This window comes from Streptomyces tibetensis, from assembly GCF_007655005.1.
GTDB lineage: Bacteria > Actinomycetota > Actinomycetes > Streptomycetales > Streptomycetaceae > Streptomyces > Streptomyces tibetensis.
This window is the reverse complement of record NZ_SZVW01000028.1, coordinates 1-112,490: the sequence shown is the minus strand read 5'-3', so window position 1 is coordinate 112,490 and position 112,490 is coordinate 1. Positions and strand designations below refer to the sequence as shown.

Below are 112,490 nucleotides of genomic sequence, written 5' to 3'. Positions count from 1 at the left end.
CTGCCCATCAAGGTCGTCCTCATGCCCCTCACCCGGGGCGACGCCTTCGACGGCGACTCCGACGTCCTGGCGGCGACGGTCCGCGACCGACTCCCGCAGCGGCCCGACCTCGTCCTCATCACGTCGGACAGCGACTTCCCCGACTCCCTCCGGGGCTACGAGTGGCCCGCCGACACCCACCAGACGCGCAAGGCGGTGGCAGCCGCCGGCTTCCTGGACGAGACGCGGGACGCGGGGCTGGCGGACCTGACCGCGAAGGCCGTGGACCTGGTGGCGGAGGGCAAGGGCGAGCAGCGCTGGGAGGAGGCGACGAAGGACCTGGCGTCCCCGCGGGAGCGGGCCGAGCGGGCGTCCGGTGGCACGGGCGAGTGGCTGTGGCCGCTCATCGGCGTACCGGCCCTGGCCCTGACCGTGCTCGCGACCCGCGCCGCCCTGCTCCGTTCCCGGCGGCCCTCCCCGCCCGTCTCCGAGCTGGTGTTCGCGACGGCCCGCGCGGCCGACGAGGCGCAGGTGCGGCGCCGGGCCGAGGCGGAGGTACTGGCCCTGGGCGAAGCGGCCCGGGCCGCCGACGTGGCCACGACACCCGGCCTGCAGCAGGCCCTCGACGCGTACGCCGCGGCCGGCAGGGTCCTCGACGAGGCCCGGGGCCTGCCGGACCTGGCGGGCGCCCTGGCCCTGGCGCAGGAGGGCCGCGACGCCCTGAGCGGCTCCTCCGGCCTCCCCCTCTGCTTCTTCAATCCCCTGCACGGCCGGTCCGCGCTGCGCACGGGGTGGCGTCCGCTCGGCCGCCGGGACCGGCTCGACGTGGCCGTGTGCCGCACATGCGCGGACGCCCTGCGGGACCGCCGCGCCCCGGAGGTGCTCACCGACACGGACCAGGACGGCCGTACGGTGCCCTACTTCGAGGTCCCGGCCGGGCGGAGCGCATGGGCGGCGACGGGGTACGGCTCGCTGGCGACGCCGTCGGCCGGTCTCGGCGGGGTCCGCTGATCAGCCCGAGCCGGCCGGAGGGCGTCGTCACACACTTGCCATCGCTCCCGCACGGCATGCCCATGAGCCTCTCGGGCCGCCATGCCATGATCTTCGCTCGAATCAGCGACCGAGGAGCCCCCCATTGAAGCCCGCCGCCCTGGCCGTCGTCTCCGTCCTGGCCCTGACCTCCGCGTTGACCGCCTGCTCGGGCAGCGAGGACAAGCCCTCCGCTTCGCCGTCGGCGCCGAAGGCCGAGCAGATCACTCCGGCACAGCGGCTGGCCAAGGCCATCGTGACGCAGGACGACCTGCCCGGCTACAACGTGGACGAGCCGCAAGCCGAGTACGCCTTCGCCAAGTCGCCGGACGAGGTCACGGTCGACAGGTCCGGCTGCGCCCCGCTGGCCTACGCGATGAATCAACTCCCGCTCGGTGAGCCGCAGGCCGACGTGACGCGCAGTGCCGGGTCGGCGTACGGCAAGCCGAGCACGTACATCACCTTGGCCTCGTACGCGCCGGCGGCCGAGGCCGAGTCGGAGCTGGCCGGGTTGAAGAAGGCCGTGACGGAGTGTGGAGACGGGTTCACGGCGAAGGCGGGCAAGAACACCACGGCCTATGGTTCGGTCACCGCCGAGAAGGGCACGGCGACCGGTTCCGTCGCCTTCCGCTCCACGATGACGTTCCGGGGCATCACCCACACCCTGCACACCGAAGCCGTCCGCAACGGTGACGTGCTCGCCGTCTACTTCTCGGTGAACGGCTTCGCCATCGCGGACAGCACGCGGCCCAGCGACGCCAAGATGTCCGCGGACGTGGTGAGCGCACAGAACTCCAAGCTCGCGACATGAGTCCGGTTTCACCGAGGCGGTGAAACCGGCTCGGACGTGGCCCGGGCCGCCCCGCTGATCAGCCGAGGAACACGTGCCGCTCCCTTGGTCAACCGAGCGGCCGTCCCTCCCGCAGGGCCGCGAACAGGGCGCGGGCCCGCCGGTCGTCCCATTTCACCGCGCTGCCTTTGGAGGTGCGCAGGTTCGGGTCGGCCACGGGCACGTTGAGCTGCCGGCCCCCGCCGCCGGTGGCCCTGCGCATGGCCTCGAACAGGCCCATGAGGTCGGGCAGTTCCGTCCCCTCGTCGACGATGAGCGTGTCGAGCCCGGCCTCCAGGGTCGGGAAGGACTTCGACGGGTCGGCGAGGGTGGACGGAGTGGCCGCCTTGCGGGCGAGAGCGGCGAGGAACTTCTGCTGGTTGCGGGTCCGGCCCAGATCGCCCTGGGCCTCCTGTTTGCGCTGCCGTACGAAGGCGAGCGCCTCGGCACCGTCGAGGGTCTGGCAGCCGGCGGACAGGTTCGCGCCGGAGTCCTCGTCCCGTACGGCCCTGTCCAGGCACAGGTCCACACCGCCGACGGCGTCCACGACCCCTACGAAACCGGCGAAACCGATCTCCGCGTAGTGGTCGATGCGCACGCCGGTGTTGCGTTCCACGGTCTGCACCAGCAGGTCCGGACCGCCCAGCGAGAACGCGGCGTTCAGCTTGTTCGGCGCGGCCCGGTAGCTCCTGCCGGTGTCGGGATCGAGGTAGGGCGGGAGGGTCACCCAGGAGTCGCGCGGCAAGCTGAGCATGGTGGTGCCGTTGGCGCCGGTGTGCAGGAGGATCACCGAGTCGGTGCGGCGGCCCTCGGCGGAGCCGGTGTTGAGGTCCTTGCGGTCCCGCTCCGACAGTCCCTCGCGACTGTCGGAGCCGACGACCAGGTAGGTGGTGCCCTCTCCGGCCGGCACCCGGGCGCCGAGCGCGCCAAGGTCGACCTCCTGGTTGAGCCGGGTGTCCGCCCAGACGTACGTGCCGGCGCCGCCGAGGACCAGCACGGAGGCCAGGACGGCCGTCGTACGGAGGTACCGGCGGCCCCGGCCCGCCCGCCGCCGCGGGGTGCGACTGCCGCCGCGTCCGCCCCGTTCATCGCGTCCGCCGGGGGCGGGCGGGCCGCTGTCGTAGCGGCCGGGGGCGGCGGGCGACGGCATACCGGGGAGCGGGGCGGTACGGGTCGAGGGTGGCGGCACCATGGGGAACGAAGGCGGGACCGGTCTCGGCCCCTGCCCCGCCCGGTGGTCTCCCGGATGGTCGGTCCAGTCGCTCATGACGCCTCGAAGGTGCTGTGGGGGGCTCTCGGGTCAGCGCATCGGCACACCCCTATACGGAACGGGCCCACCGATCTGTTCAGCGGCCGTCCCGGACCGCTTCATCCGCTGCCACCGCAGCCGGCTGCCGAGCAGCAGCGCGACCAGCGACTGGATGACGACGAGATACATCAACTGCCGGTAGACGACGATCTGGAACGGCATCGACCACAGGGCCCGTACCGGCTCACCGTCGAGTCGCAGCGCGTAGCCGGAGCAGACGATCTGCACGCCGAGGAACGCGAACCAGACCGCGGCCGACTCCCACGGGTCCCGGAACAGCACGCCGTAGAGGGCGTACACGTCGATGACGGGAGCGAGGAGCGGCAGCGCGACCTGGAAGAGCGCGAGATACGTCAGCCCGCGCCGCCCGAACCGCCCGGCCGGGCCTCTGCCGAAGAGAGCCCCCCGGTGCTTCCACATCGCCTGCAGCGTGCCGTAGCACCACCTGTACCGCTGCCGCCACAACTGCCGGAGGCTGGTGGGTACTTCGGTCCAGGCGACGGCGGACTCCTCGTACAGCACGCGCCAGCCGGACCGCCACAGGGCCATCGTCAGGTCGGTGTCCTCGGCGAGGGTGTCCTCGCTGACCCCACCGACACCGAGCACGGCGTCCCGCCGGAACGCCCCGATGGCACCCGGCACGGTGGGCATGCACTCCAGCACCTCGAACATGCGCCGGTCGAGGTTGAAGCCGAAGACGTACTCCAGGTGCTGCCATCTGGCCAGCAGGCTGCGCCGGTTGCCGACCTTGGTGTTGCCGCTGACGGCGCCCACGGCGGGATGCGCGAGCGGCTGCACGATCCGCTCGATGGCGTCGGGCTCGAAGACGGTGTCGGCGTCGACCATCACGACGATGTCGTAACGGGCGTACGCGAGCCCTGTGTTGAGGGCGGCGGCCTTGCCGGCGTTGGCCTGCCGTACGACCTCCACCCGCGCGTCGCCCATGTTCTCGGCGATGTCGGCGGTCTGGTCCGTGGACCCGTCGTCGATGACGACGACCTGGAGCTCCCTGTGCCGGGAATCGAGCAGCGACCGCAGGGTCGACCCGATCCCGGCCTCCTCGTTGTACGCCGGGACCAGCACGGTCACGGGCCCGGACGTGTCCGGCATCCAGGGCGCCCCGGTCCGGAACCGCTCCAGCCGCCGCACGTGCGCCCGGGCGAACAGGGCGAGCAGCAACAACCGCAGCAGACCGAGTCCACCGGCGACGCCGAGAATCCACATCATGGCGGTGGAGAGGATCTGCCCGAGGCCGGTGATCCCGATCAGCCCCCGCCCCAGCCACCGCGCGACGAGGGTCGAAGGGGCATCCGAAACAAGCCCGAGCCCGTCGGACACGGTGGTGAACCGGTCGACGGCCCGGTTCCTCAGCAGCCTGCGCGCCTCCTGATACGCGCTCTCCGTCTGGCTGAGCTGCCGGACGATCCCTCGTGCCGGACTACGTGACCCCTTGTCGGCGGCGACGAGCACATACCCGTACCCGGCGGCCCGCCGCGCGGCCTGCCACTCGCGGCCGCACAGGGTGTCGGGGGAGGTGGTCCGAGGCATCCGCAGCAGATTCGTCCGCCGGCCGGTGGCCCCGGCGAGGGCGCTCTGGGTCATCTCGAGTTCGGCGCGGAAGCGGGACGCGGAGGACTCCCCGAGCACGGCCCCGGTGTACGTGTTGGATCCGATCTCGTGCCCCTCGGCCCGGATGCGCCGGATCAACTCCGGGTGACGGGCGGCCTGGGCGCCGTGCACGAAGAAGGTCGCCCGTGCGTTGTGCTGCCGCAGCAGGGCGAGCAACCGGGGTGTCCAGACGGGGTCGGGCCCTCCGTCGAAGGTGAGCGCAACGGTCCGGGCGGGCATCGACCCGGTCCGTATCCCGTCCCGGTTGATCCCGATCACGGGACCGCCGCGGGCGACGGCGTCGGGCACGGGAGCGGTACATGGCGACCGCGTCTTCGCTGCGTCGACCTCGTGCTGGGTCCAGCCTTCGAAGATCAGCAGGGCGAAGAGGAGGGAGAGCGTGAGGGCCAGGAGAAGCCAGTGGGCTCGGGGGTCTCGGGACTGTTTGTGCCGGGGTTTGGTGCGGCGGGCTTTGGCGGGGCGGGGGCCCGGGTCGGCAAGGGAGGTGCTCAGGGGACGTCACCGCCCCCGGGCTCCGCATCCTCCACAAGGCGTCTCCCCAGCACGCTTCGGTCGGACCCGTTGGCCGAGACGGCGGGCGTCGTATTCACGCTGATGCTGCGGGAGTTACGCATGGGGCGCGAGTGTAGTTTCGGAGGTCGGGCGGGTGGGGTGGAACGGTGAGCTTCGCAGGTACCGTCAGTCCTCTTGCGGCGCATCTGCCTGTCATCGGGAGCAACTTTGAAGCGCTGTCCATTGCCTGTTGCTGTCGCGATGACGACGGTGGCAGCACTGCTGTTGACGGCCTGCGGCAGCGGGGACGACAAGTCCGGCGACAACGACAAGATCGCAGGTGCCTGCCATGGGACGGAGACGCCGAGGGAGCCCACAGAACCGTCGCCGAACCTGGCGGAGGACGAGCCGGACAGCGTGGACGTGTCCCTACCCAGTGACGTGGACCTGGTCTTCGACTGGGACGAGCCGGAGGACGAGAACGAGGCGGCTGCGATGGCAGACGCCGCGAACTACCTTCGCGCGATCTATTGTGGCGTCGCGAAGCGCACGACCAAAGACGCGGCCGTGACCGCCTACTCCACCGGTGGTGGGCTGCACTACGCAGATACGCAGATCAACGCCTGGATCGATGGTGGATGGACCGCTACGGGAACGCTGCGTCACTACAACGCCACCTCGCGCTCCGCCCCGAACGGCAAGTCCGTGGAGGTGGCGTTCTGCGCGGACTCGGGCACGTTCTACGGCAGGGAATTCAAGACCAAGAAGGTCCTCCGAACCAAGCCCAGCATCGAGGACTTCGACTACTTCAAGATCGTCATGGTCAAGTTCCCCACGAGGACGGACCTGTGGCAGGCGTCCAGGGTCTTCGTCGAGACGAAGGCGGCGAAGTGCCGGTGAGGCAATGACACCGTAGAACCCTCGGCCCCCTGGCCCGGAGAGCCGCACACTGCGGCGTCCGGGGCCATCTCCTGTGTGGGCACAATCAAGACACAACGAGCCCCCGAGAGCCCAATACACCCAGGATTGCCCCTGTTCTCGCGGAAGTTCGCTCTGGCGAAACCAGCAACCTCACCGATACCTTCGGTGCTCTTGATTGACCTTCTGTCTCACGGGGAGTAACTGTGAAGCGCCGCCCATTGCCCGTTGCTGCCGCGTTGGTGGCGACGGCAGCACTGCTGTTGACGGCCTGCGGGAGCGGGGACGGCAGCTCGAAGAGCAACGACAAGATCGCAGGGGCCGACGCCGGCGGTACATCCACGTCGGCCTCGCCAAGCGCCGACGTATCTGGCCCCGCCGACAGGCCTAAGATCACATTTCCTGAAGGCGTGGAAAACAAGTTCGAGGGCTGGAAGACAGGTGATCCGGCCGAGAACGCAGTGCTGTCCGACGTGACGCAGACGGTGAACGCGGTGGACGACGCAATCCTCCGCGGCGACACGAACTCGGCGACACTCGCGTACTACCGCCAGGGCAAAGCACTCGTGAGCGCGCAGAAGTGGGTCAGGGCCTGGCTGGACGAGGACCTCACATGGACAGGCTCCACGCGCTACTTCAACCCGAGGGTCAAGGTCGCGGACAGCGACACGGCCGCGGTTGTCTACTGCGCCGACGAGAGCAAGGCCTACAACAAGAACCGCAAAACCGGAACGGTGGACAAGTCGCCGTCCGACGAGAGCCCGTACGTCACGTACAGCACACAGCTCAAGAAGAACAGCAAGGGGGTCTGGCAGACCACGGAGGTGCTGTCGAAGCGAGGGGACAAGACGTGCGCGTCCTGACCCGCGGCCTAACCACGCTGAGCGCTCTCCTCGCGGCTACCGGCATGGTTGCCGGCACTGCAGCGGCAAAGGGTCCTGGCGCGTCCGAGGCCGAGGTCGGTGCCAGCGGCAAGCGGTCCGGAAGCGATCTCGTCTCCATGATCAGGTACACAAGCACCACCTCGGGCGGTGGCGGCAAGGGCAACGTCACCCCTGTAGGCAACTGGACCCCACCTGCATGTTGGTACGAACCGCGCTCCGCGCAGGAGTTCTCCAAGTACGTCGAGAACATGTACGACGAGACGGTCAACACTCCGGGCCAGCACAGCTATGCCAAGACTTCGGCCGGTATGTTCCGCGACAAATACAAGGACGGAAAGTACAAGAACTACAACCTCGACCAGAAGGACGAGGGCAACTGGTGGGTCGCCGTCCGCGACGAGGACCGCTGGATGGAGCCCGAAGCCCAGCTCTGCGACAAGCCACCCTTCTGGGTCGAGAACGGTGCTGCCCCACCCGTGGAGAACCCCGTCTCTCCCCAAGTTCTTGCCGAACTCGCCTACAACCGCGTCCAACTGCCGAACACCGAAGTAGCCGTCGCCCCCGAGGCGACCACCAAGGTCAATCTCCCAACCTGGGCGTGGCTGGACAAAGCCAAGTTCAAAGAAGTCTCGGTCACCGCCGCGCTCAACGTGGGCGGCTTCAATATCCAGGCCACCACCACCGCTAAGCCGGTCTCCCTCAAACTGGAACCCGGTACTCCCGACGCCGAGACCTATCCCGCCTCCGGCGAGTGCACGATCAACGAGGACGGTTCTATCGGCGAGCCGTACGCCAAGGGCAAGGCCGACAGAACCCCGCCCTGCGGCATCAGGTACCTCCGCTCCTCCGGCGACGGCACCTTCAAGCTCCAGGCCACCGTCACCTGGGAGATCACCTGGACCGGCACGGGTAACCCCAACCCGACGCAGCTCCCCAACGGCACATTCGGCAACGACCAGGACGTCACAGTTCAGGAGATTCAGTCCGTCAACAGGTAACTGGCCGGGAGGGCCACACCGACCAGCACACCAACGCGACTCGCCACCCCACCCTTTGGGCCGTACTGCCCGGCCGGGCAGTACGGCCAGCCCACGGCCCAGCGATACCGTCAGTGCTATCGAATGCTCTTCTGTCTCACTGGGAGTCACTGTGAAGCGCCGCCTACTGCCCGTTGCAGCCGCTCTGACAGCGACGGCAGCACTTCTGCTGACGGCCTGCGGTAGCGGGGACGACAAGCCCGGCGACAACGACAGGAACGCCGGCGTCGGCCAGGGAGCGAAAACACGGAAGAAGGCCGTGTCCGCATCGGGGGCACCGGCGGAGGACAGGCCGGACGGCGTGGACCTGTCCCTGCCCAGCGACATGAACCTGGTCTTCGACTGGGACAAACCGAAAGACAAGGACGAAGCGGCCGCGCTGGACGATGCCGCCAATTTCGTTCGTGCCATCTACCGAGGCGTCGACGAGCGCACCACCATGGGTGGAGCCGTGTCCACCTACGCCACCGGGGATGGGCTGCACTACGCCAAGACTCAGATCAAAATCAGGGTAGACGGCGGCTGGACTTCCACCGGCATCCGGCGCCACTACCAGGCCACCACGCGGTCTGCCCCGAAGGGCGATTCAGTCGAAGTCGCGTTCTGCGTCGACTCAAGCAAGTTTTACGGCAAAGAGGTCAAGACCGAAAAAATCTTGAAGAGCAAGCCCAGCATCGCTGACTTCGACTACTTCAGAATCGTGATGCTCAAGTCCCCCATAGGTGAAGGTTTCTGGCAGGCGTCCAAAGTGTTCGTAGAGGCCAAAGCGGAGAAGTGCCGGTGAACAGGGCGCGAAAGGCGAATCTCCCGACCTGGGATTCAGCTCGACAAGTCCGGCTTCGACAAAATCCGGTCCGCGGCAGTCATCAATATCTCCGGCTTCACCATCTAGGCAGCTATCACCACCGATCCGGCCCCCTCAAGGTAGGGCCGAAAACCAAGCACGCCGAGACCTACCTATTCGCCGGCGAGTGCGTCATCAACGCCGCCAACTCCGCCGTCAAGCAGCGGTGGCCCGACGCCGGGCGAACCCAGCGACGTACGAGGCGCACACCGGACCGAATGTCGACTGCCCACCAAGGTGGCTCGCCACGGGGCCCCTTGTACCGTCCCGCCCAGCTTGAACATTGCGGAAAGCCAGGCTGGCCGAGCCTGCGATCCGGCAGCAGCGTGACGGTCTCAAGTGCGACAGCCCAGCCAGGGTTGCCTCCTGCCAACGTGCGATCAGGACACAGAACCAACCTGGTAGCCCCATACATCAGGCGGCCAATGTTCTCAGTGCAGTTCGCGCTGGCGAAACCGAGAACCTCACCGATAGCGTCAGTGCTCTTGACTCAACCTTTGCCCCATGGAGAGCTCATGTTGCAGTGCCGTCCTTGGCCCGTTTCTGGTGCGCCGATCGCCAGCGCTGCACCTGCTGGCGGCCTGCGGCAGCGAGAGCGACACCTCCGGCGGCAGCAACAAGATCGAGTTCGCCGCTGACGCTTCGGCTGCACCGACAAAGCTTTTCGCTCCAAGCCAACGGGATCCTCGCCGAGCCTCCTCCACCAGTGAGAGCAGAGCCATCCACTGCTGATCAGCCATCACAAGTTCGACTGCAGAAAGCTCAACCAACAATCATGGCAAACGACTCCGATCTCGTCGTCAATATTGACCTACTCGTCGATTCAGAATCTCGACTCAAAGGCATCAAAAAGGAACTCAGCGATCTCGACAACCGCAAAGACGACATGCACCCCTATTGGGGAAGCGGCCAAATAGCGGACGTAATGAGTGACTTCGTTGACAACTGGGAGAAGTATCGCGAAAAAATGCTCGAAACTGTCGAGAACGTGGGAAAGCTGGTCACCTCCACCATTGACGGCTTCACCGGACTCGATGCCGATCTCGCCAAAGAACTCAGGAAAGCGGGGAAGAAGAAGTGACCGCGTCCTCGAAGCCGCGCCCCAAGGACTGGCACCCTCTCGCCGATTCGGACCCCGTACCCGGCGACCCTGAGGAAATTCGTGCCGAAGTGAAGCACATGGTCAACATGGCTAAATCATTGCGGGCACAGGCAACAGATCTAACCAGAATTAGAGACGACAACGAACTGAAAGGAAAGTACGCGGGCAAGCTTCGCGAAGAGTCGGGCGACCTTGAAAAGCATCTCCGAGAAGTCGCCAGCCGCTACGAACGAGTGCATGGATTCTTGAGCAGTTGGGCCTCTGATTTGGAGGATTGCCAGACGGACGCCGACAAGATTCTCGCTAACGCGAAACGAGAGCAAGAAGAAATCGACGCGGCCAAGAAGAAGGCCGAGTCGAGCGAGTCAAGCGCCGATAGCTCTCAAAAGACTCCAGGCGAAGATCCACTTAAACACTACCGTACGCAACTTGCAAAAATTGAGGGTCATCGCGATGAACGTGCTGGCCATTACGCAAAGGCGATCGGCAATGAAATCAAAGATATCATCAAGGATTCCTGGTGGGAAGGCGTCGTCGATTATGTAAAGATCGCGATCGACGTTTTGAGCTGGACAGCAACAATTATTGGACTTGTAGCTCTCTTCATTACCCCTGTCGGATGGGTCGCCATGGTCGCTACTGTGGCAACTGCTTTGGTGATGGGTGGTCACGTGCTATTGGCCATCACCGGAGATGGGTCGTGGATGGACGTGGCCACGGATGCATTTTCACTCGTCACCATGGGAATGGGCGCTAAGGCACTGAAGGGCCTCAAGACTGTACAGACTGTTATGCGTAAAGCATCTGCGAAAGAGGCAGGGAAAGCTGCCAGAGCGGCAAAGGGTGCTGAAAACAACAACAAGATCAATAATGCCATCAGAAACGCAGATAGGCAGGCACGGAAGAGGACTACCAGCAAGAAGAAGAGGAGAGGGGCAGAGCGGGCTCTACAGGCCGCTCAGAAGCAGAAGAACGCCGCGAGAAACGAGGCCAGAGCAGCCGAGCGCAGTAGGGATCTGCCAAATTCCAACCGCCGCGAGTTGGCGGCATCTGGAGGAGATAAAGAATTTGCCCGGTCGTACAAAGATATCCAACACATGCGCGCAAGCCACCCCAATTCTCCAGAAGTCCTGAAAGCCGGACAGAATGCGGAGGTATACCGCGACAGGTTTCGCACTGCATTCGGTGCTGGACTTACAGCTGACCTGGCAGACAAAGGACTGGGAACCAGTGACATCTGGCCGGACAAGCCATACGTAGAGGGTTACAACGAAACTAAGGAGAAATTCACTGTGCAACGCGGGTCAGGTTGGTAAACGGCTCGGTCTCGCATCAAGCATAAACTCATGAGACTTGGGGGTGCAGATTGGAATCAAATCATACCGGTACTGCGAAAGCCGCAGGCGGATCACCGAAACAGGGTGTAGTAAATGGATATTCATTGATCCTTCCGCCAAATTGGAAGAGAATCCCGTTGCGCCGAAAGAACGAGAGAGAGGCGGCAGTAAAAAACATCGTTGAGTCGGCACGCAAGCAGCTCCCTAAGAACTTTCCGAAAGACTTGGTTACCCGCTATCGGCTGGAGGTCGAGCGTCGACTATCGATTGGGATCAAGGGTGCGCGTAAGAGTGGTGGGCTGGACTTCTACCTACCGCTGGCGGACCCAGGGGAAAGTCCGCTTGCCGCCTCATTCGTCGTGGGCGAAATCAGCACTGAAGGCGATCCCGGTCGATTCCTCGGAGCGATGACCTCAACCGGTGGTTACGACGCCGTCGATCTCGATGAGGCTCCTGGCGCCAGGCGGGAGATAGTGGCCCAGGCCGATGCACAGGAAGGTATCGAACTGGCTTCACGGCGTGTCGACTACGTGGCGGCTGTTCCCGGTGATCCTGGAAGATGGCTGACGATCTCCTTCTCAACCATGGGCGGCGGAGATCCCAACGATGACTTGTCCGACGCCACGGTTTCTCTCTTTGACGCCATCGTGACCACATTTCGTTGGAGTAGTGAATGAGCTGGCTAGACATCGAATACGACTTGGACGTATGGCTTGAGATTCCTCCCCGCTGGACGATCGGCGCATCGGAGCCTTGGGAGGATGACGACGAGCGAACACCTCAGGAGTGGGCAACGGAGACGGCGACACTCTGGTGGGACGAACACGAGGAAGACCCCGTAGCAGGCGAGGTCGAACTACTGGCAGACACCTTGGCCGCGTGCGTTGAGCAGTACCCCAAGATGTTTCCGGGGTTCGAAGTGCTCCTGTATCTTCCCAGTCCGACAGCACTCCCGCTCCCCGTATTCGTGAGCGAATTCCCATCCGAAGGTGAGAAAGTATCGGAATTGCGTCGGGTGACACTCGCAGACGATGATGGGGCGGTCGAGCCACCGATCGTCGAGGAGTTCGAGACGGAGTCGCTGGGAACTGGGGTACGCGTACTCCGCTACTCGGTAGACAGTGAAAGCAACGCTGTTGTCTCGAGTCTGCGTTACGCATGGCGCAGTGAAGAGCACGGCCAGGATGTGGTCGTCATCACAGGGTCACCAGCACCGAGCCAGGTGCTGCGTTCACTGGACGACATGGACGAGCTCGCCCACTCCATCGTGCTACGCCATAATGACTACGTGGCACCCGACGATGATGACGACTGAGCTGCAGGCCGGGAAAATCCCGACCTAGCTACCTGGAGATAAACATGCCTTGGATTCCGCCCGGAAATATGCCTGACGGCGCCTACAACTTCCTGATGTGTAGTGGCGGAATCATCTTCTCGTTCGGTGGCGTGTGGCTTCTGTTCTCGGCCCCGGTAGGTCGATTCACCGTGCTGGGTGTCCTGCTGACTGCGGCGGGAGGGGCGGCCCTGCGCCACTGGTGGCGATACCGATGATCGGCTCCGCATCCTGTCTGGCCGGCAGATCTCGGTCGACAGGATCTTGTTGAAGTGCCTCGCTCAAGCGTGACCGTTGTGACGATCTGACCCTTCTGGAGACGGTCGTCCCCCTTCCCACGCCCCTGACGAAAGAGACCACTCATGCCCGAGGGCACCCTGTGGAGCGCCGACCTCGGTGCGCTGCACGTCGACACGGATGCCAATACAGGCCTCTGGGGCTACCTCTGGCTCCAGATGGACAAGAAGACTTTCAAGGGAATGGCTCGACCAACACCTGATCGGCTTGGCCGCCATACACAACATCGAGCTCACCCGGAAGCTCCGCCGCTTCCACAAGAGCTTCTACGAACAGACGATCGTCACCCTGCGGGACAAGCTCCAAGCCGACGAGGCGTTCATCTACCACCCCGTTCCGCTCACCTACATGCCCCTGGTGATGCACGCCACCCGTATCCACTGCGAAGCCCCTGACGCGGCCTCCTGTGAGGGGCTCAGCGCGCCTACCGTGCCGCACCCGGACATCCCCGAGTGGCAGCAACGCACCGGCGGCGTTGCTTTCGCCTCTCCACATCTGGGCGAGGACGGCGTCCGGGTCACCCGTTCCTACCCGGCGGACAGCACCATCATGATGACCTCGGTGACCTATCACTGGCACGCCCCGCCCGGCATACCCGACGTGTGCCTCCGCGGCCACCACGACGATCCGGAAGTGGTGGCCGCAGCAATGGAGCCGCTGGACGACTTCGCACGGACGCTCCGGCTTCCCGTGACGGCCCATTGACCGGCGCCACTTGGGTCGGATACGCCCTGCCCATAGCCGCGACCCCGGAGGAACGCGGCGAAGGCGCCCAGCCCTCCGTACGGGACCTCTATCCACGAGGCGACGAGAGCAACGGGAACCTGCGGCCCGCCCCCTTTCACGCTTTCACGCTGATATCGCCGAAACTCACGAGAGACACGGGTGTCTCCTACGCGGCGATGGGGTTGTTCTCCGCGGCCGGCGAAGATGACATCCCGCATGGGCAGGTCACCAGGCACGAGCCCGCCGAGGGCATCGCAACATGCGCCTTCATCGTCGCCATCGCCCCCACGGACCAGGCCGGCAGCGACACCGATGTCGTCGCTCAGGGCATCCTCGCTGCGCTCTCCAGCGGGCCGTCCAGCAACGCCATTCGGCTCGACCTGCCGTGCGCCCCTGCGACGTACCGGCATACGGAACCTGGTGACGAGCGCCGTACCGTCCAGGGCCCGTGCACTGAGCAGTCCGCCGCCCGCTTGACCGGACGCTTCCGGCGCTGATCACCGTATCGTTGGGCCACATGTGGCCAGGAAAGCAGCCGCCCGAGGACGGGCAGGAACCGCAGCAGCAGCCGACCGAGCAGGCCTCGAATCCGTACCTGCGGCCCGGATATCACCAGCCGAACCCGTACCTGCAGACTCAGGCGTCGGACGTGCCCACGCAACCGGCCGGTGTGCCGGCGGCTCCACCGCCGAGCGGCGCTCGGACCCGCAGCACGATAGTCGCCGTCCTCGCGGCGACAGCCGTCGTGGCAGCCGCGGCCGCAACCGGCTTCGTCACCCTCGGCGGCAGCAACGACCGGGCAGGCACCGACCCCACCAAGGCACCCGCGCCGTCGCCGAGTTCGAGCAACCCTCGGGACACGGACACCGAGGCGGCCACGGTCAAGGGATGGAAAGTCGTGGTGAACCCGGATCAGGGAATCGCATTCGATGTTCCGCCCAGGTGGGCGCTCCAGTCACCGGATTGGGTCACGTACGTCTCCGAGAACGACGACCCGGAGGACACTCCACTGATCGGGATGCGCGCCCCCGCGTATTTGAAGGAAAAGTGGTGCACCTCGGACGAGAACGAGGACGGCACCGAGGAGAACACGTCGCTGGCCGTCGCGGGTTCCAGGAGCAACAACGGCGCTCGGAGCACCGGGGAGATCGCCGCCTCCGATCCCAAGACCTGGGTGTACGGGCAGTTCGCCCAGCCCGACAAGGCCAAAGTGAGGACAGACACCGTGGAGCCTTTCACCACGAAGTCCGGCATCAACGGGAGTCTGGGGTCCGCCTGGTCCGTCGGTGCCAAGCAGAAGTCACAGAAGTGCTCGACGGAGGGCAAGGCGTGGACTTTCGCCTTCGAGAACTCCGAAGGCGATCTGGCCTCCTGGTCGTTCTTCGGGGCCAAGGGCGTATCCGAGGAGGTGCCGGAATCAACGGTGCGTAAGATTGCCGCCACCGTACGGCTTTATGAGGAGCCGTCGGGTACCTGACCAGGAGTGACGGCGATGGAAACGGTCGGCGTCGCATCAGGTCACGGCGTCGCTCCAGGTGCCCCGCTCCGCCAGGGCAGCCTGGTCACCGGTGCCCTGCCCCACATTCCCAGCGCAGCACCAGAACCGCAGCGAGCGGCAGCACGATCCAGGCGAGGAGCAAGGCCACCCTGGCTACTGGGCTCGGCAACGGCACAGCGGGCCCGAGCCAGGCGAGCCCGAACGAACCGCCGACACACACGACACTCGAAGCCGCCCACCGCAGAAAATCGGAGTCGTGGCGCTGCAGCACCTGCGGGGTGAGCGGAGGAGCCGGCTTCGCTCACCGCAGGGCGGGGTCGGTTCCCGCGGCCCGAGCCCCGGGAGGCGTTCGCGTAGGTGTTCGCGGGCTTACTGCCGGACCTTGGCCGCACGCGTTGGCTGGACGTTTGCCGAGCGGGCCGCTCTGCGGAGGCCTTCACCTGCGTGCCGCCCGGCTCTTCCCCTTGCCCTTCCTCCGGAGCCTCCGTGCACGCATCCGCTCCACCGCGAGCTGCTCCGCTGCCCGCGCGCTGGTCCAGCGGTGGACGGACCAGCCGACCAGGCCGGCAGTGACGACGTAGGCGAGGAACGCGGTCCCAGTCCCGGGAATGTACGCGCAACTCATCGACGCGCAGTGCCTGGCACGCAAGCCACTCAGCAGATAGAAGAGCGGCCCGAAAACCGCAGCGCAGCACAGCGCCGTTCCCGTGGATCGCAGCCCACGCGCCAGGCGGGTTCCGCCCGAGAACCCCGGCGGGGTGCAACGCAGCCCTCCGATCACCCCGAGCACGGTGATCACACCGAGGACCGCACCCAGCGCCCCCGAGCCTCCTGGCAGTTCCACGAGGGTCGGGAGGGTCTCGCGGGCGAACCGCTTCCACAGTCCCGTGAACAGCAGGATCAGGCCCGTGCCGACCACCAGGCAGAGGATCGCCACGGCGATTCCCAAGCCGTCGCGCACTCCCCAGCGCCGGTCGGCACCCGTCCCGTCAGCTTGCCTCTGCATCCGTTCCCCTAACGAGCCACACCACCCACCGAGCCCCACACTCACACCACCCACCGAAGCGAACCCGCAATGGCATCACACAAGCGCTCCATCGGACCGGCCATCCCGATGAGCGGAGATGAGAAGGAGAGCGTCAGGTAACCGGCCCGGCCGGGCATCAGGACGTGGACGTTCAGGGTCGTGGCACCGAGAACGCGGACAGCCGGCCCCGCCGTCAGCTCCACCACCGACACCCGCCGCCGCCCGGGGCCTTCAGGCTCGCGCAGTTCGAGCCACGCCGCGTACTTCTCCGGGTCGGCGGGGGTGTCGCCCAACGGCAGCAAGGAAACGAGGAGTGAGGCCGGGAGGCCGCCGTCCTGCGAGGTCGTCAGGAGGAAGAACTCCATGGCCCCGCGTGCCCGGCCCGCCTCCGCCGTATTGCGCAGGGTGGTCCATACGTCCCGCTTGAGTTCAGCGGACACGTGCCGGCCCTCTGACTGGCGGTCCACGAACGTCTTGAGGTGGGAGCGCCAGCGGTCCCGCATGAGGTCGACACGGAACCACTCGCGCGGAACCAGCAGTTCGTAGTCCCTGGGCACTACCACCGCCGGTGAGTCATCACCTGCTGCCGACCCCTTCACCCCGGCATCACCAGCGGAGCTCCGTCGTTGTCGAAGAGTCGGACGCTCTTCACGATGCCGGCGAACATGGCGGAGAAGACGTCCCACCCTTCGGCCGTCGGCGTGCCCATCTCCAGCAGGAGGACCGTGCCGTTGTTCAGCGGTATTTGGACCTGTATGAACGACGTCCAGATCGGTTCGTCCCGGCCCGACTGCGTCAGGCTGCCGTCGATGTGGGAAGACCGGCTGCCGACGCATGTCACGGCCGGGCCGCAGGGCAGCTGTACTTCGCCGATGTCTCCGAGTTCCAGATGCCGCATCGTGGTCGCGATGAAGCCCACCGGATTGGCACCGGCTCGCTCGTCGAGGTCCAGGAGACTGACGTTCACCGTGGCCGTGCAGCGGACGCCGTCGACCTCCGTGGTGACGAAGCCGGCGTACTGCACGCCCGCCTCGATGAACTCGTCGTAGTGCGCCGCGCACATGGCGGCGTACTGCACCTGCACTTCCTCGTCGGCACCGGGCAGAGCCTGCTTGGCCAACTCGACCAGTTGCCCGGCCAGCTCGTCCAGGTCGTCCGCCTCGAAGGGCAGCTCGAGGAAGCCCTCCGGCATGATCCAGCGGACCTCTATGCCGTCGCCTCCCTCGAGGCTGGGCCGGGCTTCCTCAACGGTGTCCGTTGTCATCTGCCTTCTTGCTTTCGGACTGTTCACGGTCGTCCACCTCGGGGCGGAATGTCGCCGCGAAGGGGTACGGCCCGTAGTGCGGATAGTGAGCGGGGATGTCCGCCCCTCCCCGTCGGGCGATGTGGGCGATCTTCCGGTAGGCGGCGGCCCGGGCCCGCAGGTTCTGCCGGACCGGGTCGCCCCAGTGCGACATCGCGCTGCGCACGAAGAAGAAGACCTGAGTCACCACGACGGTGAAGGCGACCGCCAGATAGGCGTTGCGGGGAGCGGCAGTCTCCCAGTACTGGGCCACAGCGGCCCAATAGAGCACGGCCCCGAAGCCCACGAGCGCCAGGGGCACGCCATGCGCGAAGCCTGCCTTGAACATGTCCTCTTCATCGAGATGACGTCGGTGCAGCATGGTCAGCACGGCCCGGTCGTCGAGGAAGTCGAACCGCAGTTCCTGCCCTGCGTGCTCGGCCGCTCGATGCGCCTCGGGTACGGCAGCGATCACCGAACCGCTGACCAGGGTGACGACATCACCGCCCCGGCGCCCGACGAACTCCCATTCCGCGCCTTGGTCATTGTCGTTCACAGCATCTGCCCTCCTTGGACGATCTTCGAGGCCTACGCCGCCAGAGCCGTGTTGAACGCCTTGGGCGAGACACTCGGAGCGGGGCCGGGTGAGGGAGACGGCGTAGGAGTGGGCTTGGCCGTCTCCGGTTCCTGGTATCCGGTCCGCTCGCCGTTCTCGCCGCCGATCATTCTGTGCAAGGCGGACGCGAGGCCCGTGCCCTTGATGACAGCCGTGACCTTCCTGCCGTCGACGAGTTCGTTGCGCGCCACCCTGCCCAGGACCTTGTTGGTCACCGTGACGCCGACACCGTTCAAGAAGGCGTGTCCGATTCCGTCCATCGCAGCCAGGCCCCGGAACGACCCGATGGTCTTCAGCGATCCGAATGCCTTGACTTTCGCCAGCCCCTTGAGCCCGTTCAGGGCCCTGAAGCCCTTCAGTGCGCCCAATCCGGGCAGGATTCCCAGCGCGTCGGCACCCAACTTCAGCCAGTCGACCTTCCCCCCGCGCACTGACATGTCGTATGCATGCCCGGCAAGGGCGGCAGCGCTGGACAGCACAGCGAGGGTGGCGAAAATGGGAGTCAGGAACTGCAGCGGCGGCACGAATGCGCAGATGACCGCGAGCACCGAGAGCACTGCCGATATGTTCGACAGCATGTCCGCCCAGTCGGCCAGGAAGTTCATGAATCCGCCCGGGTCCCGAACGTCATCATGATGCACGACGTTCTTGATATGACGAGCGGCCTTGTCTCCCGCGTCGTCATAGATGTCCCTGGCGTCCTTCACATCCTTCCGCGCACCGCCGATGCGCAGCAACGCCTCGGAGCGCTTCTTGACCCAACGGTCGTACTCGTCCTTCTCCGCCGCTGGAATGTTGTGCGTCGGGTACTTGTCTTCGTACTTCTGCACTTCGCGATCCGCAAGGTCGTGATCACTCTTGGCGTCGCGATAGTCACTCAGCGCCTTGTCGGCTTTTCGCTGCGCACGGCGCATCTCGCTGGCGAACTGGTCCGAGCTCCCTTCGCGCACGTCCTCGCCGATGGCTTTGGCCGCCTCGTCGTAGCGTTCGAAGGACTTCTTCAGCTTGTCCGCCGTACCTCCGGCCAGCTCGTGAAAACCCTTACCGGCCTCACTGTCCCAGCCCTCCACGGAAGCAAGTGCCTCGATGACCCGCGACTGTTCGTCGATCATGTCCGCCATCTTGCGCAACTTGCGCCCCAGCTCGGCCACTTCCTCCGGGTCGCCCGGCGTCGGGTCGTCATGCCACAGAGGCGGCCAGTCGGAGTCCGTCCTGCTCACTTCTTCCCCTTGCTCTGCGCCTTGGCGTCCCGGATGGCCTGGGCCAGCTTCTGGTCGACCTCGTCATACGCCTTGGCGGCGGTGGAGGTGAACTCGGCCAGCTGCTCGAGCTCCTTCATCAGTTTCTTCCGAGTCTTCTTCCAGGTGTCCCCGAAATCGGAGAAGGCATCTTTCAGGCCCCCATGCCCGACAGCCCGGCCATACTCGTCCGCAGGGTTGCCGTGCCGCTCGAACTCACCATGAATCTTGGTGAGATCGCGCGAGCAGCGTTTGATAGCGGCAAGGTCCGCCTTGATATGGTCCCCCATGGGCACTTCTCTTTCTGGTTGTTCTCGGTGAATCAGACGGGCGCGAGCGCAGTCGGGACATCGTCACCCCTCATGACGCCCGGCACCGGATAGGCTCCTGGTATACGGACCCGTTCCCCGCAGGCAAGGAGAGTCGTGACGTGACATCCAGGGGCAAGCAGCGTGTGATAGCCGAGCGCCTCGGCATCCACTCCGAAGCGGGGGAATGGTGCACGATCGACGAGATCCCACAGCCTCCCGCGCAGGTGCTTCAGGCTGCCGGCTCCCCTCGCCTCCGACCTGGAAGACTGCGCCCTTTGGGCATGGTCGGCGCGGTGCTCGCAGTGCCGTTCATGCCCCTTCTCATGTTGCTGACCCTGCTGTCGAACATGGAAGAAGCGTTCAAGCGCGCTCTCGCCACAAAGGGCGAGAAGGAGCGGATGCGAGCCGCGGACGAGGCCGACAGGCGCCGGGACGCCATCATCGCCGAACAGGGGCTCGACCGGGTCTTCGACGGCAACTGGCAGGGCTGTGCGGGGCAGTTCCTGCTGCAGTGGTACAGCCACTCCACTCACCATCAGCGCCTGGTGCTCGCCACCAAGGACGGGATCGTGCTGGCAGCCCCACCGCAGCGGGTCACCGTCGGAAGGGAGAAGGCCATGCAGATCGTCGCCCGGCTCCCTGCCACCGAGGCCACCCTCGTCGACCCGTTTTCCGGGGCGTACGAAACAAGGATGCTGCTGCTCCGCTTCCGCGACGGATCCTGGCTGCGCGTCGACACGGAAGAGCTCCGCAGCGACCTCCACACCTACCTGCTCCGGCAGCCTCTCCCCGGCACCTGACAGCCCCCGTCCGGTCGGCGACCTGCCGGGTGCCGACAGCGTCCCGCCACCGGCACCCGGCAAGCCCCTGAGCCCCGGGCCCTACTTGCTGCGGGCCTGCTTCGCCAGCTCCTCGTCGATCTGCTCGAACTTGTCCGCGGCCATGGTCAGGTAGTCACCCATGCCGTCCAGACCGTCCAGCGTGTCCTTCATGCCGCGCACGAACTCGTCGAAGTTCTCGTCGAACGCCTTCGACGAGCTCTTCGTGACGTAGCCGCCCTGGACGAGGTTGTTGATGTACTTCTTCAGGCCCTCGAGCTTCTCCTGAACCTTTTCCTTCTCCTTCACGACATGCTTCGCCGCATCCCGCATGTCCTGATATGTGACATCAAGGTCCTTGGCCATGAAGCCGCTCCCTCTCGCAACGCCGCAGGGCCAACCCCCGTGGCTCCCTGTTTGCGGACTCGTCGGCCCGGAGGCCGAGTTGCCGGTCGCACGTGGCAACCGGTGTGATCGTCCGCTCTTGCGTCAGCAGCTTACGGGGGTGGCCTGTGGTGCCCCATACCCGCCTTGTGAACGAGCCGTCATGAAAGCGTGTACGACGTTGCCATCGGGAACATCACGGGGCCTCCCCATTGCCCCGCCGTCACACCGAACGGATATCGTCCCTGTACCACTGGGACCCGCGTGACTGAAGCGAGCGAGCAGGGCTGCGAGCAGCACCGCAAGCGATCAGCACCGCGGCGACCAGCGACAGACACCACAGCGGCCACACCGGCCCAGTGGCACGGGGAGGACAAGTCGTGCGCCTGACTCTGACCGTCGTCGACCCGTACGGCGGTGGCACCGCCGACGTCGTGCTCGATGCCGATCCTGAGTCCACCGTGGGGGACATCGCGCAGGAGCTGGCCAAGCAGGTGGGGCACAGCGGGGCGCAGGTCATCCCGCTCGGGCAGCACCGGCACGCGCCGGCCAACAACGCGCCCCTCGTGTACGTGGACGGGTACGCCGTCGATCCGGGTGCCACTGTCGTCGGATCGCCCCTGCGCGAGGGTGCCGTCGTCAGTCTTCAGGATCCGTCCGGGTGTCTGCCCGGTGAGCCCACCGGGCTCGTCGAGCTGCGGGTCGTCGGCGGACCCGCCGCCGGGTTCGTGCACCGGCTCGGGGTGGGGCGGTACGACATCGGCAGCGGTGCAGCGTCGTACGTCCGTGTCGACGATCCCGAGGTCGATGCCCGGGCCCTCACCCTCTCCGTCGCCACCGACGGCACCTGCCAGGTCGCCGTGCACATGGACAGGGAGCACGTCACCCTCGACGGCACGTCCCTCGCAGAGGACGAGGACAAGAAGAAGGACGAGCCCAGCGGCAAGAAGCGCGGCAAGAAGAAGGACCAGGAGAAGACGAAAGAGGAGGGGAAGGGGAAGACCGGGCCTACCGAGTGGCCCCTCGGCGCCCAGATCGGGCTCGGGAACACCCTGCTCGAACTCACCCGCTACACACCCCCGAACGCCGCCCTCAAGTGGTCCGACGACGGGGTCGGTCTCGACTACAACCGGCCCCCGCGGCTGCGTCCGCCCGAGCGGCAGACCAGCTTCCGGCTGCCGTCGCCGCCCCGTGACTACGAGGCCAGGCCGCTGCCCTGGCTGATGGCGCTGACCCCGCTGGTCGGTGCCGTCGTATCCGTCATGATCTTCCAGCGCTGGTACTACCTGATCATGGCCGGCCTCAGCCCGATCCTGCTCTTCGCCAACTACTACAACGACAAGAAGCACGGGCGTAAGTCGCACGCCAAGCAGGTCGAGGAGTACCAGGAGCAGAAGGAGCGGATCGAGAAGGACGCCCAGGACGCGCTCGTCGCCGAACGGAACGACCGGCGGCAGGCCATACCCGACCCGGCGACCGTGCTCGCCCTCGGGACCGGGCCGCGTACCCGTCTGTGGGAGCGGCGGCGCACCGACCGCGACCACCTTCTGATCCGTTTCGGGACGGGGCAGTTGCCCTCCGAGGTGGTGCTCGACGACCCCGAGCAGGACGACCACCGCCGCCAGGTGACATGGAAGATCGAGGACGCCCCGGTCGCGCTGCACCTGCGTACGCTCGGTGTCGTCGGCATGGCCGGACCCGGCGACTCCGCCCGGGCCCTCGGGCGTTGGGCCGTCGCGCAGACGGCGGCGCTGCACAGCCCGATGGACGTGCAGTTCTACGTGCTCAGCGACAACGCCGCGCAGGAGTCCTGGGACTGGGTGCGCTGGCTGCCGCACGCCCGGCCGTCGGGCGGGCAGGACGTCAACGCGCTCATCGGGACGGACGCCGAGACCGTCGGTGCCCGCATCGGTGAGCTGACGCAGATCCTCGACGCGCGCAAGAAGGCCGCCGAGGAGAACAAGTCGCAGGGCAATTCGAGCTTCGGCGACCCCGACATCGTCGTCGTGTGGGACGGCTCGCGGCGGCTGCGGTCCCTTCCCGGCGTGGTACGGCTGCTGCGCGAAGGGCCGTCCGTGTCGATGTTCGCCATCTGCCTGGACGCCGAGGAGCGGTTCCTGCCCGGCGAGTGCCAGGCGTACGTCGTGGCCGAGCCGAAGGCCGAGGAGTACCAGCCGGCCGCCCAGCAGGTGCAGCAGCAGTCCCAGCAGGTCGCCGGTGCCTTCCCCTCCTTCCAGGCCTGGCACACCGCCGCGCAGCAGCCCGAACAGGCGGAGCGCACCGAACAGTTGCGGCTGCGCGTCGAGGAGGCTGGTGCGGAGCGCCTGAAGGACGTACGGCCCGACTTCGTCTCCGCCGCCTGGTGTCTGCGCCTGGCACGGTCGCTGTCGCCGCTGCGTGACATCAGCGGTGAGACCGAGGACTCGGCGCTGCCGGGGTCGAGCCGGCTGTTGGACGTGCTGCAGCTGGAGCCGCCGACCAGTGACGCGATCGTGGCCCGGTGGCGGATGGGCGGGCAGTCGACCCTGGCCGTCATCGGCGAGTCGTACGACGGGCCGTTCGGCATCGACATCCGCAAGGACGGTCCGCACGGTCTGATCGCCGGTACGACCGGTTCGGGTAAGTCGGAGCTGCTGCAGACCATCGTGGCGGCGCTGGCGGTGGCGAACACGCCCGAGAACATGACGTTCGTGCTGGTCGACTACAAGGGTGGTGCGGCCTTCAAGGACTGTGTGCATCTGCCGCACACGGTCGGCATGGTGACCGACCTCGACGCCCACCTGGTGGAGCGCGCCCTGGAGTCGCTGGGTGCGGAGCTGCACCGGCGCGAGCACATCCTGGCCGCCGCCGACGCCAAGGACATCGAGGACTACCAGGATCTAGTGCGCCGGGATCCGTCGCACCAGCCGGTGCCGCGGCTGCTCATCGTCATCGACGAGTTCGCCTCGATGGTGCGTGACCTGCCCGACTTCGTGACGGGTCTGGTGAACATCGCCCAGCGTGGCCGTTCCCTCGGCATTCACCTACTGCTGGCGACGCAGCGGCCGTCCGGTGTCGTGTCTCCCGAGATCCGCGCCAACACCAACCTCCGTATCGCACTGCGCGTGACGGACGGCGGCGAGTCGTCGGACGTCATCGACTCGCCCGAGGCGGGGCACATCTCCAAGAACACCCCGGGTCGCGCGTATGCCCGGCTCGGGCACGCCTCGCTGGTGCCGTTCCAGTCCGGCCGCGTCGGTGGCCGTCGGCCCGGCGCCGCCGACCCTGCCGTGCTGATGCCCTGGGTGGGCCCTCTGACCTGGGAGGATCTGGGCCGGGCGGCGCTGGTCAAGCCGAAGGCCGAGTCCCGTGAGGACGAGGAGATCACCGACCTGAAGGTCCTCGTCGACACCATCCGCGACGCCAACAGCTCGCTCGGCATCCCGCCGCAGCACAGCCCGTGGCTGCCCGCCCTGGACGAGACGCTGCTGCTGGACGACGTGGAGCTGCCCGCGTTCGCCGGTGGCCCCGGCAAGCTGCCGCCGGCGCCGTACGGCATCGAGGACCTTCCCGCGAGCCAGTCGCGCCGCCCGGTCGCCGTGGACTTCTCGTCCTTCGGCCACCTCATGATCGGCGGCGCCCCGCGCAGCGGCCGCTCCCAGGTGCTGCGCACCCTGGCGGGTTCCATCGCCCGTACGCACTCGGTCGCCGACGTGCACCTCTATGGCATCGACTGCGGCAACGGCGCGCTCAACGCCCTGACGCGGCTGCCGCACTGCGGTGCGGTGGTGGGCCGTAACCAGACCGAGCGGGTCGTGCGGCTGGTCAACCGGCTCAAGGGCGAGATGGGCCGCCGCCAGGACGTGCTGGCGGACAAGGGCTTCGCGGACATCGGCGAGCAGCGGGCGTCGGTCGCCGAGGACGAGCGGCTGCCGCACATCGTGGTACTGCTGGACCGCTGGGAGGGCTGGGTGCCCACCCTCGGCGAGGTCGACCACGGGTCGCTGACCGACGAGTTGCAGACGATGATGCGCGAGGGCGCGAGCGTCGGTATCCACCTGGTCCTCACGGGTGACCGCACCCTCCTGGTGGGCCGGATCGCGACCCTCACCGAGGACAAGTACGGGCTGCGGCTCGCCGACCGCAGCGACTTCTCCGCGCTCGGCATCCCGGCGCGCAAGGTGCCGGAGGAGATTCCGCCGGGCCGCGCGTTCCGCAACGAGTTCGGTACGGAGACGCAGTTCGCGCTGCTCGCCGCGGACACCACGGGTCAGGGCCAGGCCGCGGCGCTGGCGGCGATCGGCGAGGCGGCCGCGGCCCGCGACGCCTCCGTCCCGCGCTCGCGCCGTCCCTTCCGGGTGGACAGCCTGCCGAGCCGCATCTCCTTCCCGGAGGCGTGGGAGATGCGCGACCCGGAGGCGTCCCGTTCACGGCTGTGGGGTCTGGTCGGCATCGGCGGCGACGAGATCGTCGGCTTCGGCCCCGATCTGGCCGAGGGCGTACCGGCGTTCGTCATCGCGGGCCCGGCCAAGTCGGGCCGCTCGACGGTCCTGCTGAACTTCGCCCACTCGTTCCTGTCCCAGGGCACCCGTTTGGTCATCGCGGCCCCGCGCCAGTCCCCGCTCCGCCAACTCGACGGCACCGAGGGCGTGCTGAAGGTCTTCACCGGTGACGACATCGACGAGGACGAGTTCGAGGAGCTGATCGACCAGGCGTCCCTGGAGGAGCCGATCGCGGTCCTGGTCGACGACGGCGAGATCCTGGAGGACTGCGACGCCGAGAGCCAGATGAAGAAGCTGGTCTCGCGCGGCGCCGAACGCGGGCTCGCGCTGGTCATCGCCGGTGACGAGGAGGACGTGTGCAGCGGCTTCTCGGGCTGGCAGGTCGACGCGAAGAAGGCCCGCCGCGGGATCCTCCTCTCCCCCCAGGAGTCCTCCAGCGGCGACCTCGTCGGCGTCCGCCTCAACCGCAGCATGGTGGGCGGTCAGGTCACCCCCGGCAAGGGCATGCTCCACCTCGGCGACGGGGAGCTGCGCACGGTCGTCATCCCGGGGTGAGGCGGCAAGCAGGGGCGGCCGTCCGAAGCCGGGCGGCCGCCCCCGCTACCCCACCCTCGACATCCGAGCCCGCGGTCGCCCCGACTCCTCGCTCTCCGACCGGTACTGCAGGTCATCCCCCACCGGCTTGAGGTGCACGGTCGTCTTCGCCGGGTTGCAGCCGCTGTGGTTGGTCTTCGCGCCGACCGACGTCGCGACGAGCTCCTTCTGCGTCACCTGCTTCAGGGTGAGTACGTCGACGCAGACCCCGCCGATCTGGTCGGTCTGACGAAGCTTGCCCAACTCAGCGCCCACGGTGGCCTGTTCGACCGTGACGCGGAACGTGCCGAGGGGCAGTCCGCCGTCGAGGGCGACGCCCTGGCCCTCCCAGGTGCCGAGGTACGCGGCGGGCACCGCACCGGCGGAGGGAGCGGAGCTGGCGGTCGCCGCCGGGGGCGAGTCGGAGCCGCTGCTCGAGTCCGCGTCGTCCTGGCCGCCGCCTCGATCCGGCAGCAGGTCGAACACGAACACCGACCCGATCGTCACGGCCGCCATCGCCCCCGCGACCGCCAGCGCCACGGAGCAGCTGAGCCTGCGCACCCGCCCGCCGCCCTCCGGCGCGGAGGTCGCCGCGACGGAGACGGTGACCTTGCCCGGGCGGCGCCCGGAGGCGGGAGCGGTGTCCTGGGGGTGGTCGCCGTCCCGGGGCTCGGGCTGTCCTGGGGGTGGTCGCCGTCCCGGGGCTCGGGCACGGCGGCGTCGTGGCGTGCCGGTGACTGCCCGGCGACGGCGGCGTCGTGGCGTGCCAGTGACTGCCCGGCGACGGCGGCGTCGTGGCGTGCCGGTGACTGCCCGGCGACGGCGGCCTCGATCGCGTCGAGGTTTCGGTCGCCCGGCTGCGCCCGCGGCGCTCCCTGCGCCCCTGCCGCCACAGAGGTGCCGGGCGGAACAGAGGTGCCGGGCGGAACAGAGGTGCCGGGCGGAACAGAGGTACCGGGCGAAACAGGGGGTGCGAGGGGTACAGGCGGTACAGGCGCGGCGGGCGACCGCATCAGCGGCGGTGGTCCGAACGTCCCGAGCGCCTCTCCCCCCGCCCCCTCCCGCTCCCCCACCGAAGGGCTGCTGAACCCGACCGGCCCCGACGGCCCCCCGGCTCCCGGCCCCGCTCCCTCTCCCACCCCCGTCACCTCCAGATTCAGCAACCGCACGGCGCTGCGGCTCACCTGCTCCACCAGCGCCCCGGGCAGCCACCCGCCCGTCACCAGCCGGGCCGCGCCCTCGGGGGCCAGGCGGCGGGCCAGCTCCGCGGGGGCGGGCCGGGTGCCCGGGTCCTTCGCGAGGCAGGCCGCCGTCAGACGCCGCAGCTCACCGTCCAGCAGACCGAGCTCCGGCTCCTCGTGGACGACCTTGTAGAGCAGGGCGGCGGAGGAGTCGCCGGGGAAGGGCGGTTCGCCGGTCGCCGCGTACACGAGGACCGCGCCCAGGGAGAAGACGTCGGCCGCGCCCGTGACGCCCTTGCCCAGGATCTGCTCGGGCGACATGTAGCCGGGCGAGCCGATGGACACGCCGGTGGAGGTGAGGGACGCGGTGCCGTCCGTGGCCCGGGCGATCCCGAAGTCGATCAGCAGCGGCCCGTCGAGGGTCAGCAGGACGTTCGACGGCTTCACGTCCCGGTGCACCAGCCCCAGCTCGTGCACCGCCGCCAGCGCCTCGGCGAGTCCCGCCCCGAGGGCCCGTACGGTGTGGGCCGGCAGGGGTCCGGCGTCGGCGATCGCGGCCGACAGCGACGGTCCGGCCGCGTACGCCGTCGCCACCCACGGCACCCGCGCCCCCGGGTCGGCGTCCAGGACGGGCGCCGTCCAGGCGCCGCCCACCCGGCGCGCGGCGTCGACCTCACGCCGGAAACGGGTGCGGAACTCCTCGTCCAGCGCGAAGTGCGGATGCACGATCTTCACGGCGACCGTGCGGCCACCGGCGCTGCGGCCGAGGTAGACCCGGCCCATGCCGCCGGAGCCCAGCCGGCCCAGCAGCCGGTAGGGCCCCACGACGGATGGTTCGTCGACGTCGAGCGGCCGCATGGGCGTCACCCCTCCCCCGAAGGCAGGCGGGGACGTCACCGGTCCCGGTGCGCCTGCACTCTCCAGCAGAGTAGTGCGGGAGCACCGTCCGGCTCACGGCTGGAGCAGGTCCACCTTCACGTCCGCGGGGAAGCCGGTCGTCGGGCCGACCCGCCGGGCGAACTCGGCGACCGCGGCCAGCTGCGGGCCGCCGAAGCGGAAGTCGAGCGTGGTGAAGTAGCGGGCGAGGGTCTCCTCGTCGAAGGCCTCCCAGCGGGCGGCCTGCTCGGCGACCTTGCCGACCTCCTCCAGGGAGAGGTTGCGGGAGTCGAGGAAGGCCTCGTGCACCCGGCGGGTGATGACCGGCTCGCGCTCCAGGTAGTCGCGGCGGGCCGCCCAGACCGCGAAGACGAACGGCAGGCCCGTCCACTCCTTCCACAGCGCGCCGAGGTCGTGCACTTCCAGGCCGAAGCGCGGCCCGTCGAGCATGTTCGCGCGCAGGGCCGCGTCGCCGATGAGGACGGCGGCGTCGGCCTCCTGCATCATCAGGCTCAGGTCGGGCGGGCAGGTGTAGTAGTCCGGCTGGACGCCGTAGCGCTCGGCGAGGAGCAGCTGGGCGAGGCGGACGGAGGTGCGGGAGGTCGACCCGAGGGCGACGCGGGCGCCGTCCAGACGGTCCAGCGGGACCTGCGAGACGATCACGCAGGACATGACCGGGCCGTCGCAGCCGACGGCGATGTCGGGGAAGGCGACCAGATCGTCGGCGTGCCGGAGGAACTCGACGAGGGTGATCGGACCGATGTCGAGTTCGCCCTGCACCAGCTTCTCGCTGAGCTTCTCCGGGGTGTCCTTGGAGAGCTCGAAGTCGAGGAGCGTGCCCGTTCTCGCGAGCCCCCAGTACAGGGGCAGGCAGTTCAGGAACTGGATGTGGCCGACGCGCGGCCGGGTGCGAGGATTGTCCACATCGTGAGGCTAGCCCTCACGGCGTACGGACCGGCGCGCGACCCCGCCGTCGAGGTTGCGAGCCCGTGGTGGGCGCCTCTCCGCCAGTCGGCGGAAGGATGTTCAAACATTCGGGTGACGTGATCTTGACCCCTATTGCATTCCGCGGCCTGCGTGCTAGGCTCGTCGCAAGTTGCAGTTTGGTTTCCCTTGCAGTACAGAGCCTGCGGAGCATGTGACCGCGGGCTCTCGTCATTCTCAGACATATGCACTTGTGCGGAATTCATCTTCACACTTGCTGGTTCTGGAGCAGGGCAACCCTTTTGAAGCCCAAGGAGGGCTTATGGCTACCGGAACCGTCAAGTGGTTCAACGCCGAAAAGGGCTTTGGTTTCATCGCCCAGGAGGGCGGCGGCCCCGACGTCTTCGTCCACTACTCCGCGATCAACGCGAGCGGCTTCCGCTCGCTCGAGGAGAACCAGCAGGTGTCTTTCGACGTCACGCAGGGCCCGAAGGGCCCGCAGGCTGAGAACGTCACGCCGGTCTGATTTGTAGTACCCAAGGAGCCCCGCGCCGCAAGGCGACGGGGCTCCTGCCCTTATCCAAGCCCTTCCGCCCGATGAATTCCCGGTGAATTCCGGCCGTGGGACGATGGGCGGATGCAGAATGATCAGGAGAACGGCGAGGAGCCCGGCGACCCGCCCGCCGACCGGACTCTGGCCACGGGCCTGTCGGTCGGCCTGTCCCTCGGCACGGCCATGGGGCTGGTGCTCGGCATGACCGTCTTCGACAACCTCGCCCTGGGCCTGGCCCTGGGCCTCGGTTTCGGTACGGCGATCGGAGCGGGTGTGGGTGTCGGCGCCCGGCGGGGCCGCCCCTGAGAGACGGCGCCGCGCTAGGGTCTGCGGCCGTGACCGACGCCGACTTCGTGACCGAGACCCGCACCTTCTACGACACCGTGGCCGAGGAGTACGCCGTCCACTTCGACGACCTGCGGCCCGGGTCGCCACTCGACCGGGGCGTGCTGTACGGCTTCGCGGAGCTCGTGGGTGCGGGCGGCGAGGTCGCGGACCTGGGATGCGGGCCCGGGCGGGTGACGGCGTACCTGGCGTCCCGGGGGCTGTCGGTGTTCGGGCTCGACCTGTCGGAGTCGATGCTCACGATCGCCCGCCGCGAGCACCCGGACCTGCGGTTCGTGCGGGGCTCGATGCTGGAGCTGGACCTGCCGGACGGCTCGCTCGACGGCGTCGTGTCCTGGTACTCCATCATCCACACGCCCGAGGAGCACCTGCCCGCCCTCTTCGCCGGCTTCCACCGCGTCCTGCGCCCCGGCGGCCATCTGCTCCTCGGCTTCCAGTGCGGCGACGAGCCCCGCCGCTACGAGGAGGCCTTCGGGCACCGGGTGTCCCTGACCTTCCGCCGGCGCCGGCCGGAACGCATCGCCGCCCTGCTGAGCGGCGCCGGCTTCACCGTCCGCGCCACGACGGTGAGGGAGGCGGACGAGGCACAGGGCGAGCCGGTCGCCCAGGCGAGCCTCGTGGCCCGCAAGCCGGCGGAGTAAGCCGCCCGGCGCATCGCCGCAGCCCCACGCGCGACGCCCCGGGCGGCTCCGCGACCGGTCCCGGGTGCCCCCAGGCGCACCGAGACCGGCTCACGCTCAGCCCTCGCAACGCCCTCCGACCAGAACCGCACGAGAGGCGACCCGGGACTACAGCACCCCCGCGGCATCCCTCGCCGCGATGTACCCGAACGTCATCGCCGGGCCGATCGTCGACCCCGCGCCCGCGTAGCTGTGGCCCATCACGGCCGCGCTCGCGTTCCCCGCCGCGTACAGGCCGGGGATCACCGAGCCGTCCTCCCGCAGCACCCGGGCCCGGGCGTCCGTGCGGAGGCCGCCCTTGGTGCCGAGGTCGCCGGGGACGATGCGGAAGGCGTGGTACGGGGGGAGCCAGAGGGGCGCCAGACAGGAGTTGGGGAGGATCGAGGGGTCCGTGTAGTAGTGGTCGTAGGTGCTGTCGCCCCGGTGGAAGTCGGGGTCCTCGCCCTGGAGCGCCTGGGCGTTGAAGCGGTTCACGCTGGTACGCAGGGCCGCCGCCGGGACGCCGATCGAGGCCGCCAGCGCGTCCAGGGTCCACTCCTTGTGCGCGGCCCCGGAGTCGTACCAGGCGTCGGGGAAGGGCAGGGTCGGCAGGACGTCCTTGAAGAGGTACCGGTTGCGGTAGTTCTGGTCGGTGATCAGCCAGGACGGGATCGCCTCGTGTTCGTCGTACATGGTGTGCACGACGTCGCTGTAGGGCGCGGCCTCGTTGACGAAGCGCCGGCCCGCGCCGTTGACCAGCAGCCCGCCGGGCAGGGTGCGTTCGGCGAGGCAGAAGTACGGCTGTCCGGGGATCGGGATCGCCGGGCCCCACCAGGCGTCGTCCATCAGGTCGAGCGCCGCGCCCAGCCGCTCCCCCGCCCGGATGCCGTCACCGGTGTTCTCCTTCGCCCCGACGGTCCACTCCGTGCCGATGGGCTGCCGCTGGAAGCGCTGCCGCATCGCCGCGTTGTGCTCGAAGCCGCCCGAGCCGACGATCACGCCCCGGCGGGCGCGGAGCAGTCCGGGTGTGCCGTCGCGGCTGACGACGGCTCCCGTCACCGTGCCGTTCTCGACGTGCAGGTCCGTCAGGGGCGTGTTCAGCCAGACCGGGACCTGGGCCGAGCGCAGGCCCGCCCGTAGGCCCGCGGCCAGCGCCTGGCCCATCGTCAGGGGTTTCTGGCCGAGCGTCGCCGCCTTCGCGCCGCGGGCGAGGCACTGGGCGGCGACGGTTGCGCCCCGGGCGTTCACGGCGGCCAGGGCGACCCACTTGTAGTCGGCGCTGAAGACGACCATGCCGGCGGGGACGTCCATGTACGGCGGGTTGAGGTGCGCCAGCTCGGCGCCCAGGAGGTTGCCGTCGAGCTGGTCCGGTTCGATGGAGCGGCCGTTCGGCAGGCCGCCGGGCAGCTCGGGGTAGTAGTCGCTGTAGCCCTCCATCCAGCGGAACCTCAGGGGGCTGTTCGCCATGACGAAGGAGATCATCGCCGGGCCGTGGGTCAGGAAGGCCCGCTGCCGGTCGGCGGGGATCTCCGGGCCGACGACCGCGGCGAGGTAGGAGGCGGCCTTCGCGGGAGTGTCCGGGACCCCGGCCGCGAGGATCACGGAGTTGTCGGGGATCCAGATCCCGGCACCGGAGCGGGCGGCCGAGCCGCCGAAGGTCGGTGCCTTCTCCACGACGACGCAGCTCAGGCCCTGGCGCGCGGCCGTCAGCGCCGCGGTCATGCCGGCGGCGCCGGAGCCGATGACGACGACGTCGTACGTGCCGAGCGGCGGTAAGTCGGCCGCCCGGGCGCCTTGGTGCACTCCGGCGGCGACCGCGAGCCCGGCGCCGGCGGCCCCGGCCAGCAGTCGTCTTCGGGACGGGGCTTCGGCGGTGCCCGGGGTGTCCGTGGGTGTGGTCATGGCCGCTCCAGCCCGACGAGAACGCGAAAGGGGTGGGGAATGTCGCGCGGGGCTCTTGCGAAGTCAAGACCCGTGCGGCACCCACCGCGCGTCCCTGGCGGGGCGGACCGGTCCGCGAAGGCCCCTCCCGCGCGACCCGGCGGCCGCATGCCGATCCACGAAGGCCCCTCCCGCGCGACCCGGCGGCCGCATACCGATCCACGAAGGCCCCTCCCGCGCGACCCGGCGGCCGCATGCCGATCCGCGAAGGCCCCTCCCGCGCGACCCGGCGGCCGCATGCCGATCCGCGATGGCCCCCGCGCGACCTGGCGGCCCCGCGTGCCGCGCCCGTCCGGAGGGGCGGGAGGCGCGGACGCGCCCGGACGCTACTCCAGGCCGATGGCCGCGCAGTCCGCCTTGTACTTCGGGGTGCAGATGTCCTTGATGGTGTACACGCCGTCGGTGATCACCGTGTCCTTGATGTTGTCCTTGGTGAGGGCGACCACCGGCACCAGCATCGCCGGGATGTTCTTCTGCGTCGGGCTGGCGACCGTCTCCCGGGTCAGCGCGGCGAACTCGATGTCCCGGCCCTGGACCTTGGCCACGGCGATCTTCGCGGCGTTGGTCGCCTCCAGCAGGAAGGACTTGTACACGGTCATGTACTGCTCGCCGGAGACGATCCGCTGCACCGCGTCGAGGTTGGCGTCCTGTCCGGTGACCGGCGGCATCCTGGTGGCTCCGGCCTCCCGCAGTGCCTCGATGACGGCGCCCGCCATGCCGTCGTTGGCCGAGTAGACGGCGGCGATGTTGTTCAGCCCGACCTTCTGGATCGCCTTCTTCATGTTGGCCTTGGCGATCGCGGGCTTCCACTCCTTGGTGTCGTACTGCGCGACGATGTCGACCTGGCCCTGGAGTTCGCTGAGCGCGCCGTCCTTGAAGCGTGCGGTGTTGGGGTCCGCGGGGTCGCCGTTCATCATGACGACCTTGCTCTTCTGGGCCTTGTCGCCGAGTTCCCCCATGATGGCGCGGCCCTGCACCTGGCCGACGAGTTCGTTGTCGTGGGAGACGTAGGCGTCGATGGGGCCCTCGGCGAGCCGGTCGTAGGCGATGACCGGGATGCCGGCGTCCTTGGCCTTCTGCACGTCGGTGGCGATGCTCTTGGAGTTCAGGGCGTCGACGAGGATGACGTCCACCTTGTCGTCGATCATCTTCTGGAACTGCTCGCTCTGTCTGGCCACGCTGGCCTCGGCGTTGGCGTAGCGGACCTTGCCCTTGTTCTCCGTGAGGGAGGCGACCTCCTCCTTGATCAGCGGGTAGTCGAACTTCTCGAAGCGTGCCGTGTCCCGATCGGGCAGCAGCAGGCCCACCGTGATGTCGTTGCTCTTCTTCGCGGCGGAGTCGTCACTCCCGCCGTCGCCGCAGGCGGCGAGGGACAGGGCCGATACGGAGACCGCCAGGGCGATGGAGATGCGCCGCACGGTGGCCTGACGGGTGTTACGCGGTATCACTGGTGGTGCCTTCCGATGGGGGGAGCATCGTGACGAGGTGGTCGAAAGCCAACGGGCAGACGCCGTGCGTCGTCAAGAAGCACGTGTGAAGACATCGCAAAGGTGAATCACCGGGCGTACAGACCCTCTACTTCCGTGGCGAACGCCCGCAGCACGGCCTCCCGGCGGAGCTTCATCGACGGGGTGAGATGGCCCGCCTCCTCTGTGAAGTCCTCGGGGAGGATGACGAAGCGGCGGATCGACTCCGGGCGGGAGACGAGCTTGTTGGCCTCGTCGACGGCGCGTTGCAGGACGGCGCGCAGTTCCTCGTCGTCGACGAGCAGGGTGGCCGGTACCGGGTGTTTGCCGTTCATCTGGCGCCAGTGGGTGATGCCCTCCGGGTCGAGGGTGATCAGGGCCGAGACGAAGGGCCGGCCGTCGCCCAGGACCAGGCACTGGGAGATCAGCGGGTGCGAGCGCAGCCAGTTCTCCAGCGGGGCCGGGGCGACGGACTTGCCGCCGGCGGTGATCAGCAGTTCCTTCTTGCGGCCGGTGATCGTCAGGTAGCCCTCGTCGTCCAGTTCGCCGAGGTCGCCGGTGGCGAGCCAGCCATCGGGAGCGGCGGGGACGACGCCGCCGGCCTGCGGGTCCCAGTAGCCGCGCAGCACGTGGTCGCCGCCGACGAGGATCTCCCCGTCGGCGGCGATGCGCACCCGGGTGCCGGGCAGCGGCCAGCCGACGGTGCCGAGCCGGGGTTTCAGGGGCGGGGTGACGGTGCTCGCGCCGGTGGTCTCCGTCAGGCCGTAGCCCTCGAAGATCTCGATGCCGGCACCGGCGTAGAACGCGGCGAGGCGGCGGCCGAGCGGGGAGCCGCCGCAGATGGCGTAGCGGACCCTGCCGCCCATGGCGTTGCGGAGGCGGCGGTAGACCAGGGGGTCGTAGAAGGCCCGGGCGGTCTTGAGGGCGCGGGAGGGGCCGGGTCCGGTGCCCGTCTGCTGGGCCTCCAGGGCCTCTCCGTAGCGCTGCGCCACGGCCACCGCGCGGTCGAAGGACGAGGCCCGGCCGCCCGCCTCGGCTTTGGCGCGGGCCGAGTTGAAGACCTTCTCCAGCATGTACGGGATGGCCAGCAGACAGGTCGGCCGGAAGCTGGCCAGGTCCGGCAGCAGGTGGTCGGCCTTGATGCTCGGCGCGTGGCCGAGCCGGACGCGGGCGCGGATGCAGGCGATGGCCACCATGCGGCCGAAGACGTGGGACATCGGCAGGAACAGCAGGACGGAGGCCTCTTCGCTGGTCTTGGCCCGGAAGACGGGGTAGAGCAGCTCGATGGCGTTGTCGACCTCGGCGAAGAAGTTGCCGTGGGTGAGCGCGCAGCCCTTGGGGCGGCCCGTGGTGCCCGAGGTGTAGACGAGGGTGGCGAGGGTGTCGGGGCCGAGCATGCCGCGCCGTACCTCGACCTCCTGGTCGGGCAGGTGCGCTCCGGCTTCCGCGAGCCGGTTCACGTGGCCCTTCTCCACGACCCACATGTGCTGGAGGTCGGGCAGGCGTTCCCGCTCGGGGCCGAGGGCGGCGGCCTGCGCGGCGGTCTCGGTGACCAGGGCGACCGCGCCGGAGTCCTGGAGGATCCAGCGGGTCTGGAAGACGGAGGAGGTGGGGTAGACGGGGACGGTGACCAGTCCGGCCGCCCAGGCGGCGAAGTCCAGGACGGTCCACTCGTAGATGGTGCGGGCCATCACGGCGATCCGGTCGCCCGGCATGAGGCCCTCGGCGATCAGGCCCTTGGCGACGGCTCTCACCTGGTCGGCGAATCGCGCCGCCGTGACGTCGCTCCAGTTGCCGTCGGCGTCCTTGCGGCTGAGTGCCACGGCGTCCGGGTGTGCGCTCGCGTTGTCGAAGGGCAGGTCGGCGAGCGACCCGTGGGCCCACGGCGGGGCCAGCGGCGGGACGGAGGCCTCCCGGACCGCCCCGTCCAGCCGGCGTACCTCGGGCTCGACGAGCCTCGGCCCCCCGTACGCGTCGCCGTAGGCGGAGGAGGGATACGCAGTGGACACGGGCGGCTCCTGGGGCGTGCAGCGATGGACTGCTTGCTGCATGACGTACGTGCCTCGCACGCCGAGGCGCTCAACCGGCTCAATCCCCCCTGGAAGGCCCTTATGGGGTTACTGGCGGTAGGAACGGGATCGTACGGCGCTGACGTGGCGGGGTTGTGCGGGTTCGGGGATGGTCCGGAGCCAGGCCTGTGCAATCTCGGGGATTACGTGAGGGGACTTCAGGTTCTGCACACCGGTGCCCTCAGGCACGCTCCAGGACGGCCGTCACCCCCTGTCCGCCCGCCGCGCAGACGGAGATCAGCCCGCGGGCGGGGGCGTCCCGTTCGGTGAGGAGCTTGGCCAGGGTGGCGACGATCCGGGCGCCGGTGGCGGCGAAGGGGTGGCCGGTGGCGAGGGAGGAGCCGGCGACGTTCAGCCGGGCGCGGTCGACCGTGCCGAGGCCCCGCTTCTCCCAGGCGGCGAGCGTCGCCAGCACCTGGGAGGCGAACGCCTCGTGGATCTCGACCAGGTCGAAGTCGTCCAGGCCCAGGCCGGCCCGCTCCAGCATGCGCGGGACCGCGTACGCGGGCGCCATGAGCAGTCCGTCCTCGCCACCGGCCACGTCACCGCCGACGAAGTCGACGGCGGCCGTCTCGTACGCGGTGAGGTACGCCAGCGGCTCCAGCCCGCGCTCGCGGGCCCACTCCTCGCTCGACAGCAGGACGGTCGCGGCGCCGTCCGTCAGCGGGGTGGAGTTCCCCGCGGTCATGGTCGGGTCGGGGTGGCCGAGCCCGAACACCGGCTTCAGCAAGGCCAGTTTCTCCACCGTTGAGCCGGGGCGCAGGTTCTGGTCGCGGGCCAGGCCGCGGAAGGGGACCACCAGGTCCTGGAAGAAGCCGCGTTCGTACGCCGCCGCCAGCCGCCGGTGACTGGTGGCGGCGAGTTCGTCCTGCGCCTCGCGGGCGATGCCCCGGGCGCGGGCGGTGACGGCCGCGTGTTCGCCCATGGACAGGCCGGTGCGCGGCTCGGCGTTGCGCGGGATGTCGGGGACGAGGTGGCCCGGGCGCAGCTTCGCCAGGGCCTTCAGGCGGGCGCCGGGCGACTTCGCCCGGCGGGCCTCCAGCAGGATGCGGCGCAGGGAGTCGTTGACGCCGAGGGGTGCGTCGCTGGCCGTGTCGGCGCCGCCCGCGACGGCCGACTCGGTCTGGCCGAGGGCGATCTTGTTGGCGGCGGCGATGACGGCCTGGAGTCCGGTGCCGCAGGCCTGCTGGATGTCGTAGGCGGGGGTGCTCGGATGGAGCCCGGAGCCGAGGACGGTCTCGCGGGCGAGGTTGAAGTCGCGGGCGTGCTTGAGCACGGCCCCGGCGACGAACTCACCGACCGCGCCCGGCTCCTGGAGTCCGTACCGCTCGACGAGGCCGTCGAGGGCGGCGGTGAGCATCTGCTGGTTGGAGGCGGTGGCGTAGGGGCCGTCGGAACGGGCGAAGGGGATGCGGGCTCCGCCGACGATCGCCACGCGCCGCACCGACGGCGACAGCTGCCGGGAACTCATCTCGACCAGCTCATCTCGACCCGCTCCTCCTGCGTGACGTAGCCTTACCTCCGGTAACCTTACTCCAGGGTAAGCAGGAGTGGGGCGTCAGTGAACCGTCCTCGGGAACTGGGAGTCGTCCATGGCCGACCGCTATCTGCGCTTCACCGGTACCGCGCCCGGCCGCTTCCTCACCCAGCGGCTGGGGCTGCCGCAGCCCGCGGCGCTGACCCGCTGGTCCGCCGAACGGCCCGTCCTGGACGGCGGGCTGCTGCACCTCACCGCCGGCCGGTCCGCCCTCGACCTGGCGCCGGTCCTGGCCCGTACCGGACCCGGCCCGGCCGGCTCCGGCCGGACGGCCGCCGTCGTCCTGGACGCGACCGGGGTGCGGGACGTCGAGGCCCTGGCGGAGGTGCACGCCGCCCTGCACCCCGTCCTGCGGTCGGTCGCCTCGAGCGGACGCGTGGTGGTGCTCGGCGCGCCGCTCGACCCCGCGGACCACCACCAGGCCGCGGCCCAGCAGGCCCTGGAGGGCTTCACGCGTTCCCTCGGCAAGGAGATCGGCCGGGGCAGGACGGTGAACCTGGTCCGGCTCACGGACGCCGCCGCCGCGGAGTCCACCCTGCGCTTCCTGCTGTCGCCCAAGTCGGCCTACGTGAGCGGGCAGGTCATCGAGGTGGGAGCCGCCCGGGAGACGACCGCCGCCGACCCGGAGCGCCCGCTGGCCGGCCGCACCGCCCTGGTCACCGGCGCCGCCCGGGGCATCGGCGAAGCGGTCGCCGAGACCCTCGCGCGGGACGGCGCCCGGGTCGTGGTGCTCGATGTGCCGCAGGCCGAGCAGGACGCCCGGCGGGTCGCCGAGCGGCTCGGCGGCACCGCGCTGCCGCTCGACATGACGGCCGCCGACGCGGGTGCCCGGATCGCCGAGGCCCTGCCCGACGGGCTGGACGTGCTGATCCACAACGCGGGCATCACCCGTGACCGGCGTCTGGTGAACATGCCCGCGGAACGCTGGGCCTGCGTGCTCGACGTGAACCTGGCGAGCGTGCTGCGCACCACCGACGCCCTGCTGAAGGACGGCACGCTGAGGCGCGGCGGCCGGATCGTCGCCACCGCCTCGATCGCGGGGCTCGCCGGGAACGCCGGCCAGACCAACTACGGGGCGAGCAAGGCGGGCGTCGTCGGCATGGTCCGCTCCCTCGCGCCGCGCGCGCTCGACGAGCACGGCGTGACGGTCAACGCGGTCGCGCCCGGCTTCATCGAGACGAAGATGACGGCGGCCGTCCCGCTGTTCATCCGCGAGGCGGGCCGCCGGATGAACTCCCTCGCCCAGGGCGGCCTCCCGGCCGACGTCGCCGAGACCACCGCCTGGCTGGCCCACCCGGCCTCGGGCGCGGTCAACGGCCAGGTCGTCCGTGTCTGCGGCCAGAGCCTGCTGGGGGCGTGATGGCCGACTCCACCGCTCTCACCCTCACCCGGCCCCCCGCCCTCGCCCCGCTCCTCGCCCGCGGTGCCCTGCTGTCCCCCCTCAAACGCCCCGGCCCCGACGCGGAGTTCCCCCGCACCCGGCTCGTGCTGCCCGACGTGCGCGTCGACCTCGCGCGGCTCGCGGCGTACGAGCGGGTCTGCGGGTTCCCCGTCGGGGAGGACGCGCTGCCGGTGACGTATCCGCACGTGCTGGGATTCCCCCTGGCCATGCGGCTGATGAGCGGCCGGGACTTCCCGCTGCCGCTGCTCGGCCTGGTCCACACCTCGATCACCGTCACGCGGCACGAGCGGATGCCGCCCGGCGGCAGGTACGAACTCTCCGTGCACGTCGAGGGGTTGGCTCCCCACCGGCGCGGTACGGAGGCCACGGTCGTCACCGAGGTGCGCCGCGGTGGCTCCGTCGTATGGGAGTCGAGCAGCACGTACCTGGCCCGGCACCGCACGCACCGGCTGTCCGCGGTCCCCCGGGAGCCGGAGGCGCGGGGGCCGCTGCCCGCGGTCGAGGAGTGGCGGCTCGCCGGGGATGTCGGGCGCCGTTACGGGGCCGCCTCCGGGGACCGCAACCCGATCCATCTGCACCCGCTCACGGCCCGGTTGTTCGGCTTCCCCCGGGCCATCGCGCACGGCATGTGGACCGTGGCCCGCTGCCTCGCCGCACAGGATGTCCCCCACTGGTGCCATCTGCGCGCGGAGTTCCGGGCCCCGGTCCTGCTGCCCGGGACGGTGACGTACGCGGCGCGGGACGGCCGGTTCGAGCTGCGCGGCCCGCAGGACCGGGTCCATGTGACGGGGGACGTCTACGCGACGTGAGGGCCCGGCGGCTCCTCCTCAGGCGCCCAGGGCCGCCCCTCCATCAGGTCGCCGAGTCCCGCCCAGGCGAAGTTCATCAGCGTGCCCGCGGCCTGGCGGGGCGTGACGCCCGGGGTGGCGTTGGCCCACGCGGCGAGTGACTCGGCGGCGCCGACCAGGGCTTCGGCGAGGCCGGCGACCTCGCGTTCCGGCAGGTCGGGGTCGTGGGGGTCCCTCCCTGCTCGAGCGCAGCCGAAAGCCTGGGGGAGGGCCTCGCGGGCACCGGCGAGGATCAGCTGGGTCACGAACGCGACGATCTCCTCGCGCATCGCGGTGACCTCGGCGGCGAACGGCTCGCCGTGCGTACGGGCCTGGAGGTGCAGGACCGACCACGCGTCCGGGTTCTCGCCGGTGTGCGCGAAGAAGGCGCCGAGCCCTTCCCAGAGCTGCCGGTCGGCGGGCAGGTCGCGGCGGACCCCGGCCCGTACCGCCTCGACGAGGGCCTTCGCCTCCCGGCGGATGCAGGCGGTGAAGAGGTCTTCCTTCGAGTTGAGGTACAGGTACACCAACGGCTTGGACACGCCCGCGAGTTCGGCGATCTCGTCCATCGAGGCGGCCATGTAGCCCCGCTGGCCGAAGATCCGCACGGCGGCGTCCAGCATCTGCTGTTCACGGACCGCGCGCGGCATCCGCTTGGTCTTCACGGCACCCATAGCGCTTAGCGTACGGGCCGGGCGGACCATCGCCCGCGGTGATCAGAGAGGCGGCCAGGGGGTGCTGCCGGAATTCCGCCGGCCCGCACGCCTGCCCTGACCTGGGGTCGCGAGCATGTCGCAGCAGAGCCGTGTCGTCGTCCAGAACGCCTGGAGGGCGTTCGCCGGCCACGAGGCCGACCGGATCTCCGCGGTCCTCACCGAGGACGCGGAGTGGCTCGCGCCGGCGGGCAACGCCACAGCCCTCGCGCTGGAGGCCCCCAGCCACATGGTCGGCCGAGAGGCGATCGTGCGGTTCCTCACCGAGGACTTCCCCCGTCTGTTCACCCGGGACGTCGCCGTCACCTTCCACGGGTTCCACGTGGACGGCGAGCGGGTGGTCGTCGAGGAGACCATGACGGCGACGCCGGCCGACGGCAGCCCTTACGCCGACGACTACTGCTTCGTCTTCGAACTCCGGGACGGGCTGATCCACCGGGTGCGCGAGTACATGGACACAGCAAAGGGGCATCGCTTGCTCTTCGGCGAGTTGCCGCAAGTGCAGGCGATGCCCCCGGCGGTCCGTCAGGCGGTCGCGGTGACCGGTTCGGTCCGGTCGCGCGGCTCGTCGAGCGGCTCGTCCAGGGACGAGCCGTCGGCCGTGGCGTACGCCGTGCGGTCGAGCAGGTTCTCGCGGGCCGAGACCAGGACCGGGATCAGTGCCTGGCCGGCGACGTTGGTCGCGGTGCGGATCATGTCCAGGATCGGGTCGATCGCGAGGAGCAGACCGACGCCCTCCATCGGCAGGCCGAGGGTGGAGAGGGTGAGGGTCAGCATGACCGTCGCACCGGTGAGACCGGCGGTGGCGGCGGAGCCGACCACGGAGACGAACGCGATCAGCAGGTAGTCGCCGACGCCCAGCTGGATGTCGAAGATCTGGGCGACGAAGATCGCGGCGATGGCCGGGTAGATCGCGGCGCAGCCGTCCATCTTGGTCGTCGCGCCGAACGGCACGGCGAAGGAGGCGTACTCCTTCGGCACGCCGAGCCGCTCGGTGACCTTCTGCGTCAGCGGCATGGTGCCGACGGAGGAGCGGGAGACGAAGGCCAGCTGGATCGCGGGCCAGGCGCCCCTGAAGAACTGGACCGGGTTGGCCTTGGCGACGGTCGCGAGCAGCGTCGGGTAGACGCCGAACAGCACGATGAGGCAGCCGACGTAGATGTCGGCGGTGAACGTCGCGTACTTGCCGATCAGGTCCCAGCCGTAGGTGGCGATGGCGTTGCCGATGAGGCCGACGGTGCCGATCGGGGCGAGCCGGATGACCCACCACAGCGCCTTCTGGAGGAGGCTGAGGACGGACTCGCTCAGGGTGAGGATCGGCTGGGCCTTCTCGCCGAGCTGCAGGGCCGCGATGCCGGCGACGGCGGCCATGAAGACGATCTGCAGCACGTTCAGCTGGGTGAACGGCGTGATGACGTCGGTCGGGATGATGCCCGTCAGGAAGTCGATCCAGGAGCCGGTGTCCTCGGGCTTCGCGCCGTCCTTGGGCGTGAGGCCGGTACCGGCGCCGGGGTTGGTCAGCAGGCCGATGACCAGGCCGATGCTGACCGCGATCAGTGAGGTGATCATGAACCAGAGGAGGGTGCGCGAGGCCAGCCGGGCCGCGTTGTTGACCTTCCGCAGGTTGGTGATCGAGACCAGGATCGCGAAGAAGACGAGCGGGGCGACCGCGAGCTTCAACAGCCCGATGAAGGTGTCGCCGACCTTTTCGAGTGTCGTGGTCAGCCAGGAAAGGTCCTGGTCGCGGGCGAGCCAGCCGAGCAGCACACCCAGGAGGAGACCGGCGATTATCTGGGCCCAGAAGGGCACCTTGAAGGACTTCGTGTGTGAGGACACGGACTGACTCCGTTGGGGGGACGCGTAGGAAAGCTGACGTGGGAGGGGCGGCGGGGGGGTTGCGTTACGTCAGGAACGACAGAAAGCGGACGCGCACCGACAGAGATCCACGTGCAGCCGCGCCACGAGCGGAGCGCTCAGGGGCGAATGGGGCGCGACTGCTGACTTCATACCACGACCTTAACACCTGAACTTTGGGGACCCCAAAGCCTTTCTTTGGCAGGTGACGACGCACACACACCCATACAACGCAATGCGCCCCGTTTCCGAGCATGTACGGAAACGGGGCGCTGTGAACGCGCGAGGGGCTTTACGGGGACCTACGAGGTCTGCCCCTGGGTGCGGGCCGTGTCGTCGGCGGCGTCCTCCTGGCTGCGGTTGGCGTCCAGGTTGGCCTTCATCCGGTCGACGCGCTGCGCGACCTGCACGGAGGCGCGGTCCCGCTCCTTGCGCAGCACGACGAAACTGATCGGCGCGGAGATCAGCAGGGCGAGGAGGACGACCCACAGCCCGTTGCTGTTGCCCAGTCCGCGGGGGGCGATGCCGGTGTAGACGGCGCCCCAGACGACCACGAGGCAGCCCACGAAGACTCCGAGGCGCATCAGTGTGTAGCGGAGCATCTCAATCCACTCTTCCGTTTCGAACGGCCGGAACGCACCCAAAGGGGCACCGTCCAGTGAAGCACGCCGAGCGGCCGATCTTGCAGGGGGGTCTTCGACGGTCAGGCGAGGGGCAGCAGCATGATGACGTCGTCGCGGTCCTCCCCCGGCGCCACCCGGATCGCCCCGGGGATGCGCCCGACCTCCTTGTATCCGCAGGACGCGTAGAACCGCTCAAGACCGAGACCGCCCCGGCAGGTCAGCCGGATCGCCTCGATCCCGTCCATCCCCCGGGCCGCGTCCGCGGCGGCACGAAGCAGCTCCCGCCCCCACCCCTTGCCGTGATGCCTCGGGTGCACCATCACCGTGTACAGCCACAGCCAGTGCGTCATGAGGTGATGCGTGTTGAAGGTCAGGAACGCGGTCGCCGCGACCCGCCCCTCCTCGTCGTGCCCGACGAGCAGCTTGACCCGCCCCTCGGCCATCGACGCGAAGTGGTTCACCAGCGCGGGGCGGATCTCCTCGCGCGTCACCGGCGGCACGTATCCGACGGCTCCGCCGGCGTTGGAGACATCGGTCCACAGATCGAGCAGGCCGTCACGCAACTCGGGGGTGACGGCGGGTTCGAGCGTGAAGGTAAGGGGCATGTGGCAATGGTAGCTATTACGACAGGGCGTCCGCCGCCACCTTGAGGTCCGACACCAGCCCCCGGTACGCCGCCTCCCGGTCGTCGGACCGCAGCACCGACGACGGGTGCACGGTCGGCACCAGCCGCTCGGGCCGCCCGTGGATGTCCTCCTCCAGCACCGTGCCCCGCACCTGCGTGACGCGGAAGGAGGACCCGAGCAGCGCCTTCCCGGCGGTCGCCCCCAGGACGACGATCAGCTCCGGCTCCACGACCGCGAGCTCCGCGGCGAGCCAGGGCCCGCACGCGGTCGCCTCCCGCAGGTTCGGCGCCTTGTGGATCCGCCGCTTGCGCGGCTCGGCCCGCGTGAACTTGAAGTGCTTCACGGCGTTGGTGACATAGGCCTCGGAAGGATCGATGCCGGCCTCCTCGAGGGCCCGGTCCAGCAGCTTCCCGGCAGGCCCGACGAACGGCTTCCCCTGCCGGTCCTCCTGATCCCCGGGCTGCTCCCCCACGAGCATGACCCGGGCGTCTTCGGCCCCGGCCCCGAACACGGTCTGCGTGGCATCCCGGTGCAGGGGACACCCCCGACACCCGGCAGCGGCCTCCCGCAGAGCGGGAAGCCCACCGCGCCCAGGAACAAAGGGTTCAGCGGTATAGGCATCCTCAGGTGCCGAGGTCCTGACCATGCCCTCCGGGTACCCACGTCAGGGGCGCGGGACCCCATCGACATGCGGCTCCGCCGCGTGGGGGCGAACAACCCCCCACGCACCCGCACCCGCCCTCACACCCGCATAGGCTGCGGCGACTCGCGACGCTCCGGGTCCGGCCCGTCGTACTCCCGAATGATCTCGTACCGAGTGTTCCGCTCCACAGGCCGGAACCCGGCATCACGGATCAGATCGAGCAGATCCTCACGCGTCAGCTTGTTCGGCGTCCCGTAGTTGTCCGCGTCATGAGTGATCTTGTACTCGACGACAGACCCGTCCATGTCGTCCGCACCGTGCTGAAGCGCGAGCTGCGCCGTCTGCACCCCGTGCATGACCCAGAACACCTTCACGTGCGGCACGTTGTCGAACAGCAGCCGCGACACCGCGAAGGTCTTCAGCGCCTCGGCCCCGGTCGCCATCTGCGTCCGCGCCTGAAGGCGATTGCGCACCTTGCCGTCCTGCATGTCGACGAAGTCGTGCTGGTACCGCAGCGGAATGAAGACCTGGAAGCCACCGGTCTCGTCCTGTAGCTCACGCAGCCGCAGCACGTGGTCGACGCGGTGACGGGGCTCCTCGATGTGGCCGTAGAGCATCGTGGCCGGGGTCTTCAGACCCTTCTCGTGCGCGAGCCGGTGGATTCGGGACCAGTCCTCCCAGTGGGTGCGGTGGTCCACGATGTGCTGCCGGACCTCCCAGTCGAAGATCTCGGCGCCACCACCGGTGAGAGACTCGAGACCGGCGTCGATGAGCTCGTCGAGGATCTCCGACGCGCTCATCCCCGAGATGGTCTCGAAGTGGTGGATCTCCGTCGCCGTGAACGCCTTCAGCGAGACGTCCGGCAGCGCGGCCTTCAGCTCCCGCAGCGACCGCGGGTAGTACCGCCACGGCAGGTTGGGGTGCAGCCCGTTGACGATGTGCAGCTCGGTGAGGTTCTCCGACTCCATCGCCTTCGCGAGCTTGACGGCCTCCTCGATGCGCATCGTGTACGCGTCCTTCTCCCCCGGCTTGCGCTGGAAGGAGCAGTACGCGCAGGAGGCCGTGCACACGTTCGTCATGTTGAGGTGACGGTTGACGTTGAAGTGCACGACGTCGCCGTTCTTGCGGGTGCGCACCTCGTGCGCGAGACCGCCGAGCCAGGCCAGGTCGTCCGACTCGTACAGCGCGATGCCGTCCTCACGGCTCAGACGGACGCCCGCCCTGACCTTCTCCTCCAGCTCGCGCTTGAGCCCGAGATCCATGCCCACACCTTTCTACGACGACGTCCCAACCGTACGCCCCCACCCTTCGGGCGGGAGGTGCCCCCATACGGCCCTTCGGGCCTACCGCTCTACTCCTCTTCGGGCAGCTCCCCGACCCTGTTCTCCCACTTCGTGGAGAGCACGATCGTCGTACGCGTCCGGGAGACGCCCTCGATGCCGCTGAGCCGCCGGATCATCTTCTCCAGACCGTCGACGTCCGCCGCCCGCACCTTGAGCATGTACGAGTCCTCGCCCGCGATGAACCAGCAGTCCTCGATCTCCGACAGGTCCTTCAGCCGCTGCGCCACGTCCTCGTGGTCGGTGGCGTCGGAGAGGGAGACGCCGATGAGGGCGGTGACGCCGAGGCCGAGCGAGGCGGCGTCGACGGTGGCCCGGTAGCCGGTGATGACCCCGGCCGCCTCCAGCCGGTTGATGCGGTCGGTGACACTGGGTCCCGACAGTCCGACGAGGCGTCCCAGCTCCGCGTAGGAGGCCCGGCCGTTCTCCCTCAGGGCCTGGATGAGCTGCCTGTCCACCGCGTCCATTGCGATCGAAGCCTTCCGCTGAAGTTGTCGTTGAGTCCGATGAGGTTCGGGTGCTGCTCAGTCGTCGCGGTGCGCACCGCCGCCGAGTTCACCTTGCCAACGGCGGTAGAGCCGGTGCGGCACGCCCGCCGCGTCGAGTACGCGTCCGGCGACGAAGTCCACCAGGTCCTGGATGTGCGTCGCGCCCGCGTAGAAGGCGGGTGAGGCGGGCACGACCGTCGCGCCCGCGTCGTCGAGGGTGACCAGGTGGCGCAGGGTCTGGCCGTTCAGCGGGGTCTCCCGTACGGCCACGATCAGCGTGCGGCCCTCCTTGAGGGTCACGCTCGCCGCCCGTTGCAGCAGGTCCTTCGACAGCCCGAGCGCGACCCCGGCCACGCTCGCCGTCGAGGCGGGCACGATGAGCATGCCCTTGGTGGGGTACGACCCCGAGGAGGGCCCGGCGGCCAGGTCGCCGGCGCTCCAGTGCCGTACGGCGTCGAGGTCGACGGAGAAGGTGCCCGGCTTGCCGTCGGCACCCCGGGACAGCCATTCCCGCAGGTCGTCCCGCCAGTGGGCGTCCCGGAAGGAGATCCCGGTCTCGTCCAGCAAGGTGAGCCGGGAGGCCCGGGACACCACGAGGTCGACACTCTCGCCGGCGTCCAGCAGCGCGCGCAGCACGGCAGCCGCGTACGGCGTGCCGGAGGCCCCTGAGACCCCCACGATCCAAGGCGTGCGCTGCTTTTCCCCTGCGTTCACATCTTGAGCCTACCGGCGTAACGGACCGTGTTCAGGACCGGCCGGGGTCGTTCCCGGCATGGGGCCCCGGCCCCGGCGGCCGTCCTCTACACCGTCAGACCCCGCGCCAGGAGATCCAGCAGCGCGCACACGAACAGGGCGATGCCGATGAAGCCGTTGACGCTGAAGAAGGCGCGGTTCACCCGGGAGAGGTCGTGAGGGCGGACGATCGAGTGTTCGTAGAGGAACGCCCCGGCGACGATCAGCAGGCCCAGCCAGAAGAAGGCGCCGGCGCCGGTGGCGAGGGCGTACCAGACGAAGAGGGCCGTGGTGAGGGTGTGGCAGACCCGGGCGCCCCAGATCGCGGCCGGGATGCCGAAGCGGGCCGGGACGGACAGGACGCCGATCTCGCGGTCGGTCTGCACGTCCTGGCAGGCGTAGATCAGGTCGAAGCCGCCGATCCAGATGCCCACGGCGAGTCCGAGGAGCACCGCGTCCCAGGACCAGGAACCCGTGATGGCCAGCCAGCCGCCGACCGGGCCCATCGCCTGGGCGAGTCCGAGGATGGCCTGCGGGAAGTTCGTGAACCGCTTGCCGTACGGGTAGACCACCATCGGGATCACCGCGATGGGGGCCAGCGCCAGGCACAGGGGGTTCAGCAGGGCGGCGGCCCCCAGGAAGACGGCCAGGGCGATCAGCGCACCGGTCCAGGCGTGCTTCACCGACATCGCGCCGGTCACCAGCTCGCGCTGCGCCGTGCGCGGGTTCCTCGCGTCGATCTCCCGGTCGATGATCCGGTTGACCGCCATCGCGAAGGTGCGCAGCCCCACCATGCAGACGGTGACCAGCAGCAGCCTTCCCCAGTGGATGTTCCTGTCCCACTGGAACATCGCCGTGAGCGCGGCGATGTACGCGAAGGGCAGCGCGAAGACCGAGTGCTCGATCATCACCAGCCGGAGGAACGCCTTGGTGCGTCCCGGCTGGGGGATCGCGGCGGAAGCGGAGGTCACAGTCCGTACTCCTTCCAGCGGCGGTCCACCTTCGCCGCCGTCTCCGGGTCCGACTCGACCATGTCGGGCCAGCCGCCGTCACGCGTGTAGCCCTCCTCGGGCCACTTCTTCGTCGCGTCGATACCGGCCTTGCCTCCCCAGAACTGCTGGTAGGAGGCGTGGTCCAGGTGGTCGACCGGGCCCTCGACGATGCTCAGGTCCCGGGCGTAGTCCGTGTTGCCCAGCGCCCGCCAGGCGACCTCGTGCAGATCGTGCACGTCACAGTCGGAGTCGACGACCACGATCAGCTTGGTCAGCGACATCATGTGCGCGCCCCAGATCGCGTGCATGACCTTCTGCGCGTGCTTGGGGTACTTCTTGTCGATCGAGACGATCGCGCAGTTGTGGAAGCCGCCCGCCTCCGGCAGGTGGTAGTCGACGATGTCCGGAACGATGATCTTCAGCAGCGGCAGGAAGAAGCGTTCCGTCGCCCGGCCCAGCGGCCCGTCCTCCGTGGGCGGGCGGCCCACGACGATCGACTGGAGCAGCGGACGCTTCCGCATCGTCACGCAGTCGATCTTCAGCGCCGGGAAGGGCTCCTGCGGCGTGTAGAAGCCGGTGTGGTCGCCGAACGGCCCCTCGGGCAGCATCTCGCCCGGCTCCAGCCAGCCCTCGATGACGACCTCTGCCTGCGCCGGCACCTGGAGCGGCACGGTCTTGCAGTCGACCATCTCGATCCGCTTGCCCGCGAGGAACCCGGCGAACAGGTACTCGTCGATGTCCCCGGGCAGCGGGGCGGTGGAGGCGTACGTCACGGCGGGCGGACATCCGAAGGCGATCGCGACGGGCAGCCGCTCGCCCCGGCGCGCGGCCACCTGGTAGTGGTTGCGGCTGTCCTTGTGGATCTGCCAGTGCATGCCGATGGTGCGCTTGTCGTGGCGCTGGAGTCGGTACAGCCCGAGGTTGCGGACGCCGCTCTCCGGGTCCTTGGTGTGGGTCAGCCCCAGGTTGAAGAACGACCCGCCGTCCTTCGGCCACGTGAACAGGGCCGGAAGCTGGTCGAGGTCGACGTCGTCCCCGGTCAGGACGACTTCCTGCACCGGGCCGTCCTTCACCTTCTTCGGCGGTACGTGCGTCATCGCGCCGAGCTTGCCGAAGGCCTCGCGGACGCCGACGAAGCCGTGCGGCAGCTCGGGCTTCAGCAACCCGCCGATCCGCTCGGTGATCTCGGCGTAGGACTTCAGGCCGAGGGCCTTCAGCAGCCGCCGGTCCGTGCCGAACACGTTCATCGCGAGGGGCATGCTCGACCCGCGCACCTTCTCGAAGAGCAGCGCCGGGCCACCCGCCTTCTGCACCCGGTCGACGATCTCCCCGACCTCCAGATACGGGTCGACCTCGGCCTTGATGCGCTTGAGGTCACCCTCGCGCTCCAGCGCCCTGAGCAGGGAGCGAAGATCGTCGTAAGCCATGGGGTCCAGTATCCCCGAGCCGCTACCCTGGCCTGGAACCACCCACCGTTTTCGCTGAGAGGCCGCATGCTCCGGGTACTGATGTTCCTCGTGCCGCTGGCGCTCAGCGTGTACGCGTTCATCGACTGCATCAGCACGAAGGACGACGAGATCCGCCACATGCCCAAGCCGCTGTGGGCGCTGCTGGTGTTGGTGTTCCCGCTCGTCGGGTCGATCTCCTGGCTGATCGCCGGCAAGAAGCGGGTGCCTGCGGCGGAGCGTCCCCGTCAGTGGGTGGCGCCCGACGACAATCCCGACTTCCTGAAGTCCCTCGACGAGGACAAGAACGAGGACAGGAACAGGGACGACGACCCGAAGCGGGACGAGTCCTGAAGGCACCGGCACTTTCGCCCTTGTGAAACCACTTGCCCTCGGTAAGCGCATGGTCGCCAATGGTGCCCATGGAGACACAGCAGCCACCGGGGCAGTGGGACGTACCGCCCCCGCCCTCCACCCCGCCGCGCACCATGACGGACGTCGAACTTCGTGTGCACAAACGCCTGTTATGGGTCGGCACGGCCGCCTACCCCCTGCGCAACATCGCCCGGGTGTACACGTTCACCCTGCACCCCAAGCGCAAGGAGGCGGTCTTCCGCTTCCTGACCCGCGCCCTGATCACCCTGGCCGTGGGTGTCGGCCTGTCGATCATCGGCAGTCTGACGTTCATCGACGGCAACTCCACGGGCACCGGGGTCCTCACCTTCGTGTGGCTCGGTGCGGGCGCGACGCTGATCTACTTCTTCGTGGGCATGCTCTCCATCGTCACGGCCCAGTCGCACTACGTCCTCGCCGTCGAGACGGCCGGCCCCTCCACCGCGATGGTCACCAGCCGCGACCCGCAGCACCTCGACCGGCTCGTGGGCTATGTCGCGGGCGCGCTGGAGAACCCCGACACCGAGTTCCAGGTGACGGTGGAGCGCCTGACGATCAACTCGCCCACGAACTACCACTTCGGCGACAGCGTGAACATGTACGGCGGCAGCGGGAACACGGGGATCGCGGCATGAGCGGCAACCACTACTACTACGGCGACAACGTCAGCATGCACGGCGGCAGCGGCAACACGGGCATCGTGAAGAACGGCGCCACGGGCGACACGGACCCGGCCCTGCGGCTGGCCCTCGCCGAACTGATCCGTGAGGTGCGGGAGTTGCGTGACCAGCTGCCGCAGCCGAGCGCGCAGCTCATCGACGAGTCCCTGCCGGTACTGGCCGCGGACGCGGCGCCCGCGCAGGAACGGCACCGTGCGCTGCTGGCCGTCGCCGCGATCGCCGCGGCCGTCGGCGCCGTGGGCCAGCCGGTCGCTGAGGCGGCCAACCGGATCCTGCAGATGGTGAGCGGGCAGTAGTCAGCGCACGGAGTCGATGAACGCCGACCAGGCGGGCCGGCCTACGACCAGGACTGGTCCGTCAGGGGTCTTGCTGTCGCGGACGGGGACGGTTTCGGGGTAGGCGGGGGCTATTTCGATGCAGTTGCCGCCGTTGCCGTCGCTGTAGCTGCTTTTGACCCAGGTCAGCGCGTTCCTGTCCATGGTGCCCGTACCTCTCCATCGTCTCGTGGATCAGAGCGGCGGACTGGGGAGCTGACAGGGCGTCCGCCCTGAGCACATCATAGAACTGGTTATAGCGCTCGTAGAGGGCCGGATCGTTCGTGAAGTGACCGCGGTTCAGGGACTCCGAGTACAGCCAATGGCGTCCCTCCGGCAGCGTGATCAGCGACATGGAGCCACTGGGACGGATGATCTCGAACGGGCCCGCGGGCGCGACCTGGATGCGGATATTGGGGCGCCGTGCCAGCTTCAGCAAGTGATTGCACTGGTCCCGCATGACATCTGGGCCGCCGACCACATTGCGCAAGCAGCTCTCGTCGAGGACGACGACATACAGCGGCCCGCCATCGGCGAGGAAGCGCTGCTGTCGGCTCAGTCGAGCTCGCACTCGCTCCTCAAGCTCCACCCCGCTCACATAGCGGAGGGACAGCGCACGGGCGTAGTCCGCCGTCTGCAACAACCCCGGGATGACACGCTCCTGGTACTCCCGAAGAGTGACGGCCACCTCGTCCATCTCCGCCCGCCGCCGGAACCAGTCCGGATGCTCCACCTGCGGATACCAGTCGATGCGGCCCCACAGCCGAAGCAGGACCCCACCCGTGCCCAACAGTTCGTCGCAGGTCTTGGCGAACGTGTCCTGCGGAACCCTCGTACCGGCCTCCACCCGCGCCACATGCGAACGGTCGCACGGGATCTGCCTCGCCAGGCCCTCCTGCGTGAGCAGCGCCGCCTCGCGGAAATGCCGCAGCACCTCGCCGAACACGGCGGCCGTGCTCGCCCCCGACTCCGCCCCGCCGTTCCGTCGGCTCACGGCTCCCCCCTCCGTGACAGTGCACCGGTGTCACACCCAAAGCATTGATCCGGACGTTCCCCTGCGCAACGCTCGATACACCCAGAGTGACGGAGGTGCACGGAATGGAACCGGGAACGCTCGTCTACGACCCCCAGACGCGCAAGGTCGGCGAGTACCAGGACAGAACCGGCCCGTATGTGATGCTGCGCCCGGTCGGCGGTGGCCGGGAGTGGCAGGCCGACCCGGCGAGGATCCGTGCGGCGACCCCGGACGAGCGGCTCAGTGCGGGCGTACGCGCGCTCAACGACCGTTCCAGGGAGGGCCTGTCGGCCGATCCGGCTCGGCCGCCCTCCCCGGTGCCCGGGTGCGCGGGCTGTGAGGAGTTGGCGCTGAGGAGGGACAGGGCGCGGGCGGCGTTCGACGGCAGTGCGGTGACGGACGCGAACGTGCTGCTGCGCCAGCACCAACGCGACGAGCACGGCGGGGAGTCGGCCGGCCGCAGGATCTTCCGGTACGTGCCGTACACGATCGTGCAGGACGCGTCGGCGCAGCCCGAGTACGAGGCGCGGTGCGTCTCGGGTGAGGAGGAGGACTGCGGGGCGGGTTCGGGTCCGTGCCAGGCGCCGGGCGAGGTGGAGGAGTGGCAGCGCAGGCACACCCAGGAGACGAGGCACCTGCGCTACCGCCGCAGCTTCGCGGACTACGCGGTGCTGGAACGGCAGGGCTGACGGAGCACTGAGCAACTGTCGGGGCCGCCCGCTTCTTGCCGGTGTCGTGCTTCCACGGCCTGCATCAAGGGCGCTCCAGCACGGGAGAGAGAAGCGAGCGGGCGGCCCCGAGAGCACCTCTCGACTCACCCTGTCGGCGACCCACCCCTCCGGGACGCCCGCCCCTCAGCGACTTCCCCCGGGGTCCCTTCCGCCACGACCCGGCCTCCGCCCGCCCCGCCGACCGGTCCGAGGTCGATCAGCCAGTCCGAGGCCCGCATCACCTCCACGTTGTGTTCGATCGTGACGACGGAGTGGCCCGCGTCCACCAGCCGTTGCAGCACTCCGAGGAGCCGGGCCGTGTCCGCCGCGTGCAGTCCCGTCGTCGGCTCGTCGAGGACGTAGAGCGTGCGGCCGGCAGCCTTGCGGCCCAGCTCCTTGGCCAGTTTCAGGCGCTGGGCCTCGCCGCCGGACAGGGTGGTCGCGGGCTGGCCGAGGGGGAGGTAACCGAGGCCGACGTCCGCCAAGCGGCGCAGGCGGCCGGCCACGGCGGGTACGTCCCGGAAGACGCCCAGCGCCTCGTCCACCGTCGCCTCCAGCACCTCCGCGATGTCGTGGCCCTCGTACCGGACGGCCAGCACCTCGGGCCGGAAGCGCCGCCCGTGGCAGGCGGGACAGCGCACCTGGACCGCCGGGAGGAAGTGCATCCGGACCGTCAGCACTCCGGCACCCTCGCAGCGTTCGCAGCGTCCGCCCGGCACGTTGAAGGAGAAGCGGCCCGCGGGCAGGCGTCCGGCCGCCGCGAAGGCCTCGCGGATCGGGGTGAAGACGTCCGAGTACGTCGCCGCGTTGGAACGGGGCACGCGGCCGACCGGTTCCTGGTCGATGAGGACGGCCTTGGACAGGTGCTCCCAGCCGTCGATGCCGTCGTGCTCGGCGGGCAGCTCACCGGCCCCGTCGAAGTGGCGGCGGGCCGCCCGGCCGAGGATGTCCAGCAGCAGTGTCGACTTGCCCGAGCCGGACGGGCCGGTGACCGTCACCAGTCGCCCCAGCGGGATCCGTACGGTGACGTCCTTGAGGTTGTGGGCCCGGGCTCCCCTAGTCAGCAGCGCCGTATCGCCGTCGCCTCGGTCGCGTGACCGGGGTGCCGGGAGCCGGCCCGAGAGGTACGCGCCGGTCACCGAGCCCGCCGCTCCCGCCACCTCCTGCGGGGTGCCCGCGGCGACGATCCGCCCGCCGTCCCGGCCCGCCCCCGGGCCGACGTCCACCACGTGGTCCGCCGCCCGCAGCACCTCCAGGTCGTGCTCGACGACGAGGACGGTGTTGCCCAGGTCGCGCAGGCGGCGCAGGACGCCGATCAGGCGGGCGGTGTCCGAGGGGTGCAGGCCCATGGTCGGCTCGTCCAGGACGTAGAGGACACCGGTCAGGCCGGAGCCGAGCAGGGCGGCCAGCCGCAGCCGCTGGGTCTCGCCGGCGGAGAGGCTGGGTGTGGCCTGGCCCAGGGTGAGGTAGCCGACTCCGACGTCCAGCAGGCGCCGTACCCGCTCCTCCAGGTCGGCGACGACCGGCTCCACGAGCAGCCACTCCTCCCCGTCCGACCGTTCGCGCAGGCCGCTCAGCCAGGTGCCGAGGTCGGTCAGCGGAAGCCGGGCGGCCTCGACGATGCCGAGGCCGTGCACGGTCACGGCCCGTGCCCGCGCGCCCAGCCGGGTCCCGTCGCAGTCGGTGCAGGGCTGCTTCACCAGGCCCTGCCGCTCGGCCCGTTCGCGGTACCCGGGGTCGTCGGCGCGCTCGTTGTAGCGGCGCAGCAGGGCCGTCGCGACCCCCTCGAAGCGGCCCGCCGCGACGGTCGCCGGTGGGGCGGTGTCGGGGAAGTGCCGCCGGAACTCGGGGCTTTCGACGCCGTACAGCAGCAGGTCCCGTTGCGGATCGTCCAGTTCGCCGACCGGTGTGGCCGGGTCGAAGGTGAAGCCGTAGTGGCCGGCGGCGGCCCGCAGCACGGGCAGGCTCCAGTCGGTGAACTTGGCGTTCCAGCCCCTCACCGCCCCCTGCGCGACCGGCTTCGTGTCGTCGAGCAGGCGCCGTACGTCGGGCCGGATCACCTCGCCCAGGCCGGTGCAGGCCGGGCAGGCTCCGGCGGGCTTGTTGAAGGAGAAGGAGCCCATGACCAGTTCGGGCACGGGCGTGCCGCAGTGCGGGCAGGGCCGCTGCTCCGCCTCGGCGTCCTCGTCGGCCTCGGCGCCGTCGGTGTGGGACGGCGGGATGTCCTCGCCGCAGCCGGGGCAGGGGCGGATGCCGATGCGGGACCACAGCAGGCGCAGGTAGGTGAAGACCTCGGTGACCGTGCCGACCGTGGAGCGGGGGCTGCGGTTGGTGAGGTGCTGGTCGACGCTGATGGACGGGGACAGGCCGGTGATCGAGTCGACGGCGGGCTTGCTGACGAAGCCGGTGACCATACCCAGCGACTCCAGGTACTGCCGCTGGCCTTCCTGGTGGAGGGTGTCGAAGGCGAGGGTGGACTTGCCGGAGCCGGAGAGGCCGGTCAGGACGACCAGCTTGTTCTTCGGCAGGGAGATGGAGACGTTCTGGAGGTTGTGGAGGCGTGCGCCGGTGACGCGGATGCAGTCGTCCATTCCTTCAAGTCTTCCATTGAAGTGCGGTGTTGAGACTTTTGACCGCTCTTGTGCCTGGCTCTTGCCGTAACCTTCAAATCGATGATGAACGACCGTCGCCTCCGCCCCGTCGACCTGGCCCGGCTCGCCGGTGTGTCGACGCAGCAGATCCGCAATTACGAGGACGCCGGCGTGCTGCCGCCGGCCGCGCGGACCGCGTCCGGCTACCGCGTCTTCGGCGAGGTGCACCGCGGCGCGCTGCTGGCGTACCGGACGCTGATGCGCGGGTACGGGCCGGTGACGGCGACGAACATCCTGCGGACCGTGCACGAGGGCGACGTGCCGGGCGCGCTCGCGCTGCTCGACGCCGCGCATGCCGCGCTGCACGAGGAGCGGGTGGCACTGCGGGCGGCGAGCGAGGCCCTGGAACTGCTCGCGGCCGGGCCGCCCGCCCCGCTGCCGCACTCGGGCGGGCTGCGCATCGGGGAGGTGGCCGCGCTGCTGGGCGTGCGGACGTCGGCGCTGCGGGTGTGGGAGGGGGCCGGGCTGCTCACGCCGGGACGCGAGCGCGGGACGGGGTACCGGGTGTACGAGCCGGCCGATGTGCGCGACGCCCGGCTCGTGCACACCCTGCGCCGCAGCCACTACCTGTTCGACCAGATCAGGCCGGTGCTGGAGGGGCTGCGGCGGGAGGGCGGCAGTACCGCGCTGCGGGCGGCCGTAGCGGCGCGCGGCGAGGCGCTGACGGCGCGCACCAGAGTCATGATCGAGGGCGCGGGCGCCCTGCACGCCCACCTCGACCGGCTCACGGCGGCCGAGGCGGGTTAGGGAGCGGCCGGGCGGGGTCATGGATGAGGTCATGGACCGGGCACTGGCGCGCACATGGCTCACGACCGCCGTCGAGGAGGCCCGCACCGGGCTCGCCGAGGGCGGCATCCCGATCGGTGCCGCGCTGTACGGCGCCGACGGCACCCTGCTCGGCCGTGGCCACAACCGCCGCGTCCAGGACGGCGATCCGTCGCTGCACGCGGAGACGGCGGCCTTCCGCGCGGCCGGGCGGCAACGCTCCTACCGGGGCACGACGATGGTGACGACCCTGTCGCCGTGCTGGTACTGCTCGGGGCTGGTGCGGCAGTTCGGCATCTCTCGCGTCCTGATCGGGGAGGACGTGACCTTCCGCGGCGGCCACGACTGGCTCGCCGAGCACGGTGTGAAGATCGTGCTGCTGGACGACGAGGAGTGCATCGGCCTGATGCGGGACTTCATCGCGGGCAACCCGGATCTGTGGAACGAGGACATCGGCGTCAACTGAGCGCACCGTCCGGGGTTCGCATCACCGTTCGGGATGCCATCCGTTCCATTGAAATGTAGCGACACCCGGTGTCGCCGGTGGCGGGTTCGCCATTCCTTTGGTCGGGTCTATCCCACCTGCGAACGGAGACGCCCTGTGCGAATGACTGACATCCAGCGCTGCGACGTACGACCTGGGCGACTCGTCGAATGGACGCTCAGCCCGGCCACCGTCGCGACGGCGAAGGCCCTGCCGGAGGACTCCAGGCCGCCCGCCTACATCCAGGAGTCGCATCTGCGGACGGCGCGGTCCGTGCGCGAGGACGGTCTGTTCGTACCCACCTGGCTCGGCGCGGCGTTCGACATCCCGGGGCGGGTCGACCTGGACGCTCTGGGTGAGGCGCTGCGCGGCTGGACGCTGCGGCACGAGACCCTTCGCAGCGGCTTCCGCTGGGCGGGCGGGCCGGGCGACTCGATCCGCCGCTTCACTCTCGATGAGGCCTCCGTCTCCCTGCACCGCGAGGACGCCGGCGAGTTCACCGATCCCGAGGCCCTGGCCCAGCACCTCCAGGACCGCTTCGACACCACCGCCGACGCCCTGCGCTGGCCGAACCTCATCTACACGGCCGTCGTCCGCGACGACAGCACCAGCGTGTACATGGCTTTCGACCACAGCAACGTCGACGCGTTCTCCATCTACCGCATCCCCGCGGAGATCCAGGAGCTGTACGCCGCCCATCTCACCGGCCGCGCTCCGGAGCAGTCTCCGGTCTCCAGCTACGTCGACTTCTGCGAGGCCGAGCGGGCCGACGCGGACCGGCTCGACGCGGACCACGAGATCGTCGCCCGCTGGCGGGAGTTCATCCGGCGCTGCGACGGGCGGCTGCCGAGCTTCCCCGTGGACCTCGGGCTGGATCCCGAGGGCGGGCTGCCGACGCAGAAGCTCATGCGCGAGATGCTCGTCGACGCGGACGCCGCCGCCGCGTTCGAGGCGTATTGCCGCCCCTACGGCGGTTCGCTGGTCGGGGTCCTGGCGGCGACCGCCCTGATCGTCCACGAGATCGGCGGTGAGCCCGTCTACCGGACGGTGGTGCCCTTCCACACCCGGGCGAAGTCCGCGTACTCGGACTCGGTGGGCTGGTACGTCGGCGGCGCGCCGATCGAGGTGCCCGTCGCCCAGGCGCCCGACTTCCCCGCCGCGCTGAAGACCGTACGCGCCGCGCTGCACGCCACCCGGCCGCTGGCCCGGATGCCGCTGGCCCGGGTGCTGCGGCTGCTCGGCGCGGACTTCCGGCCGACGTCCCCCGACATGTACTCGATCGTGTCGTTCGCCGACGCCCGCGGCATCCCCGAGTCCACGACCTGGACCGAGCGCAACGCCTACGGCCTGATCCGGGTGTCGTACGGCGACCAGGTCTGCGCCTGGGTCACCCGGCTCCACGAGGGCCTGTGGTTCGCGGCCCGCTACCCGGACACCGATGTCGCGCACAAGAACCTGCGGCTGTACGCCGACCGGCTGCGCGACATCATCGCGTCGGTCGCGGACCACGCCCCCGCCGCCCGCCGGTGAGACGCCCCGGCGGGGTCGGGACGGGGCACATCAGCGAGATCTAGACGCCGGCGTAGGAGTGCTTGCCGGAGACGAAGATGTTCACGCCGTAGTAGTTGAACAGCCAGCAGCCGAAGGCGATGAGGGCCAGGTAGGCGGCCTTGCGGCCCTTCCAGCCGGCGGTGGCGCGGGCGTGCAGGTAGCAGGCGTAGGCGACCCAGGTGATGAACGACCAGGTCTCCTTCGGGTCCCAGCCCCAGTAGCGGCCCCAGGCGTCACCGGCCCAGATGGCGCCCGCGATGATCGTGAACGTCCACAGCGGGAAGACGGCCGCGTTGACGCGGTAGGAGAACTTGTCGAGGGAGGCGGAGGAGGGCAGCCGCTCCAGGACGGAGGTCGCGAAGGTGCCGGGCGTGCCGCCGCTCGCGAGCTTGCTCTCGTAGGAGTCCTTGAAGAGGTACAGGATCGTGGCGACCGCGCCCACGTAGAAGACCGCGCCGCAGAAGATCGCCGTCGAGACGTGGATGTACAGCCAGTACGAGTGCAGGGCCGGGACCAGCTGGTCGCTGGCGGTGTAGAGGACCGTGACCGCGAGGCCCAGGTCGAGCAGGACCGAGGTGATCAGGAACAGGCCGAGCCAGCGCACGTTCTTCTTCAGGGCCAGCAGCCCGAGGTACACGCCGACGGCGACCGTGGAGAACGTGATGTTGAACTCGTACATGTTGCCCCACGGGGCGCGTTCCACCGACAGGGCGCGGGTGAGGACACCGGCGAACTCGATAAGGAAGGCGAGGACCGTGAGGGAGATGGCGATCCGGCCGTACAGGTCGCCCTGCTCGTCCCCGCCGTGCGCCCCGGGACCGTCGGGCACGTCGCGCTGACCGGACGCGGCCCGCACGGTGACCTTCGGCCGCTCCAGCACGGCGGTGCCGCCGGCCTGGTTCACGGTGACGGCCGGGGCCGTCTTCTCGGCGTCCGCCTTGGTGGTGAGCGCGGCGGCGGTCCTGGCGACCTTGCTGCGGCTGCCGAAGAGCCATTCGGCGATGTACGCGAAGAAGGCCAGGGTGTAGACGGCCATCGCGGAGTAGATCAGCACGTTGCTGATGTTCGCGAGGTTTTCATTGGTGGCGGCGGCGAGAGTCACTGCTTCTCAGCCCCTTCGGCAGGTACGGGGGGTTCGGTACCCGGCTCCTGATCGGGGTCGGGGGAATCTGCGGGGGCGTCGGGGCCGGGAGCACCCGGTGCCTGCTCGTAGAGGTCGCCGGCGAGGTGGCCCAGTTCCTCGGGGACCTTGGCGGACTCGCTGCGGCCGAGGCCGGCCATCTCGACGACGGTGACGCCGTCGGCGCCCTTGACCGCGCGCACCCAGACGCGGCGGCGCTGGATGAACAGGGAGGCGGCGAGGCCGCCGATCGCGGCGAGGGCACCGGCGAGGGCCCAGCCGCTGCCGGGCTGCTGGACGACCTGGAAGCCGGCCCACTCCTTGATGTCCTTGCCGAAGGTGACCGAACCGGCGCCGTTCGGGAGCTTCATGGTCTCCCCGGGCTTCAGCAGCTTCTTGAACAGCTTGCCCTGGGAGTCCTTGAACTCCTTCATGTTGGTCCGGTCCATCTGGTACACGCTCTGCGGGATGCCGGAGTCGGCCCCGAGGTCGCCGTGGTAGGCGGACAGCGCGAGCAGCGGATTGTCCAGTGCGGGGAACTGCGACAGCATCGTGCCGCTGGCATGGCCGCCGAAGGTCGGCACGAAGAACGCGTTGAAGCCGAGCTGTTCCTTCTTGCCCTGAGCGTTGCGGTAGCCGTCGAGGACCTTGACGACACCGGAGGAGGTGACGTTGGCGTCCAGCGGCAGCAGCGGTACGGCGTCGTCGAAGACGACCTTGCCCTTGGCGTCGCGGACGGTGATGACGGGCGCGTAGCCGTGGCTGACGAGGTAGACCTTGGAGTCGCCGATCTCCAGCGGGTGGTTCACCTCGACGGTGTCGTTCTCGTCCTTGCCGTAGGCGCCCGTGCTGTAGGTGATGCCGGCCTGGTAGACGCGCGGGGTGCCCTTGTTGGGGCCGGTGCGCTCGTAGGTGCCGGTGAACTTCTTCAGGTTGAAGCTGAACGGCACCAGGTCGTCGGAGGTGAAGAGGTTGCCGGACTTGAAGTCGTCGTACTGGGTGAGGGTGTTGGAGAAGCCGTCACCCTCGACGACCAGCTTGTTCCCCTCGGACTTGTACAGCTGGCCCCAGGCGAAGGCGGTCAGCATCACGATGAGGGCGATGTGGAAGACGAGGTTGCCCAGCTCGCGCAGGTAGCCCTTCTCCGCGGCGACGGCGCCCCCGGTGAGGTGGGTGCGGAAGCGGCGCTTCTTCAGCAGGGCCAGGGCGGCCTGGTGGACCTGCTCGGGTTCGGCGGTGGTGCGCCACGTGGTGTGGGCGGGCAGCCGGTTCAGCCGCCGGGGCGCGCCGGGCGGCAGGCCGCGCAGCTGACCGACGAACTGCCAGGTGCGGGGCACGATGCAGCCGATGAGGGAGACGAACAGCAGGATGTAGATCGCGGAGAACCACACCGAGCTGTAGACGTGGAACATGCCGATCTTGTCGTAGACGTCCCCGAGGGTCGGGTGGGCCTTGCGGAAGTCGGCGACCTTCGTCTCGTCCTGGCCCGACTGCGGGATGAGAGAGCCGGGGATCGCGCCGAGGGAGAGCAGCAGGAGCAGCAGCAGAGCGACCCGCATGGAGGTGAGCTGCCGCCAGAACCAGCGGACCCAGCCGACGACGCCCATGGACGGCAGGCTGGGCGCCTCCTCCTTGGGGGCGGTGGACAGCTGGGAGCCGGCGTCTCCCAGCTCCTGGTCCTCGGCGGCGGACGGGGCCGGGTCGGAGGCGGTGGTCTTGCTCATCGATCAGATCCCCACAGTGAAGCCGTCGGACCAGACCTGCATCTCCTGCACGATGCGGTCCCACGCGCCGGTCAGCAGCAGCAGACCGGTCACGATCATCATGGTGCCGCCGATCCGCATCACCCAGACGTAGTGGCGCTTGATCCAGCCGAAGGCTCCGAGGGCCTTGCGGAAGGCGACCGCGGCGAGCACGAACGGCACGCCCAGGCCCAGACAGTACGCGACGGTGAGGACGGCACCGCGTCCGGCGCTCCCCTGGTCGGAGGAGAGGGCCAGCACGGAGGCCAGGGTGGGGCCGATACAGGGCGTCCAGCCGATGCCGAACAGCGCGCCGAGCAGGGGCGCGCCCACCAGCCCGGCCACGGGCCGCCGGTGGAAGCGGAACTCCCGCTGGGTGAGCCAGGGCATCAGGCCCATGAAGAAGACGCCCATGAGGATCATGAGGACGCCGAGCACCTTGGACAGGACGCCCTGCTGTTCCTGGAGCGTCTGTCCGAAGTAGCCGAACAGCGCCCCGGTGGAGACGAACACGGCGGTGAAGCCGAGCACAAACAGGGACGCGCCCGCGACCATCCTCCCGCGCCGCGCCTCGGCGAGGTCGGTGCCGGCGACCCCCGTCACGTAGGACAGGTAACCGGGCACCAGCGGCAGGACGCACGGCGAGAAGAAGGAGACGAGTCCGCCGAGCAGCGCGATCGGCAGGGCCACCAGCAGGGCGCCGTTGAGCACCGTGCCGTTGGGGTCCGCGACCGCGGCGAGCGTGGTGACTGCGCTCACGTCACTACTCCGCTCACTTCTCGGCGACGACCGGCTTGAGCATCTTCAGCAGCCGTTCCTCGCTGAGCGCGGACAGGGAGCGGGCCGCGATCTTGCCGTCCCGGTCGAGGATGAGCGTGGAGGGGATCGCCTGCGGGTTGAGCGTGCCCTTCTTGAAGCGCAGCAGCAGCTTGCCCGTGGGGTCGTAGAGGCTGGGGTAGGTGATGCCCCAGTCCTTCTCGAAGGCGAGGGCCGCGCCGGTGGAGGTGTCGCGGGTGTTGATGCCGACGAACTGCACGCCCTTACCGGCGTACTCCTTGGAGACCTTCGCGAAGTACTTGGCCTCGGCGCGGCAGGGGTTGCACCAGGAGCCCCACACGTTGAGGACGACGACCTTGCCCTTGTAGTCGGCGACGTCGAGGGTCTTGCCGGCGATGGTCTTGCCGGACAGGTCGGGTGCCGGGGTGCGCTTGCCCTGGGCGGCCGTGGCGACGCCGTCGGTGCCGGTGACGAAGTTGGTGTTGCCGCCCCCGCCGGAGGTGCCGCCGGAGCCGCACGCGGTGACGAGCAGCGCGGCAGCGGCGAGGCCGGCGGTCAGGGTGGCACTACGGCGGACACGTCGGGCGCGCTCGGTGGCACGGGTCGTGCGGTTCGAACGCTGGGGGGCGCTGTCGGCACTCATGTGAAAAGTTTCGCATGCCCGTTCTGGGGGTCTCGCCCACCCCCCTTGCGGGCGGAAAACCGCATTTCAGGCGGCGTTCCCCGAGGCCTCTCGGCTGGGCGTGGCGGGCTGGCCGGTGAACTCCCGCCAGCCACCGGCCGGCTGCTGCCCGACCCCGAGCGTACGGAGCTTGTCGAGCACCTCGGGCTTCTGCACGTCCAGCCAGTCGGCGAACTGCCGGAAGGAGACGAGACGCACATCCGCGCCCTTCTCCTTCTCGCGCGCGATGTGCTTGAAGGCCTCTTCGACGGCGTCCATGTAGATGCCGCCGTTCCACTGCTCGAAGTGGTTGCCGATGAAGAGCGGTGCCCGGTTTGTCTCGTATGCCCGCTTGAATCCCTGGATGTACGCCTGGGCCGACTGCTTCCGCCAGCCCGGGTAGTTGTGGGCCGGAGCCTTCGTGGTCGCGAGGGACTGGTTGGCCAGCATGTTGTAGTCCATCGACAGGACCTCGAAGCCGCGGCCGGGGAAAGGTATCTGCTGCAGGGGCAGGTCCCATATGCCCTGGCGCTTGGTGGGCCAGACCTGGAGGCCGCCGGGCGAGGAGGCGTCGTAGCGCCAGCCGAGCTCGCGGGCGGTGGGCAGCAGGTTGTCCTGGCCGAGCAGACAGGGCGTACGGCCGCCGACGAGCTCCTTGTCGTAGTCGAACGGCAGCGACGGCAGGTCGGTCCAGCCGGTGTTGGTGCGCCACTCCTTGACGAAGGACTTCGCCTGGTCGATCTCGCTGCGCCACTGCTGCGGCGTCCAGTTCTTGACCGAGCCGTGGGACTCGCCGCAGAAGTGACCGTTGAAGTGGGTGCCTATCTCGTGGCCCTCCAGCCAGGCCCGGTGGACGTTCTTCAGGGTCGCCTTGACGTGGTCGTCGGTGAGGTAGCCGATGTCGGAGGCACCGCGGGGGTTGTTCGGCGGGTCGTAGAGACGCTTCTTCGACTCGGGCAGCAGGTACAGCCCGGACAGGAAGAAGGTCATGCTCGCGCCGTGTTCCTTGGCGAGGTCCAGGAAGCGCGGGAAGAGGCCGTTGCCGACCTCACCGGCGCCGTCCCAGGAGAACACCACGAACTGGGGCGGGGTCTGACCCGGCTCCAGCGGCTCGGGCCTGGCGGGCTGGTGGGGCTGCTTGCCGGTGTGGCTGGTGGATCCGTCGCCGATGGGGCGGGCGGTGGGCTTCGGCTTCGGCTTCGATCCGCCCTGTGCGGAGTCGCCGCCGGAACCGTCGGCGTGGCCGGAGTCGTCCGAGCCCGTGAGACCGCCGCATCCGGCGAGTGAGACGGCGGCGGCGGCTCCCGCGCCGAGTCCGAGCATTCCCCTGCGGGAGAGAGCGCGCATGGCATCCCCGATTCGTCACGTCGTGCTGGTCACCCAGTCAGAGGCCGTGACGAGGACAGAGGTTCCGCTGATATGCGCAGATTCCGTAACGAAGCAGTCGTAAGCGCTCATAAGGGGGCGGACGAAAGGCTCTGCGCGCCTGCCGAACGCCCCCGTACGCGAGGCCGGGGAGTTACGCCCCGAACGCCTTGGCCTGCCCCTTCACCGGCTTGGCACCGGCGAGGAGATGGGCCGGGACAAGATCGCGGGCCGGCTCGGTGTAGCCGACGGAGACGATCCGGTCGCCCTGGTACGTGAACGTCGTCAGCGACGCGAGCGTGCACTGGCGCTTGCGCGGGTCGTGCCAGAGGCGGCGGCGCTCGACGTAGGACCGGACGATCCAGATGGGCAGCTGGTGGCTGACCACGACCGCCTCGTGCCCGCGGGCCTTGTCCTTGGCCGCGCTCAGCGCGCTCATCATGCGGACGACCTGGTCGACGTACGGCTCGCCCCAGGACGGCCGGAACGGGTTGACCAGGTGCTTCCAGTTGCCGGGGTTGCGCAGCGCCCCGTCCCCGACGCCGAACGTCTTGCCCTGGAAGATGTTGTCGGCCTCGATCAGCCGCTCGTCGGTCGCCAGGTCCAGCCCGTGTGCCTTGGCGATCGGCTCGGCCGTCTCCTGGGCCCGCTCCAGCGGCGAGGCGACGACATGCGTCACATCGCGGCCGGACAGGTGCTCGGCGACCCGGTCGGCCATCCGGCGCCCCAGGTCGGAGAGGTGGTAGCCGGGGAGGCGGCCGTAGAGGATGCCGTCCGGGTTGGCGACCTCGCCGTGCCGCATGACGTGGACGACGGTGATGTCCTCGCCGCTGTTGTTCTGCTGGTCGCTCATGCCGTGGCCTCCGCAGCCGCCCGGGCCGCCGCCGGAAGGGCGTCGGCGATCCGCTGCACGGCCCGCTCGTCGTGCGCGGTGGACACGAACCAGGACTCGAAGGAGGACGGCGGCAGGTAGACGCCGTCGGCGAGCAGCGAGTGGAAGAACGCGGTGAAGCGGAAGGACTCCTGGGTCTTGGCGTCCTCGTAGTTGCGCACGGGCCGGTCGGTGAAGAACACGGAGAACATGTTGGAGGCGTTCTGGAGCGTGTGCGCCACGCCCTCCTTGGTCAGGGCGTCGGTGACCAGGCCCTGGATCTCCTTGGACACCGCGTCGACCTTGGCGTAGGCGGCGTCGTCGAGGAGCCTCAGCTGGGCGAGCCCGGCCGCGGTGGCGACGGGGTTACCGGAGAGGGTGCCGGCCTGGTAGACGGGCCCGGCCGGGGCGAGGTGGGCCATGACGTCCGCGCGCCCGCCGAAGGCCGCCGCGGGGAAGCCGCCGCCCATGACCTTGCCGAAGGTCATCAGGTCCGGGACGACGCCGTCGACCCCGAACCATCCGGCCCGGCTGGTCCGGAAGCCGGTCATGACCTCGTCGGAGATGTAGAGCGCGCCGTTCTCGGCGCAGAGGTCCTTCAGGCCCTGGTTGAAGCCGTCGGCGGGCGGTACGACACCCATGTTGCCCGGGGAGGCCTCGGTGATCACGCAGGCGACCTCGCCGGGGTGGGCCAGGAAGGCCTCGCGTACGGCGTCGAGGTCGTTGTACGGCAGCACGATCGTGTCGCCGGCCTGGGCGCCCGTGACGCCCGGGGTGTCGGGCAGCGCGAAGGTGGCGACGCCGCTGCCGGCCGCGGCGAGCAGCGAGTCGACGTGCCCGTGGTAGCACCCGGCGAACTTGATCACCTTGGTGCGCCGGGTGAATCCCCGCGCGAGCCGGATGGCGGACATGGTCGCCTCGGTGCCGCTGGAGACGAGCCGCACCTGCTCCAGCGGCGCCACGCGGGCGACCATCTCCTCGGCGAGCGCGACCTCGCCCTCACCGGGCGTGCCGAAGGACGTGCCGCGGGAGACGGCGTCCTGCACGGCGGCGATCACCTCGGGGTGGGAGTGCCCGAGGATCATGGGCCCCCAGGAGCACACGAGGTCGACGTACTCCCTGCCGTCGGCGTCGGTCAGATAGGGACCGGTGCCGGACACCATGAACCGCGGCGTGCCGCCGACGGCTCGGAAGGCCCGCACCGGGGAGTTCACGCCCCCGGGCGTGACGGCCGCCGCACGGTCGAACAGAGCCTGCGAGGCCGGTGCTTCATACGGATATGCCAGTTCACTCATGACCTGCGACTTCTCCGACCTTCTCCGACGCTGTCGGGCTCCGGGTGCCAGTGACCTGTTCAGGGTAGGCCAGGGGCGCGGGCGGACGGGGCACGGGACAACCGGCCCCGTGGTCCCCGTCGTCTGCGAGACTGGACCCGATACACACAGCTCGCACGGCCCCGGCGTGGTCGGAGGCTGCGGACATCCCGCGGACAGTTGTTTCAGCGCACGTTTCGGCGGGCGGCCGTGGGGGAGGTCACTGACACGATGATCGGGTTGCGCGGCGGGGGCGACGCGTTCTGGGAAAGCAGTCGGGTGGAGATATGCATCGCGGTGGCGGACTGGGCGAGGGGACCGATGACCTGGGTCCTCGACGTGCCCGGCGGGGACGGCACCGGCGCGAGGCGGAGGACGCTCAGGAGCCGCGTCGGACACAGGGTTCACCGGGTGAACCGGAGCGGGCCGCCGGACGTACTGAACGTCGGATGGACGATCTTCGGGCCGGGAGCAGCGGGAATGGTGGTCGGGTGGGGGTGACGTACAAGTACTTCGGCGCGCCCGACGGCGCGACTGCGGCCCGCGTCCCGATCTCGATGCGCCCCGAGGAGCTCGGCGGCGACGAGCTCGGCATGAACGGCATGTTCACGAAGATCAAGCCGGAGACCATGGCGGCGATGGTCCTCACGGGCATCGAAGGCGTCCCCCTGCACAAGGTCCCCCCGCTGGAGCTCGTCGTCCTGCACCCCGACTACGCCGTGGTCAAACTCCCGATGACGGTCGTCGACCCCCTGCGCGGCATCGGCGAGGAGGCGGTGGGCGCGGCGGCCTTCATCTGGTCGACGGTCCCGGACCGGGGCGGCCCCCGGGACGCGTTCAACGTCTACCAACTGCTGCACGAGTGGCAGGACTTCAGCCATCGGTTGCATGAGGCGGGGCATCAGCCGTACTGCCTGGTGTGGCCCTGAGCCGGGGTTTCATGGCATTCGGGCGGAGCTTTCGGGCTCCGCCCTCGTCATGTGCCGTGGCCGTCGTCGCGGAGGGCGAGCCCGAGAGGGCATGCACGACGCCTTCCTCCCCCTCGCCCGCTGTCTGACCACTTGACCGCTGCCTGACCATTCGCCCGCTGTCTGACCACTCGCCCGCAACGGCCCAGCCTGCTGGAGGGCCGCTCAGGCGGTCGCGCAGTCACCCCTCCAGCAGACCCGGAAGAGAGAGCACCGCATGCGAAAGCTCGTGTACTACATCGCCACCACGCTGGACGGTTTCATCGCGGGGCCGGACGGTGCCGACCCCACGGGCCCGGCCGGCTTCTGGCCGATCCCCGAGGACTACATCCAGCACCTTGTGACGGAGTACCCGGAGACCCTGCCCGTCCATGCCCGGGCGGCCCTGTCCGTCACCGCGCAGGGCACGCACTTCGACACCGTCCTGGAGGGACGGCGCAGCTACGAGATCGGCCTCAAGGCCGGCATCGACGACGCCTACCCTCACCTGCGTCACCTGGTCTTCTCCCGGACCCTCACCGAGGCTCCGGCCCCGGCCGTCGAACTGGTCGCCGACGACCCCGTGGAGAAGGTCCGGCAGTTGAAGCAGGAGGACGGCAAGGACATCTGGCTGCTGGGCGGCGCGGAACTGGCCGGTGCTCTGTACAGCGAGATCGACCAGCTCATCCTCAAGACGGCACCGCTGACCATCGGCACCGGAATCCCGGTCTTCTCCCACAAGGCCGCCTTCGATCCGCGCGGCTGGGAGCTCTCCGGCCACACCGTGCTCGACAGCGGCGCGGCCATCGTCACCTACGGGCGCGCCACCGGGAACTGAAGCCGCCCCTCACGACCCGGCTGACCGGGGTGTTTACCGGCCACAAACAGCTCCCCGGGCCGGGCGGGAGGATGATCCGGGCCGTTGACGGGCAGGACCGGTGCGGCAGCAGTCGGTGACCTGAGGGGGACCCCGTGCGTGACATCGCGGACGCGATCGAGTCGATGGAACAGCTCGCAACGGTCTGGCGGGCCATGGTGCTCGACCGGGATCCCCGCGCCGACGTGCGGGACCTGCCGGGCATCGCGGTGCGGTGGGCCGACTGCCGGTTCGCCTTCTGGAACTGCGTGACCCTGACGGAGGCCGGGGCGGACGCCGGGGTGCTGAAGCAGCGGCTGAACGAGGCCGCCGAGATCATGCGCGCGAAATCCCACCCCGGGTTCCTGTGGGTCTTCGAGGCCCTGCTCGACGACGGGGCGCGTGCCGCGCTCGGGGCGGCCGCCGAGCAGGCGGGCCTGCGGTACGCCTTCCCCGGCACCGGCATGGCGGCAGACCTGCCGCCCCTCCCCGAGCCCGCCCATCCCGAGCTGACCTTCGCACGCGTGGACAGCGACGACCTGCTGCGTGCGTACGCGGACATCAACTCGCGCGCCTACGGTTTCCCGCTGGAGGACGGGCGGGACGGGCTCGCCGGGTCCTCGTTGTGGAAGGGCGGCGTGTACGCGTACGTGGGGCTGCGCGACGGGGTCCCCGTGACCTGCGCCGCCACCGTGGAGGCGGACGGGCGGCTCTTCGTCGTGCTCGTCGCCACCGATCCGGCGTGGGAACGGCGGGGCTACGGGGAGGCCGTGACCCGCAAGGCCCTGTACGAGGGTGCCCGCGCGACCGGCCTGACCCGCGCGACACTGCACGCGACCGCCGCCGGGGCGCCCGTGTATCCGCGGATCGGATTCCGGCCGAACTCGGGAATCGGGTTCTACTCCCTCGCGGACTGAACCGCCCTGGACCGGTCGCCCCGCACCACCCCGCTCGGGACCGGCAGACACCTCGGCGCAGTCCCGTGGAGTCAGTCGATCCCCCCGCCCACCGTGAACCCGGTGACCGTCCCGCCCCCTTCCCGCCGGAACGCGAACGGCGCTCCCCCGTGGGCGAGGGCCACCTCGCGGACGATGGACAGGCCGAGGCCCGAGCCCGGCAGGGAGCGGGCGTCGGCGGCGCGGTAGAAGCGGTCGAAGACCCGGGTGAGGTCGCGCTCGGCGATGCCCGGCCCCCGGTCGAGGACCTCGACGCGGATCCGGCCGGGCCGGGCGGGCCCCGAGACGACGATCTCGATGGGGGCCCGGCCGCCCTGGTCGAACTTGACCGCGTTCTCGACGAGGTTGGACAGCGCCCGGGTCAGCATCCCGGGCCGCCCGTCGGTCGTGGTGTCGCCGCTCGCGCGCAGCCGGATCTCCCGGCCGCTGCGGCGCCGGGCCGCCCCCGCGACCTCCTCGGCGATGTCGGCGACGTCCACCCGCCGCGGCGGCTCGGTGTCGGACTGCCCGGCCGCGAGATCCACCAGCTCGTTGACCAGGTCGGTCAGCTCCCGGGCCTCCTGGCCCAGGTCGGCGACCAGCTCCTCGCGGGCCTTCGGCGGGAGCTCGTCGATCCGGCGCAGCAGGGAGATGTTGGTGCGCAGCGAGGTCAGCGGCGTGCGCAGCTCGTGGCCCGCGTCCTGGACCAGGCGGCGCTGGTCCTCCTCGGACTGCGCGAGCCGGCCCAGCATGCGGTCGAAGGCCCGGCCGAGGCGGCCCACCTCGTCATGGCCGGCCACGGGCACCTGGATGCCCAGCCGGCGGGTGCGGGCGACGTCCTCGGCGGCGTCGGTCAGCACGACCAGGCGGCGCGTGATCCGCCGGGCCAGCCACCAGCCGAACAACCCGGCGCCGATCACCACGGCGGCCATCAGCAGCAACGTCCGCTGCTGGAGCGCCCGCAGCAGGTCCTCGACGTCGCTGAACTCCTGCGCGACCTGCACCGCGCCCCGGCCGCCTCCCAGGGAGACGGTGGCGACGCGGTAGACGTCGTTGCCCACGTCGACGTCCTTGTGCTCGGCCACCTGCCCGGACAGCGCCTGGGCGGCGATCCGCGCGTCGGTTCCGGTGACCGGCAGCCCCGGACTGCCCGCGTCGACGACGTGTCCGTCCGGGCCGAGGACCTGCACGTCCGTGCGGGCGGGCCGTACGAGGTCGTGGCCGGGGGCGGCGGACGAGAAGTCGCCGGGCGTCATGCGGTTCTGCCGCACCTCGTCGCGCAGATCCTGCACGACCTCGTCGAACACCGTCTGCTGGTCCACCCGCACCAGCCGGGCGGCGGCGCTGTAGGACAGGATGCCGACCAGGATCGTCACGGCCGCGGTCACCGCCGCGAACGACACGGCGAACGTGGTGCGCAGCGAGACCAGCTTCGGCCGCCGCCCGGCCAGAAGGCGGCCCAGGCGGCCCACTCAGTCCTCCCGCAGCACGTAACCCACGCCGCGCACCGTGTGGATCAGCTGCGGCGCGCCCGGCTCGTCGAGCTTGCGGCGCAGATAGCCGACGTAGACGGCGAGGTTCTTCGAGCCGGGCCCGAAGTCGTAGCCCCAGATCCGGTCGTAGATCGTCGAGTGGTCGAGGACGATGCCCGCGTTGCGCACCAGCAGCTCCAGCAGCTCGAACTCGGTGCGGGTCAGTTCCAGCTCGCGCGCGCCCCGCCAGGCCCGGCGGGCCTGCGGGTCCATGCGGATCCCGGCCGCCTCCAAAAACCGCTCGGACAGCGGCCTGGGCACCTCGGCCACGGGTGCGCTGCCGGCCCCCACCGGGCTGGTGCGGCGCAGCAGGGCACGCAGCCGGGCGAAGACCTCCTCCACGTCGAAGGGCTTCACCACGTAGTCGTCGGCGCCCGCGTCCAGGCCGGCGATCCGGTCGGCGGTCTCCACCAGGGCCGTCAGCATCAGCACCGGCGTGCGGTCGCCCTCGGCGCGCAGCACCCGGCACACCTGGAGCCCGTCGATGCCGGGCATCATCACGTCCAGCAGGAGCACGTCCGGACGGTTGCGGTGGGCCTGCGCCAGTGCCTCGACACCGTCGGCGACCGCCATGACCTGGTAGCCCTCCAGGGTCAGGGCACGCTCCAGGGCGTTGCGGATGGCGCGGTCGTCTTCGGCGAGCAGCACGGTGTGGGGCACGCGTCCAGTGTGCCAAGCCGCCCGGCCCCCCAGGCCGTATGCGCTGCGCCGGGGTGTCCTTCTTACTCCCCTCTCACCAGCGGCCGGGCAACCTCGGAGCCGGGTCCTACCGTGTCCTCACCCTCGGTCCCGGGCGAGCCGGGCCGCGTGCGTCGGGGCGTCCGGGACGTCCGCCGGGCGGTCCACGGCGAACTCCTTGCGCAGCACCGGCACGACCTCCTCGCCGAGCAGGTCGATCTGCTCGAGCACGGTCTTCAGCGGCAGCCCGGCGTGGTCGATCAAGAACAGTTGGCGCTGGTAGTCGCCGGCGTACTCGCGGAAGGCCAGCGTCTTCTCGATGACCTGCTGCGGGGAGCCGACGGTCAGCGGGGTCTGCTCCGTGAAGTCCTCCAGCGACGGACCGTGCCCGTACACCGGGGCGACGTCGAAGTAGGGGCGGAACTCGCGCACCGCGTCCTGGGCGTTCTTCCGCATGAACACGTGCCCGCCGAGGCCGACGATCGCCTGCTCGGGAGTGCCGTGCCCGTAGTGGGCGTAGCGCTCGCGGTACAGCTCGACCATGCGCTTGGTGTGGTCGGCCGGCCAGAAGATGTTGTTGTGGAAGAAGCCGTCGCCGTAGTACGCGGCCTGCTCGGCGATCTCCGGGGAGCGGATCGACCCGTGCCAGACGAACGGCGGTACGCCGTCCAGCGGGCGGGGCGTGGCCGTGAAGCCCTGCAGGGGGGTGCGGAACTTGCCCTCCCAGTCGACGACGTCCTCGCGCCACAGGCGGTGGAGCAGGGCGTAGTTCTCGACGGCGAGGTTGATGCCCTGCCGGATGTCCTGCCCGAACCAGGGGTAGACCGGGCCGGTGTTCCCGCGGCCCAGCATCAGGTCCACCCGGCCGTCGGCCAGGTGCTGGAGCATCGCGAAGTCCTCGGCGATCTTCACCGGGTCGTTGGTGGTGATCAGGGTGGTGGCCGTGGAGAGGATCAGCCGCTCGGTGCGGGCCGCGACGTAGCCGAGCATCGTCGTGGGGGACGAGGGCACGAAGGGCGGGTTGTGGTGCTCTCCGGTGGCGAAGACGTCGAGGCCCACCTCCTCGGCCTTCAGTGCGATGGCCACCATGGCCTTGATGCGCTCGCGCTCCGTGGGCGTCCGGCCGGTGGTGGGGTCCGGCGTGACGTCGCCGACGCTGAAGATCCCGAACTGCATGCTCGCTCACCCTCCAGGTTGTTTACGATTCAACCATACCTAGAGAACGGCGGCCGACGTGGGGCTATTCCCCGGAGGGGGCGCCACGGCCGTCGTCGAGGGCTCGGGCCGAATCCCGGGACCTTCATCGAGGCCCGGGCCGGACCCCGGGGCCGCCGTCGAGGCCCGGGCCGGACCCCGGGACCGTCGTCGAAGGCCCGGGCCGGACCCCGGGGCTGCCATCGCCACGCCCCCGCCGCCCGCCGGTGAGACGTCCAAGGCCCGGGCCGGACCCCGGGGCTGCCATCGAGGCCTCGGGCCGGACCCCGGGACCGTCGTCGAAGGCCCGGGCCGGCCCCCGGGGCTGCCATCGAGGACTCGGGCCGGACCCCGAGACCGTCGTCCAAGGCCCGGGGCCGGACCCCGAGACCGTCGTCGAGGCCCGGGCCGGACCCCGAGACCCGGCTCGGGTCTCAGGGCACGAGCACCAGCCGCCCCCGCACACCGCCCCCGTCGAGCCGGGCATGCGCCTTGGCGGCATCCTGCAGCGCGAACGTCTCGGCCACCCGCGTCGTCAGCACCCCCTCGTCCACCAGCCGTACCAGCTCCGCCAGCTGCGCCCCGTCCGCGCTCACCTCGACCGCGCTCGTCCGCACTCCCCGGACGGAAGCCGGCTCCGCCTGCGGGATGACCCCGACGTACCGGCCCCCGTCGCGCACCGCGGCCAGGGCCGGCTCACCGAGAACGGCGGCGTCCAGCACCGCGTCGAACTCCCCGTCCGGGACGGCGCCCCCGACGAAACGCCCGGCCCCCAGGGACCGCACGAACGCCTCGTCCCCCTCCCGGGCCAGCCCGGCCACCGGTATCCCCCGGTGCGCGGCCAGCTGGACCGCGTACCCGCCGACCGCACCCGCCGCACCCGTGACCAGCAGCGACCGGCCCGGCGTCAGCTCCAGCAGATCCAGGGCCTGCAGGGCGGTCAGCGCGTTCAGCGGCAGGGTCGCCGCGTGGACCGTGTCCACCGAGGCGGGGGCCAGGGCCACGGCGTCCGTGTCCACGACGACGTACTCGGCGTGGGTGCCCAGCGGCTCGACCATGCCGTAGTCGAGCGCCACGACCTCGTCCCCGACACTCCACGCACTGGCCACGCCCACCGCGTCCACCGTCCCGGCGACGTCCCAGCCGAGCCCGATCCGCTTGCCCGCACCCCCGAAGACACCGGCCCGCACGCCCGCGTCCACGGGATTCAGCGAGGCCGCCGCGACCTTGATCCGCACCTGACGCGCACCCGGCTCCGGCACCCCGGCCTCCACGACCTCCACGGCCTCCGGCCCACCGAACGAGTTCACCACAACAGCACGCACAGCGACGCTCCTTGGATTGTCGGTATCCGGGACGTCCTCCCGGCCCGCACAACCCTAAGAAGAGTTACTATCCACGGGTAAGTAGTTACCTGTGAGTGCGTACCTACCCCGGAGGTGAGCCATGGCCACCATGACGGCGGCCCAGCGGCGCGAGCAGGCCCGCATCGAGTACGACGCCTTCCTCAAGAGCTGCCCCACCAACCAGCTCCTGGACCGCATCAGCGACAAGTGGGTCAGCCTCGTCGTGTCCGCCCTCGCCCCGGGCCCCCTGCGCTACAGCGACCTCGGCCGCAAGATCGCCGGCGTCAGCCCGAAGATGCTCACCCAGACCCTGCGCTCGCTGGAGCGCGACGGCCTCCTCACCCGCACCGTCACCCCGTCCGTCCCGGTCCGCGTCGACTACGAACTCACGCCCCTGGGCCACAACCTGGCCCTCCTCCTGACCGCCGTGAAGGACTGGGCGGAGAACCACTTCGACGAGGTCAGGGACGCCCGCGAGCGCTACGACGCCGAGACCCCGGGCGACTGACACCCGCGGCACGACCAGGACAGACCGGGCGTGCGAAGCTGGCCGCCATGTCCGTACTCCGCTCCGCCGCCCTGTTCGTCCTCGCCGCCCTGCTGGAGATCGGCGGCGCGTGGCTGGTCTGGCAGGGCGTGCGCGAGCACAAGGGCTGGCTCTGGGCGGCCGGCGGCGTCCTCGCCCTCGGCGCCTACGGCTTCGTCGCGACGTTCCAGCCCGACGCCCACTTCGGCCGCGTCCTCGCCGCGTACGGCGGGATCTTCGTCGCCGGTTCGATCCTGTGGGGCGTGGTCGCCGACGGCTACCGCCCGGACCGCTGGGACATCACGGGCGCGCTGGTCTGCCTCGCGGGCATGGCCGTCATCATGTACGCCCCGCGAGGAAACTGACCCGGGCCCCTCGGGCGGCTCACAACGGTCGGGGGGGCTCAGAACGGCTCGTCGGGCGGGAGCAGGCCCAACTGCCCCAGGAAGTCCATCTCGTCGAAGTACAGCCGGTAGTCGACGATCCGCCCGTCCTTCACGGTGGCGATGTCCACCCCGCGGATCCGGATCTCCTTCTGCGTCGGCGGCAGCGTCTCCCCGCCTGGCAGCTCCAGCGGCCCGGTGTTCCGCCCGCGGTAGACGCCCTCGTCGATCGCCGTGTCACCGGCCTCGTAGGAGTGCAGCGTCTGGAACGTCGCCTCGGGAACCGCCTCCGTCATGGTCCGCCAGTACTCGACGATGGCGTCGCGTCCACGCAGCTCGCCCTCGTCAGGCGTGAAGGCGACCGCGTCCTCGGCGTACAGATCGCCGATGACCTTCAGATCGGCGTGTCCGGTGACCGCGTCCGTGAGCCGGTCCATGACCTCACGCGCCTCACCCATGATCCACCTCCGGGAGAACAGGGGACCACCCAGCCTCATTCTCCCACTGCGGGGCCCACCTATCCTGGCCGGAAGTGCCTGCGCACCGTCCGCCCCGCACACCCACGCCCGAGGAGCTCCCATGGCCACCGCCGCCCCGTCCGCAGCCTCCCGCATCGCCGTCGTCACGGGTGCGAGCAGCGGAATCGGCGCCGCCACGGCCCGGCGAATCGCCGCGGCGGGCTACCGCGTCGTCCTCACCGCGCGCCGCAAGGACCGCATCGAGGCCCTGGCCGAGGAGATCAACGCGGCGGGCCACCAGGCCACGGCGTACACCCTCGACGTCACGGACCGCGCGGCGGTCGACGAGTTCGCGACGGCGTTCAAGACGATCGGCGTGCTGGTCAACAACGCGGGCGGCGCGCTCGGCGCCGACCCCGTCGCCACCGGCGACCCGGAGGACTGGCGCCGGATGTACGAGACGAACGTCCTCGGCACCCTCAACCTCACCCAGGCCCTGCTGCCGAAGCTGATCGCGAGCGGCGACGGCACGGTCGTGGTCGTCTCCTCCACCGCCGGCCACGGCACCTACGAGGGCGGCGGTGGCTACGTCGCCGCCAAGCATGGCGCCCACGTCCTCGCCGAGACCCTGCGCCTGGAGATCGTCGGACAGCCGGTCCGCGTCATCGAGATCGCCCCCGGCATGGTCAAGACGGACGAGTTCGCCCTGACCCGCTTCGGCGGCGACGAGGACAAGGCGGCCAAGGTCTACCAGGGCGTCGCCGAACCCCTCACGGCCGACGACGTCGCCGACACGATCACGTGGGCGGTCACCCGCCCCGCCCACGTCAACGTCGACCTCCTGGTCCTGCGCCCCCGCGCCCAGGCATCGAACACCAAGGTGCACCGGGAGTCGTAGAGCCTGCCGGTCAGCCCTTCACGCAGACGACCTGCTTCAGCTTCGCCACGACCTCCACCAGGTCCCGCTGCTGGTCGATGACCTGCTCGATCGGCTTGTAGGCGCCGGGGATCTCGTCCACGACACCGGAGTCCTTGCGGCACTCCACACCCTGGGTCTGCTGCTCCAGGTCCTTCGTGGTGAACCGGCGCTTGGCCGCGGTGCGGCTCATGCGCCGGCCCGCGCCGTGCGAGGCCGAGTTGAAGGACTTGGCGTTGCCGAGGCCCTTCACGATGTACGAACCCGTGCCCATGGAGCCGGGGATGATCCCGTACTCGCCGGAACCGGCCCGAATCGCACCCTTGCGGGTCACGAGCAGGTCCATCCCGTCGTAGCGCTCCTCTGCCACGTAGTTGTGGTGCGCGCTGATCTCCGGCTCGAAGGCGGGCTTGGCCTTCTTGAACTCCTTGCGGATCACGTCCTTCAGGAGCGCCATCATGATCGAGCGGTTGTGCTTCGCGTACTCCTGCGCCCAGAACAGGTCGTTGCGGTACGCCGCCATCTGCGGGGTGTCCGCGACGAAGACGGCGAGGTCGCGGTCGACCAGGCCCTGGTTGTGCGGGAGCTTCTGGGCCACGCCGATGTGATGCTCGGCGAGTTCCTTGCCGATGTTGCGGGAGCCGGAGTGCAGCATCAGCCAGACAGATCCGGTCGTGTCCGTGCACACTTCGACAAAATGATTGCCGCCGCCGAGCGTTCCCATCTGCTTGGTGGCACGTTCCTGACGGAACTTGACCGCTTCCGCGACCCCGCCGAACCGCGACCAGAAGTCGTCCCACCCCGCGGTGGCCAGCCCATGGAACCGCCCCGGATCCACCGGGTCGTCGTGCATCCCGCGACCCACCGGAATGGCCTGCTCGATCTTCGACCGCAGCCGCGACAGATCCCCCGGCAGATCATTGGCCGTCAGGGACGTCTTCACCGCCGACATTCCGCAGCCGATGTCCACGCCCACCGCCGCCGGACACACCGCACCCCGCATGGCGATGACCGAACCGACCGTCGCGCCCTTGCCGTAGTGCACGTCGGGCATGACGGCCAGGCCCTTGATCCACGGCAGCGTGGCGACGTTCCGCAACTGCTGGAGCGCGCCCTCCTCGACCGACGCCGGATCGGTCCACATCCGGATCGGCACCTTCGCGCCCGGCATCTCTACGTATGACATAACGCCCTCAATCCCCCGTAAACGAACAGAAGTCTTCAACAGCAAATACCGGAGCCAAGGTCGACGAAAAGGAAATCGGACCGGCGTCCACGGCAGTGCGTGCGATACACATTGTGTCCATCGCCCGCTGTACGGCGGCAAGCCAATATCCGTGTCGAGAGGAGCCACCACGTGCAACGGAAGGCGTGGGTACCCGGGATCGCCGTGCTCCTCGCGGCGGTACTGGCCGGCTGCACCGGCGGCTCGGCCGACGGCGGCCCGACGGACGAATCCAACCCCGGCGACACCGGCACGGCATCTCCCGCCGCCGAGCCCGGCCGCTACCGCACCCTGCCCGAGCCCTGCGCCGAGGTCGGCGAGAGCACGCTCGACGAACTCCTCCCCGGCATCCGGCAGATCAGCGACGAGGAGCAGCGCGAGAAGGCCTACGAGGGCGAGCCGACGAGCACGTTCGACACCGACCGCAAGGTCGGCTGCCGCTGGAAGGTGGATTCCCCCACGGCCACCGACCATCTGCTGATCGACTTCGAGCGGGTCGTCTCCTACGACAACGCCGTCAGCGACGACAGCCAGGCCGAGCAGCTCTTCGCGGAGCGGGAGGCCTCGGCCCACCTGCCCGAGCCGACCGCCACCGAGACGGCCGCCTCCGGCAGCACCCCGGCGGGCGGTGCGGGCGCTTCGCCGAGCGGCTCCCCGGCTCCCTCCGGCTCCTCGTCGCCCTCGGCTCCTCCCTCCGCGACCCCGACCGATCTGCAGCCCAGGGTGCTGGAGGACCTCGGCGACGAGGCCTTCCTCGACGACGGGCTGAACAGTTCCGGTTCGACGGCCAAGCAGCGGACCGTGACTGTGGCGTTCCGCACGTCCAACGTCATCGTGACCATCGAGTACGCGGAGCAGCCGGCGAGTGCCGGTGTCGTCCCGGACAGCAAGGAAATGCAGGACAGGGCGCAGAAACTGGCCTCCCGGCTGGCGGATTCACTGGGCGACTGAGGCCCCTTCACGGCCCCTTCACGCCCACCCGCAAAGGACACGAGAGAAGAACACACCGCTGCCTCACCGCGTACGGTGACCACTCGGACCCGTTCCGACCGCAGGGAATCACGAGCGTCATGAGTGAAGGAACCATGCAGCGACGAGTAGAGCGAGACCAGCGAGCGAAGCGCCTCAACCGCGTCCTTGTCTGCGCGGCCGCCGTCCCCGTGATGCTGGTCGCCGCCGGCTGCTCCTCGGACTCCGGCTCCGGCGACAGCACGGACAAGGCCGCCAAGGCAGCGGCGTCGGCGTCCTCGAGCCCGTCACCGACGGTGCAGGCGGCGGCGTACGACAAGCTTCCGGAGCCGTGCAAGGCGCTCTCGAAGAAGACGCTGAAGGACCTCGTGCCGAAGAGCAAGTCCGGCAAGGAGGGCAAGTCGGACGACATCTCGACGCGTGCCAGCTGCTCCTGGGACAGCCTCGACAACAACGGCGTGAAGGGCTCGCAGTTCCGCTGGCTGAACGTGTCGATGCTGCGCTTCGAGTCGGACGTCGCCCGCGGCCCGGCCGACAAGCTGGCCCAGGCGTACTACGAGAAGCAGGTCCAGGAGGCCCAGGCCGCCGAGGGCGCGAAGGGCGTCAAGTCGGAGCCGGTGGCCGGTACGGGCGACCAGGCGACGGCCGTGCACTACGACCTGAAGAAGAAGGAAGGCACCTTCAAGCAGCAGACGATCGTGGCGCGTGTGGAGAACGTCGTGGTCACGCTCGACTACAACGGCGCCGGTCTGGCCGGTGAGAAGACGCCGGACGAGGGCGACCTGCTGAAGGACGCGAAGAAGGCCGTCAAGGAGGCCGTGGACGCGGTGTCGGCGGCGAACGGCAAGGGCGGCGGCACGGCGGACGGCGCCCCGTCCGGAGCCGCGTCCGAGTCGTCGAAGCCGTCCAAGTCGCCTTCGAAGTCGGCGTCCGAGGAGGCCTCGGACGAGTCCTCGAAGGACGCCTCGGCCTCGCCGTCCAAGAAGCCCGCGTCGAAGAGCTGAGCAGTTCCGACAGGAACCGGCCACCCGTTCCCCGTACACATGTGCCACCCTGTTGCGCGCAACAACACGCAAGGGGAGGGGAGTACGGGTGGCCGCGCCACTGCAGCTGACTCGGATGCACCGCGTTCTCATCGGCGTGGTCGTGGCCGGCGCCGTGATCATCGCCGGTATCGGCTTCGCCGGTTCGTACGCGGCGGTCCGCGAGTTGGCCATCAAAAAGGGCTTCGGGAACTTCTCCTACGTCTTCCCGATCGGCATCGACGCGGGCATCTGCGTCCTGCTGGCCCTGGATCTGCTCCTCACCTGGATCAGGATCCCGTTCCCCCTCCTGCGTCAGACGGCCTGGCTGCTGACGGCTGCGACGATCGCCTTCAACGGCGCGGCCGCGTGGCCGGATCCGCTCGGTGTGGGCATGCACGCGGTGATCCCGGTGCTGTTCGTGGTCGCGGTCGAGGCGGCCCGGCACGCGATCGGCCGGATCGCCGACATCACGGCCGACAAGCACATGGAGGGCGTCCGCCTCACCCGCTGGCTGCTCTCCCCGGTCCCCACGTTCCTCCTGTGGCGCCGCATGAAGCTCTGGGAGCTCCGCTCCTACCAGCAGGTCATCAAGCTGGAGCAGGAGCGGCTGGTCTACCAGGCGCGGCTGCGGTCGCGGTTCGGGCGGGCGTGGCGCAGGAAGGCGCCCGTGGAGTCGCTGATGCCGCTGCGGCTGGCGAAGTACGGGGTGCCGTTGGCGGAGACGGCTCCGGCGGGGCTGGCGGCGGCGGGGATGGAGCCGGCCTTGATACCGCCGGCCCCGCAGCAGGCCCTTGACGCGGCGGAACCGAAGACGCTCGCGGCGGACGCCGCCCTCGCCTCGGCCGGTCGTGCCGCTGGGGCGGCACAGGCGGGCGCAGCGGCCCCCAGCGGCGGGCGGCGTCCGGAGCTCGACAGCACCCCTCACGCCCAGCGGTCCGACCACGAACCCGAACCGGACCAGAGCCCCTGGTTCAACACCCCTCGCGAGGTCGAGTACCAGGGGGGCTACGACCCGGCCTACGACCTCGACCAGTACGCCCAGTGGATCGCCGAGCCCTCGCAGGCCGAGCAGCGCCTCGACCAGCCGCAGGAGGTCTTCTCCCCGGAGGACACCGGCAGCTTCCCGATCCCGGTGGGCCCGAACCGCACCCGCGAACTGGGGGACGGCGGCGGCACGCCCCCCACCCCGGAGCCGGACGAGGAGGCGTACTACCAGATCTTCCGTGAGTCGATAAAGAGCGGGAACGGAGCGCCCACCCCGCGCGGGTTCATGGCCGACGTCGAGGCGACGTACGGCGTCACCCTGGAAGAGGCCGAGTCCAAGCGCATGGTGAACCGATTCTCCAACCGCCTCAACGCAGAGCTGACGGACGAGCACATCGCCTGACCCGCACCAGCAGCACCAGCACCCGCACCCGCACCCGCACCCGCACCCGCAAACGGAAGAGGGGCCCTCACCCGAGGGCCCCTCTTCCGTCGTCACGGCGACGGCGCCGCTACGGCGCGAGCAGCGCCCGCACCCGGTCCTGCCCGACCGCCAGCAGCAGCGTGGGCAGTCGCGGTCCGGTGTCCCGGCCCACCAGCAGGTGGTACAGCAGTGCGAAGAAGGACCGCTGGGCGGTCTTGATCTCCGGCGGCAGCTCCTTCGGCGTGGCGTCGGCGGAGAACCCGGCCTGCACCTTCGGCACGCCGTACACCAGGTGCGTCAGCCCGTCGAGCGACCAGTGATCGGCCAGCCCGTCCAGCAGCAGCCGCAGCGACTCGCGGCCCTGCTCGTCGAGCGACTTCAGCAGCTCGGCGTCCGGCTCGTCCCGCACGATCGTCCGCTGGTCGGCGGGGACGTGCGTGTTGATCCAGGCCTCGGCCTTGTCGTAACGCGGGCGCGCCTCGTCGAGCGAGGTCAGCGGCTGCTCGGGGTCGAGCTCGCTGAGGATGCGCAGCGCCTGGTCCTCGTGCCCGGCGGTGATGTCCGCGACGGACGCCAGCGTCCGGTACGGCAGCGGCCGGGGCGTCCGGGGCAGGTCACCGGCGGCCGTGCCCACGGCACGCGCGTGCGCGGCGACGTCGGCCGGCAGGGCGCTGCCGTCGGCGACCTTGGCGTCCAGGCGGTCCCACTCGTCGTAGAGCCGCTGGATCTCCTGGTCGAAGGCGACCTTGAAGGACTGGTTGGGCCTGCGGCGCGCGTACAGCCAGCGCAGCAGCTGCGGCTCCATGATCTGCAGGGCGTCGGCCGGGGTGGGCACGCCGCCCTTGGAGGACGACATCTTGGCCATGCCGGAGATGCCGACGAACGCGTACATCGGCCCGATCGGCTGCTTCCCGCCGAAGATGCCGACGATCTGCCCGCCGACCTGGAACGACGACCCCGGGGAGGAGTGGTCGACGCCGGAGGGCTCGAACACGACGCCCTCGTACGCCCAGCGCATCGGCCAGTCGACCTTCCAGACCAGCTTGCCGCGGTTGAACTCGTTCAGCCGGACCGTCTCCGAGAAGCCGCACGCGGTGCAGGCGTAGGTCAGCTCGGTGGAGTCGTCGTCGTAGGAGGTGACGGTGGTGAGGTCCTTCTCGCAGTTGCCGCAGTACGGCTTGTACGGGAAGTACCCGGCGGCGGTGGAGCTGCCGTCGTCCTCTGCGGCCGCGCCGGAGCCCTCGGCGGCCTCCAGCTCGGCCTCGTCGACCGGCTTCTGCCCCTGCTGCTTCTTCGCCGGGGCCTTCTTCGTGCGGTACTGGTCGAGGATCGCGTCGATGTCGCCGCGGTGCCTGATGGCGTGCAGGATCTGCTCGCGGTACACCCCGGAGGTGTACTGCTCGGTCTGGCTGATCCCGTCGAACTCCACGCCCAGCTCGGCCAGCGACTCGATCATCGCGGCCTTGAAGTGCTCGGCCCAGTTCGGGTGCGAGGAGCCCTTCGGCGCCGGGACGGACGTCAGCGGCTTGCCGATGTGCTCCTTGTAGCTTTCCTCGTCGACCCCGGCGATGCCCTCGGGCACCTTGCGGTACCGGTCGTAGTCGTCCCAGGAGATCAGGTGCCGCACCTGGTGGCCGCGGCGGCGGATCTCGTCGGCGACGAGGTGCGGGGTCATGACCTCGCGCAGGTTGCCGAGGTGGATGGGGCCCGACGGCGACAGGCCGGACGCGACGACGACGGGTTTGCCCGGGGCCCGGCGCTCCGACTCCTCGATGACCTCATCCGCGAAACGGGAGACCCAGTCGGTGGTCTCGGTGCTCTGAGCCACGATCGGCACGTCCTTCTTTCTGCATCGGGCAGCCGGTACGGTCGCACGGCTGACCGCATCATTGTCCCAGACCACCTCGCGCCCGGAAAAACGGCTTTACCCCCATGGGATACTGGCCGTGTCCATCGATTTCCCTAGGAGAACGGCACCCTCGCCCATGGCCTCGGTCACGTCCCTCAGCGACTCCGTCCACCAGCGCCTCGCGGCGGCCCTTTCGGCGGCTCTGCCGCAGGCCGGCTCCGCGGACCCGCTGCTGCGACGAAGCGACCGGGCCGACTTCCAGGCCAACGGGATCCTGGCCCTCGCCAAGAAGGAGAAGGCCAACCCGCGCGAGCTGGCCACGCAGGTCGTCTCCCGGGTCGAGTCGGGTGAGCTGATCAAGGACGTCGAGGTCTCCGGCCCCGGCTTCCTGAACGTCACGATCACCGACCGGGCGATCACCGAGACCCTCGCCGCGCGCTACGCGGACGACACCGGCCGCCTCGGCGTGCCGCGGGCCGAGCGGCCGGGCACCACGGTCATCGACTACGCCCAGCCGAACGTGGCGAAGGAGATGCACGTCGGGCACCTGCGCTCCGCGGTGATCGGCGACGCGGTGAAGCAGCTGCTGGAGTTCACCGGCGAGTCCGTGGTCCGGCGTCACCACATCGGTGACTGGGGCACCCAGTTCGGCATGCTCATCCAGTACCTGGAGGAGCACCCGCACGAGCTGGACCACAAGGCCGACGAGGTCTCCGGCGAGGAGGCGATGTCGAACCTCGACCGCCTCTACAAGGCCGCCCGCAAGGTCTTCGACGCCGACGAGGAGTTCAAGACCCGCGCCCGGCGCCGGGTGGTGGACCTCCAGGCGGGCGACCCGCAGACGCTGGCCACGTGGCAGAAGTTCGTCGACGAGTCGAAGATCTACTTCTTCTCCGTCTTCGAGAAGCTGGACATGGAGATCCGCGACGCGGACATCGTCGGGGAGTCGGGTTACAACGACATGCTCGCCGAGACCTGCCGCCTGCTGGAGGAGTCGGGTGTCGCGGTCCGCTCCGAGGGTGCCCTCTGTGTCTTCTTCGACGACATCAAGGGCCCGGACGGCAACCAGGTCCCGCTGATCGTGCAGAAGTCGGACGGCGGCTACGGCTACGCGGCGACCGACCTCTCCGCCATCCGCGACCGTGTCTTCAACCTCAAGGCCGACAGCCTCATCTACGTCGTGGACGCCCGCCAGTCGCTCCACTTCAAGATGGTCTTCGAGACGGCCCGGAAGGCGGGCTGGCTGAACGACGACGTGAAGGCGTACCAGCTGGCCTTCGGCACGGTCCTCGGCAAGGACGGCAAGCCGTTCAAGACCCGTGAGGGCGAGACGGTCCGGCTGGTCGACCTCCTCGACGAGGCGATCGACCGTGCCTCGGCGGTCGTCCGGGAGAAGGCGCAGGACCTCTCCGAGGAGGAGATCGCCGAGCGTGGCGCCCAGGTGGGCGTCGGCGCGGTGAAGTACGCGGACCTGTCGACGTCGGCGAACCGCGACTACAAGTTCGACCTGGACCAGATGGTCTCGCTCAACGGCGACACCTCCGTCTACCTCCAGTACGCCTACGCCCGTATCCAGTCGATCCTGCGCAAGGCCGGCGAGGCCCGCCCGGCCGCGCACCCCGAGCTGGAGCTGCACGAGGCGGAGCGCGCGCTGGGCCTGCACGCGGACTCGTTCGCGGCGACGGTGGCGGAGGCGGCGACGGAGTACGCCCCGCACAAGCTGGCGGCGTACCTGTACCAGCTGGCGTCGCTGTACACGACGTTCTACGACAAGTGCCCGGTCCTGAAGGCCGAGACGCAGGAGCAGATCGAGAACCGCCTGTTCCTCTGTGACATCACGGCCCGCACGCTCCAGAAGGGCATGGACCTGCTGGGCATCCGGACGCCCGAGCGGCTCTGAGCCCGGCCCCTGACGACAGGCCGAGGGCGGCTCCCCGTGTGGGGTGCCGCCCTCGGGCGTTGTGGCGAACCAGTGGTCAGCCGCAGTTCACCCACGTGTTGGACTTCATGTAGTGGCTCGCGCTGTCGGTCGTCTTGTACCCCCTCGGGATGACCCCGCTGGACCCGCCGTGGTTCTTCGCCGAGAACCACTTGAAGTCGCAGGACGCGCCGTGGTTGTACCAGGACTTGAAGCTCTGGAAGACGGCGTACTGGGTCAGGTCGTTGTTGGTCCCGGCGACCTTCTGCATGTGCCCGGTGTAGTTCTGCCCGGCCCAGACGCAGAACCAGCCCGAAGGACAGTCCGACGCCGCCTGCGGCGAGGCCTCCGCCGCACCGGCCGTACCGGCGTTGCCGGCCAGCAGACCACCGGTCAGCGCGATCCCCCCGGCCATGACGGCGAGCTTCCTGGTCATTCGCATGGTGCTTGCCCCCTTCGTGGTGGCCGACCGCACCGGCCGGCTCGACAACGAGAGTGCGGGCCGGGGGCGCCGATCCACCACAGTCGCCGCAGAAGTGACGTAGCCACGGGACGTCCCACGCCCTGACCTGCACGGACACCGCCCGCCGGGACGACACGGCGGGACGCTCCCGCCGGGCGGTGGCCGAATCGGGAGGGGGCCGGCGGGGGGAACGCAACCGATGTCTGGGGTGCCGCGTGGATGCTGGTGCAGAATGCGGCGGTGACGGGACCGCTGACCACGGTCCGGACACGCGAGTGGGGGGAACATGTCGCGTTGGAAAGGGCTGCCCGAAGAACTGGATCCGCGCGTACGGCAGTTGGTGGTGCGATTACGCCGGGCCAAGGACCACAGCGGACTGAGCCTGCGCCGGCTGGCCGCGAAGACGGGCTACAGCACGTCGTCCTGGGAGCGGTATCTGTCCGGCAGGTCCCTCCCGCCCGGGGACGCCGTCGAGGCGGTGGCCCGGCTCGGGGGTGACGACCCGACGCGCCTGCTCGCGCTGCGCGAGGTCGCGGCTCAGGCGTGGGGCACGGCGGCGGAGCAGCGCACACCACCGGCCGGGACGGCACCACCCCGGCCCCACGGCCGGGCCCTGCGCGTCACACTCGTCGCCGGTTCCGTCGCCCTGGTCCTGGCCGTCTGCTCCTCGATCCTGCTGGCCGTACGCCTCACGCACGGCGAGGGCGAAGCGGCGGCCGCCCCTCTCACCGCCTCCGCGTCCACGACGGCACCGGGCACGCCGCAGACGCCGGAGCGCCCCGTGTACACGTGCCGCTCGGAGCGGATCGAAGGCCGCTGGTACGCGGGCAACAGCCGCACCCAGAAGGCCGTCCTGGCGATGGGCCACGCCGGGCCGGAGGTGGCCGAGGCGCAGTGCCTGCTGCGGGAGGCGGGCCTCTCGCCGGGCGTCGTCGACGGGATCTTCGGCCCGCACACGCAACGCGCCGTCAAGGACCTCCAGAAGCGCTCCGGCCTGGTCGTGGACGGCATCATCGGCCCGCACACCTGGAAGGCGCTGCGGGAATGACGTCCACCCCGCCCGGCGGGCTGCCACCCGAACGCGTCCGGCTCGTCGCGTCGCTGCGGGAGTTGAGGACCGGCACCGGCCTGAGCCTGGCGGCCCTCGCGGCGAAGACCACGTTCAGCAAGTCGTCCTGGGAGCGCTACCTCAACGGCAAGACGCTCCCGCCGAGCCGGGCGGTGCGGGAGCTGTGCCGGCTGGCGGGCGAGCCTGAGGGCCGGTGTCTGGCGTTGTGGGAGCTGGCCGAGTCGGAGTGGAGCGGCCGTGCGGCACCGACGCGCAGGGACCCGCCCACGGCTTCGGAGGGGGAGGGCAACACCGGTGGCGGCAGAGGGGCGGCTCTGGCGATCATCGCCTCGGTCTGCGCACTGGCGGCCGGCGGCCTGTCGGTGGCCCTGGTCCTGCTGGCGGGCCAGTCCATCGACGGGCGCCACACCCCAGCACCTTCGGCGGCTCCGTCGCCCCGCTGCCGTGGAGCCGCCTGCGAGGGCAGGAGTCCGATGCAGATGAAGTGCGGCACGGACCCGCGCACACTCGCCTCACACCGCACGGCCGGCGGCGCCCATCTCGAACTGCGCTACAGCGCCGCGTGCGGGGCGGGCTGGGCGAGGATGTGGAGCACACGGATCGGCGACCGCCTGGAACTGGACCCGGCCGACGGCGCCCGTCCGTACGCCGCGGAGATCACCGACGGCGTCGCCGCGCAGTCCTACGTCTACACCCCCATGACCGGGGCGAGCCCTGGCACGACGATCCGGGCCTGCTTCCGCCCCGTGACGGGGGAGGGCCACGAGTGCTTCGACGCCCGCGTGTGAGAGCGCACCGGGTCGGCGCTGTGCCGTGGTGGCCCGCCTGTGAGGACGCACCGGTCAGCGCCGTGCCCTGGTGGTCCGCCTGTGAGGACGCACCGGTCAGCGCCGTGCCCTGGTGGTCCGCCTGTGAGGACGCACCGGTCAGCGCCGTGCCGTGGTGTTCGCGCCGTCCAGGGTTTCCCGGACGAGGTCCGCGTGCCCGGCGTGCTGGGCGGTCTCCCTGATCAGGTGCAGCAGGATCCGGCGCGCGGACCAGCACTCGGGCTCCGGCCGAGCACTTCGCGTTCTGCCCCGACAACATCCATTAGGGCACGCACCCGACCCTCCGGGCCTACGCCGAACACCAGGTCCTCAACCAGCGGACGTGGCACTTCTGGTGGGACTGAGCCCCTCCCCCAGCCGGCGCAGTCCCTCGGCGATCTCCTCGGGCGTCTGCGTCACGAAGCACAGCCGCAGGGTCGTCCGGTCGGGCTCGCCTGCGTAGAAGGGCGCGCCGGGGACGTAGGCCACGTCCTGCCGGACCACCTGCGGCAGCAGGGCCGTCGTGTCGTACGGCTCCGGCAGGCGCGCCCAGAGGAACATGCCGCCCTCGGGCCGGTCCCAGACCGACCCCTCGGGCAGTGCCCCGGCCAGTCCGGAGAGCATCGCGTCGCGGCGCTCGCGGTACACGCCGGCGACGCGGGCGACATGGGCGTCGAGGTCGTTGTCGGCGAGGTAGCGGGCCGCCGCGAGCTGGTTGACGGTCGGGGTGTGCAGGTCGGCGGCCTGCTTGGCGACGGCACAGGCCCGCCTCAGCTCCCCGGGCGCCCGCAGCCAGCCCAGCCGCAGCCCGGGCGCCATGACCTTGGAGAAGCTGCCGAGCAGCACGGTCCGGTCCTCGGCGCCCGGGTGGGCGGCGATCCACGGCACGCGCTCACCGTCGTAGCGCAGCTCGCCGTAGGGGTCGTCCTCGACGATCCACAGGCCGCGCCGGGCGGCGACGGCGGCCACGGCGGCGCGGCGTTCGGCGGGCAGGGTCCGGCCGGTGGGGTTCTGGAAGGTGGGCACGGTGTAGAGCAGCTTGGGCCGCTCCCGCACGACGAGTTCCTCCAGTGCTCCGGGGTCGACGCCGTGTTCGTCGCCGGGCACGGCCACGATCCGCGCTCCGGCGAAGCCGAATGCCTGAAGTGCCGCCAGATAGCAGGGGTTCTCGACGAGGACGGTGTCCCCGGGTTCGAGGAGCGCGGTGGCCAGGAGCGAGAGGGCCTGCTGGGAGCCGGTGGTGACGAGCAGGTCGGCGGGGCCGGTCGACAGGCCCCGCGCGGTAATGCGGGCGGCGAGCGCGTCCCGCAGCGCGGGTTCGCCCTCGGTGGTGGAGTACTGCAGCGCTCTCGCGGGCGCCTCGGCGAGCACGGCCTCGTACGCGGCGGCGATGCCCCGGGCGTCGAACAGCTCCGGCGCCGGGAGCCCGCCGGCGAAGTTGATCACCTCGGGGCGGGCGGTGACGGCGAGGATGTCCCGTACCGGAGAGCCGCCGACGGCCCGCGCCCGCGCGGCCAGGGGCGGCACGGGAGAGTGGGTGGGCAGGGGCTCGGCGACTGTCATGACACGGCTCCTTGGGCTGCGGTGACGCCTGGTGCCCCGCAGCCTAGGGAAGTACGTGCCGCCTACAAGCAGGTTTCCGGGATCCGGACGCCGGGCGCGCACGGACGCGGCCACCGAAACCCACGGCTCACCCCTTCACGCCGATCGCCGCGGGCCCCCGGAACCCCACGGCTCACCCCTTCGCGCCGATCGCCGCGTACACGTTGATGTCCGCGTCCGTGACGTCGTTGATGTCGCGGTACCGCACCTTCTCGATCTCCTCCAGCCCGGCGAGGAAGGACTCCTCCGGCTGCTCGGGGACGGGAGCGGCGTGGTCGGGCCGCCAGCGGTGCGCGGGGACGACTCCCGGGCCGGCGATCTCCAGCTGGTTCTCGGTGAAGAACCGCTCGACGTCCGCCCGGGAGCGCAGCACGAAGGTGAAGCCGCGTTCGGTGTAGGTCCGCTGGACCGCGCGGATGTTCTCGGGGTTGAGGTCCTCGGTGAGGTGGCTCAGCACCAGGCGGCTGCCGACGGGCAGTTCGTCGAGCAGCCCGCTGACCAGCGGATAGGCCTCCTCGTCGGCGACGAAGTGCAGGATCGCGACCAGGCAGAGCGCGACCGGCTGGTCGAAGTCCAGGGTCTTGGCGGCCTGTTCGAGGATGCGGGCCGGGTCGCGGAGGTCGGCGTCGATGTAGTCCGTACGGCCCTCGGGGCCGCTGGTCAGCAGGGCGCGTGCGTGCGCGAGCACCACCGGGTCGTTGTCGACGTACACCACCCGCGCCTCGGGGGTGATGCGCTGCGCGATCTGGTGCACGTTCTCGGCGGTGGGCAGCCCCGTCCCGATGTCGAGGAACTGCCGGATGCCGTCCTGCTCCACGAGCGTGGTCACCGCGCGCCGGAGGAAGTCGCGGTTGTGCCGGACGTCGAGGTACCCGCGCGGGTTGGCGGCCAGCGCGGCGGCCGCCGCGTCCCGGTCGGCCGGGTAGTGGTCCTTGCCGCCGAGGAAGACGTCGTAGACCCGGGCCGGGTGTGCCTTGCTGCTGTCGATCCTCCTCTGCAGCTCGGCGGGATCCTGACTGAGGGCGTCACCGGACATGGACGTCTCCCTGAAGAGTGTGCAGTTCAATCAACAACCACTACGACGGTCAACAACCTAACGGTTCAACTGATTTGATGGTGCCCGTGCAGAACGACAGCCGAGCGACGACGACCCTGTGGCGCCCCACCGGCCCCGAGGAGCTGGACCTGGTCCGGGACCTCGGCTGGCGCGCCTGGCCGCCCCGGCTCCCCGAGCAGCCGATCTTCTACCCGGTCCTCGACGAGGACTACGCCATCAAGATCGCCCGCGACTGGAACGTCAAGCACGACGGCGCCGGCTTCGTCACCCGCTTCGAGGTCGACACCGCGTTCCTGACCCGCTACCCGGTCCAGCAGGCCGGCGGCCGCACCATCCTGGAGCTGTGGGTCCCGGCCGAGGAACTCGACGAGTTCAACGCGCACATCGTCGGAAAGATCGAGCTGGTCCACGAGTTCCACTGAGCCGCCCCCGCGTGCCTACTGCGTGGTCCCCTCCTCGACCCACTTCTCGCCGCCCAGCGGGAACTCGTAGGCCGGACGCCCGTTGTTGCCGCTCGTACGGAAGGGCCGGCCGTGGTCGTCCACGGTCAGCGTGCCCGTCCGGCCCCCGCTGGACCAGGTCAGCTCCAGGTACCAACTGACGTCGTACGCGGAGGCGTCGGCCCTGATGTAGTACATCTCGGGGTCACTCTCACTCACCTTGAAGGGGAAGTCCGCGTGTCCCGCGTCCGGCAGGACCCCGGGGCGCGTGGCGTCGAGGGCGATGGTGAAGAACCTCGTCGGCACGCCACCGCCGCAGCCGACGCCCGGATACCCCATGGCGTAGTCGTTCCACGCGAGCGGCGCACGCTTGCCGGCCATCCGGACCGTCAGCCCCTTGACGACCACGGTCTCCTTGCCCGTCCCCTGCACGGTCAGCTTCAGGAACTGCTCCCCGGACGGCACAGCCCCCATCGCCGCCACCCAGCCGGGCGCGCCCGGCTCCGACGGCGGCGGCTTGACCTGTCCCGGCGGCAGATTCACCAGGTAGCGCTGGGAGCAGGGGCTCTCCCAGGCGTGCGGCTCCGTGGTCACGGTGAGAGGAGCGGCGGCGGAGGCGGCGTCACGGCCCGGGCGGCCGGCCCCGCCGGTGGCGGAGGCCGAGGCGGGAGGCGCGGAGGCACTCGCCTTCTCCTCCTTCCCCTCCTTCTCCTTCTCCTCCTTCTCCTCCTTCTCCTCCCTGTCCTTGCCCCTGTTCTTGTCGTCGCTGCCCTTGGAGGACGAACCGGCGGAGGGCGGCACGGAGGCCGCCGCGCCCTCCCTCTGCGGTGCTCCGGCACCGCCGGAGGCCACCGCCGACCCGCGCCGCCCCTCGTCGTCGGCCCCACCCGAGGGAACGGCCACGGCGAGGCCGACGACCCCACCGACGACCACGACTGCGGCGACACCGGCGAGGACGGCGCGGCGCCGGCGCCGGCCCGCGGACTGTTCCGGCGCGGGTGCGTCGGCGTCGGGGGACTCCTGCGGCACGAGTGCGTCGGCGTTCGCGGCCTCCTGCGGCACGAGTGCGTCGGCGTTCGCGGACTCCTGCGGCACGAGTGCGTCGGCGTTCGCGGACTCCTGCGGCACGAGTGCGTCGGCGTTCGCGGACTCCTGCGGCACGAGTGCGTCGGCGTTCGCGGACTCCTGCGGCACGAGTGCGTCGGCGTTCGCGGACTCCTGCGGCACGAGTGCGTCGGCGTTCGCGGACTCCTGCGGCACGAGTGCGTCGGCGTTCGCGGACTCCTGCGGCACGAGTGCGTCGGCGTTCGCGGACTCCTGCGGCACGAGTGCGTCGGCGTTCGCGGACTCCTGCGGCACGAGTGCGTCGGCGTTCGCGGACTCCTGCGGCACGAGTGCGTCGGCGTTCGCGGACTCCTGCGGCACGAGTGCGTCGGCGTTCGCGGACTCCTGCGGCACGAGTGCGTCGGCGTTCGCGGACTCCTGCGGCACGAGTGCGTCGGCGTTCGCGGACTCCTGCGGCACGAGTGCGTCGGCGTTCGCGGACTCCTGCGGCACGAGTGCGTCGGCGTTCGCGGACTCCTGCGGCACGAGTGCGTCGGCGTTCGCGGACTCCTGCGGCACGAGTGCGTCGGCGTTCGCGGACTCCTGCGGCACGAGTGCGTCGGCGTTCGCGGACTCCTGCGGCACGAGTGCGTCGGCGTTCGCGGACTCCTGCGGCACGAGTGCGTCGGCGTTCGCGGACTCCTGCGGCACGAGTGCGTCGGCGTTCGCGGACTCCTGCGGCACGAGTGCGTCGGCGTTCGCGAACTCCTGCGGCACGAGTGCGTCGGCGTTCGCGAACTCCTGCGGCACGGATGCGTCGGCGTTCGCGGACCCGGCCGCGTCCGGCGCCAGGACGTCGGCCCCCACGGCAGAGGTCACTTCCGCAGCGCCGCTCCTCGTACCGCCGCTCCCCTTGCGCGCCCGCCCGGCGTCCGCCAGCACCCAGCGCCGGTGCAGCTCGACGAGCTCCGTGGGCGACGCCTTGCACAGGCGGGCGAGCCGCTCCACCGGCGCGTAATCGGTCGGCACGGCATCCCCGTTGCAGTACCGGTGCAGGGTCGACGTACTCATGTGGAGCCGTTTGGCGAGCACTCCGTAGCTCAGCCCCGAGCGCTCCTTCAATTCCCCCAGCAGCGCGGCGAATTCCGCCGCGGTCGTGCCCTCCGACACTGCCCCTCCATGCCCCGTGTCCCGTTCCCCCGTTCCAGGGAATGACTGTTCTCCCTGGTCAGAGCGTGTGCGGGCGTTCCAACGTCCCTGATCTCCCGCCTGGTCTGGCGGCCGGGACGGATCACCGCACAAGCTCTGCTCATCCAAGCACGCCGCTCCCGGCCCACCGGCAGCGCGACCCACCCGGGCCTGCTTACCCACCGCCTTTGTCCGAAAGGAAACGCAAGATATGCGCAAGTACCGCGCCCTCCCCGTCGCCCTCCTGGCCGCCCTCGCCCTGACGGCATGCCAGGACGGGACGGGCCCGAAGGACGAGGGAGCCGCGCACCCCGAGCCGGCCTCGGCGACCGTCCCGGCGACGCAGCCGGCCGCGAGCGGAAGCAGCGGTCAGGCCACGGAAGGCACCGCGGGCACCAGCGGCGTGAGGGCCGCACAGGCGGCGGAGAAGCGGGAGACGGACACACAGACCGCGCACACCGGCAGGAAGGGTGAGAAGGGCTCGAAGGGCGCCACGGCAACCCGTGTCTCCTGCAACGGCTCCAACACCACCGTCACCGCCCGGCCGGTCCGCCGCCCCGTCAACCACATGCTGCTCACGGTGAAGAACACCGGCTCGAAGACGTGCGACCTCACCTACTACCCGATGCTGCGCTTCGACGAGATGCAGTGGGCGCCGCAGCCGATCGAGGACTCCCAGCCGCAGGCGGTGGTGACCCTGGCCCCCGGCGAGTCCGGCTACGCGGGCGTCTCCCTGTCGGCGGCCGACGGCAGCGGCGAGTGGGGCACCACCAGCCACAAGCTCACGGTCGGCTTCCAGGGCCGCACGCCGAACAGCGACGGCGGCCCCTCGGCGATCCCGGCCCTGCCGGCCAAGGGCGTGTACTACGACAGCACGCTGACGGTCACCTACTGGCTGCGCGAGATGGACGACGCGCTGTCCTACTGATCCTTGAGCTTCTGGGCCACTTCGGTGGCCCAGTAGGTGAGGATGCTGCGCGCACCGGCCCGCCGGATACCGGTCAGAGCCTCCAGGATCGCCCGGTCCCGGTCGATCCAGCCCTTCTCGGCGGCGGCCTCGATCATCGAGTACTCGCCGGAGATCTGGTAGGCGGCGACCGGCACGTCCACGGCGTCCGAGACCCGGGCGAGGATGTCCAGGTAGGGCCCGGCCGGCTTGACCATCACCATGTCGGCGCCCTCCTCCAGGTCGAGGGCGAGCTCCCGAAGCGACTCCCGGATGTTCGCGGGGTCCTGCTGGTAGGTCTTGCGGTCCCCCTGCAGCGACGAGCCGACGGCCTCGCGGAAGGGCCCGTAGAAGGCGGAGGCGTACTTGACGGTGTAGGCGAGGATCGCGACGTCCTCCCGCCCGATCTGGTCGAGCGCGTCGCGGACGACCCCGACCTGTCCGTCCATCATCCCGCTGGGCCCGACGACATGGGCGCCTGCGTCGGCCTGCACCTGGGCCATCTCGGCGTACCGCTCCAGGGTGGCGTCGTTGTCGACCCGGCCCTGGTCGTCGAGGACGCCGCAGTGCCCGTGGTCGGTGGTCTCGTCGAGGCACAGGTCGGACATGACCAGCAGGTCGTCGCCGACCTCGGCCCGCACGTCCCGCAGGGCGACCTGGAGGATCCCGTCCGGGTCGGTCCCGGGCGTCCCGAGCGCGTCCTTCTTCGACTCCTCCGGCACGCCGAACAGCATGATCCCGGAGATCCCCGCCGCGACCGCCTCCGCGGCGGCCTTCTTCAGACTGTCCCGGGTGTGCTGCACGACCCCCGGCATGGCCGCGATCGGCACGGGCTCGCTGACGCCCTCCCGCACGAAGGCCGGGAGAATGAGATCGGCGGGGTGCAGTCGGGTCTCGGCGACCATCCGACGCATCACGGGATTGGTCCGCAACCGCCGCGGCCGAGTACCGGGGAAAGATCCGTACGTCGTCATGCCCTCTACGCTACGCCCGCCCCAAACCCCCCGATGCCGACTCCTTGTCGGCCCGGGCGAGCACGCGCAGCGCCCCGCGATGCGCCCGACGCCCCCCAGGTCCATCCTGAAACAACAAGGACCCCGACGGCCCCCACACCGCCGCCGTCCCTCCGTACGCCCCACGGAGGACGCGATGACCGCCCACCCCCACACCCCCGACCTGTTCGCCCTCTCGGAGATCCACGGCCCGGTCCTGCGCCCCGGTGACCCTGCCTACGCCGACGAGGTCACCGGCTTCAACCTGGCCGCCCTCCACACCCCGGACGTCGTCGTAGGAGCCACCGGCCCCGACGACATGGTCACCGCCATGCGCTGGGCGCACGCCACCCACACGCCCGTCGCCGTCCAGGCCACCGGTCACGGCGCCAACTTCCCGATCGAGCACGGCCTGCTGATCAACACGTCCCGCATGACGGATGTCCACGTCGACCCCACCACCCGCACCGCAACCATCGCCGCCGGCGCCAAGTGGAGCCACGTCATGGCCGCGGCCGCCCCCTACGGACTGGCGGGCCTGTGCGGCACGTCCACGGACGCGGGCGTCGTCGGCTACACCCTGGGCGGCGGCCTCCCCGTCCTCGGCAGGGCCTACGGCTACGCCGCCGACCTCGTTCGCTCCTTCCAGGTCGTCACCCCGGACGGGCACCTGCGCGAGGCGGACCCCCAGCACGAACCGGAACTGTTCTGGGCACTGCGCGGCGGCAAGGGCAACGTAGGCATCGTCACCTCGCTCGTCACCGAACTGCTCCCCCTGCCACGCCTCTACGGCGGCGGCCTGTACTGCCACGCCGAGCACACGGAGGCCCTGCTGCGCGCCTGGAAGGACTGGACCCTCACCGTCCCGGACGCGATGTGCAGCATGTTCTCCGTCCTGCGCCTGCCGCCGATCCCCCAGATCCCCGAGCCCCTGCGTGGCGGCTTCTGGGCCCGGGTCGCGATCGCGTGGCCGGGCGACCCGGCCGAGGGCGAGGCACAGATCGCCCCTCTGCGAAACGCCGCTCCCGTGGCCGTCGACCTGGTCGAGGAGATGGACCACGCGGACATGGACCGCATCCACATGGAACCGCAGGACCCGCTCCCGGCGCGGGAGTGCTGCATGCTCCTGCGCGACCTGCCCCCCGAGGCCGTCGACACGTTCCTGGAGCAGGTCGGCCCCGCGGCCGGCGTCGAGCACCCGCTGCTGGTCGCCTCACTGCGGCACATGGGCGGCGCGCTGTCCCGCCCGTCGGCCGTCGAGGACGCCGTCTGCTCCCGCGACGCCCGCTACTTCATGGAGTCGGTCGGGATCATGCCCGCCCCACCCGTCGCCGAGGCCGTCGAACAGGCCACCCGCCGCCTCTACACGGCCATGGCCCCGTACGGCACGGGCCGCACCATGGTCAACATCCACGGCACCCCCGGCGACGACCAGGACCGCGCCCGCGCCTGGACCCCGGAGGTCTACGCACGCCTGCGCCACGACAAGGCCGTCTACGACCCGGACAACCTGCTGCGCTACGGCCACGCGGTCACACCCGCATAGCCGCAGCGCCGGCAGTCATAGGCCCGGTATCGCTCAGGTCGTCGAACGCCTCCGCCGCGCCCCCGGCCGCCGCTCGCTCGGCCGCGTCACCGGGTCGCCGGCCTCCAAGGCCGCCGTGCGGCGCTTCGCGCCGAAGTCGGCCAGGGCCTCCGCCAGCTTGTGCACGGACGGCTCGGGAGCCATGACGTCCACCCTCAGCCCGTGCTCCTCGGCGGTCTTCGCCGTGGCCGGGCCGATACAGGCGATCACCGTGACGTTGTGCGGCTTGCCGGCGATGCCGACCAGGTTCCGCACGGTGGACGACGAGGTGAAGAGAACGGCGTCGAAACCGCCGCCCTTGATCGCCTCACGGGTATCCGCCGGCGGCGGCGAGGCCCGCACGGTCCGGTAGGCCGTGACGTCGTCGACCTCCCAGCCGAGCTCGATCAGCCCTGCGACCAGCGTCTCCGTGGCGATGTCGGCACGCGGCAGGAACACTCTGTCGATCGGGTCGAAGACCGGGTCGTAGGGCGGCCAGTCCTCCAGCAGACCGGCGGCCGACTGCTCACCGCTCGGCACCAGGTCCGGCTTCACACCGAACGCGATCAGCGCGTTCGCCGTCTGCTCGCCCACGGCCGCGACCTTGATGCCCGCGAAGGCACGCGCGTCGAGCCCGTACTCCTCGAACTTCTCCCGCACGGCCTTGACCGCGTTCACCGAGGTGAAGGCGATCCACTCGTAGCGGCCCGTCACGAGCCCCTTGACCGCGCGCTCCATCTGCTGGGGCGTGCGCGGCGGCTCGACGGCGATCGTCGGCACCTCGTGCGGCACGGCCCCGTACGACCGCAGCTGGTCGGAGAGCGACGCCGCCTGCTCCTTCGTCCGCGGCACGAGCACCTTCCAGCCGAACAGCGGCTTGGACTCGAACCACGCGAGCTGGTCGCGCTGGGCGGCGGCGGAACGCTCACCGACCACGGCTATCACCGGTCGGCCGCCCTCCGGCGAGGGCAGCACCTTGGCCTGCTTCAGCGTCTGCGCGATCGTGCCGAGCGTGGCGGTCCAGGTGCGCTGCCGGGTGGTCGTACCGGCGACGGTGACCGTCATCGGGGTGTCCGGCTTGCGCCCGGCGGAGACGAGCTCGCCGGCGGCCGCCGCGACGGAGTCCAGCGTCGTGGAGACGACGACCGTGCCGTCCGACGCCCCGACCTCCGTCCAGCACCGGTCCGACGCCGTCCGCGCGTCCACGAACCGCACGTCCGCGCCCTGCGCGTCCCGCAGCGGCACACCGGCGTACGCGGGCACACCGACGGCGCTCGCGATGCCGGGGACGACCTCGAAGGGCACCCCCGCGGCGGCGCACGCCAGCATCTCCTCGGCGGCGTACGTGTCGAGGCCCGGGTCCCCGGACACCGCACGTACGACCCGCCTGCCACCCCGTGCGGCCTCCATGACAAGATGTGCGGCATCCCGCACCGCGGGGGCGGCGACGGCGGTTGACGTGCCGTCAACTACCGTCAGCTGGGGCGCTCCTGTGCCCGGCGCCGGATCCTGGGAAGGATCCGGGTCCGTGTGCACTTCGGAGACGCCCTGCCTGGCGTGCTGACGTACGACGTCGAGCACCTCGTGCTCGGCGACGAGTACGTCCGCGCTCGCCAGCGCCTCCACGGCGCGCAGAGTAAGCAGTCCCGGATCTCCGGGTCCGGCACCCAGGAAGGTGACGTGCCCGTGTTCAGGACCGGCGGAAAGGTTGGTGGGGCTCAATGTGCTCGCTCCCCCATCAGACCGGCCGCGCCCTGGGCGAGCATCTCGGCGGCGAGTTCGCGACCGAGCGCCATTGCCCCGTCGTGCGTCTCGGGCACGGGACCGGTGGTGGACAGCTGCACCATGCGCGTGCCGTCGGTGGTCCCGACGACGGCGCGCAGGCGCATTTCCTTGACAATCTGCCCGTCGGCCAGGAGGTCGGCCAGCGCCCCCACAGGGGCACTGCAACCGGCTTCCAGGGCGGCGAGCAGTGATCGCTCGGCCGTCACGGCGATCCGCGTGAACGGGTCGTCGAGTTCGGCGAGCGCGGCGATGAGGTCCGCGTTGCCCGCGGTGCACTCGATCGCCAGGGCCCCCTGGCCGGGGGCGGGCAAAACCGTGTCGACCGACAGGAAGTCGGTCACTTCGTCGCCGCGGCCGATCCGGTTGAGTCCGGCGGCGGCGAGCACGACGGCGTCCAGCTCCCCGCTGCGCACGAACCCGATGCGGGTGTCGACGTTGCCGCGGATCGGGACCGTCGCTATGTCCAGGTTGTGGCTGCGGGCGTACGCGTTGAGCTGCGCCATGCGGCGCGGCGAACCCGTACCGATGCGGGCCCCTGAGGGCAGGTCGGTGAACTTCAGCGCGTCCCGGGCGACGATCACGTCCCGCGGGTCCTCGCGCACCGGCACGGCGGCCACGACCAGTTCGTCGGGCTGCGTGGTCGGCAGGTCCTTCAGGGAGTGCACCGCGAAGTCGACCTCGCCCTTGAGGAGCGCTTCGCGCAGGGCGGTCACGAATACGCCGGTGCCGCCGATCTGGGCCAGCGCCTCGCGCGAGACATCACCGTACGTGGTGATCTCGACGAGCTCGACGGGCCGCCCGGTCACCCGGCTCACGGCTTCCGCCACCTGCCCGGACTGGGCCATGGCGAGCCTGCTGCGCCTGGTACCGAGCCGTAGCGCCCCTTGTGCATCCGGTCCCCGCTGGGGCGCCTCAGCCGGTGCCGAGGACCCGACCGTGCTCAGCCCTTCGGGCCTCCGCGCGCTCGTGCCCTCGGCGCCGGCGCGCCCCCGCGGCTCACGCGTGTCGTTCATGCCGGCCCTCGGTCTTTCTCGGTGGTGCTGTCCTCGGCCCGGGAGACGGCGGCCACCGTCTCGGGGTCGAGGTCGAACAGGGTCCGCAGCGCGTCCGCGTACCCGGCGCCGCCGGGTTCGGCCGCGAGTTGCTTGACCCGCACGGTCGGCGCGTGGAGCAGTTTGTCGACCACGCGCCGCACGGTCTGGGTGATCTCCGCTCGGTGCTTGTCGTCGAGACCGGGCAGCCGCCCGTCCAGCCGGGCGATCTCGCCGGCCACGACGTCGGCGGCCATGGTGCGCAGGGCGACCACGGTCGGCGTGATGTGCGCGGCCCGCAGGGCTGCCCCGAAGGCCGCGACCTCGTCGGAGACGATACGCCTGACCTGGTCCACATCGGCAGCCATCGGAGCGCCCGCGGAGGCCTCCGCCAGCGACTCGATGTCCACCAGCCGCACCCCGGCCAGCCGGTGCACGGCCGCGTCTATGTCGCGCGGCATCGCGAGGTCCAGCAGGAAGAGCACGGGCTCGGGCCGCTGCGGTTCCTCGACCGGCTCGGGCCGGCGCCGCTCGGGGATCCGCCCGACGGCGGCGACGGTCGCGGCGAGCGCGGCGATGGCGTCGGTGTCCGCGGCCGGGTCGAGCGTGCCGCTCTGTCCCGGCCGGGCCGTACCGCCCGCGGCACGCCGGTCGCCGCCCACCGAGCCGTTGTCCACCCACGCCGCGTGCTGTTCGAGGTCGGCCGCGGCCATCCCGGCCACGGCGGCCTCGCCCAGCACGGAGAACCCGGCGGTGCCCTGCACCGCGGAGAGGTCCAGCGGGCAGCCGTCCTCGCTGCCGGTGCCGGCGCCCGGCGCGCCCTCGCGCTGCGCTCCGGCCGCGGCTGCGGACCGGCCGCCCGGCACCCCCGGCCCACCCTCGCCGGCCATGGCCGACGACGCGGGCTCACGGCCCACGACCGCCTCGGCGACGGACTGGGCCGTCAGGACCAGGCCCGTCGCGCCGGTACAGGAGACGGTGACGTCGGCACGTGTCAGCTCGGCCGGCACCGACTCCATCGGTACCGCGCGGGCCGCCACGTCCGTGTCGTCGCCCTCCATGAGGATCTCGGCGAGGCGCTCGGCCCGGTCGAAGGTGCGGTTGGCGACGACGATCTCGGCGACCCCGGCCCGCGCGAGCGTGGCCGCGGCCAGGGAGGACATCGACCCGGCCCCGATGACCAGGGCCCTCTTGCCCCGGGCCCACTGCTGTACGTCCCCGCCCCGGGCCAGCTGCTCCAGGCCGAAGGTGACCAGGGACTGGCCGGCGCGGTCGATGCCGGTCTCGGAGTGGGCGCGCTTGCCGACCCGCAGGGCCTGCTGGAACAGGTCGTTCAGGAGGCGGCCCGCGGAGTGCAGGTCCTGCGCCCGGGCCAGGGAGTCCTTGATCTGTCCGAGGATCTGCCCCTCGCCGACGACCATCGAGTCCAGCCCGCAGGCCACCGAGAACAGGTGGTGGACGGCCCGGTCCTCGTAGTGCACGTAGAGATAGGGAGTGAGCTCCTCGAGGCCGACCCCGCTGTGCTGCGCGAGCAGGGTGGACAGCTCGGCGACACCGGCGTGGAACTTGTCCACGTCGGCGTAGAGCTCGATGCGGTTGCAGGTGGCGAGCACCGCGGCCTCCGAGGCCGGTTCGGCGGCGACCGTGTCCTGGAGCAGCTTGACCTGCGCGTCCGCGTTCAGCGCGGCCCGCTCCAGCACGCTGACCGGGGCGCTGCGGTGACTGAGTCCGACGACGAGGAGGCTCATGCCGGCATCACGGCGGGCATGTCCCCGTCGGGTCCCTGGTCGGCGGAGTCGCTGCGCGCGGCGGCGGCGGGGACGCCACCGTCGGAGGCGGCCCCCTCCCCGGCCTTGCGCTGCTCGTGGAAGGCGAGGATCTGCAGCTCGATGGAGAGGTCGACCTTGCGCACGTCGACGCCCTCGGGGACGGACAGCACGGTCGGCGCGAAGTTCAGGATGGAGGTGACGCCGGCGGCCACGAGCCGGTCGCAGACCGCCTGGGCGGCACCGGCGGGGGTGGCGATGACACCGATCGACACGCCGTTGTCCTGGATGATCTTCTCCAGGTCGTCGGAGTGCTGCACCGGGATGCCGGCGACGGGCTTTCCGGCCATGGCCGGGTCGGCGTCGATCAGCGCGGCGACGCGGAAGCCGCGGGAGGCGAACCCGCCGTAGTTGGCGAGGGCGGCGCCGAGGTTGCCGATACCGACGATCACGACCGGCCAGTCCTGGGTGAGCCCCAGTTCGCGGGAGATCTGGTACACGAGATACTCGACGTCGTAGCCGACACCCCTGGTCCCGTAGGAGCCGAGGTAGGAGAAGTCCTTGCGCAGCTTCGCGGAGTTGACCCCCGCGGCGGCCGCGAGCTCCTCGGAGGAGACCGTGGGCACCGAGCGCTCCGACAGCGCGGTCAGAGCGCGGAGGTACAGCGGAAGCCGGGCGACGGTGGCCTCGGGAATCCCTCGGCTGCGGGTCGCCGGTCGGTGAGTTCGGCCAGTTGCCACGGTGCTCCTGCGGGTAGAGCGGGGCTGTAGGCGGTCATACGTCCCTACATGACCGCCCCGTCGAATGCAGGCTATGTCTTTGTGAACGCGTGCACAAAGATGGTGTCCGATTTGCCCGGCCAACGTGACCGGGGTCACGCGCCCCCGGCGCACGCGCAGGGAACTGGCGCCTGGGCGCCACCGTTCCTTGTCTTCTGGGGGCAAAACCGCACACTCTCCTCAGTGAATCCCGCCCCCGAGACCAAGCCACCATCGATCCTAAGCGACCCGACGGCCCCTTTGGACTGATCGGTCAGTCGCTCACCGGGGCGGGATCAGTCGGTCAGCGCCTTGCGCAGGCGGTCCTCGTTCACACGCCAGAACGTGTGCTGCCTGCCGTCCACCAGCACGACCGGGATCTGCTCCCAGTACTGATCGTGCAGTTCCCGATCCTCGGTGATGTCCTTCTGCTCCCAGGGGACTCCGAGATCACCGCACACCTTCTCCACAACGACCTGTGCGTCATCACACAGATGACAGCCGGGCTTGCGGATCAGGGTGACGAGCCGGTCACCGGAGGGCCTGCGACGGAAGAGGGGACTCATGTCGGCCATTGTCGCGCGCCCGCGGACAAGCGGAACCCCCGCGAAAGCCCCGGGGACACGCCGACCGCCTTCGTCCCGCGCGGCGTCTTTTGACGACATGCTTGCCGAGAGTTCACACGCCCCCAACCTTCCGACTCCGGAACCCCCGAACAAACTGGCTATGCTCACGCCATGGCCGCTCTCGGATGGCTCACTCCCCGTAGGCGCTCCGCCACGGCGCGGAGCGTTTTGGCAGGCGAGGCCTCGGCGGAGGCAGCCCGCAAGTCCACACAGGAAGCCGCCGGCACGACCGAGGAACCGCAGTTCCCGGTGCACGGCGACGACCGGGCCGCCGCCTTCTTCGACCTGGACAACACCGTCATGCAGGGCGCGGCCCTCTTCCACTTCGGGCGGGGCCTGTACAAGCGGAAGTTCTTCGAGACGCGCGAGCTGGCGAAGTTCGCCTGGCAGCAGGCGTGGTTCCGCCTCGCCGGGGTCGAGGACCCCGAGCACATGCAGGAGGCCCGCGACTCGGCCCTGTCGATCGTCCAGGGCCACCGCGTCGCCGAACTGCAGTCGATCGGCGAAGAGATCTACGACGAGTACATGGCCGAGCGCATCTGGCCCGGCACCCGCGCCCTCGCCCAGGCCCACCTGGACGCCGGCCAGAAGGTGTGGCTGGTGACGGCCGCCCCCGTCGAGATCGCCACCGTCATCGCCCGCCGCCTCGGCCTGACCGGCGCCCTCGGCACGGTCGCCGAGTCCGTCGACGGCGTCTACACCGGCAAACTCGTCGGCGAACCGCTGCACGGCCCCGCGAAGGCCGAGGCCGTCCGCGCCCTGGCCGCCGCCGAGGGCCTGGACCTCGGCCGCTGCGCCGCCTACAGCGACTCGCACAACGACATCCCGATGCTCTCCCTGGTCGGCCACCCCTACGCCATCAACCCGGACAGCAAGCTGCGCAAGCACGCCCGGCAGCTGGACTGGCGCCTGCGCGACTACCGCACGGGCCGCAAGGCGGCCAAGGTCGGCATCCCGGCCGCGGCGGGCGTCGGCGCCGTCGCGGGCGGCACGGCGGCCGCCATCGCCCTGCACCGACGCCGCCGCTGACCACCTGATCAAACCGGGACACGGAAGTTTGCGGCCTGACAATCGCCGTAAATCCAACTGGCGTACCCCCACAACCTCCTCTCCAGTCCTCTTGGCTGCACACGGCCACAACACGCCCTGCACTCAGCCGCAATCCGAAGCTTTCCGATCAACAACCGGTCACGCACTGGCACTTGATCCGGCGTCAATCGGTTACGGAAGCGACGTAACCGATGATTTGAGCAACTCGGTGTAGCAGCGCCTGTACGAAGCGTTATTCTCCTCAGACGCAATCCGGTACCCCTCCGTCGCTACGACGGGTGAAAGGTCCCGCACTGCACGTGATGGAAGCTCTGCCTCTGGGAGTCCCGTGTACCCACACGTCGGGGTTGACGCCTCGGGCCTGGCTACGCTGCGCGCAACGGTCCAAGACCTGTTGCGCGGCTTCGTCCCCACCGCGTACGCCGTCCCCGCATTCGCCACCGCCGCGCCCGTAGGCCCTTGCTACGCACTGGCCGACGGCAGCGCCGCGGTCGGCAGACGAGGGCGCCCTTCCGGCGCGGCCACCGCACGCCGGCCTGCCGCTGACAGCGACAGCGCCCGGATGATGGACCTCGTGGAGCGCGCTCAGGCCGGCGAGTCCGATGCCTTCGGCCGCCTCTACGACCAGTACAGCGACACCGTCTACCGGTACATCTACTACCGGGTCGGAGGAAAGGCGACCGCCGAGGACCTCACCAGCGAGACCTTTCTGCGTGCCCTGCGCCGCATCGGCACGTTCACCTGGCAGGGCCGCGACTTCGGCGCCTGGCTCGTGACCATCGCCCGCAACCTCGTCGCGGACCACTTCAAGTCCAGCCGGTTCCGCCTGGAGGTCACCACCGGCGAGATGCTCGACGCCAACGAGGTCGAGCGCTCCCCCGAGGACTCCGTCCTGGAGTCCCTCTCCAACGCCGCCCTGCTCGACGCCGTACGGCGGCTCAACCCCCAGCAGCAGGAGTGCGTGACGCTCCGCTTCCTCCAAGGCCTCTCCGTGGCCGAGACCGCCCGGGTGATGGGCAAGAACGAGGGCGCCATCAAGACCCTCCAGTACCGGGCCGTGCGCACCCTCGCCCGGCTGCTCCCGGAAGACGCCCGCTGACCGGGCGGCACGCTCGGCGACACCCAACTCACGGAACGTGAAAGTCCGTTGCCTTCGGCATCCGATGAGCCGGAGTCCGTAACCCATGTGCCACGCCGCTCGTTGTGCGGAATGCAGGCTCCCTGTGGTCACCCCCTGGCCGGCTCCGGTCACTCGATCGTGTGGTCGTGCTCAGGGTGTGCAACCCTCAGGACCCCCTGGGGAGTCGACCGTCATGACGAGAGGAGGTGCCGCCAGTGATCGCGAACGTATCGGCGCACCGGCGGGCGAACGCCTTCGCCCAGGCCCTCGAGGAGCAGTCCGAGCAGGGTTCGGCGGCCGAGCAGCCCGAAGGATCGGCACCTGCCCCGGCCACCGCGGAGACGAGCGAACAGGCCCGCCATCTGGCGCTCGCCTCGGAGCTCGGCGCGTTGCCCAAGCCGGAGCTCGACCCGGAGGTCAAGGTCGTCCAGCGGGCCCAGCTGGTGGCCGCCTTCGAGGCCATGCTCCAGGAGGGCACCGCGGGCGGCGGGGCGACGGACAGCGCGGTCCCCGGACAGCGGTCCCGGGCCCGCGGGGCACATCGCGCGGGTTCACTGAAGAAGCTCCGTCCGCGTTCCCGGCTCGCCAAGGGCCTCACCGCGGGCGGACTCAGCGTCGGGGTCGCCGCGAGCGCCTTCGGCGGAGTCTCCGCCGCCAGCTCGGACGCCCTTCCCGGCGACTCGCTCTACGGCCTCAAACGCGGCATCGAGGACGTCAAGCTCGGCCTCGCCGACGGGGCGGACGAGCGCGGCCGGGTCTATCTCGACCACGCCTCCACCCGGCTCAGCGAAGCCCGCCGCCTGATGGAGCGAGGCCGCAGCGGCCCCCTGGACCACGAGTCCCTGGGCGAGATCCGCCGCGCCCTGTCCGGCATGCGGCACGACGCGTCGGAGGGCCACCGGCTGCTGAGCGAGGCGTACGAGCACGACCCGGACTCACTGGGCCCCATCCAGGCCCTGTCCGCGTTCTCCCGCTCCCACCGCGAGGCCTGGGGCGAACTGCGCGATCGGCTGCCCGTCCAGCTCGGGGACGTCAGCCGGGAGGTGTCGTCCGTCTTCGACGCCATAGAGGAGGACGTCGCCCCGCTGCGCTCCCTGCTGCCCGAGCCCCCGGCCACGAGCGGCGGCGACGGCAAGCGGCACGGCGTCTCCGAGTCGGCTCCCAGCGGCTCCTCGAGCACAGGCCGCTCGACCCGTCCCGGCGACAGCGGCGGCAGGCACAGCGACGAGCACGGCACCGGCAGCGGCAGCCCCAGCCGCTCGGCCGGCTCCGGTGACGACAGCGACGGCCTGCTCGGTGGCAGCACCGGCGGCCTGCTCGACCCGCCGAAGGACAACGCCACCAGCACCTCCCCCTCGGCGGAGGCCCACACACCCGTCCCCGAGCCGGATGTGACACTCCCGCCCCTCCTGCCCGGTCTCCTGCCGGGCCTGGGCATCGACGGCGAGGACGCGGACTAGAAGACGGCTTCGGGGCGCCCCTTCAGCAAGGGGCGCCCCGAAGCCGTACGCGGACAGCGGCAGACGGACTCAGAGGAACACCGACCGCCGGGGTGTTGCGAACGCCGGTGTCAGAAGAACACCGACCGCCGCTGCACCAGCAATTTGTACAGCGTGTGCTGGATCTGCTCCCTGACCTGGTCGGTCAGGTTGAACATCAGCATCGGGTCCTCCGCCGCCTCCGGCGGGTAGCCGTCCGTGGGGATCGGCTCGCCGAACTGGATCGTCCACTTGGTCGGCAGCGGAATCGCCCCGAGCGGCCCCAGCCACGGGAACGTCGGTGTGATCGGGAAGTACGGGAAGCCCAGCAGTCGCGCGACCGTCTTGGCGTTGCCGATCATCGGGTAGATCTCCTCGGCCCCGACGATCGAGCAGGGCACGATCGGCGTCCCCGCGCGCAGCGCCGTCGAGACGAAACCGCCGCGGCCGAAGCGCTGCAGCTTGTAGCGGTCCGCGAAGGGCTTGCCGAGTCCCTTGAAGCCCTCCGGCATCACCCCGACCAGCTCGCCCTGCTCCAGCAGCCGGGAGGCGTCCTCGGCGCACGCCAGGGTGTGGCCCAGCTTGCGGGCCAGCTCGTTGACCACCGGCAGCATGAACACCAGGTCGGCGGCGAGGAGCCGCAGATGCCGGCCCGCCGGGTGGTTGTCGTGCACGGCGACCTGCATCATCAGGCCGTCCATCGGCAGGGTCCCGGAGTGGTTGGCGACGATCAGGGCACCGCCCTCGGACGGGATGTTCTCGACGCCCTTCACCTCGACCCGGAAGTACGTCTCGTACAGCGGGCGCAGCAGCGACATCAGGACCTGGTCGGTGAGTTCCTCGTCGTAGCCGAAGTCGTCGACGTCGTAGTCCCCGGTGAGGCGGCGGCGCAGGAAGGACAGGCCGCCCGCGATCCGTCGTTCCAGCCCGCCCCCGCCGTCCCGGGCGGGCTCCGGCGGCTGTTCCTCAGAAGTCACAGGAACATCATCCTGCGGAACAGCCCTGGTGGGCAGGGGCTGCACCTCACGTACCGGCACGGACTCCGCGCCCGGGCGGCGGTTCCCGGCGCTCCGGCGCCGCTGGGGACGCTGCGCGGCGCTCCCCCGGGACCGGTCGTCGTCGAACGGAATGACCTTGGCGTCCGCCATCGTTGATGCGCTCCTCAGTTGGCGCTCTGCGTCGGGGAGTGTCCGCCGCCCGCGAGGGGCAGGCCGGCGATCCGGTCGACGGCCCCCGTGAGGGCCTCCGGCGGAAGGAGTCCGGGGCCCTGGCTGCGGGCGAAGTCCGCGAACGTCTCCGCGGTCGTGTACTTGGGCTGGAATCCCAGCGTCTCGCGCATCTGGCCCGTGGCCACCACCCGGCCGTGCGTGAGCAGCCGGATCTGCTCGGGCGAGAAGTCCGTCATCCCCAGCGTACGCACCAGCGAGCCCGCCCAGGTGACGGCCGGGAGCAGCAGGGGCACGGTGGGGCGTCCGAGGCGCCGGGAGCACTGCGAGAGCAGCAGCACACCGTCGCCGGCGATGTTGAAGGTGCCGCTGTTGAGCGTGCCCCGCCGGGGTTCGTGCGAGCCGAGCCGCAGCACCTCGATCACGTCGTCCTCGTGCACGAACTGCAGCCTGGGGTCGTAGCCGAACACGGTCGGCAGGACCGGCAGCGCGAAGTACGAGGCGAGCGGGGTGTCCGCGGTCGGGCCCAGGATGTTGGCGAACCGCAGCACGCACACGGCCACGTCGGGCCGGCGGCGCGCGAAGCCGCGGACATAGCCCTCGACCTCGACCGTGTCCTTCGCGAAGCCGCCGCTGGGCAGGGACTTGGGCGGGGTCGTCTCGGTGAACACGGCCGGGTCGCGGGGCGCGGAGCCGTAGACGTTCGTGCTGGACTTCACCACCAGCCGCTGCACGGCCGGGGACTTCTGGCAGGCACCGAGCAGCTGCATGGTGCCGATGACGTTGGTCTCCTTCAGGGAGGCCCGGTTGCCGCTGCCCAGCGGCGTGCCCGTCACATCGAGGTGGACGATCGTGTCGGCGCCCGACTCGGCGAGCACCCGCGCGATGCCGGGCTGCCGGATGTCGGCCTGGACGAAGTCCGCACCGCCCAGATGGTGCTCGGGCGGCACCGCGTCCACGGCGACGACGCGGTCGACGTCGGGGTCCCGCTGGATCCGCCGGACGAACCGGCCCCCCAGCTGGCGGGCCACTCCGGTCACGAGCACGACCTTGCCCAAGATCAGCGCCTTCCTTCCAGAACCTCTCGTCCCCGCCGCGTTCCCCCGTGGGGCCAACTTAGCGGGTTGTTGTTGCCCTGTGATGACCGCCCGATGCGTGAAGTGACCGAAGCCAGCCGGACGCAGGAGCGCGGGCCCGCGTGCCGCCGGGCGGCGCACATATGCGTGTGGCCCCCCACCGGTGGTGGGGGGCCACAGCAACGCTCTCGCGGCGTGCGCGTCGCGAACTTACTTCTTGTTGCGACGCTGAACGCGCGTGCGCTTGAGCAGCTTGCGGTGCTTCTTCTTCGCCATCCGCTTGCGCCGCTTCTTGATAACAGAGCCCACGACTACCCTCGCTCACTTCTCATCACTCGGTGTTTGGGCGCCATGGGCCCATACGACCTACGAGGGGCCAGCCTACCCGTCCGAGCGCTGAGGTCGTAATCGAGGAGGCCGGGGGGATCCCCAAGTGCCCTGTGGGGGTCCCCCCGGCCCTGCCGTCAGGCGGTTTCCACCCCCACGTAACTCTCGCGGAGGTACTCGTGAACCGCTTGCTCCGGGACGCGGAAGGACCGCCCCACACGGATCGCGGGCAGATGACCGCTGTGCACCAGCCGGTACACGGTCATCTTCGACACTCGCATCACCGAGGCGACTTCCGCCACGGTAAGGAACTGAACCTCGTTCAGAGGCCTCTCGCCAGCTGCAGCCATGACACACCTGAACCTTCCGCACTCGACGGCCACCGGCTTCCCCTTCCGGTGACTCTTCGTCGCTGCGTGCTCACTCCCCAATGTAGGTGCCAGTGATGCGAGTGGGGAAGAGGTGCACCCATCGGCGGCCTACTGTGACAGACACGCCCGATTGAGTACGTAGCGGGTAAGCGGCAGGTAGTAATCGGACCGCACGCCGTCATCAAGTGGAACGACGACGGAGACGGACCCCTCGGCCTCCCCCACGAACAGCGCCGGGTCGTCCGTGTCGGCCGGCCCGATGGCCTCGAACCCCAGCTGACCTGCCCCGCAGACCCACCCGTGGTCCCCGATCACCAGCTCGGGCAGAGGTCCGCCGGCCTCCGCGCAAGCGGCCAGTACGGTACGAACCGGGAGAGGTGAGTGCGTATGTGCGCCGGGCTCACAACCGGGGCGTTCGAGGCCGGGGGTCCGCACCAGCGCGACTCCTCGTACGTAGTCGAGGTTGTACGTACGTAGACCGAACCGGGTCGTTATGTCGATACGGCGACCCTGCGCGGGGGTGAGGACGGCACATCCCGCCGCCGACAGGGCGTCTGCCAGAGCGCCGTAGAAACCGAGCAGCCGGTGCGGGTGCCCGGTGCCGAGAAGCACGGGAGCACCCCGCCATGCCGCCTCGGCGAGGCGTTCCGCGAAGGCGTCCAGCGCCGCCAGGGTCCGCTCCGGATCGATCACATCCTGGCCGGAAACCTGCCGGGAATCGGCCGAAACACCACACCGGTCCGCCATCAGCTCGATCAACTCCGGCTGCCTCCAGGCACCTTCGGGATCGATCCCGAGCAGCACCCGGGGGTCCCGGGCCGCGAAGAGCCGGTAACTGCGCAGGCTCTCCTCCCGCGAGGTCGCCACGGTCCCGGCGAGCCGCGCGCCCACCAGGTGCGCACGCAGGGCTTCGGTGGTCAGCACAAGAAGATCGTGCGTGACCGGAACGCAGCCTGTCCCGGGAACCGACGAACACCGCACGGCCGGCCTACGCCCGCCGGCGCCCCCTCACGCCAGCAGCCCCCGCAGTGGGAACACCGCCCGTCGGGCCGCCAGCACCGCCTGGTCCAGCCGGTCCGCCGGGTCGTAGCCCTCCTCCCAGCCGGACCAGGAGACGGGCCGGCGTCCGTCCGTCATCCGTGCCGGGGCCAACTGCCGCGTCCTCGCGAACACGTCCTGCCGCCACGCCTCCGGGATCATCGCCTCCGGCTCCACGGGCCGCCCCGCCGCGATCGCGACCAGATGCGTCCAGGACCGCGGCACGACGTCCACCACCGCGTATCCGCCCCCGCCCAGGGCCACCCAGCGTCCGTCGGCGTACTCGTGCGCCAGGTCGTGACAGGCCACCTGCACGGCCCGCTGCGCGTCCAGCGACACCGCCAGATGCGCCAGCGGATCCTCGAAGTGCGTGTCCGCCCCGTGCTGCGTCACCAGCACCTGCGGCCGGAAGTCGGCGATCAGCTCCGGCACGACCGCGTGGAACGCCCGCAGCCACCCGGCGTCCCCCGTCCCGGCAGGCAGCGCCACGTTCACCGCCGAGCCCTCCGCCGTGTCCGCCCCGGTCTCCTCCGGCCACCCGGTCTGCGGGAACAGCGTCCGCGGATGCTCGTGCAACGAGATCGTCAGCACCCGCGGGTCCTCCCAGAACGCCGCCTGGACCCCGTCGCCGTGATGCACGTCGACGTCGACGTACGCGACCCGCTCCGCCCCGAGCTCCAGCAGCCGCGCGATCGCCAGCGAGGCGTCGTTGTAGATGCAGAACCCGGACGCACCGCCCGGCATCGCGTGGTGCAGCCCGCCCGCGAAGTTCACCGCGTGCAGCGCCTCACCCCGCCACACCGCCTCCGCCGCCCCCACCGACTGCCCGGCGATCAGCGACGACACCTCGTGCATCCCCGCGAACGCCGGATCGTCCATCGTCCCCAGCCCGTACGACTGGTCCGCCGCCCCCGGATCCGCGGACGCGGCCTTCACCGCCCCGATGTAGTCCTGCCGGTGGACGAGCCGCAGCGTCGACTCCCCGGCCGCCCTCGCGGCGACCACGTCCACCTCACGGTCCAGCCCGAAGGCGTCGACCAGTTTCCGGGTCAGGGCGAGCCGGACGGGGTCCATCGGATGCCCCGGACCGAAGTCATAGCCCGTTACTGCCTCGTCCCACATCAGCTGTGCGCGGCCGCTCATGCCCGCCACCGTATCGGTCCGGTTGAGCCCCGAACGACCGGGCGTACACCAGCGTCACCAGCACCAACACCATCGGCACCAGCATGGCCCCGCGGTAGCTCCACAGGTCCCCGAGCGCCCCGACCAACGGCGAACCGACCAGGAACCCCACATAGTTGAAGACATTCAGCCGCGCCACGGCCGCATCCGAAGCCCCCGGGAACAGCCGCCCGGCCGCCGCGAACGTCTGCGGCACCAGCACGCACAACCCCAGCCCCAGCAGCGTGAACCCCAGCATCCCTACCCATGCCCCGGGCGCGGCGGCCACCACGGCGAACCCTCCCGCCGCCACGAGCGCACCGCCCCGCACCACCGCGACCGCCCCGAACCGCCGCACCCCGAAGTCCCCGATCGCCCGCCCCAGCAGCGTGGTGACCATGTACACGTTGAACGGCACCGTCGCCATCTGCTCCGAGCTCCCCAGCACGTCCTGCAGATACTTGGCACTCCAGTTGGAGACCGTCGAGTCCCCGATGTACGCGACCGTCATCACCAGACACAACGGCAGCAGCCACTTGAAGACGACCACCCCGCCCTCCCCGGCCTGGTCCTCCGCCACGGATGCCGCACCCCGGTCGTCGACGTACCACCGGCTCCCCACCAGCACAGCCGGCAGCAGCACCAGCACGACCGGCAGATACGACACCCACAACGCCAGCTGCCAGTGCGCCCCCACCCAGGCCAACGAGGCCCCGACGATCCCGCCCAGGCTGTAGGCCGCGTGGAAACTGAGCATGATGCTGCGCCCGTACGACCGCTGCAGGCTCACTCCGAGCATGTTCATCGAGGCGTCCAGCACCCCTACGGCCAACCCGAACGCCGCGAGCGCGACCCCGAGTTCCACCATCCGTTCCCCGGCCCCGACGCCGAGCAGCGCCAGCAGCACCACAGGCTGGGACCACCGCAGTAGCCGGCTCGGCGGTACCCGCTTCACCAGCCGCTCGGTCGTCACGCTCCCGACCCCGGCGAGGACCGGCACGGCGGCCAGGAACGCGGGCAGCAGCGCGTCGGAGACTCCGTACCGGTTCTGGATGGCCGGGATCCTCGTCACGAGCAGCGCGAAGGCGACACCCTGCACCAAGAAGCTGAACGCCAACGAGGCCCTGCCGCGCCGCAGCACATCTGTCATGGCGGCGAGCGTAGGGCCCCGGCTTACTCGTGGGTAGATCCAGCCAAAGATGAATTCTCCTCAGCTCTACTCGGCGGTCACGAGACCGGTGGTCACGAGACCGTTCCCGAGAGACGAACCCGAGCGACCGGCGCCCGCCCGCGACCCCGCCTGCTTCTCGTCCCCCGCCCCCGCCCCCGCCTTCGCCTCCGCGACGACCATCGCGGCCATCGGACCGGCGCCCAGCGCGCCGCCGACCACGAAGCCCACTCCCATGGCGACGACCATGATCACATTGCCGAGCCACACCATGGTGTTCACCGGCAGGGTGTACACCCCCACCACCCGCACCACACACTCCGCGAGCAGTACGACCCCCCACACCAGCGAGAACACCCGCTCGGCCCGCCGAAACCGCGCCGACCCGGCATGCAGCCGCGCCCAGGCGGCCTCCCGGCCCGCGTCCCCCTTCACCACCCAGGGCTTCATACCTGCGGTCATCAACGGCTTGCCGACCGCCACGGAGACGATGATGCCGATCCCGATCGTGCTGCTGACCGCGCTGTCCTTGGCGATCATCAGCCGTGGGTCACCGGCCACGAAACCGAGCAGCAGCGAGACGACGTTCACGAGGAGGATGAGCGCGGCCAGCCCGTTGACCTCACGGGACCTCACCACACCCCACCCGGTCCGCACGGCCGGGACGACGCTGCTCAGGCCGAGCGCCACCAGGGTGCTCATCCCGAGGCCGTTCTTGAGGAGGTAGTACGCCCCGAGGGGCACCGCTACGTCGAGGAGCAACGGCGCGAAGTTCCGCAGCACGCTCGGGCCGTTGGTGTCGCTTCCCTTGGAATTCCCGGGGTTCGTCGTCATGCACCCAGCATCACGGTCGGCACCGGATCGCCGGTAGGAACGATCATCCGGTCCCCGACATGACAAATGTCAGAGCAGCATGTCAGCCAACTCGCCCATGTCGGAGAAGAGTTGAGTGGCACCCGCGAGCCTGTCGGCCGATGTCATCGCGGTGAACCCGTACACCTCCATCCCGGCAGCGACGGCCGCCCGCACCCCCAGCGGACTGTCCTCGACGACGACACACCGCTCGGGCGCGACCCTCATCCGCTCGGCCGCGTACAGAAACAGGTCGGGAGCCGGCTTACCGCGCCCGACGTCCTGCGAGCTGAAGATGCGCCCCTCGTCGAACCACCGGTCGAGCCCGGTCGTCCGGTGCCCCACTCGGATCCGCTCATGGCTTCCGGAGGACGCCACGCAGTACGGCACAGCGTCGGTGGTGAGCTTCTGCAGCACCTCCTCGACGCCGGCCACCGGCTTCAACTCCTTCTCGAAGGCCGCGAAAACCCGCCCGTGGAACACGTCGTCGAAGTCCTCCGGCAACCGCTGCCCGGTCCGTTCCCCGATCAGATCATGTACGCGGTGCATGGCAGCGCCCATGTAGTCACGCAGGGAGTCCTCGTAGGAGGTGGGGTGCCCGAGCTCGGTCAGATAGGCGGCCAGGAGCCGGTTGGAGATCGGCTCACTGTCCACGAGGACACCGTCGTTGTCGAAGATCACGAGGTCATGGCGCATAACCCGACCCTAAACGCAGAAAACCCCCGCATCCGAAGATGCGGGGGTTTTCCCAAAAATTGTT

General features: G+C 70.2%; 107 protein-coding genes and 4 pseudogenes (1 of these 111 running past the window's edge). 47 read left to right on the top strand and 64 right to left on the bottom strand.

Annotated features, from left to right (window positions below):
- Positions 1–990, top strand: the 3' portion of a protein-coding gene (locus FDO69_RS36735; RefSeq protein WP_104787394.1) for a PIN domain-containing protein. The gene continues 225 nt to the left of window position 1, outside the view; the window shows 990 of its 1,215 coding nt (coding positions 226–1,215); its start codon lies off the left edge, out of view; it ends in the stop codon at positions 988–990.
- Positions 991–1,114: 124 nt separating this feature from the next.
- Positions 1,115–1,819 carry a hypothetical protein gene (locus FDO69_RS36730; protein WP_104787391.1) on the top strand — a complete coding sequence of 235 codons (705 nt, stop codon included), beginning with the start codon at positions 1,115–1,117 and terminating at the stop codon, positions 1,817–1,819.
- A gap of 88 nt (positions 1,820–1,907) precedes the next feature.
- Here FDO69_RS36730 and FDO69_RS36725 read toward each other — a convergent pair whose 3' ends face one another.
- Positions 1,908–3,104 carry an LCP family protein gene (locus FDO69_RS36725; protein ID WP_104787388.1) on the bottom strand — a complete coding sequence of 399 codons (1,197 nt, stop codon included), beginning with the start codon at positions 3,102–3,104 and terminating at the stop codon, positions 1,908–1,910.
- Between the two features lie 33 nt (positions 3,105–3,137).
- Positions 3,138–5,063, bottom strand: a complete 1,926-nt coding sequence (locus FDO69_RS36720) for a bifunctional polysaccharide deacetylase/glycosyltransferase family 2 protein (protein ID WP_104787385.1) — start codon at positions 5,061–5,063, stop codon at positions 3,138–3,140.
- Between the two features lie 432 nt (positions 5,064–5,495).
- On the opposite strand from FDO69_RS36720, the gene FDO69_RS36715 reads away from it, so the two are divergent.
- The 11 genes from FDO69_RS36715 to FDO69_RS36665 all read left to right on the top strand — a co-directional run bounded on the left by FDO69_RS36715 (position 5,496) and on the right by FDO69_RS36665 (position 15,222).
- Positions 5,496–6,167 carry a hypothetical protein gene (locus FDO69_RS36715; RefSeq protein ID WP_104787382.1) on the top strand — a complete coding sequence of 224 codons (672 nt, stop codon included), beginning with the start codon at positions 5,496–5,498 and terminating at the stop codon, positions 6,165–6,167.
- A gap of 428 nt (positions 6,168–6,595) precedes the next feature.
- Positions 6,596–7,048 carry a hypothetical protein gene (locus FDO69_RS36710; protein ID WP_234388254.1) on the top strand — a complete coding sequence of 151 codons (453 nt, stop codon included), beginning with the start codon at positions 6,596–6,598 and terminating at the stop codon, positions 7,046–7,048.
- A 137-nt stretch (positions 7,049–7,185) separates the two neighbouring features.
- Positions 7,186–8,067 (top strand): hypothetical protein, encoded by an 882-nt coding sequence (locus FDO69_RS36705; protein WP_104787377.1) that lies wholly within the window; start codon positions 7,186–7,188, stop codon positions 8,065–8,067.
- A gap of 151 nt (positions 8,068–8,218) precedes the next feature.
- A complete protein-coding gene (locus tag FDO69_RS36700) occupies positions 8,219–8,890 on the top strand; it encodes a hypothetical protein (protein WP_104787374.1) in 672 nt (223 codons plus the stop codon).
- An 835-nt stretch (positions 8,891–9,725) separates the two neighbouring features.
- Positions 9,726–10,031, top strand: coding sequence for a hypothetical protein (locus FDO69_RS36695; RefSeq protein ID WP_138430268.1), 306 nt, complete (start codon positions 9,726–9,728; stop codon positions 10,029–10,031).
- Positions 10,028–11,368, top strand: coding sequence for an adenosylcobinamide-GDP ribazoletransferase (locus FDO69_RS36690; protein WP_138430265.1), 1,341 nt, complete (start codon positions 10,028–10,030; stop codon positions 11,366–11,368). The genes FDO69_RS36695 and FDO69_RS36690 overlap by 4 nt, the downstream gene beginning before the upstream one ends.
- A 158-nt stretch (positions 11,369–11,526) precedes the next feature.
- Positions 11,527–12,066 carry a hypothetical protein gene (locus tag FDO69_RS36685; RefSeq protein WP_138430263.1) on the top strand — a complete coding sequence of 180 codons (540 nt, stop codon included), beginning with the start codon at positions 11,527–11,529 and terminating at the stop codon, positions 12,064–12,066.
- Complete coding sequence (locus FDO69_RS36680; RefSeq protein WP_104787368.1) at positions 12,063–12,704, top strand: hypothetical protein; 642 nt, start codon at positions 12,063–12,065, stop codon at positions 12,702–12,704. The genes FDO69_RS36685 and FDO69_RS36680 overlap by 4 nt, the downstream gene beginning before the upstream one ends.
- Before the next feature lie 522 nt (positions 12,705–13,226).
- Entirely contained in the window at positions 13,227–13,724 is a 498-nt protein-coding gene (locus FDO69_RS36675) for a hypothetical protein (RefSeq protein WP_234388253.1), read from the top strand.
- A gap of 197 nt (positions 13,725–13,921) precedes the next feature.
- Positions 13,922–14,242: a hypothetical protein gene (locus FDO69_RS36670; protein WP_104787366.1), complete on the top strand. Its 321-nt coding sequence runs from the start codon at positions 13,922–13,924 to the stop codon at positions 14,240–14,242.
- A gap of 20 nt (positions 14,243–14,262) precedes the next feature.
- Positions 14,263–15,222 (top strand): DUF8017 domain-containing protein, encoded by a 960-nt coding sequence (locus FDO69_RS36665; protein ID WP_104787363.1) that lies wholly within the window; start codon positions 14,263–14,265, stop codon positions 15,220–15,222.
- Between the two features lie 457 nt (positions 15,223–15,679).
- Here FDO69_RS36665 and FDO69_RS36660 read toward each other — a convergent pair whose 3' ends face one another.
- Genes FDO69_RS36660 through FDO69_RS36635 form a run of 6 tightly spaced genes read right to left on the bottom strand, consistent with a single transcriptional unit; the run spans position 15,680 to position 19,696 of the window.
- On the bottom strand, positions 15,680–16,249 hold the full coding sequence (locus tag FDO69_RS36660) for a hypothetical protein (protein ID WP_104787361.1): 570 nt from the start codon (positions 16,247–16,249) through the stop codon (positions 15,680–15,682).
- Between the two features lie 41 nt (positions 16,250–16,290).
- Positions 16,291–16,827 (bottom strand): hypothetical protein, encoded by a 537-nt coding sequence (locus FDO69_RS36655; protein WP_234388252.1) that lies wholly within the window; start codon positions 16,825–16,827, stop codon positions 16,291–16,293.
- Positions 16,828–16,865: 38 nt separating this feature from the next.
- Positions 16,866–17,534: a hypothetical protein gene (locus FDO69_RS36650; RefSeq protein ID WP_104787358.1), complete on the bottom strand. Its 669-nt coding sequence runs from the start codon at positions 17,532–17,534 to the stop codon at positions 16,866–16,868.
- Positions 17,515–18,108 (bottom strand): hypothetical protein, encoded by a 594-nt coding sequence (locus tag FDO69_RS36645; RefSeq protein ID WP_104787355.1) that lies wholly within the window; start codon positions 18,106–18,108, stop codon positions 17,515–17,517. The genes FDO69_RS36650 and FDO69_RS36645 overlap by 20 nt, the downstream gene beginning before the upstream one ends.
- 32 nt (positions 18,109–18,140) lie before the next feature.
- Positions 18,141–19,388, bottom strand: coding sequence for a putative T7SS-secreted protein (locus FDO69_RS36640; protein WP_104787353.1), 1,248 nt, complete (start codon positions 19,386–19,388; stop codon positions 18,141–18,143).
- Positions 19,385–19,696, bottom strand: a complete 312-nt coding sequence (locus tag FDO69_RS36635; RefSeq protein ID WP_031105198.1) for a WXG100 family type VII secretion target — start codon at positions 19,694–19,696, stop codon at positions 19,385–19,387. The genes FDO69_RS36640 and FDO69_RS36635 overlap by 4 nt, the downstream gene beginning before the upstream one ends.
- A gap of 332 nt (positions 19,697–20,028) precedes the next feature.
- Between FDO69_RS36635 and FDO69_RS36630 the strand changes: the two genes are divergently transcribed.
- Positions 20,029–20,517 (top strand): hypothetical protein, encoded by a 489-nt coding sequence (locus FDO69_RS36630; protein WP_234388251.1) that lies wholly within the window; start codon positions 20,029–20,031, stop codon positions 20,515–20,517.
- Between the two features lie 81 nt (positions 20,518–20,598).
- On the opposite strand, the gene FDO69_RS36625 is transcribed toward FDO69_RS36630, so the two are convergent.
- A complete protein-coding gene (locus FDO69_RS36625) occupies positions 20,599–20,901 on the bottom strand; it encodes a WXG100 family type VII secretion target (protein WP_104787347.1) in 303 nt (100 codons plus the stop codon).
- 398 nt (positions 20,902–21,299) lie between these two features.
- Between FDO69_RS36625 and FDO69_RS36620 the strand changes: the two genes are divergently transcribed.
- Positions 21,300–25,955: an FtsK/SpoIIIE domain-containing protein gene (locus tag FDO69_RS36620; protein WP_104787345.1), complete on the top strand. Its 4,656-nt coding sequence runs from the start codon at positions 21,300–21,302 to the stop codon at positions 25,953–25,955.
- 45 nt (positions 25,956–26,000) lie between these two features.
- Here FDO69_RS36620 and FDO69_RS36615 read toward each other — a convergent pair whose 3' ends face one another.
- The 3 genes from FDO69_RS36615 to FDO69_RS36605 all read right to left on the bottom strand — a co-directional run bounded on the left by FDO69_RS36615 (position 26,001) and on the right by FDO69_RS36605 (position 28,954).
- Positions 26,001–26,513: a hypothetical protein gene (locus tag FDO69_RS36615; RefSeq protein ID WP_240806347.1), complete on the bottom strand. Its 513-nt coding sequence runs from the start codon at positions 26,511–26,513 to the stop codon at positions 26,001–26,003.
- Positions 26,477–28,012 (bottom strand): serine/threonine-protein kinase, encoded by a 1,536-nt coding sequence (locus tag FDO69_RS36610; protein ID WP_240806346.1) that lies wholly within the window; start codon positions 28,010–28,012, stop codon positions 26,477–26,479. Before FDO69_RS36610 ends, FDO69_RS36615 begins: the two co-directional genes overlap by 37 nt.
- A 93-nt stretch (positions 28,013–28,105) precedes the next feature.
- Positions 28,106–28,954 carry a menaquinone biosynthetic enzyme MqnA/MqnD family protein gene (locus FDO69_RS36605; RefSeq protein WP_031103061.1) on the bottom strand — a complete coding sequence of 283 codons (849 nt, stop codon included), beginning with the start codon at positions 28,952–28,954 and terminating at the stop codon, positions 28,106–28,108.
- A 322-nt stretch (positions 28,955–29,276) separates the two neighbouring features.
- Between FDO69_RS36605 and FDO69_RS36600 the strand changes: the two genes are divergently transcribed.
- From FDO69_RS36600 to FDO69_RS36590, 3 genes are all read left to right on the top strand, one after another.
- Positions 29,277–29,480, top strand: coding sequence for a cold-shock protein (locus FDO69_RS36600; protein WP_003992177.1), 204 nt, complete (start codon positions 29,277–29,279; stop codon positions 29,478–29,480).
- 111 nt (positions 29,481–29,591) lie between these two features.
- Positions 29,592–29,813, top strand: a complete 222-nt coding sequence (locus FDO69_RS36595) for a glycine zipper domain-containing protein (RefSeq protein WP_199838355.1) — start codon at positions 29,592–29,594, stop codon at positions 29,811–29,813.
- A gap of 29 nt (positions 29,814–29,842) precedes the next feature.
- Positions 29,843–30,493, top strand: a complete 651-nt coding sequence (locus FDO69_RS36590) for a class I SAM-dependent methyltransferase (protein ID WP_104787339.1) — start codon at positions 29,843–29,845, stop codon at positions 30,491–30,493.
- A gap of 147 nt (positions 30,494–30,640) precedes the next feature.
- Here FDO69_RS36590 and kstD read toward each other — a convergent pair whose 3' ends face one another.
- From kstD to FDO69_RS36570, 4 genes are all read right to left on the bottom strand, one after another.
- The gene (gene kstD, locus FDO69_RS36585; RefSeq protein WP_104787337.1) at positions 30,641–32,413 is read right to left on the bottom strand and encodes a 3-oxosteroid 1-dehydrogenase; all 1,773 of its coding nucleotides are present in this window, start codon (positions 32,411–32,413) and stop codon (positions 30,641–30,643) included.
- Between the two features lie 365 nt (positions 32,414–32,778).
- Complete coding sequence (locus FDO69_RS36580; RefSeq protein ID WP_104787334.1) at positions 32,779–33,900, bottom strand: sugar ABC transporter substrate-binding protein; 1,122 nt, start codon at positions 33,898–33,900, stop codon at positions 32,779–32,781.
- Between the two features lie 107 nt (positions 33,901–34,007).
- Positions 34,008–35,927: an AMP-dependent synthetase/ligase gene (locus FDO69_RS36575; protein WP_170320993.1), complete on the bottom strand. Its 1,920-nt coding sequence runs from the start codon at positions 35,925–35,927 to the stop codon at positions 34,008–34,010.
- A 241-nt stretch (positions 35,928–36,168) separates the two neighbouring features.
- Positions 36,169–37,458, bottom strand: coding sequence for an acetyl-CoA C-acetyltransferase (locus FDO69_RS36570; protein WP_104787331.1), 1,290 nt, complete (start codon positions 37,456–37,458; stop codon positions 36,169–36,171).
- Between the two features lie 121 nt (positions 37,459–37,579).
- On the opposite strand from FDO69_RS36570, the gene FDO69_RS36565 reads away from it, so the two are divergent.
- Together FDO69_RS36565 and FDO69_RS36560 are read left to right on the top strand one after the other, a co-directional pair.
- A complete protein-coding gene (locus FDO69_RS36565) occupies positions 37,580–38,884 on the top strand; it encodes a 3-oxoacyl-ACP reductase (protein WP_104787329.1) in 1,305 nt (434 codons plus the stop codon).
- Positions 38,884–39,735, top strand: coding sequence for a MaoC family dehydratase (locus tag FDO69_RS36560; protein WP_104787441.1), 852 nt, complete (start codon positions 38,884–38,886; stop codon positions 39,733–39,735). The genes FDO69_RS36565 and FDO69_RS36560 overlap by 1 nt, the downstream gene beginning before the upstream one ends.
- Here FDO69_RS36560 and FDO69_RS36555 read toward each other — a convergent pair.
- The gene (locus tag FDO69_RS36555; protein WP_104787327.1) at positions 39,723–40,427 is read right to left on the bottom strand and encodes a TetR/AcrR family transcriptional regulator; all 705 of its coding nucleotides are present in this window, start codon (positions 40,425–40,427) and stop codon (positions 39,723–39,725) included. The genes FDO69_RS36560 and FDO69_RS36555 overlap by 13 nt on opposite strands.
- A gap of 115 nt (positions 40,428–40,542) precedes the next feature.
- Between FDO69_RS36555 and FDO69_RS36550 the strand changes: the two are divergent.
- Positions 40,543–40,893, top strand: a pseudogene (locus FDO69_RS36550) (nuclear transport factor 2 family protein); the annotation flags it as partial.
- 98 nt (positions 40,894–40,991) lie between these two features.
- Here the strand turns inward: FDO69_RS36550 and FDO69_RS36545 are convergent.
- The 10 genes and pseudogenes from FDO69_RS36545 to FDO69_RS36505 all read right to left on the bottom strand — a co-directional run bounded on the left by FDO69_RS36545 (position 40,992) and on the right by FDO69_RS36505 (position 49,191).
- A complete protein-coding gene (locus tag FDO69_RS36545; protein WP_104787325.1) occupies positions 40,992–42,302 on the bottom strand; it encodes a dicarboxylate/amino acid:cation symporter in 1,311 nt (436 codons plus the stop codon).
- A gap of 69 nt (positions 42,303–42,371) precedes the next feature.
- Positions 42,372–42,431: pseudogene (locus tag FDO69_RS43165) on the bottom strand (putative leader peptide); the annotation flags it as partial.
- A gap of 191 nt (positions 42,432–42,622) precedes the next feature.
- Positions 42,623–42,922, bottom strand: a complete 300-nt coding sequence (locus FDO69_RS36540; protein WP_104787322.1) for a DUF4229 domain-containing protein — start codon at positions 42,920–42,922, stop codon at positions 42,623–42,625.
- Between the two features lie 101 nt (positions 42,923–43,023).
- Complete coding sequence (locus tag FDO69_RS36535) at positions 43,024–43,548, bottom strand: GNAT family N-acetyltransferase (protein ID WP_104787320.1); 525 nt, start codon at positions 43,546–43,548, stop codon at positions 43,024–43,026.
- A 16-nt stretch (positions 43,549–43,564) separates the two neighbouring features.
- Positions 43,565–44,215: a UdgX family uracil-DNA binding protein gene (locus tag FDO69_RS36530; protein WP_104787317.1), complete on the bottom strand. Its 651-nt coding sequence runs from the start codon at positions 44,213–44,215 to the stop codon at positions 43,565–43,567.
- A 95-nt stretch (positions 44,216–44,310) separates the two neighbouring features.
- Positions 44,311–45,474 (bottom strand): aminofutalosine synthase MqnE, encoded by a 1,164-nt coding sequence (gene mqnE / locus FDO69_RS36525; protein WP_104787314.1) that lies wholly within the window; start codon positions 45,472–45,474, stop codon positions 44,311–44,313.
- Between the two features lie 89 nt (positions 45,475–45,563).
- Complete coding sequence (locus FDO69_RS36520; protein ID WP_104787311.1) at positions 45,564–46,019, bottom strand: Lrp/AsnC family transcriptional regulator; 456 nt, start codon at positions 46,017–46,019, stop codon at positions 45,564–45,566.
- Positions 46,020–46,076: 57 nt separating this feature from the next.
- On the bottom strand, positions 46,077–46,754 hold the full coding sequence (locus FDO69_RS36515; RefSeq protein ID WP_104787308.1) for a UbiX family flavin prenyltransferase: 678 nt from the start codon (positions 46,752–46,754) through the stop codon (positions 46,077–46,079).
- Between the two features lie 86 nt (positions 46,755–46,840).
- A complete protein-coding gene (mqnP, locus tag FDO69_RS36510) occupies positions 46,841–47,743 on the bottom strand; it encodes a menaquinone biosynthesis prenyltransferase MqnP (protein ID WP_104787304.1) in 903 nt (300 codons plus the stop codon).
- Positions 47,740–49,191: a menaquinone biosynthesis decarboxylase gene (locus tag FDO69_RS36505; protein ID WP_104787301.1), complete on the bottom strand. Its 1,452-nt coding sequence runs from the start codon at positions 49,189–49,191 to the stop codon at positions 47,740–47,742. The genes mqnP and FDO69_RS36505 overlap by 4 nt, the downstream gene beginning before the upstream one ends.
- A 66-nt stretch (positions 49,192–49,257) precedes the next feature.
- Here FDO69_RS36505 and FDO69_RS36500 point away from each other — a divergent pair, with 66 nt between their 5' ends.
- The 3 genes from FDO69_RS36500 to FDO69_RS36490 all read left to right on the top strand — a co-directional run bounded on the left by FDO69_RS36500 (position 49,258) and on the right by FDO69_RS36490 (position 50,578).
- Positions 49,258–49,563 carry a PLD nuclease N-terminal domain-containing protein gene (locus FDO69_RS36500; protein WP_104787298.1) on the top strand — a complete coding sequence of 102 codons (306 nt, stop codon included), beginning with the start codon at positions 49,258–49,260 and terminating at the stop codon, positions 49,561–49,563.
- Between the two features lie 68 nt (positions 49,564–49,631).
- Positions 49,632–50,237: a DUF6232 family protein gene (locus FDO69_RS36495; RefSeq protein WP_104787296.1), complete on the top strand. Its 606-nt coding sequence runs from the start codon at positions 49,632–49,634 to the stop codon at positions 50,235–50,237.
- Positions 50,234–50,578 (top strand): hypothetical protein, encoded by a 345-nt coding sequence (locus tag FDO69_RS36490; RefSeq protein WP_104787293.1) that lies wholly within the window; start codon positions 50,234–50,236, stop codon positions 50,576–50,578. The genes FDO69_RS36495 and FDO69_RS36490 overlap by 4 nt, the downstream gene beginning before the upstream one ends.
- Here the strand turns inward: FDO69_RS36490 and FDO69_RS42500 are convergent, their stop codons facing one another.
- Together FDO69_RS42500 and FDO69_RS36480 are read right to left on the bottom strand one after the other, a co-directional pair.
- Positions 50,579–50,692: a DUF397 domain-containing protein gene (locus tag FDO69_RS42500; protein WP_234388258.1), complete on the bottom strand. Its 114-nt coding sequence runs from the start codon at positions 50,690–50,692 to the stop codon at positions 50,579–50,581.
- A complete protein-coding gene (locus FDO69_RS36480; protein WP_167526754.1) occupies positions 50,640–51,590 on the bottom strand; it encodes a helix-turn-helix domain-containing protein in 951 nt (316 codons plus the stop codon). Before FDO69_RS36480 ends, FDO69_RS42500 begins: the two co-directional genes overlap by 53 nt.
- A gap of 104 nt (positions 51,591–51,694) precedes the next feature.
- On the opposite strand from FDO69_RS36480, the gene FDO69_RS42945 reads away from it, so the two are divergent.
- Entirely contained in the window at positions 51,695–52,300 is a 606-nt protein-coding gene (locus FDO69_RS42945) for a DUF7848 domain-containing protein (RefSeq protein ID WP_104787288.1), read from the top strand.
- A 125-nt stretch (positions 52,301–52,425) separates the two neighbouring features.
- On the opposite strand, the gene uvrA is transcribed toward FDO69_RS42945, so the two are convergent.
- The gene (gene uvrA, locus FDO69_RS36470; protein WP_104787285.1) at positions 52,426–54,912 is read right to left on the bottom strand and encodes an excinuclease ABC subunit UvrA; all 2,487 of its coding nucleotides are present in this window, start codon (positions 54,910–54,912) and stop codon (positions 52,426–52,428) included.
- A gap of 81 nt (positions 54,913–54,993) precedes the next feature.
- Here uvrA and FDO69_RS36465 point away from each other — a divergent pair, with 81 nt between their 5' ends.
- From FDO69_RS36465 to FDO69_RS36455, 3 genes are all read left to right on the top strand, one after another.
- Entirely contained in the window at positions 54,994–55,719 is a 726-nt protein-coding gene (locus tag FDO69_RS36465) for a TioE family transcriptional regulator (protein ID WP_104787282.1), read from the top strand.
- Positions 55,720–55,750: 31 nt separating this feature from the next.
- On the top strand, positions 55,751–56,203 hold the full coding sequence (locus tag FDO69_RS36460; RefSeq protein WP_170320992.1) for a nucleoside deaminase: 453 nt from the start codon (positions 55,751–55,753) through the stop codon (positions 56,201–56,203).
- Positions 56,204–56,338: 135 nt separating this feature from the next.
- Complete coding sequence (locus FDO69_RS36455; protein WP_104787277.1) at positions 56,339–57,751, top strand: condensation domain-containing protein; 1,413 nt, start codon at positions 56,339–56,341, stop codon at positions 57,749–57,751.
- A 40-nt stretch (positions 57,752–57,791) separates the two neighbouring features.
- Here the strand turns inward: FDO69_RS36455 and ccsB are convergent, their stop codons facing one another.
- From ccsB to hemL, 7 genes are all read right to left on the bottom strand, one after another.
- Positions 57,792–58,874 (bottom strand): c-type cytochrome biogenesis protein CcsB, encoded by a 1,083-nt coding sequence (ccsB, locus tag FDO69_RS36450; protein WP_104787274.1) that lies wholly within the window; start codon positions 58,872–58,874, stop codon positions 57,792–57,794.
- On the bottom strand, positions 58,871–60,616 hold the full coding sequence (gene resB / locus FDO69_RS36445; protein ID WP_104787271.1) for a cytochrome c biogenesis protein ResB: 1,746 nt from the start codon (positions 60,614–60,616) through the stop codon (positions 58,871–58,873). Before resB ends, ccsB begins: the two co-directional genes overlap by 4 nt.
- A gap of 3 nt (positions 60,617–60,619) precedes the next feature.
- A complete protein-coding gene (locus FDO69_RS36440) occupies positions 60,620–61,393 on the bottom strand; it encodes a cytochrome c biogenesis CcdA family protein (protein WP_104787268.1) in 774 nt (257 codons plus the stop codon).
- A 13-nt stretch (positions 61,394–61,406) separates the two neighbouring features.
- A complete protein-coding gene (locus FDO69_RS36435) occupies positions 61,407–62,054 on the bottom strand; it encodes a TlpA family protein disulfide reductase (protein WP_104787265.1) in 648 nt (215 codons plus the stop codon).
- A gap of 66 nt (positions 62,055–62,120) precedes the next feature.
- Positions 62,121–63,419 carry a polysaccharide deacetylase family protein gene (locus FDO69_RS36430; RefSeq protein WP_104787262.1) on the bottom strand — a complete coding sequence of 433 codons (1,299 nt, stop codon included), beginning with the start codon at positions 63,417–63,419 and terminating at the stop codon, positions 62,121–62,123.
- Between the two features lie 172 nt (positions 63,420–63,591).
- Entirely contained in the window at positions 63,592–64,290 is a 699-nt protein-coding gene (locus tag FDO69_RS36425; RefSeq protein ID WP_104787259.1) for a histidine phosphatase family protein, read from the bottom strand.
- On the bottom strand, positions 64,287–65,603 hold the full coding sequence (hemL, locus tag FDO69_RS36420) for a glutamate-1-semialdehyde 2,1-aminomutase (protein WP_104787257.1): 1,317 nt from the start codon (positions 65,601–65,603) through the stop codon (positions 64,287–64,289). The genes FDO69_RS36425 and hemL overlap by 4 nt, the downstream gene beginning before the upstream one ends.
- Positions 65,604–65,908: 305 nt before the next feature.
- Between hemL and FDO69_RS36410 the strand changes: the two genes are divergently transcribed.
- The 3 genes from FDO69_RS36410 (at position 65,909) to FDO69_RS36400 (ending at position 68,341) form a co-directional block, all read left to right on the top strand.
- Complete coding sequence (locus tag FDO69_RS36410; protein ID WP_170320991.1) at positions 65,909–66,550, top strand: hypothetical protein; 642 nt, start codon at positions 65,909–65,911, stop codon at positions 66,548–66,550.
- Between the two features lie 256 nt (positions 66,551–66,806).
- Positions 66,807–67,406 carry a dihydrofolate reductase family protein gene (locus FDO69_RS36405; RefSeq protein WP_104787254.1) on the top strand — a complete coding sequence of 200 codons (600 nt, stop codon included), beginning with the start codon at positions 66,807–66,809 and terminating at the stop codon, positions 67,404–67,406.
- A gap of 164 nt (positions 67,407–67,570) precedes the next feature.
- Positions 67,571–68,341 carry a GNAT family N-acetyltransferase gene (locus FDO69_RS36400; protein ID WP_420878572.1) on the top strand — a complete coding sequence of 257 codons (771 nt, stop codon included), beginning with the start codon at positions 67,571–67,573 and terminating at the stop codon, positions 68,339–68,341.
- 71 nt (positions 68,342–68,412) lie between these two features.
- Here FDO69_RS36400 and FDO69_RS36395 read toward each other — a convergent pair whose 3' ends face one another.
- From FDO69_RS36395 to FDO69_RS36380, 4 genes are all read right to left on the bottom strand, one after another.
- Positions 68,413–69,831 carry a sensor histidine kinase gene (locus FDO69_RS36395; RefSeq protein ID WP_104787248.1) on the bottom strand — a complete coding sequence of 473 codons (1,419 nt, stop codon included), beginning with the start codon at positions 69,829–69,831 and terminating at the stop codon, positions 68,413–68,415.
- Positions 69,832–70,551, bottom strand: a complete 720-nt coding sequence (locus FDO69_RS36390) for a response regulator transcription factor (RefSeq protein WP_104787245.1) — start codon at positions 70,549–70,551, stop codon at positions 69,832–69,834.
- 117 nt (positions 70,552–70,668) lie between these two features.
- Positions 70,669–71,745, bottom strand: a complete 1,077-nt coding sequence (locus tag FDO69_RS36385) for an LLM class flavin-dependent oxidoreductase (protein WP_104787242.1) — start codon at positions 71,743–71,745, stop codon at positions 70,669–70,671.
- A 452-nt stretch (positions 71,746–72,197) separates the two neighbouring features.
- Positions 72,198–73,088: an NADP-dependent oxidoreductase gene (locus FDO69_RS36380; protein ID WP_104787240.1), complete on the bottom strand. Its 891-nt coding sequence runs from the start codon at positions 73,086–73,088 to the stop codon at positions 72,198–72,200.
- A gap of 121 nt (positions 73,089–73,209) precedes the next feature.
- Here FDO69_RS36380 and FDO69_RS36375 point away from each other — a divergent pair, with 121 nt between their 5' ends.
- Positions 73,210–73,617, top strand: a complete 408-nt coding sequence (locus tag FDO69_RS36375; protein WP_104787237.1) for a winged helix-turn-helix transcriptional regulator — start codon at positions 73,210–73,212, stop codon at positions 73,615–73,617.
- Positions 73,618–73,664: 47 nt separating this feature from the next.
- Positions 73,665–74,000: a YnfA family protein gene (locus FDO69_RS36370; RefSeq protein WP_031140913.1), complete on the top strand. Its 336-nt coding sequence runs from the start codon at positions 73,665–73,667 to the stop codon at positions 73,998–74,000.
- Between the two features lie 38 nt (positions 74,001–74,038).
- Here FDO69_RS36370 and FDO69_RS36365 read toward each other — a convergent pair whose 3' ends face one another.
- Positions 74,039–74,476, bottom strand: coding sequence for an ester cyclase (locus FDO69_RS36365; RefSeq protein WP_104787235.1), 438 nt, complete (start codon positions 74,474–74,476; stop codon positions 74,039–74,041).
- Positions 74,477–74,597: 121 nt separating this feature from the next.
- Here FDO69_RS36365 and FDO69_RS36360 point away from each other — a divergent pair, with 121 nt between their 5' ends.
- Entirely contained in the window at positions 74,598–75,374 is a 777-nt protein-coding gene (locus tag FDO69_RS36360; RefSeq protein WP_104787232.1) for an SDR family NAD(P)-dependent oxidoreductase, read from the top strand.
- Positions 75,375–75,384: 10 nt separating this feature from the next.
- Here FDO69_RS36360 and FDO69_RS36355 read toward each other — a convergent pair whose 3' ends face one another.
- Entirely contained in the window at positions 75,385–76,578 is a 1,194-nt protein-coding gene (locus FDO69_RS36355; RefSeq protein WP_104787229.1) for an RtcB family protein, read from the bottom strand.
- Positions 76,579–76,749: 171 nt separating this feature from the next.
- Here FDO69_RS36355 and FDO69_RS36350 point away from each other — a divergent pair, with 171 nt between their 5' ends.
- The 3 genes from FDO69_RS36350 (at position 76,750) to FDO69_RS36340 (ending at position 79,998) form a co-directional block, all read left to right on the top strand.
- The gene (locus FDO69_RS36350; protein ID WP_104787226.1) at positions 76,750–77,568 is read left to right on the top strand and encodes a hypothetical protein; all 819 of its coding nucleotides are present in this window, start codon (positions 76,750–76,752) and stop codon (positions 77,566–77,568) included.
- A 134-nt stretch (positions 77,569–77,702) separates the two neighbouring features.
- Entirely contained in the window at positions 77,703–78,590 is an 888-nt protein-coding gene (locus FDO69_RS36345) for a DUF3558 family protein (RefSeq protein WP_234388249.1), read from the top strand.
- Between the two features lie 88 nt (positions 78,591–78,678).
- The gene (locus tag FDO69_RS36340; protein WP_104787220.1) at positions 78,679–79,998 is read left to right on the top strand and encodes a DUF2637 domain-containing protein; all 1,320 of its coding nucleotides are present in this window, start codon (positions 78,679–78,681) and stop codon (positions 79,996–79,998) included.
- A gap of 109 nt (positions 79,999–80,107) precedes the next feature.
- Here the strand turns inward: FDO69_RS36340 and lysS are convergent, their stop codons facing one another.
- The gene (lysS, locus tag FDO69_RS36335; RefSeq protein WP_104787218.1) at positions 80,108–81,856 is read right to left on the bottom strand and encodes a lysine--tRNA ligase; all 1,749 of its coding nucleotides are present in this window, start codon (positions 81,854–81,856) and stop codon (positions 80,108–80,110) included.
- A 148-nt stretch (positions 81,857–82,004) separates the two neighbouring features.
- On the opposite strand from lysS, the gene argS reads away from it, so the two are divergent.
- On the top strand, positions 82,005–83,768 hold the full coding sequence (gene argS / locus FDO69_RS36330; protein WP_104787215.1) for an arginine--tRNA ligase: 1,764 nt from the start codon (positions 82,005–82,007) through the stop codon (positions 83,766–83,768).
- Between the two features lie 76 nt (positions 83,769–83,844).
- Here the strand turns inward: argS and FDO69_RS36325 are convergent, their stop codons facing one another.
- A complete protein-coding gene (locus tag FDO69_RS36325) occupies positions 83,845–84,228 on the bottom strand; it encodes a peptidase inhibitor family I36 protein (protein WP_104787213.1) in 384 nt (127 codons plus the stop codon).
- Positions 84,229–84,535: 307 nt separating this feature from the next.
- On the opposite strand from FDO69_RS36325, the gene FDO69_RS36320 reads away from it, so the two are divergent.
- Positions 84,536–85,297 carry a peptidoglycan-binding protein gene (locus FDO69_RS36320; protein WP_104787210.1) on the top strand — a complete coding sequence of 254 codons (762 nt, stop codon included), beginning with the start codon at positions 84,536–84,538 and terminating at the stop codon, positions 85,295–85,297.
- On the top strand, positions 85,294–86,106 hold the full coding sequence (locus FDO69_RS36315) for a helix-turn-helix domain-containing protein (RefSeq protein WP_104787207.1): 813 nt from the start codon (positions 85,294–85,296) through the stop codon (positions 86,104–86,106). The genes FDO69_RS36320 and FDO69_RS36315 overlap by 4 nt, the downstream gene beginning before the upstream one ends.
- A gap of 138 nt (positions 86,107–86,244) precedes the next feature.
- Here the strand turns inward: FDO69_RS36315 and FDO69_RS36310 are convergent, their stop codons facing one another.
- On the bottom strand, positions 86,245–86,328 hold the full coding sequence (locus FDO69_RS36310) for a mycothiol transferase (RefSeq protein ID WP_420878571.1): 84 nt from the start codon (positions 86,326–86,328) through the stop codon (positions 86,245–86,247).
- Positions 86,329–86,372: 44 nt separating this feature from the next.
- Between FDO69_RS36310 and FDO69_RS42490 the strand changes: the two are divergent.
- Positions 86,373–86,489: pseudogene (locus tag FDO69_RS42490) on the top strand (DUF4253 domain-containing protein); the annotation flags it as partial.
- Here the strand turns inward: FDO69_RS42490 and FDO69_RS36300 are convergent.
- Positions 86,455–87,687 carry an aminotransferase-like domain-containing protein gene (locus FDO69_RS36300; protein WP_104787204.1) on the bottom strand — a complete coding sequence of 411 codons (1,233 nt, stop codon included), beginning with the start codon at positions 87,685–87,687 and terminating at the stop codon, positions 86,455–86,457. The pseudogene FDO69_RS42490 and the gene FDO69_RS36300 sit on opposite strands and share 35 nt — an antisense overlap.
- Before the next feature lie 172 nt (positions 87,688–87,859).
- Positions 87,860–88,762 carry an SAM-dependent methyltransferase gene (locus tag FDO69_RS36295; RefSeq protein WP_104787201.1) on the bottom strand — a complete coding sequence of 301 codons (903 nt, stop codon included), beginning with the start codon at positions 88,760–88,762 and terminating at the stop codon, positions 87,860–87,862.
- 86 nt (positions 88,763–88,848) lie between these two features.
- Here FDO69_RS36295 and FDO69_RS36290 point away from each other — a divergent pair, with 86 nt between their 5' ends.
- On the top strand, positions 88,849–89,205 hold the full coding sequence (locus tag FDO69_RS36290; protein ID WP_234388248.1) for a hypothetical protein: 357 nt from the start codon (positions 88,849–88,851) through the stop codon (positions 89,203–89,205).
- A 1,967-nt stretch (positions 89,206–91,172) separates the two neighbouring features.
- Here FDO69_RS36290 and FDO69_RS36280 read toward each other — a convergent pair.
- A pseudogene (locus FDO69_RS36280) lies at positions 91,173–91,437 on the bottom strand (helix-turn-helix domain-containing protein); the annotation flags it as partial.
- Between the two features lie 229 nt (positions 91,438–91,666).
- On the opposite strand from FDO69_RS36280, the gene FDO69_RS36275 reads away from it, so the two are divergent.
- Positions 91,667–92,383, top strand: a complete 717-nt coding sequence (locus FDO69_RS36275) for a DUF4232 domain-containing protein (RefSeq protein ID WP_104787196.1) — start codon at positions 91,667–91,669, stop codon at positions 92,381–92,383.
- On the opposite strand, the gene hemB is transcribed toward FDO69_RS36275, so the two are convergent.
- Positions 92,377–93,375, bottom strand: a complete 999-nt coding sequence (gene hemB, locus FDO69_RS36270) for a porphobilinogen synthase (RefSeq protein ID WP_104787193.1) — start codon at positions 93,373–93,375, stop codon at positions 92,377–92,379. The two genes, FDO69_RS36275 and hemB, sit on opposite strands and share 7 nt — an antisense overlap.
- 175 nt (positions 93,376–93,550) lie before the next feature.
- On the opposite strand from hemB, the gene FDO69_RS36265 reads away from it, so the two are divergent.
- Positions 93,551–94,939: an FAD-binding oxidoreductase gene (locus tag FDO69_RS36265; protein WP_104787190.1), complete on the top strand. Its 1,389-nt coding sequence runs from the start codon at positions 93,551–93,553 to the stop codon at positions 94,937–94,939.
- Positions 94,940–94,972: 33 nt separating this feature from the next.
- Here the strand turns inward: FDO69_RS36265 and FDO69_RS36260 are convergent, their stop codons facing one another.
- From FDO69_RS36260 to FDO69_RS36240, 5 genes are all read right to left on the bottom strand, one after another.
- Positions 94,973–96,679 carry a bifunctional uroporphyrinogen-III C-methyltransferase/uroporphyrinogen-III synthase gene (locus FDO69_RS36260; RefSeq protein ID WP_104787187.1) on the bottom strand — a complete coding sequence of 569 codons (1,707 nt, stop codon included), beginning with the start codon at positions 96,677–96,679 and terminating at the stop codon, positions 94,973–94,975.
- A complete protein-coding gene (gene hemC / locus FDO69_RS36255; RefSeq protein ID WP_420878570.1) occupies positions 96,676–97,755 on the bottom strand; it encodes a hydroxymethylbilane synthase in 1,080 nt (359 codons plus the stop codon). Before hemC ends, FDO69_RS36260 begins: the two co-directional genes overlap by 4 nt.
- Positions 97,752–99,521 (bottom strand): glutamyl-tRNA reductase, encoded by a 1,770-nt coding sequence (locus FDO69_RS36250; RefSeq protein WP_104787184.1) that lies wholly within the window; start codon positions 99,519–99,521, stop codon positions 97,752–97,754. Before FDO69_RS36250 ends, hemC begins: the two co-directional genes overlap by 4 nt.
- On the bottom strand, positions 99,518–100,279 hold the full coding sequence (locus tag FDO69_RS36245) for a redox-sensing transcriptional repressor Rex (RefSeq protein WP_104787181.1): 762 nt from the start codon (positions 100,277–100,279) through the stop codon (positions 99,518–99,520). The genes FDO69_RS36250 and FDO69_RS36245 overlap by 4 nt, the downstream gene beginning before the upstream one ends.
- A gap of 314 nt (positions 100,280–100,593) precedes the next feature.
- On the bottom strand, positions 100,594–100,863 hold the full coding sequence (locus FDO69_RS36240) for a glutaredoxin family protein (RefSeq protein WP_167526753.1): 270 nt from the start codon (positions 100,861–100,863) through the stop codon (positions 100,594–100,596).
- A 171-nt stretch (positions 100,864–101,034) separates the two neighbouring features.
- Between FDO69_RS36240 and FDO69_RS36235 the strand changes: the two genes are divergently transcribed.
- The 3 genes from FDO69_RS36235 to FDO69_RS36225 all read left to right on the top strand — a co-directional run bounded on the left by FDO69_RS36235 (position 101,035) and on the right by FDO69_RS36225 (position 104,553).
- The gene (locus FDO69_RS36235; protein ID WP_104787175.1) at positions 101,035–101,952 is read left to right on the top strand and encodes an HAD family hydrolase; all 918 of its coding nucleotides are present in this window, start codon (positions 101,035–101,037) and stop codon (positions 101,950–101,952) included.
- Between the two features lie 349 nt (positions 101,953–102,301).
- Positions 102,302–103,072 (top strand): ECF subfamily RNA polymerase sigma factor, BldN family, encoded by a 771-nt coding sequence (locus tag FDO69_RS36230; protein WP_030840376.1) that lies wholly within the window; start codon positions 102,302–102,304, stop codon positions 103,070–103,072.
- Positions 103,073–103,308: 236 nt separating this feature from the next.
- Complete coding sequence (locus tag FDO69_RS36225; protein WP_167526752.1) at positions 103,309–104,553, top strand: DUF5667 domain-containing protein; 1,245 nt, start codon at positions 103,309–103,311, stop codon at positions 104,551–104,553.
- Positions 104,554–104,663: 110 nt separating this feature from the next.
- On the opposite strand, the gene FDO69_RS36220 is transcribed toward FDO69_RS36225, so the two are convergent.
- The 9 genes from FDO69_RS36220 to FDO69_RS36180 all read right to left on the bottom strand — a co-directional run bounded on the left by FDO69_RS36220 (position 104,664) and on the right by FDO69_RS36180 (position 112,426).
- Positions 104,664–105,719 carry a lysophospholipid acyltransferase family protein gene (locus FDO69_RS36220; RefSeq protein WP_104787170.1) on the bottom strand — a complete coding sequence of 352 codons (1,056 nt, stop codon included), beginning with the start codon at positions 105,717–105,719 and terminating at the stop codon, positions 104,664–104,666.
- A 14-nt stretch (positions 105,720–105,733) separates the two neighbouring features.
- Entirely contained in the window at positions 105,734–106,795 is a 1,062-nt protein-coding gene (locus tag FDO69_RS36215) for an NAD-dependent epimerase/dehydratase family protein (protein ID WP_104787167.1), read from the bottom strand.
- A gap of 228 nt (positions 106,796–107,023) precedes the next feature.
- Positions 107,024–107,122 (bottom strand): 30S ribosomal protein bS22, encoded by a 99-nt coding sequence (locus FDO69_RS36210; RefSeq protein ID WP_003948845.1) that lies wholly within the window; start codon positions 107,120–107,122, stop codon positions 107,024–107,026.
- A gap of 155 nt (positions 107,123–107,277) precedes the next feature.
- Positions 107,278–107,490, bottom strand: coding sequence for a helix-turn-helix domain-containing protein (locus FDO69_RS36205; RefSeq protein ID WP_004984898.1), 213 nt, complete (start codon positions 107,488–107,490; stop codon positions 107,278–107,280).
- 129 nt (positions 107,491–107,619) lie between these two features.
- The gene (locus FDO69_RS36200) at positions 107,620–108,435 is read right to left on the bottom strand and encodes a phosphatase (protein WP_104787164.1); all 816 of its coding nucleotides are present in this window, start codon (positions 108,433–108,435) and stop codon (positions 107,620–107,622) included.
- An 84-nt stretch (positions 108,436–108,519) separates the two neighbouring features.
- The gene (locus FDO69_RS36195) at positions 108,520–109,692 is read right to left on the bottom strand and encodes an acetoin utilization protein AcuC (RefSeq protein WP_104787161.1); all 1,173 of its coding nucleotides are present in this window, start codon (positions 109,690–109,692) and stop codon (positions 108,520–108,522) included.
- Positions 109,643–110,860 (bottom strand): MFS transporter, encoded by a 1,218-nt coding sequence (locus FDO69_RS36190; protein ID WP_104787159.1) that lies wholly within the window; start codon positions 110,858–110,860, stop codon positions 109,643–109,645. Before FDO69_RS36190 ends, FDO69_RS36195 begins: the two co-directional genes overlap by 50 nt.
- Positions 110,861–110,926: 66 nt before the next feature.
- Positions 110,927–111,712: a VC0807 family protein gene (locus FDO69_RS36185; protein WP_234388246.1), complete on the bottom strand. Its 786-nt coding sequence runs from the start codon at positions 111,710–111,712 to the stop codon at positions 110,927–110,929.
- A gap of 69 nt (positions 111,713–111,781) precedes the next feature.
- Positions 111,782–112,426, bottom strand: a complete 645-nt coding sequence (locus FDO69_RS36180) for an HAD family hydrolase (protein ID WP_104787156.1) — start codon at positions 112,424–112,426, stop codon at positions 111,782–111,784.
- Between the last annotated feature and the right edge of the window lie 64 nt (positions 112,427–112,490).

Bases quoted from the DNA above. Each gene is read 5' to 3' on its own strand.
- FDO69_RS36725 (WP_104787388.1), bottom strand. From the start codon at position 3,104: ATGAGCGACTGGACCGACCATCCGGGAGACCACCGGGCGGGGCAGGGG.
- FDO69_RS36705 (WP_104787377.1), top strand. From the start codon at position 7,186: ATGATCAGGTACACAAGCACCACCTCGGGCGGTGGCGGCAAGGGCAAC.
- FDO69_RS36695 (WP_138430268.1), top strand. From the start codon at position 9,726: ATGGCAAACGACTCCGATCTCGTCGTCAATATTGACCTACTCGTCGAT.
- FDO69_RS36680 (WP_104787368.1), top strand. From the start codon at position 12,063: ATGAGCTGGCTAGACATCGAATACGACTTGGACGTATGGCTTGAGATT.
- FDO69_RS36670 (WP_104787366.1), top strand. From the start codon at position 13,922: ATGGGGTTGTTCTCCGCGGCCGGCGAAGATGACATCCCGCATGGGCAG.
- FDO69_RS36665 (WP_104787363.1), top strand. From the start codon at position 14,263: ATGTGGCCAGGAAAGCAGCCGCCCGAGGACGGGCAGGAACCGCAGCAG.
- FDO69_RS36660 (WP_104787361.1), bottom strand. From the start codon at position 16,249: ATGCAGAGGCAAGCTGACGGGACGGGTGCCGACCGGCGCTGGGGAGTG.
- FDO69_RS36650 (WP_104787358.1), bottom strand. From the start codon at position 17,534: ATGACAACGGACACCGTTGAGGAAGCCCGGCCCAGCCTCGAGGGAGGC.
- FDO69_RS36635 (WP_031105198.1), bottom strand. From the start codon at position 19,696: ATGGGGGACCATATCAAGGCGGACCTTGCCGCTATCAAACGCTGCTCG.
- FDO69_RS36630 (WP_234388251.1), top strand. From the start codon at position 20,029: ATGCCCCTTCTCATGTTGCTGACCCTGCTGTCGAACATGGAAGAAGCG.
- FDO69_RS36625 (WP_104787347.1), bottom strand. From the start codon at position 20,901: ATGGCCAAGGACCTTGATGTCACATATCAGGACATGCGGGATGCGGCG.
- FDO69_RS36610 (WP_240806346.1), bottom strand. From the start codon at position 28,012: ATGCGGCCGCTCGACGTCGACGAACCATCCGTCGTGGGGCCCTACCGG.
- FDO69_RS36600 (WP_003992177.1), top strand. From the start codon at position 29,277: ATGGCTACCGGAACCGTCAAGTGGTTCAACGCCGAAAAGGGCTTTGGT.
- FDO69_RS36595 (WP_199838355.1), top strand. From the start codon at position 29,592: ATGCAGAATGATCAGGAGAACGGCGAGGAGCCCGGCGACCCGCCCGCC.
- kstD (WP_104787337.1), bottom strand. From the start codon at position 32,413: ATGACCACACCCACGGACACCCCGGGCACCGCCGAAGCCCCGTCCCGA.
- FDO69_RS36570 (WP_104787331.1), bottom strand. From the start codon at position 37,458: ATGAGTTCCCGGCAGCTGTCGCCGTCGGTGCGGCGCGTGGCGATCGTC.
- FDO69_RS36565 (WP_104787329.1), top strand. From the start codon at position 37,580: ATGGCCGACCGCTATCTGCGCTTCACCGGTACCGCGCCCGGCCGCTTC.
- FDO69_RS36560 (WP_104787441.1), top strand. From the start codon at position 38,884: ATGGCCGACTCCACCGCTCTCACCCTCACCCGGCCCCCCGCCCTCGCC.
- FDO69_RS36555 (WP_104787327.1), bottom strand. From the start codon at position 40,427: ATGGGTGCCGTGAAGACCAAGCGGATGCCGCGCGCGGTCCGTGAACAG.
- FDO69_RS36540 (WP_104787322.1), bottom strand. From the start codon at position 42,922: ATGCTCCGCTACACACTGATGCGCCTCGGAGTCTTCGTGGGCTGCCTC.
- FDO69_RS36535 (WP_104787320.1), bottom strand. From the start codon at position 43,548: ATGCCCCTTACCTTCACGCTCGAACCCGCCGTCACCCCCGAGTTGCGT.
- FDO69_RS36530 (WP_104787317.1), bottom strand. From the start codon at position 44,215: ATGGTCAGGACCTCGGCACCTGAGGATGCCTATACCGCTGAACCCTTT.
- mqnE (WP_104787314.1), bottom strand. From the start codon at position 45,474: ATGGATCTCGGGCTCAAGCGCGAGCTGGAGGAGAAGGTCAGGGCGGGC.
- FDO69_RS36520 (WP_104787311.1), bottom strand. From the start codon at position 46,019: ATGGACGCGGTGGACAGGCAGCTCATCCAGGCCCTGAGGGAGAACGGC.
- FDO69_RS36505 (WP_104787301.1), bottom strand. From the start codon at position 49,191: ATGGCTTACGACGATCTTCGCTCCCTGCTCAGGGCGCTGGAGCGCGAG.
- FDO69_RS36500 (WP_104787298.1), top strand. From the start codon at position 49,258: ATGCTCCGGGTACTGATGTTCCTCGTGCCGCTGGCGCTCAGCGTGTAC.
- FDO69_RS36495 (WP_104787296.1), top strand. From the start codon at position 49,632: ATGGAGACACAGCAGCCACCGGGGCAGTGGGACGTACCGCCCCCGCCC.
- FDO69_RS36490 (WP_104787293.1), top strand. From the start codon at position 50,234: ATGAGCGGCAACCACTACTACTACGGCGACAACGTCAGCATGCACGGC.
- FDO69_RS42945 (WP_104787288.1), top strand. From the start codon at position 51,695: ATGGAACCGGGAACGCTCGTCTACGACCCCCAGACGCGCAAGGTCGGC.
- uvrA (WP_104787285.1), bottom strand. From the start codon at position 54,912: ATGGACGACTGCATCCGCGTCACCGGCGCACGCCTCCACAACCTCCAG.
- FDO69_RS36465 (WP_104787282.1), top strand. From the start codon at position 54,994: ATGATGAACGACCGTCGCCTCCGCCCCGTCGACCTGGCCCGGCTCGCC.
- FDO69_RS36460 (WP_170320992.1), top strand. From the start codon at position 55,751: ATGGACCGGGCACTGGCGCGCACATGGCTCACGACCGCCGTCGAGGAG.
- resB (WP_104787271.1), bottom strand. From the start codon at position 60,616: ATGAGCAAGACCACCGCCTCCGACCCGGCCCCGTCCGCCGCCGAGGAC.
- FDO69_RS36435 (WP_104787265.1), bottom strand. From the start codon at position 62,054: ATGAGTGCCGACAGCGCCCCCCAGCGTTCGAACCGCACGACCCGTGCC.
- FDO69_RS36430 (WP_104787262.1), bottom strand. From the start codon at position 63,419: ATGCGCGCTCTCTCCCGCAGGGGAATGCTCGGACTCGGCGCGGGAGCC.
- FDO69_RS36425 (WP_104787259.1), bottom strand. From the start codon at position 64,290: ATGAGCGACCAGCAGAACAACAGCGGCGAGGACATCACCGTCGTCCAC.
- hemL (WP_104787257.1), bottom strand. From the start codon at position 65,603: ATGAGTGAACTGGCATATCCGTATGAAGCACCGGCCTCGCAGGCTCTG.
- FDO69_RS36410 (WP_170320991.1), top strand. From the start codon at position 65,909: ATGCATCGCGGTGGCGGACTGGGCGAGGGGACCGATGACCTGGGTCCT.
- FDO69_RS36405 (WP_104787254.1), top strand. From the start codon at position 66,807: ATGCGAAAGCTCGTGTACTACATCGCCACCACGCTGGACGGTTTCATC.
- FDO69_RS36400 (WP_420878572.1), top strand. From the start codon at position 67,571: ATGGAACAGCTCGCAACGGTCTGGCGGGCCATGGTGCTCGACCGGGAT.
- FDO69_RS36385 (WP_104787242.1), bottom strand. From the start codon at position 71,745: ATGCAGTTCGGGATCTTCAGCGTCGGCGACGTCACGCCGGACCCCACC.
- FDO69_RS36375 (WP_104787237.1), top strand. From the start codon at position 73,210: ATGGCCACCATGACGGCGGCCCAGCGGCGCGAGCAGGCCCGCATCGAG.
- FDO69_RS36370 (WP_031140913.1), top strand. From the start codon at position 73,665: ATGTCCGTACTCCGCTCCGCCGCCCTGTTCGTCCTCGCCGCCCTGCTG.
- FDO69_RS36365 (WP_104787235.1), bottom strand. From the start codon at position 74,476: ATGGGTGAGGCGCGTGAGGTCATGGACCGGCTCACGGACGCGGTCACC.
- FDO69_RS36360 (WP_104787232.1), top strand. From the start codon at position 74,598: ATGGCCACCGCCGCCCCGTCCGCAGCCTCCCGCATCGCCGTCGTCACG.
- FDO69_RS36355 (WP_104787229.1), bottom strand. From the start codon at position 76,578: ATGTCATACGTAGAGATGCCGGGCGCGAAGGTGCCGATCCGGATGTGG.
- FDO69_RS36345 (WP_234388249.1), top strand. From the start codon at position 77,703: ATGCAGCGACGAGTAGAGCGAGACCAGCGAGCGAAGCGCCTCAACCGC.
- argS (WP_104787215.1), top strand. From the start codon at position 82,005: ATGGCCTCGGTCACGTCCCTCAGCGACTCCGTCCACCAGCGCCTCGCG.
- FDO69_RS36325 (WP_104787213.1), bottom strand. From the start codon at position 84,228: ATGCGAATGACCAGGAAGCTCGCCGTCATGGCCGGGGGGATCGCGCTG.
- FDO69_RS36320 (WP_104787210.1), top strand. From the start codon at position 84,536: ATGTCGCGTTGGAAAGGGCTGCCCGAAGAACTGGATCCGCGCGTACGG.
- FDO69_RS36315 (WP_104787207.1), top strand. From the start codon at position 85,294: ATGACGTCCACCCCGCCCGGCGGGCTGCCACCCGAACGCGTCCGGCTC.
- FDO69_RS36300 (WP_104787204.1), bottom strand. From the start codon at position 87,687: ATGACAGTCGCCGAGCCCCTGCCCACCCACTCTCCCGTGCCGCCCCTG.
- FDO69_RS36295 (WP_104787201.1), bottom strand. From the start codon at position 88,762: ATGTCCGGTGACGCCCTCAGTCAGGATCCCGCCGAGCTGCAGAGGAGG.
- FDO69_RS36275 (WP_104787196.1), top strand. From the start codon at position 91,667: ATGCGCAAGTACCGCGCCCTCCCCGTCGCCCTCCTGGCCGCCCTCGCC.
- hemB (WP_104787193.1), bottom strand. From the start codon at position 93,375: ATGACGACGTACGGATCTTTCCCCGGTACTCGGCCGCGGCGGTTGCGG.
- FDO69_RS36265 (WP_104787190.1), top strand. From the start codon at position 93,551: ATGACCGCCCACCCCCACACCCCCGACCTGTTCGCCCTCTCGGAGATC.
- hemC (WP_420878570.1), bottom strand. From the start codon at position 97,755: ATGAACGACACGCGTGAGCCGCGGGGGCGCGCCGGCGCCGAGGGCACG.
- FDO69_RS36250 (WP_104787184.1), bottom strand. From the start codon at position 99,521: ATGAGCCTCCTCGTCGTCGGACTCAGTCACCGCAGCGCCCCGGTCAGC.
- FDO69_RS36240 (WP_167526753.1), bottom strand. From the start codon at position 100,863: ATGAGTCCCCTCTTCCGTCGCAGGCCCTCCGGTGACCGGCTCGTCACC.
- FDO69_RS36235 (WP_104787175.1), top strand. From the start codon at position 101,035: ATGGCCGCTCTCGGATGGCTCACTCCCCGTAGGCGCTCCGCCACGGCG.
- FDO69_RS36220 (WP_104787170.1), bottom strand. From the start codon at position 105,719: ATGGCGGACGCCAAGGTCATTCCGTTCGACGACGACCGGTCCCGGGGG.
- FDO69_RS36205 (WP_004984898.1), bottom strand. From the start codon at position 107,490: ATGGCTGCAGCTGGCGAGAGGCCTCTGAACGAGGTTCAGTTCCTTACC.
- FDO69_RS36195 (WP_104787161.1), bottom strand. From the start codon at position 109,692: ATGAGCGGCCGCGCACAGCTGATGTGGGACGAGGCAGTAACGGGCTAT.
- FDO69_RS36190 (WP_104787159.1), bottom strand. From the start codon at position 110,860: ATGACAGATGTGCTGCGGCGCGGCAGGGCCTCGTTGGCGTTCAGCTTC.
- FDO69_RS36185 (WP_234388246.1), bottom strand. From the start codon at position 111,712: ATGACGACGAACCCCGGGAATTCCAAGGGAAGCGACACCAACGGCCCG.
- FDO69_RS36180 (WP_104787156.1), bottom strand. From the start codon at position 112,426: ATGCGCCATGACCTCGTGATCTTCGACAACGACGGTGTCCTCGTGGAC.